Source organism: Spongiivirga citrea (assembly GCF_010671565.1).
Taxonomy (GTDB): domain Bacteria; phylum Bacteroidota; class Bacteroidia; order Flavobacteriales; family Flavobacteriaceae; genus Spongiivirga; species Spongiivirga citrea.
Window position 1 is genome coordinate 403,701 of the sequence record NZ_JAABOQ010000002.1, and the last position, 115,343, is coordinate 519,043.

Below are 115,343 nucleotides of genomic sequence, written 5' to 3' on the forward strand. Positions count from 1 at the left end.
AGAACATTCTGGAATTTCCAATTACCAATCTGATACAGCTATAGAAATGTTCAATAGTTTTAATGGTGGCTGGGATAATTGTATCAATGGTTTGAACGAATACCTAACCAAGCTTGTTGATGCAAAGTAATAAGATTACAAAAATTCTAAAGGCTATTGCCGATCCAACAAGGCGTGATATATTTCATGCTTTAGTCATTGCGGCATCTGCTCTGCCAATTACAGAGGTGTCTGCCCAATTTGAAATTAGCAGACAAGGTGTTACGAAACATCTAAAAACCTTAGAAAATGCTGGGCTTGTTGAAATAACGACCCAAGGCAGGGAACGGTTCTGCTCCGCTGACCCTAAACCTCTAAAGGCTGTGCAAAAATGGCTTCAGTTTTACGAACAATTCTGGGGTGATGCACTAAGTAACTTAGAAAACTTCTTAGATAACAAAAATATTAAAGAATAAAAAAGGCGCCATTTGGCGCCTTTATATTTGGTAATTAGTTTAAATTATTATTGACTAATAAATCTAAACTCTGTACGACGGTTGTCAGCATGTTCTCTTTCGGTACAAGAAACACCATCAGCACATCTGTTTAATAATTTGTTCTCTCCGTAACCATTGGCTACTAGTCTACTATTATTAACACCTTTTGCTATCAAATAGTTTACTACAGCTTGCGCTCTTCTTTCAGATAAAGCTTGATTAGAGGTTTTTCCTCCACGAGAATCAGTATGTGAAGCGATTTCTACCGATGCACCCTCATTTTGTACGATAAGTGGGTATAAACGCTCATCTATAATCTTTTTAGCTCCTGCTGTTAAAGTAGCACTTCCTAGATTCCAGTTTATTGGAAGAGGGCTATACTCAACAAGCTTACATTCGATTTCTCTCCATACCGTAAGACCACCTTTTTTATCAAGAATTTCTTTTGTAACAGTAGTAGTTTTAGCTGGTACATCTTCTTCTATTACTTGGGCATCGCTAACTAATTTAGTCATTTTAATAGTTCCTGATTTTGCAGATATAGGCACCTCAGTAGCTGTAGGTGGCTTAGACATTACAATTTTATCCATTGTAGTGGTTTTTTCAGGAATGATCTGTTCTTTTGTTGTTGCAGGTACAATGATTGTTTTCTTAACTGTTTTAGTTACAGCAGGAATTTCAATAACACGAGTTGATGGAGGTGTTACCATTACTTTTCTTGTCATTGTTTTGGTAACAGCAGGAATTGCAGTAACCTTCGTCGTCGGAGGAGTTACCATTACTGTTTTCTTAACTGTTTTAGTAACGGCTGGAATATCTATTATTCTCGTTGAAGCCGGCTTTACTAATACCTTTTTAGTGTAGGTTCCTAAGCAATCCGGATTACTAGTACCTGGGCCACAATCTCCTTCAGTCTTATTAGTAGAAGCATTGTTCGCTAATACCATTGTTGGAATTGACTCAAATTGCGCAGGTACATTCTTATAACACCAAGTACGACAATCGTTAGGGTCACTAGATGCACAATCAGGAGCAATATCTCCCATTTCCCATTTTGCAGTAGCAGGACGTGTTTCTACTACTTCAGTATCTCGCGTTAATGAAGCTGGAACCACTCTTAAAGTACTTCCTGTTTCCTTTTTCTGATATGTAACAGTTTCATTACGGTACTCCGCAGGAATAATTTCAATGCGTTGGCTTGCTTCTTTCACAACAACCTCATAAGATTGCGTCTCATATTTAGCAGGAACAATCTCAACTTTTTCACTTGCGGGCTGTACAACAACTTCGAAAGATTGGTTCTCATAAACAGCAGGAACAATTTCTAATCGTTGGCTAGCTGCCTGAACTACAACTTCTTCGGTTTCTGTTCTTGTTGTTCCAGGAACAAGCACAAGTCGTTTTGAAGCTTCGCTTGTGACAACTGACATCTTTTCCGTACTCATTTTGGCAGCAACTGGCACTAAACGCGCGCTTGGATCCGCTGTAACAACACTTTCTGTTACTGTCTCATATTTTGCTGGAATAACTTTTAGTTTTTTGTAGGCTGGAGAGGTTGTAACAGTTACGGTTTCATTACGCCATACGTCTGGAGTGACACAGCGGACATAACATTTACCGGGTTCTGGATTGGTTGGTAAATCTTGGGCAAAACCGATTGTGGCTAAACAAAACCCAAAGACTAATAATAATAGTTTTTTCATTGTTAATGTTTGTAATTAGTTAAAAATTAAATGTTTGACTCATTGAAGATACAAATTTAAAACGTGTAATTAACATTTTTTTGTGAGTATCTGCCATTTTTTTAAAATTCGCTAAAAAGAGTATAAAAACCGATAAACTGCATATTGGTATTTTACTTAGTTGTATCGACTAGTATTCATGTATTTTTCTTAATTTTAAATTAGTAATTAATAAACCAAAAAAAATGTTTGAATTATTCCAAAGCGAAAAAAACGAAAAACACTATTTCAACCTAAAGGCGAAAAACGGACAAGTGATTTTGTCTAGTCAAGGATATAGCGATGTTTCTGGTGCTAAAAATGGTATCGAATCTGTTAAGACAAATTCAGCTGATGATAGTAGATTTGAAAGAAAGACTGCAAAAAATGGCCAGTTTCATTTTAATTTAAAGGCAGCTAATGGACAAATTATCGGTTCGAGTGAAATGTACACTTCAGAAGCTGGTATGGAAAACGGTATTGAATCTGTAAAGAAAAATGCTCCAGGTGCTGATACCAAAGAGCGTTAGTATTGTTCCAAAAACCTTTGTAAAAAAGCATCTTTTTAAATCGAAGATGCTTTTTTTATGTTCATTGATTTTAAAATACTCATGAATCTATCGTGCATTGCATCCGTATAATCTAAATGAGTTACTATACGAAGCTTCCCTTGCCCCATTCCTATAATCTTAATTTGCAGCTTCTCTAATTCATTTAAGAAAGCTGTATCATCAATTCCTTCACCTAATTGAAAAATAAGAATATTCGTCTCTACAGGTTCTACCTTATTAATAAAAGAAAGTCCGTTTAAAACGGCTTCGATCTCTTTTGCTTTTCGATGATCTTCTGCCATCCTATTTAGGTTATTATCCAATGCGTAAATACCTGCAGCAGCCAAATACCCAGCTTGACGCATTCCACCTCCAAAAATCTTTCGAATTCGGATTGCTTGGTGGATGTGCTCTTCAGATCCTAGCAAAATAGATCCCACAGGGCAACCTAATCCTTTCGACAAACAAACTGATATAGTATCGAACAATTCGCCATACTGCATCGGAGACTCATTTTTGGCAACTAAGGCATTCCATAAACGGGCCCCATCTAAATGATATGAAAGATCGTTTTCATCACATGTCTTTTTTATCGCTTTTAATTCAGCAAAGTCCCAACATGCGCCCCCACCTTTATTAGTTGTATTTTCAATACAAACCAATTTGCTAAGCGGACTATGATAAAAATCAGGCGGATTAATACAAGCTGCTACTTGATCTGCGGTCATCATTCCTCGATGTCCATCAACTAATTTACAAGAAACACCACTATTAAATGACACACCTCCTCCTTCATAATTATATACGTGTGCATATTTATCACAAATAAGTTGGTCTCCCGGGTTGGTATGTAGTTTTATACCTGTTTGATTTGCCATAGTTCCAGAAGGAAAAAACAAAGCCGCCTCCATACCAAATAGTCTTGCTGCTTTTTCTTCTAACGCATTGACGGTTTCATCTTCTTTAAAAACATCATCGCCAACCTTGGCATGCATCATTGCATCGAGCATGGCGCGAGTTGGTTTGGTTACTGTGTCGCTTATTAGGTTTATTTCCATTTAAATACTATACTTTTTAATCAATGCATTTGCTTGTTTTGGTGTAGTTAACTCTACCCATTTCTTATTTGAAAAAATTCCTTTTCTCCATTCATTCATTCTTCGTTTCCTCATTGAATAAGTCTTTAAAATCCATATAAATATACTTTCACTAGAAAATACACGTCCTAAGGTCTCATAATTTTCTCCACAACACTTTTCTTTTAAAAACACTCTACGATATGTCCTCATTAAGAATCTATGAATGACTAAGCCAAAGGGATAATTCAGCCAAATGATTGTGCTAGCATCTTGCCATATGGTATCTTTCATTAAGGAATTATAGTTACCGCTTACTACCCAACTTTCCAGTGGTCCCAAAGCAACATTTACATCATTAATAAACTGTTTTGGCTCCTTTTCAACCCAATCTGGAAGAAAATGTAAATCGTCAAGATCAACATGTGGAGATCCTAACGTTTTAGCCAATTTTTTTCCTAAGGTCGTTTTCCCGGAACAGCTAACACCAGTAATAATTATTTTTTTATTCTTCATTTAAGTCTAAACATTCAAAACTACCAATTGGAGATCCATCAGGAATTTTTGGGCTGGCCAATACTTTAAACTTTTCTGGTTCTTCTATGAATTTATTGATCCTAGAATCAAGCTCAACATAATGAGCGATTGGATGTTGTTTTTTAAGCCAATTTCTCAATTGCATTAATTCCAAATTTACAATCGCACTTACCTCATGATAGGCACTTCCCGAAACTGATACGTTCATTAAATGCTTAAGAACATTATAATTAACAACACGTTGCACTTGACCCTCGTATCCCTTTTTCAATTTTGATTTGATAGTGTTATCAATCAAAGCGGTTAAGACCATTTCTAAAGAAAGTTGATTACTATCCATTGCCGATTGCTGTACTAATCGTGAAGCACGTTCAGGATGCAATAAATATTGCAGGGTGAAATCACTAGAGGTAGATGCCACACTAATAGCATCAAATGCAACTCCTGTTTTTCCTTTAAATGACTCGCGAGTTCGCCAATATCCCTTTGCTCTCGGTGGAAATAATGCCAACTTTTCCTTCGGAATCATCAAATTTTCTGCTGACAGTGTATTCAAAATACTTTCTAATGCTTCCATTTGCTCCTTCTTAGAAACAGTTTTTGTTATAAGTTGTCCATCACCTTTTACCGCATAATTATAGTCCAGGCCACCGACAACTTTGCTTGTTGCATCTGTTTGATATCGATGCAAAAAATAAAGCGGTACAAACACATCTTCTAAAATTGAATAAGGCTCATTAGTTTTAATGTTGTCTTTGGAAAAATTTGCCATTGCCTTCTTTCTAATATCGAGAACACGATTTAGTTCTTTAGCTGCATTTTTACCATTATCCCAAAGATGCGCCAATGCATGCGCACCTCCTACTGGTCGCGCATCACTATCCGATATATACCGCAATCCTTTGGATGCCGCATCTGTCAAAATCTTATTTAATGCTGTTCTTTCGTCGGCGCCATTGGGAAATTCAGAATACGAATATGCGACGGTAACCTTATCCCAAGTCCCAATTTTTGTGTCATATACACTATTAAATGCAATGTCATTCCCTTTCATTTCAAAATAAGGGTGCGGGTAATCCATCACTGAAGCACGATCATTGGTACTTGCTGCAAAATTATGAGCGAAACCTAATGTGTGACCTATCTCATGAGCAGAAAGCTGTCGGATTCTTGCCAAAGCAAGTTCTAACATAGGCTTGTAGTTGTCATCACTTGACGCGAAAGGCTTATTCATCAACGCCTGAGCAATCATAAAATCCTGACGGATTCGTAAGCTCCCTAAACTTACATGACCTTTAATAATCTCACCTGTTCTTGGGTCGACCACACTTGCTCCGTAACTCCATCCTCTAGTACTACGATGTACCCATTGAATAACATTGTAGCGCACATCAAGTGGATCGGCATCATCAGGTAATATTTTTAATTGAAAAGCATCTTTATAACCTGCTGCTTCAAAAGCTTGATTCCACCAACGACCTCCATCTAATAAAGCCGATCTGACTGGTTCTGGTGTTCCGTTATCCAAATAATAAATAATTGGTTCCTTGGCTTCGCCTACCGCTGCGGTTGGATTCTTCTTTTCTAACCTATGTCTAGTAATAAACCGCTTAGTAATATTTTCCTGTACTGGTGTAGCATAATCCAAATATGAAATGGCATTCGAACCGCTTCGAGGATCATACACTCTTGGTATATAATTATCATCTGGCAGTTTAACAAAAGAGTGATGCTGATTTACTGTAACAAATCCAGAATTTGGAGTTACCGAGCGAACAAGTCCACCAGTCGCTTGTCCCGTAAAAGTTAGTAGAACATCGAACTCTACATTTTCTGGGAATGCTCTAGTGCGAGAAAGCTCTATAGCCGACTTTGTTTTGTCTAATTTATAGTTCCCTTGTTTTCTGCCTTTTAAACGCTGCGTAACTCCATGAACATCACGCATTAAAAATGGTGTGAAATCAACAATATATGTGTCTCCTTTTGTCTCTTTGATAGGAAAACCAAATAAAACTGATTTGGCAAAGGCCTGCTCAACTGATTTTCGTTCTAATACATTATCCGAATTCGCTCGATAATCTAGATTGGGTTGAACTAGTAATAATTTATTACCGGCCTTCTTAAAGTAAACAACTGCCTCATTTCCTAACTGACCACGATCTAAACCGATATCATTATTCCCAAGTCCGCTACTTAATGATGGTATATGCAAGAACTCAGTATTTAATTTATCAACTTCTAAATAAACTTTGTCATTGGCCTCATCATAATGAAAGGTGAAATAGCCATTATACGTTTTTAAGCCTTTTTTTGAAGAAAGAAATTGAGCATTACTAACGAACAGACTACAAAGTGCAGCCACGAAGAATAATTTTTTCATTTTTTTGGTGGATTATCAATGTATAAATTTCCGTAAAAAAATTTTACTACGTATTACTAAAAACTATTTTTGCTCAAATAACAATTGAAAATGGTAACAACCGATCAGATTAAAGATCTTCAAGAGCGCCTTGGTGCGTTAAGGAGGTATCTTTGACGTCGATGCTAAAAATATTGAAATAGCGAACGAAGAGGAAAAAACCTTCGATCCTAATTTCTGGAATGATTCCCAAAAAGCTGAGCAGATCATGCAGCATCTAACGGGCCTAAAAAAATGGGTTTCTGATTACGAAACTTCAAAATCCCTTATCGATGATCTCGAAATTCTATTTGAGTTTTACAAAGAAGGTGAAGGTAATGAGGATGATGTGACCGCTAAATACGAAGAGTCCGTACATTTTATAGAAGACCTTGAGTTTAGAAATATGCTATCAGATGAAGGTGATAGTATGAGCGCAGTGCTGCAAATTACTGCTGGAGCTGGTGGTACCGAAAGTTGCGATTGGGCAAGTATGCTCATGCGCATGTATATCATGTGGGCAGAAAAACGAAAGTTCAAAATAAAAGAACTCAATTTACAAGATGGTGATGTTGCTGGTATTAAAACGGTGACTTTAGAAATTAGTGGCGAGTTTGCTTTCGGATGGTTGAAAGGAGAAAATGGCGTACATCGTTTAGTGCGCATCTCCCCTTTTGACAGCAATGCAAAACGACATACATCTTTTGCCTCTGTTTATGTATATCCATTGGTTGATGATTCTATTGAAATTGAAATTAATCCTGCCGATATCGAAATAACAACTGCACGATCAAGTGGTGCTGGTGGGCAGAATGTCAACAAGGTAGAGACAAAAGTTCAACTAACACATAAGCCATCTGGTATTCAAATTTCTTGTTCAGAATCAAGATCACAACACGATAATCGGGCTACAGCTATGCAAATGCTTAAGTCGCAGTTGTATGAGATAGAACTTCGTAAAAAAATGGAAGCGAGACAAGATATCGAAGCTGCCAAAATGAAAATTGAATGGGGATCGCAAATACGTAATTATGTGATGCACCCTTACAAATTAGTCAAAGATGTTCGAACCGCTCATGAAACAGGTAATGTTGATGCAGTGATGAACGGTGATCTCGACGAGTTTCTAAAGTCCTACTTAATGGCAATGGGACAAGTCCAGGAATAAATTCAAAATTAAGATTATGCCACAAATAAAAAATATCATATTCGACCTAGGCGGTGTGCTTATTGATTGGAATCCGGAATACGTGTATTTAGATGTGTTTAATGGTGATCGACAAAAAATGAAATGGTTTTTTGACAATATCTGCACAATGGATTGGAATGAAAATCAAGATGCGGGATATCCTTTAGCGAAAGCAACTCAAGAACGGGTTGCGATGTTTCCTGAACATGAAGAACTAATCAGAATGTATTACGGGCGTTGGGAAGAAATGCTTGGAGAGCAAATTACACCTACCGTTAATCTATTGAAACAATTAGTGGATAACGATCGCTTGAAAGTAGTAGCATTAACAAATTGGAGCGCGGAAACCTGGCCAGTTGCAATAGAACGCTTTGAATTTTTACAGTGGTTTGAAGGAATTATTGTTTCAGGAACAGAAAAAATGAGAAAGCCATTTAAAGAAATCTATGATCTTACTTTGAGTAGATTTGATTTAATTGCCGAAGAATCAATTTTTATTGATGACAATGCAAGAAATATAGCCGCGGCCAATAAGATGGGAATTAACGGTATTCATTTTACGGGAGCTGATGTGTTAATATCCCAACTGAACGACTTTAATATAAAAATAGATTAAACATGATCAAAATATACCACAATCCACGATGCAGCAAATCAAGACAGGCTCTTGCATTTTTAGAAGAAGCCAAGGTCGACTTTGAAATCATCAAGCATTTGGATTCCCCATTGACGAGTAGTGATCTTAAAAAGTTAATCAACAAAATAGGTATTAAACCACTTGAATTAATCCGAAAAAATGAAGCTATTTGGAAAGAAAATTTCAAAGGCAAAACACTAACAGATGATCAAATCGTTGAAGCAATGGTGCTATATCCCAAGTTAATAGAGCGTGCCATTGTAGAAAAGGGAGAAAAAGCCGTAATTGCAAGGCCTATCGAAACTATAAAGACGATTCTTTAATATCCTAAATATGGGATATTTCATTTAACAATACTTTAACCAACACCCATTAAACCTTACAATAATTTAGCTGTCTAATGGGAAAATATTCATAAATCATGAAAATTTTTGTTTTACTTTTTCTTTTCTTTTTTGGAGTCCAATCTGTTTCAGCACAGTATTACAACAATCGGCGACAACGCCCATTAGCCAGTCAACAAATACAAGCTCCCGCTACTGAGAAAAAGAAGTTAACGCTTGAAGAAACTATTGATGAATTTCTTGATAAAAACGAAGAAGTTTTAGGAATTGATGGCCTTCAAAAAGCTCTTTTACGAAATGAATTGCTTGCCTTTGCAGCTAAAAGACAAGAAATTATTGCCGGCGGTGAAGCCATTGAAGAAAAAAAAGCAATGATTGAGAATGAAACCGAAAAGTTCGAAAACGGACTTCGAGGCGTTTTAACTGAAGAGCAAATTACAACACTTAGGGACTTAAGAACCAAAGGCAGTAGCAAAACAAAAAGAAAAAAGCGTAAAAAGAAGAAGAAAGACAAAGGTTAGCAAACCACTTTTAATGACTAAAAAACTCCTAGTCTTTATGATGTTATTGATAACATCTTTAGGCTTTTCTCAACGACCAAATCAAGACCTGGTTAAAATATCCGGTAAAGTTGTAGACGCAGATACTAAAACTCCATTAGAGTATGCAACGATAACACTTCTTAATAAAAGAAATCCCGATAAAATTACAGGAGGCATTACAGATGCCAATGGTAATTTTGAGATTGAAACAACAGGCGGCACTTATACAATAAAGATTGAATACATTTCATTCACTCCCATTACATTGACTGATCAAACAATTAGATCTGCAACTAATTTAGGCACGATCTCTTTAAAAATTGATGCTCAACAATTAGACGAAGTCGAGCTAATAGCAGAAAAGACTACTGTTGAAATAAGACTGGATAAAAAAATATACAATGTAGGTAAAGACTTAACAGTTCGCGGTGGTAATGTTAGTGATGTATTAGATAACGTTCCGTCGGTTACTGTAGATGTTGAGGGAAATGTCGCGTTACGCGGAAACGATGATGTTCGCATCCTTATTAACGGGAAACCGTCTGGTTTGGTTGGATTAAACTCAACAGATGCATTACGACAACTCCCTGCTGAAGCTATTGAAAAAGTAGAAGTTATTACATCGCCATCGGCTCGATATGACGCCGAAGGAACAGCAGGTATTATCAATATTATATTACGTCGTAGTAAACTTCAAGGTTTAAATGGAGCAATTACCGCAAACGTTGGGTACCCTGAGAGCTATGGTTTATCTGGAAATATCAACTACCGCACCGGTGATTTTAACTTCTTTACAACCTCAGGATACAATCAACGCAAAACATTGGGTAACTCCTTAAATGATACTCGGTTTTTTGATCGTGGTGATGGGGAAAGCTTTTTGCGTGAACAACGAACCTTTGATAGAATACGAAAAGGGTTTAATGGCAATTTTGGGACCGAATGGTATATAAATGATAAAACATCACTAACCGCTTCGATTGTTTTGCGAGATAGCGATAATGAAAGTAACTCTACAAACCTACTTAGACAAACAGATGCTTTAGGCAATATCATTAATAGTGAACGGTTCAGCCCTGAAAAAGAAGATGATAAGACGGTACAGTATTCGATGCTTTTTGACAAGAAATTTAAAACCGACGGTCATGAATTATCGATGGAATTTCAGTATGAAACGAGTTATGAAACGGAGGACACTCCAATTAGTTTAGACGGTATAGATTCAGAAAGAGTTATTCAAAATGAAAAACAAGATCGGATTTTATTACAACTAGATTATGTTTTGCCTCTAAATGAAAAACAACAACTTGAATTTGGATATCGTGGTAATTTCATTGATCTATTAACAGATTATGATGTTGATTTCTTTAATGAAAATAGTGGATTCGATCCTACTACCGATAATGAATTATTAGATAATGAATTAAATTACCGTGAATATGTAAATGCTTTCTATTCGCAATATGGGCAAAAAATAGAAAAATTCTCTTATTTATTAGGTCTTAGAGTTGAAGACAGCCGTATTACCATACAACAATTTGCAAGTAGTGATTTTGATAGAAAAACATATACTAGCTTGTTCCCTACGGTGAATTTGTCCTATGAGTTTAGCGAAAAACAAAGTTTGACTTTAGGGTACAACCGCAGAATAAGACGTCCAAGATCGCGTTTTATTAATCCATTTCCATCTAGAACTAGTGCAACTAACTTATTCCAAGGTAACCCAGATATAGACCCGGTTTTTACTGACGCTGTAGATTTTGGATATTTAAATCGCCTAGGTAAGATTACCTTAAACAGTTCCATTTTCTATCAACGATCTACTGGTGTATTTCAGTTTATAACAGAAGATACTGGAGAAACGATTTTACTCAACGGTGAAGAAACACCAGTACTTAGACGAACACCAGTTAATTTATCGAGCAGTGACCGCTATGGTTTTGAATTTAATGTTACCTATAACCCTTCTCGTAAGTGGCGAATGAATACTAACTTTAATGTATTTCAGGTTATTACTGACGGATCATTTAATAACATTGATTTTAGCGCAGAAAACTTAAGTTGGTTTGTACGCTTAAATAATAAATATACACTACCTGGAAAAATCGATTGGCAAACAAACATCTTTTATAGAGGTCCGAGAGAAACCGCCCAATCTAAATCTCAGGGGATTGTTACAACCAGTATGGCATTTAGTAAGGATGTATTTAAAGAAAAAGGATCTATAGCATTTAATGTAAGTGATTTATTTAATAGTAGAAAAAGGATATCAGAATCATTCACTCCTATCTCATTTACAGAATCAGAATTCCAATGGAGGGAGCGTACATTCAATCTTGCATTCACATATAGGTTTAACCAGAAAAAGAAGCGTGAACGTAATGGACGTCAAGATGGCGGTGGTGATGAAGAATTTGAAGGATAACACCTCTTGTTAAAAAGAATATAAACTAAAAAAAGAGCCATGTGGCTCTTTTTTTTATGCTTCTCTTCTAGCTTTTCGCTCTTCTCTTTTTTCCTGAATAAGCTCAATGATCGCGCCACCTAACCAATAAGGAATAAATGATATTAGAAAAATCATCAACCAAAAGCCGATGGTTAGTATCGTAAGAAATGCTAAAAAGCCAAGATATTGATCAAATTCAAACATGATTTCGGATAATTTTTGAATCCAAGCAAAGATAATAGTTATAATATTACAATCAACTAAATCCACTTAATTTTTCAACAGCTAATGAACATTAAAAAAATAGAAGATTCGCATGATATTAACTAAATTTGTATTCGATAAAATCAACTAAAAACAGCATGGAATATCGCATTGAAAAAGATACGATGGGCGAAGTTAAAGTGCCTGTAAATAAGTATTGGGGAGCCCAAACTGAACGCTCTCGAAATAATTTTAAAATAGGAAGTCCAGCCTCAATGCCATTAGAAGTTGTATATGGATTTGCTTATTTGAAAAAAGCAGCAGCCTTTACTAACTGCGAACTTGGCGTGCTAGCTATTGAAAAACGGGATCTAATTGCGCAGGTGTGTGACGAAATTTTAGAAGGAAAACACGATGATCAGTTTCCATTAGTTATTTGGCAAACAGGTTCTGGTACACAGTCTAATATGAATGTGAATGAAGTGATCGCCAATAGAGCGCACGAGATTGCTGGAAATAAGATTGGTGAAGGTGAGAAAACCATTCAGCCTAATGATGATGTGAATAAATCGCAATCATCGAATGATACTTTTCCAACGGGAATGCATATCGCTGCGTATAAAAAGATTGTAGAAACTACTATCCCGGGAGTGAGTAAACTTCGAGATACATTACAAAAAAAATCGGAGGAATTTAAGACCGTTGTTAAAATAGGACGTACCCATTTAATGGATGCTACTCCCCTAACCTTAGGTCAGGAATTTTCTGGATATGTTTCTCAATTAAATCATGGACTTACAGCATTAAATAACACACTAGAACATCTTTCGGAATTAGCACTTGGAGGAACTGCAGTCGGTACAGGAATTAATACTCCACAAGGATATTCTAAACGTGTATCAGAATTTATTGCAAAATTCACCGAGCTACCATTTAAAACGGCTCATAATAAATTTGAAGCATTAGCTGCACATGACGCTATTGTCGAATCGCATGGTGCTTTGAAACAATTGGCCGTTTCTTTAAATAAGATTGCCAATGATATTAGAATGATGGCTTCCGGTCCTAGAAGTGGAATTGGCGAGATCATTATTCCTGCAAACGAACCGGGAAGTTCGATCATGCCTGGAAAAGTAAATCCTACGCAATGTGAGGCGCTAACTATGGTTTGCGCTCAAGTAATCGGAAATGACGTTGCAGTTAGTGTTGGTGGTACACAAGGGCACTACGAACTGAATGTTTTTAAACCTATGATGGCTGCAAATATTTTACAATCAGCACAATTAATAGGTGATGCATGCGCTTCTTTTGACGAACACTGTGCGCAAGGTATAGAACCTAATCACGAAGTCATCAAAGAGCTGCTAAATAACTCCTTAATGCTAGTAACAGCTTTAAATACGAAAATAGGGTATTATAAAGCAGCCGAAATAGCAAATACTGCGCATAAAAATGGAACTACCTTAAAAACGGAAGCAGTCAATTTAGGTTATTTAACTGCGGAAGAATTTGATGAGTGGGTTAAGCCTGAAGAAATGGTTGGGTCTCTAAAGAAATAAGATTTTCTGAAGAATATATTTGTCTTTCGTATTTGACTAATTCTTTTAAAAGCAAAAAATCCGATAAATGGCTTTCACCACTTATCGGATTTTTTAATGATTAATACTTATATTATTTTAAACTGAAAGACGAGGTAGTCAATAGTTTAGATCCGTCAAATACGTTTACTACGTAGCGACCTTTAGCAAAATCTTCGCCACCAGATACAAACTCACAAACATCTAAATTCTTATTGTCGTAGTAGAATTTTGAGATTAAACTGTAGTTAAGCGTAAGATCATTTTCAAATGAAACTTGAGCGTTTTCACCTAAAGTATTGTTTTTAGGATCGATTACCTGCACATATAATTGTCTGTCACCAGCTTGTGCAATATTGTTTTCTGGCACTGTAAAGCAAACTTTAATTTTGTCTACACCACTAGCTCTTTCCATGTCTCTTGTCTTACCAGAACTCCTAACTTTTATTCCAGTTCCCGTTAAACGAGCAGCTTTTAAAGAAGCTCCTTTTTCAACTACCATTGCCAATTCAGAATTCTGAACTAGTAATGAGTCATTGTATTGAGTTTGCTCTTGTAAACGAGTTCTTGTACTGTCAACAGTAGCTGTCAACACATTTGTCATTACACGTAATGAATCATTTTCAGCAAATAATTGGTCACGCTCTTTCTTTAATTTAGAAAGCTCTCTTCTGTACCATCTTAATGAGGCAACATCTGCTTTCATAGTTTTTACTGAATCGATTAATGTAGAAATTCTAGTTCTAGCATCTTCAAGATCTTTGTTAACGATGTTATTGTCATTGATAGCGATGTCATACTTTGCTACCATATCGTCCAGCTCGGTAATAACCATTTGCTTCTCTTCAGTAAGCGTAGCTTCTACTTCTTTCTTTTCGTTAAAAAGCGTGAATCCCCAGATTGCCGCTCCTAAAAAAAGAATTCCTAATACGCCAATAATCGCTTTTAATCCATTGTTATTACCCGATTCTGTATTTGTAGCTTTTACGGGTGTTTTTCCTGTTTTCTGTTCCATTTTCTTAAATTAATTAAGTGTTACTAATTGTTTTTAGTCTTCCAGTTGATTTGTAAAATTAGTACTAATAATTTTTACTTTCGTTTTTAGCTTACAACTAAAATGTTTGTTTCTACAGTTGCTTTGCTCTAACAATTCTATATACGCTTGTAATTGTCTTTCGGATTTTAACAGTCTAAATCTCGTTAAAAAAATAGATTCAAAATTACGGCCAAAATAAACTAAATGAATCACAATACACTATTAATCAAAGGGTTTACAGTCCTACGAAATATCTTTGATTTGATTTAAAAAAAAAGCCACCCTTGCTTTAAATCTCTTGCATTGTGAATTAAAAATTGACTGTTTTCTGTATATTTAGCCAACTAAATTTTACTAACATGAGACAAATTTGTCTAACAATATTACTTTTTTCTTCGATTCAACTACAAGCGCAGAAAATAAAATTAAGTCGAGTGGATAGTATTCCTACCGAAAATGGAAAAATAGCCATACAACCTATTTGGCATGGCACTGTCGCTTTTGTCTGGAACGGAACGACTATACTTGTAGATCCAAGTGCTGAAGAAGCCTTATTTGAAAACTACAAAAAACCCGATGTTATTATCATTACCGATATTCACGGTGATCATTTCAATTTAGAAACTCTTGAAATATTAGACACTAAAGAAACTACTTTCGTGGTACCAAAAGTTGTCGCCAATAAACTCCCTGAGAAGTTTAAAGCCAATTTAGTAGTGCTAAAAAATGGCGAAGATTTTAACCTGTTTGGTGTTGATATAAAGGCAATACCTATGTATAATTTTCCTGAGGAGAAAAACGCATTTCACACTAAAGGGCGTGGTAATGGCTACGTTCTTGGTTTTGCAGATAAGCGGATTTATATAAGCGGAGATACGGAAGATATTCCAGAAATGAGAGCTTTAGAGAATATTGACGTGGCTTTCATTGTAATGAATATGCCTTGGACAATGACTGAGGAACAAGCCGCAAGTGCCGTAGTCGATTTTAAACCAGCCCTTGTCTATCCATACCATTATAGAAATAAAGACAAGACTTATAGCGATCTTAAGAAATTTCGAATTATGGTGCAGAGTAGCAATAAGAATATTAAAATTAGACAGCGTAACTTTTATCCAGGACAATAATAGTAGTGGATTTATGAACCTGAATTGGTTTCAATAATTCGAATTTTATTTCGGGTGCATTTAAATGTAATATTTAGAAAATAAAGAAATACTTCCCCCCTTTAAGGACGAATTGAGGGGGGGGTGTTGACCCAGTCCAGACCAGATAAACTACTACGGTTTTCTAGCGCTCTTCAAAACAACTACTAGCCCATATGCCGCAATAACGACTCCTAAAATACAAGCCGTTAAATAAGTCCATCCTGGCATTTGATTAATCATAAGGAACATACCTGTTGTTGTACATAACATTCCAATAATTGTAAATATGAGTCCTCTTTGAGACGATTTATTCATAGTTATTTATTTTCTAAAGAAGCCCAATATATGACATCTCTGAAGTCTATTTTTGCGCATTCTGTTAGTCTTCTTATTTCTGTCATATTCCCTTTCGCTAGTTTTAGAATAGCATGTATGGCATTGTTCAAATTTGCTTCAGAATTCGCCATTACGTGTTCTAATCCTAGTGTCTCGAGCGTCTGTTTAACTTCTTGATGTTCTAACTGGTGATACTCATTGTAGATAATATCAATTACTGACTGATCCATAAAGAAGTTATTTTATTAGTTAATTGTATCCCCTTGGACCGGAATACTATCAACTGGTTGCACTAAAGATATCGAATCATTTTGAATTTCATTAGAATGAACTTCTATTGGTTTTGGATCTTCCTTAAAATCTCGTGAAGCTCGCCAAGTCTCACCTAATTGATCATATAAGGCCTGTTCCCATTGCGATGGATGTTTCGCATCGATCCAAACAACATCTCGATATTCTGCATCTACCAACGCTAGATCGGGTGTAGCAGATCCATCAAATTTACTGTTGTCTTCTCTTTTAGCCGCGACTGTTGTTAGCATAAACATACGCCGACGACCTGCTATCTCTTTGATGTAGGGTCTAAACTCTACTGGTTTATTTACTGTCCAGTCAAATTCTTTCTTAGACTCAATTACTTTTAGTGGCATTGCAGATACACCAGCAAGTCCTTCTTTCTTTTTAGCATGGTCATAATAAAATAGTTTATCACGACCATCAGCTGGAATAAAAACACTAAAGCTTAAACTAGTTCGCTCCTCACCTACTGGCTCTAAGCCAAACCAATGATGAAGCCCACTATAATCGGAAGCAATACTATTAAAATCAAAGTCAGTTACAAAAGGTTGTTGGTTTTGATCGTCAGCCAAAATCGGAATTTTCACAGCAGTTTCCATGTTCCAAGGCAGTGGATCTGAAAATCCGCCTAAAAACTTAAGCGACTCTGCCTGTAATTGTGAAACTTTCTCAGCTAAGGTGTTTTGACCTTGTAAAAATGGATAATTGGCCATTTCTGAAGGTTTGATATATGTTCCCTTTCCTATTAAAATACGCTCAACATAATCGTTAAAGTCATGTTCTCCAGATTCTATAATCATCACTCCTCCAAAAGAAGGATAAGGAAAAAAGAAGCCTTTCCATTTAATTAAACTCACTACTTGAACCCAATCACCATTGTCGTTTTTCATATAAAACACATCACTAGGTTCCATATTAAACAATTTGAAAAAACCGAATCGCTGTACCACTGCATTGTAAGTGTTTCTACTAAATGCCAATGATTCCCCGATCGAAAATGTCACTGAAATACGATTGTTTTTGGCAAAACGAGGTGATGGCGATGTACTCGATACTGAAAAAACCTCCTCAGTATTATCGTTTATGCGTTGCCACATATACTCTTGGGCCGGCTGTACCGCCATGGTCCATTGGTTGGTGCCATCTACACGAACCAAATGTGGCAGCGACACTTCCTGCGTTTCCCCAATAGATTCGTAGGCCATTGTGGTAATATTATTCAATGGTTGAATACGTTCGTTTTGGGTTAAGGGTAACTCCTTTATTTCTTCTCTATTTAAATTTTTGAAAACATTGTAGGTCTGCATATATTGATACATTCCCATATTCCAACCAACTAAGTATAGTAAACCACCAAAAGCCAATAATCCTACTAATATGAGCAACCTTTTACCCGTACTAGCTGATTTTCTGAAAGAACGTATTCCAAAGTATAGCACAAAACCAACTACCAGAATAATAAAAATGTACTTTCTAACAAATAATAATCCTGGCTGGTAATCATCGCGTAATATGAACAGCGCAATGAGCAGTATTAATCCTAATAACACTGTAATTAGCTTTTGCTTTGCTCCTTTATTCCAATATCTTTTGATCATTTTCTGGTCTATGGTTTATTATCGCGGTTCTCGATACAACTCTGAACTCATAACTCCTTATTCGTCATTTATTTAAGATACCCTTTATCTTTCAATCTGTCTCTTGCGCTTTTCTTCTTTTCTACAGGCTCAGGTTTTTCTTCAATTTTTGGAATTTCTTGAACAGGTTCTCCTTCGGTTAATTCTTCAATAAACTCTTTCCCTTCTTCTATTTTTTCTTCAATATAATCGACAGCAATTGATTTATTGGCATCAATCTTTTCATCTGCAAAGAAAAAAGCAGAAGCCAAATAAGTACCAACCAACGTACCGACGACACAAGCAGCAAATATTTGCACTGTTGCTATGCCAAAAGGAATTGCGAATGTTACCAGTCCAATTACTATTAAATAGAACAGGACTATGTATACCAAACGCAACATAAGTCGTTGTTGGAAAATGAAACCTTTGGTGTCATGGTCTTTCATTTGCAATTCTTTAGAATATGCAATTTTATTGATGAACCTATAAAGCTTGTTTCCCTGAGACTCTCGCCAATACAACAAGATCCCTACTAATATTGCGGCAATAAAAATAATTACTTCTAAGGTCATGGTCTTGTATTTTAAATGTTGCTTTTAATGATATCGATTACCCAATCTCTAAAAGAACTATCCCATTGCTGATACTCCTCGTAAAAACGTTCTTTTTGATACCAATATAAATGTAACGGATCTTTAGCCGATATTTCCGCCAATAACATCCAGATTAAATCTTGATGCTCTCCTGTTAATGAGGAATGCGGTTTCTGTAATGCATGGAAAAAGTCCTTGTCTACAAATGTATCGATCTTTAGTTCATTACTAATTTCTAATTTTTCAACATAGCGCTCAACACTTGCAAGCCTGGCCCTATTTTTATCTTCTATTTTGTTAAAATAACTTCTAAAAAGCATTTTATCCTTAAGAATATCTGATACAGGATGTTGCTTCTCTTCTAGTTCATGGAGCACTTCGTAGAACATGAATTTTTTAATACGTTGATAGCGGTCCGTCTTTATAGCCTCTTCTAAATCGTATACTAAGATAACATGCTCCTGAAGCTTTTGAACCAATTCTTTTTGATCTACATGATAAATCAATACCTCGTGATACGAATCCTTAATTGCTTTTTTATAGGCCTTCTTGTCTTTGAAAACGACTATTGATGTAATAAAATCACGTAACACAAAAACACCACCAAAAGCTCTGGTGAAAAATGAACCCGATGTATATGTTAGCGGGGCTAATTGTAATTTTCTCGATCTCAGGTCACCATATTTCCTAGCCGAAGCCAAAATTTTCATATGTAGAGACTCATCGATAAAGTTGGTGTCTTCATTAAAAATTGACACAAGCTCTTCTTGCTCCTTTTGCGCCCGATCAAGATCATTTAGAATACGGAATCCGACTGTGATATCCTTATACTTTAAAATGTCTAAAGGCTCATAAAACGCATCAATATCTTGGTCAAGGTCAATACACAATGCGCCATCTCTTGTAATATCGCTTATATGATCGCCATAGGTTTTAAAAACCATTTTCATAATATTGCGATCAAACGTATGAAAAGGATAATAGACTGGCTTACCCCGTTGCTGCGGAGAAACTATAATTGCATGCGGATTGGCATCTCCATTATTTAGATAGCCAATATCTTCTTTCTCTTCGGCTATTTCTGGACTCCATCCAATGCCGTCTACCTGAAAGGTTTTCAACTTTGTAGGCTTAAAACCCAACCTCACAAGACATTGATTATAACGCGAAACCAACGCCCCCCCGATTGGGACTAATTCACTATGATATAAATTGGCTTCTATTAACTTTTCCATTGTTGCTTATTGGACGCTGATTTACCTATTTTGTTACTTATTGGAAGTTTTTTGCTAGTTAAACAAGTTCTCGATACAATTTTCTTCGTACCTCAGAAAATCACTCGAACTGACATTTGGTTTAATCTGATGTCAGTTCGAGTGGTTTTTGATTTGAACGGTAATGAAAAGCAAAAAATGTATTGAGAACCTTGCTTTCATCTTATAATTATTCACTTTCAAATTGCTTTCTCGCTTCTAAATCAACATTAAGTTGCCCCAGACGACGCTCCACCTTTCGTTTAAAATCGGTATCAGCAATTGTCGCCATATTGTCGAGATAACGCACCACTTCTTGTCTTCTGATTTCAGAAAAGTCTAATCCTTTCATATTACTGCGCATAAGCTCTTGCAGCATATTGAATTTAGTTTCGTAATCCTTTCTGAAATATTTATCAGGATTTTCAAACCAATCATCTTCCAAATCAAAGTCGGTTAATCGCAATGAAATTGCACTCTGAATATTTCTTACATCCCTTGAAGAGAAAAACGGAAATACTTTTTGAATTTCTTTGTACAAATGTGCAAAGAATTGATGTTCTGATGTTTTAAACTTCCCGCTTACTTCATCATAGATTTCAAGTACTCGGTCTTCCTTAGGCTTTTCCGCTGCATCCAAGATCTCGCCCATGTTTTTAGCTAAACCTTGCTTGCTTAAATATTCATATTCCGGACTTGTCATATTGACAAAATCGGGTATTGTTTTATCCAACTTTCGCCACCACAAATAATCTTGATCTAAGAAATCGGTTGGTGTTTGTGCTCCATCGATCTTAAATCGGCCTTGAATACGAGAAATTACTGCTTTATCTAACTGCTCCGGCAAATTGGTGAAAAGTCCAACAGAACTGTTACCATAATTAACGGCATAAGCCCCTTCCGTATATCTTAAAAACACCCCTATTACTTCTTTTACACCTGCTGAAACGCCTTGTTGTGTTCGTTCTTGTAAATTATTCTCTGCATCATCAATAGGCGCAAAAATAATTTTAGACGGATCTTGTAGTGGCTTCATCCACTCCACCATTTTTTCAGCCGATCCTCCTTGAAAAGTAGATATCAAAGTATCCGGCATTGGGTGAAACAAAAATGGCATATCTAACTGCTCACAATAATCTTTTAATCGAGTAGCGATAGCAGCGATAAGCATACTTTTTCCCGTTCCTGGAATACCATATCCCATAAAAACTGGCATGAATCCGCCCAGTTCTTGAAACGGATTTTTCTTAGCTGTAAAGTCATAACTAAGCATACGTTCTGTCAATCGGCGCGCAAAATGCTTCGCATCTCGGTTACCCACAATATCTTCAAACTTCACTCGGTTGAACTCGACACTGCTTGCCGCACCAATAAAAACATTCTCCCAACCAGAAATGGCAAATTCGCTTTTTTCAAGTTTGTAAGTTCTATCTGTTATGGTCTCTGTGTATTCCAAAGAACCTTTTCGAAGTTGAATTTCATCAATTAGCGCTTCAAAATAAACCATTGTGAAATCGACCACATCCTTCTCTGAAGTAATCATTTCTGGATGACTCAAATACTTGTCATAGTAATACAAAGCACAGGAAATTCCTTTTAAAGGCGAAGTCAAAGAAACTTCTGGTATACCAGCAAACTTATTTTTTATAATAGCCAGGTCATCGGATGCAGAACCATGTAACCTATCAATAATATAGTAGGACATTGAAAACAACATAAAAGCCGTCGATGTCTGCATTTTCGATTCATATTCTCTTCGACCAGCATTGTCTAATGAAGATTTCCGCTCAACTAATCCGGATAATCCTGAGGAATCGTAATAGTTGTCTTTTATCCAAATACCAATCCCTATGCCCTCTTGTAGTTGATATAAAGTCTCGTTTAACTTTAACGGAATTGCAACAGAATCTGCCAACAATCGCTTTTTTAAAGCCAATATGGTTTTAGAAACGGATGTCACATCACTCGCGCCATTCCCTTTGGCTCTAGATAAATAGAGCAATATATTATCTTCTTTTTTATCTTTTTCCTTATTGCGTGCACGACTGCCTTGCTCCCACTGTACACTTTTAATGTAAGAGGAGGCTTCATCACGAAGTACATCTAATTCGGACTGTTTTATAGGAAAAGTGGTGTTGTGTTCCATTAATTAGTGTTTAGTTGAGTTTTGGAAATTCCGTTAAATGAATCGGGGCTTTTTCAAGCTTGTCTATGAGTTCAGGAACTTCAGCATATAATAATTGTATGACCCGATGTGGGGCAAGTAAGTACTTTTTTGAGTTTACATCTCCCCAGCGCTGTATGGTTTGTTTTTTGAAAAATCCACCTTCTTGAAAAATATCTTCTGATTCTATTTCATCAATAGTCAAACTAAGCGCATATGATTCAAGTGGAATTGTTTTATCAATTAGTCCTTGTAATACGGTGTGCGTAATCTCATGTACATCCTTTGCAAAAACATTGTGTAGCGGGCCAAGATCAATTCGTTTTAATTTATAAGGATATACTTTTGGTAACTTCTTATCAATCGCATACGCCATGGTATCTAAGCTCATTTTTCTGTCAGCAGAGTTAGAGAGCACCTCATAGATCTCTTCTTTAAGTCCATCCTTATTCTTTTTGTCAACATCAAAATACATGAAACAAACGAAGGGTCGATTTAGGGATACATCATAAAAACTCCAGCTAACGATCATTCCAGGATCTTGTTTTACCTGAGATGGTACTATCTTCCCTTGTACAAATCGGTTAAAAATATATCGTTGCTGGACTTTAGTATAATACACGATCGACGCTGCTTGATACAATTGACTTGGGCGAACGTGTTTTTTCTCTCTTAACAGTCGATCTAAAAACGCTTCCTTTAATTCGTCAACACCCTTCAATTTTTCAGTATAATTCTCTTTTAAGGCAAGATCGTTATATAGATACCTAAACTCTAGATAATTAGGAAAACCACTTTCTGTAAGGTCAATTTTCATTGCATCTTCCTCATCATACATATATTTAATGCGCATGGCATCAATAGAGTACAAAAGCACATCGCAAAACTGTTTTAAAAAAGTAGCTTCTTGCTCCGTACACAAATGATTACTACTAACCGCAGCAATGGTTTCTTTTAAAACAAAGTCCACCATCTTATGGTAAAAAACATATTGCTCCTTACTTTCTAAAGATGCAGCATCTAAGGCTGTAGTAATGTGATTTAAGGACATGAAGAGATGCTTAAACGAGGTTTTAAGTTGAACAAATTGAGTTGAAATTGCCCAAACAGAGCGCAGTTGATAGGCCTCTACTACGCTCGACCGGACATGTATTTATGAAATTATCCTAAAAGATCGTCTTCTTCCGGTTTTGGTGCGGGTGCAGAATCGTCTCCCCCGTCATCATTACCACCACCATCAGATGGCGCTGTAGGATCGACAGCATAATACTCTTCGAATATTTCTTTCATGTCGATGCCATAACGATCGGCAAAGTTCTTTTGAATGTCGATATCTTTTGTTCTAATTTCTTGAAGTGATTCAGCATAACTGCTATAAATACCCTTCATCATTTTTTCGTGAACAGGAATGTTTTCCATCATATCCTGACGTGCTTTTGCGCTAGCTGTATGCATTGCAGCAAGTGTTTCGCCAATATGCTCGTCAGTTTTTACACCAAGATGTTCTAAGATGGCAGCAAATTCTTGATCAGTTCGTGCTTTTAATGCAATTACATAACCATCGTAATATTTTAAACGCTCATCGGTATCACTTTTTAGTTTTGCACGATGTGTTTGCAAATTGCTTCTCAATGAGGTTAATACCTTAATAGTAAGATTGTGTTTATGAACAAAACTATCCTTACTAGCTGCTAAAGTTGTGTAAGCGTTTTTAAGACCTTCTAGCTCCTCTACTTTCTGCTCTAAAGTGGTTACTTTTCCAATCGCCTCAGAATATTCTGTTGATTGCTTATCAGCAATTTCATCTAATTCTTGACGTGCCTGTTTTAATAACGCATATTGCTCTTCAAGTTTGTCTTCAACTTCTTTCTTTTTCTCTAAAGCTTTGGTGTGATTCTTACTTGCCTCAACGATAGCGTCCTTAAGGTTTTCTTCAACCTCTTTAATTTCCACTTCACGATTTTTCAAACGAGTAACCGCCGCTTGACTCTTATAAGAAAGCTCGCTTAACAAGGTTTGAACATCCGCACTTTCAATGCGCTGCTGAAACATTTGCTTTGCCGTAATATCTGCATCAGCACGTGCTTTTTCAGCAATTTTCAGCTCTTCTTCGCGCTTTTTAATCTTGCTTTTTCGTCCCCATAGGTTATTCCACCAATTATCTTTAACCGCTTCAGCTTCGGCTAATTCAGCTTTAGCCTTTTCAAGTCGTTTTTGGGCATTATCAATAACTTTTTGCTCATCAGCATTTAGGCTAGAGAATTTTTCAAAAATAATTCCAACTTCATCCTGATAATCCGTTAAATCTTTGATTGCATCTATTAATGTAGAACGATCTTTTTCAGCCATATCTACTACATTGTCAAGCGTAGCATTTAATATTTTTTGGCGTGTTTCGGGGTCCTGTTCTTGCGAAAGCTTAGACTTCATTTGGTCTATTGCTTTGCCCCAGTTCACGTCAACTTTATCTTGTTTTGCAGAAGATGAATCAGTTTCTAGTAAGTCAAAATCGTCAGCCATTGGTACGTTAGTTTTATAATACAGATTAATTTTGTTAAATATAGCTATATGCTGAATGTAAACAAATAGCTATCTATAAATATGTAGCTGAAAATTGAAAAATGTTACAGCATATCCCTAGATGATTTTACCTCTTTGGTTTTAGTCGGTAGAAACATGACAAGGAAACTACTTAATTAACAAAAAACTAAAATAATCTAGCTTCAAATTTCAAAGCGAAAATTGTACCTTGCCGGTTTTGAAAATTCCTATGACCCATCAGATTGAAGAACAAATAGAAGTGCAAGGTGCACGTGTTCATAATCTCAAAAATATTGACGTTAACATCCCTAGAGAAAAGCTTGTTGTAATAACGGGTTTATCTGGTAGTGGCAAGTCATCTTTGGCATTTGACACCATTTATGCCGAGGGACAACGACGATATATAGAAACATTTTCAGCATACGCCCGACAATTTTTGGGCGGGTTAGAGCGTCCTGATGTTGATAAAATTGATGGATTAAGTCCAGTAATTGCCATTGAGCAAAAAACCACTAGTAAGAGCCCACGATCTACTGTTGGCACTATTACCGAGATATATGATTTCCTACGTTTGTTATTCGCAAGAGGTGCTGATGCCTATAGTTATCAAACCGGTGAGAAAATGGTTAGCTATAGCGATGAACAAATTAAGGAGTTAATCACCAAAGATTTTAAAGACAAAAAAGTAAGCATCCTTTCCCCTATTATTCGATCTCGAAAAGGGCACTATCGCGAGTTATTTGAAACAATTTCAAAACAAGGCTTTGTAAAAGTTCGTGTCGATGGCGAAATTGTTGATTTAGTGAAAGGAATGAAAGTCGATCGCTATAAAACGCACGAAATAGAAATCGTGATAGATCGACTTAAAGTTGGTGATAGCGATAGTGATGACAAACGCTTAACAGAAAGCATTAAAACAGCCATGTATCATGGTGATGATGTCTTAATGGTCATTGATAATGACACTAATAAAACTCGTTTTTTTAGTCGAAATTTAATGTGTCCTAGTAGTGGTATTTCCTATCCAAACCCGGAGCCAAATACATTTTCATTCAACTCCCCTAAAGGCGCGTGTGCCATATGCAACGGACTGGGAACCGTAAACAAGGTAAACGTCAACAAGGTTTTACCCAATAAAAAAATATCGATTAATGCTGGTGGCATTGCTCCTCTAGGAGAATACAAAAACAGCTGGATGTTTAAACAGCTAGCATTAATAGCAGATCGCTATAAATTTAAGCTTACAGATCCTATTAATAAGATTCCGCCTGAGGCTATAGAAATGATTATGAATGGTGGAAACGAAAAATTCTCAGTTCAATCAAAAACACTTGGCGTTACTAGGGATTATAATATCGATTTTGAAGGAATTAATAACTTTATTAAAAGTCAATATGATGACAGCGGGTCTAGTTCGATAAGACGATGGGCTAAAGCCTATATGGATCAAATACAATGCGAAGAATGTGGTGGCTCTAGACTTAAAAAGGAATCACTTTTCTTTAAAGTAGACGGAAAAAGCATTTATGAATTAGTTAGTTTGGACATAGTTGATCTGGCTGATTGGTTTAAAAATCTAACAGATCGATTATCTAATACCCAACAAAAAATTGCATCAGAAGTTGTTAAGGAGATTAATACTAGAATTAAATTTTTATTAGATGTAGGCTTAGATTATTTGACATTAAGCCGAAGCTCAAAGTCCCTTTCAGGAGGCGAAGCACAACGCATTCGACTAGCTACTCAAATAGGATCACAATTAGTAGGAGTCCTTTATATTTTAGATGAACCAAGCATTGGGCTGCATCAACGAGATAATGAAAAATTAATAAATTCTTTAATATCTCTACGTGATATAGGCAACTCTGTAATTGTTGTAGAACACGATAAAGACATGATCATTAATTCAGACCATGTTATAGACATAGGTCCTCATGCTGGTCGCCATGGTGGTGAGATCATAAGCGAGGGGACTCCAAAAGAGTTACTGGCATACCATACACTTACCGCAGCATATCTTAATGGCGAAAAAGAGATTGAAGTTCCTAAAAAACGTCGAAAAGGGAATGGCAAAAAAATTAGTTTAAAAGGCTGCACGGGAAATAATTTGAAGAATGTATCTGTCGATTTCCCGTTAGGAAAGATGATAGGAGTTACAGGCGTTTCAGGAAGTGGGAAATCTACACTCATCAATGAGACCCTATATCCTATTTTAAACAATTACTATTTCAATGGCGTAAAAGAACCAATGCCCTATAAAAGTGTAAAAGGTTTAGACAATATTGATAAGGTCATTGCAATCGACCAGTCGCCTATTGGAAGAACACCACGATCAAATCCTGCTACCTATACTGGTGTTTTTTCTGAAATACGGAATTTGTTTTCAAAAACACCCGAAGCAATGATTCGTGGCTACAAACCTGGTCGTTTTAGTTTTAATGTAAAAACTGGTCGTTGTGAAACCTGTGAAGGCGGTGGATTAAAGGTTATAGAAATGAACTTTTTACCCGATGTCTATGTGGAATGTGAAACATGCAACGGTAAGCGTTTTAACCGCGAAACACTAGAAATTAGGTATAAGGGGAAATCTATTTCCGATGTCCTAAATATGACTATTAACGAAGCAGTTGGCTTTTTTGAACATATACCAAAGATTTTCAGAAAAGTTAAGACCATTCAAGATGTAGGCCTTGGCTATATTACCTTAGGGCAACAATCGACAACACTTTCAGGTGGAGAGGCACAACGAATTAAATTAGCCACTGAGCTTTCAAAGAAAGATACTGGTAATACATTTTATATATTAGACGAACCAACTACGGGACTTCATTTTGAAGATATCAGAGTTCTAATGACAGTCTTAAATGAATTGGTCGATAAAGGCAACACCATATTAATCATAGAGCATAATTTAGATGTGGTTAAAATGGTAGACCATGTTGTTGATATTGGTTATGAAGGTGGAAAAAATGGTGGAGAAGTAATCGTAACTGGAACACCAGAACAAGTATGTAAACACGAAAAAAGCCATACGGCAAGATTTTTGATAAAAGAATTAAACTAATTACAGCATATTAATATGAGAAGTGAACAACGTGCAAGAGGATGGAATGAAGTAAAAACAAATGATTCTTGGGCTATTTTTAAGATCATGGGTGAATTTGTAAATGGATTTGAAAAAATGAGTGCTATTGGTCCTTGTGTATCCATTTTTGGATCAGCAAGAACAAAAGAAGACAATAAGTATTATCAACTTGCACAAAGCATAGCGCATAAAATTGTTGATGCAGGCTATGGGGTTATTACAGGTGGAGGTCCTGGTATTATGGAAGCTGGTAATAAAGGAGCTCATATGGGTGGAGGAACATCGGTAGGTTTGAATATTGAACTTCCTTTTGAACAACATGACAATCCTTATATCGATAGCGATAAGAGTCTCGATTTTGACTATTTCTTCGTACGTAAGGTTATGTTCGTAAAATATTCACAAGGGTTCGTCGTAATGCCAGGAGGCTTTGGAACTCTGGATGAATTATTTGAAGCGATTACACTAATCCAAACAAACAAAATAGATAAGTTTCCTATTATTCTGGTAGGAACGGAGTTTTGGAAGGACTTAATGGCATGGGTGAAAAGTACCTTACTTGCAAAGTTTGGCAACATTAGCGCAAAAGATCTTGATCTTATTCATTTAGTGGATACTGAAGACGAAGTTATCGATGTGCTAAATGCCTTCTATAAAGAGGCAGATCTTAGCCCTAATTTCTAATCAAATTACACATTCTGATTTGATTAAAAATCTTCTTACATATAGTGTTGCGATATCTGCATTGCTTCAATTCAGCCAATCATTAGGCGCTCAACATCAATATAAAATTGATGCGAGTCTTGATGTAGAAACAAAAATGATATCCATTAATCAAGAAATTGATTATAAAAACACAAGTCAGGATACATTAAATGCCATTTATCTCAACGACTGGCCGAATTCATATTCAAGCCCAGACACACCTTTGACACAGTATATGGGCGAGGAATTTGATCGTTCGCTGCACCTTTCTAAAAAAAGGGACAAAGGATTTACAAAAATCATCGGATTAAGCGACAATACCTTTCGTTTTCTTGATTGGGAGCGCCCTGAAGAACAACCGGATATTATTAGGGTTCAGCTCAAATCTCCCATTTATCCTGGCGCGACTTATAAGCTCCGACTGACGTACGAGGTGAAAGTACCTCACGATAAATTCACTCGCTATGGTGTAGATAATGATGACCACTATAAATTGCAATTTTGGTATATAAGTGCAACTACATATGCTAATAAAAAATGGGCTACATATAGCAACAAGAATTTAGATGATATGTTCCTGCTGCCTTCATCTTATAACATCAATTTTAAGGTACCTAAACCTTATCAACTAATTACGGACCTAGATGTTGACCAGAGGATTGACGAGGCCAACAATACCGTCTATACATTAAGTGGTTATAACCGCATTCAAATACCCTTATTCTTTAATAAGGATTTCTCATTCAATATATTTAATACGACAGATGTTAGCATCATAACAGACCTGAAAGATCGAGGTGTCACTATGGAGCGCAAAAATGTGCTTATGCAGCGTGTGGTTGATTTTATGAATACTCGACTCGGCGATTATCCATTTAAAAAAGTCTTAATATCTGAGGTTTATTATAGAAAAAATCCAGTGTATGGCCTGAATCAACTTCCTACCTTTATAAGTCCTTTCCCCAATGACTTTTTATATGAAATTAAGTTATTGAAAGCCGCTTTAGGCAAGTATATTGACAATACACTTGGTGTTGATCCGCGCAAAGAAAAATGGGTTACCGATGCGTTGCAGTACTACCTGTTAATGCAATATTTAAATGAGAATTATCCTGATGAAAAAGTATTAGGAAAGCTTTCACAAATATGGGGAGTACGAAGTTATAAGTTAGCACAAATGAAGTTTAATGAGGCTTACCCATTACTTTATATGTTTATGGCGAGAAAAAATTTAGACCAGCCATTAACTACTTCTAAAGATTCGCTTATAAAATTCAACTATCAAATAGGAAATAAGTATAAATCTGGTTTAGGCCTTATTTACTTAGATGACTACTTAAACAACAGTCAAGTAGATACATTTATAAAGAAGGTATATACTGACTATCAATCAAAATCTATTACAGGCGCCGATTTTGAAAAAGAGCTAACCGCCATCGCGACTAAAGACATTCAGTGGTATTTCGATGAATATGTTGCTACCAGAAAAAAAATCGACTACAAGATTAAAAACATCAAAAAACGTGGGGACTCATTAGATGTACTAATCAAAAATAAAACTGGTTCTAAAGCCCCCATTTCATTGTTTTCGTTGAGAAAAGACTCTGTCATAAACAAGTATTGGTTTAAAGATATTGATGGTAAAGAGGTGGTAACTATCCCAAATGAGGAAGCCACCAAGTTAGTACTCAATTATGATAAAACAGTTCCAGAATTAAACAAAAGAGATAATTGGAAATCATTAGGAGGGTTATTCTCGAATAACAAAAAATTGAGTTTTAAATTCTTTAAAGACGCTGAAGATCCTGACAAAACTCAGATCTTTTATGTTCCCGAAATCGCCTTTAATGTATATGATGGATTATCACCAGGAATGCGCTTTTATAATAAGCCATTTTTAACGAGACCTTTTGTTTATGATATTGTCCCCACTTACAGTACAAAGGAAAAAGCATTAATAGGACGGGCAAAACTTCAATACAACCAGTATTTACAAGAGGGAGATTTATTTAAAATAGACTATCGATTTAATGTAAGAAGGTTCCACTACGCCCCTTCCCTATTTTTTACCAGTATTACACCATCTGTAAGTTTTAACTTTAGAACCGATGATTTCAGAAACAATAAGCGAGAAGCCATCTTTTTCCGTTTTGTAAACATTTTGAGGGATCGAGATGCGTCTGAGCTCTCACTAGAAGCCGATCCTGATTATAGTGTATTCAATGCACGTTTTATACAATCATCTCCAGGAGCTATTAATTTTAAATCTTGGTTTGCCGATTTTCAAGTAGCTAGCCAATTTTCGAAAGTTTCATTTAATTATGAATACAGAAGACTATTTACAAATAATCGACAGGTAACACTGCGGCTGTTCGCTGGAAAGTTTCTGTATAATGATTCACAGGCTGCAAGCGGAGATTTTTTCAGTTTTGCACTGGATAGACCAACAGATTATTTATTCGATTTTGATTACTTAGGGCGATCAGAAAGCTCAGGTTTGGTAAGTCAGCAGTTCATTGCCGCTGAAGGTGGTTTTAAGTCAAAATTAGAACCACGATTTGCTAACGACTGGATTGCGACAGTTAATGCAGGAATCAATCTTTGGAGCTGGATAGAAGTGTATGGTGATGTTGGTTTTGTAAAAAACAAATCACTCCCTACTCAATTTGTTTATGATAGTGGTATTCGTCTAAATCTTGTCCCAGATTATTTCGAAATATATCTTCCGGTATACTCAAAACTTGGTTGGGAAATAGGACAATCGTCTTATCCAGAACGTATTCGATTTGTGATTACTTTAAGTCCTAGAGCCTTTACAGGACTATTCACTAGAAAGTGGTTTTAACGAAATTTATTAACAAATCGGCAACGAAAAGTTAATTTTTCAATTTATATTGATTAATTCGCAATTATTTAATCCATTGACTAATTATTTTCTAATTATTTAAGAATTAAGAACTTGCTATTGGTCTTGTTTTTAGCTACCTTTGTAATCTCTTTTTTAAGGATAACTTATGCAAACAAATACCGATACGAACTCAGCAATTTCATTTGAAGATTTCAAAATTCAAGTAATCAATGATTACAAGATTGCCGTTACTAGTAGAGAGTGTAGTTTGCTCGGTCGGCGTGAGGTTTTGACTGGAAAAGCGAAATTTGGGATTTTTGGAGGTGGTAAAGAGTTGCCGCAATTGGCTATGGCCAAGGTATTTGCTAATGGTGATTTTAGATCCGGTTATTATCGTGATCAAACCTTTATGATGGCAATTAATGGTCTTACCATTGAACAATTTTTCGCGGGATTATATGCCCATGTTGATATTGAGATTGAACCTATGTCCGCTGGTCGCCAAATGGGTGGTCATTTCGTTACACATAGTCTTAATGAAGACGGAAGCTGGAAAAACCTTACCCAACAAAAAAATTCTAGTGCTGACATCTCTCCTACCGCTGCGCAAATGCCTAGATTATTGGGTTTAGCACAGGCATCTAAAGTATATCGAAATTTAAAAGATATTGATAGCGAAAAGTTTTCTGTGAATGGCAACGAAGTTGCTTGGGGAACTATCGGAAATGCTAGTACAAGTGAAGGTTTATTTTTTGAAACTATCAATGCAGCTGGCGTTCTACAAGTACCTATGGTAGTAAGTGTTTGGGATGATGAATACGGAATTTCAGTACATGCAAAGCATCAAACAACTAAAGAAAATATATCAGAGATATTAAAAGGTTTTCAGCGTGATGAAAACGGAAATGGATATGAAATACTTCGAGTTAATGGCTGGGATTATCCTGAATTAGTAGCTACATATCAGGAAGCATCAAGGATTGCCCGAGAAGAGCATGTTCCCGTTATCATACATGTTCAACAACTTACACAACCCCAAGGTCATTCGACCTCTGGATCACATGAACGCTATAAAACACCAGATCGCTTAATTTGGGAGACAGAGTATGATTGCATCGCGAAGTTTAAAGAATGGATGATTGCCAACGGCATTGCCAGCGATAGTGAATTAGTTGCAATGGCAAAGGAAATTAAAAAGCAGGTACGCATTGGAAAGAACAATGCCTGGGCTGCATTTATTTCCCCAATTGTTAAAGAACAACAGGAACTTGTTTCACTATTGACTAATGTTGCGAGTGAAAATTCTAATGGTGTTTTTATTCAAAAGCTAAACACGCAACTCTCCAGTATAGAAGAGCCTAATAGAAAAGATGTCATTTCTACTGCTCGTAAAGCATTACGCTATTGCTTTAATGAAGATTCATCTGCCACTGCTAATCTTAAGGAATGGATTAACAACTATTTTGATGTTTACCAACCAAAATATAGCTCTCATTTACACAGTGAAACCTTATCTAATGCTACAATGATAAGTGAAGTAAAAGCTGTCTATGACGATAACCCTGAAATGGTAGATGGACGCATCATTTTAAGAGATAATTTTGATCATCTTTTTGCAAATAATCCTGAGGTTTTGGTTTTTGGAGAAGATTCAGGAACTATCGGTGATGTAAATCAAGGTTTAGAAGGTTTACAAGAAAAATACGGCGATATTCGCGTTGCTGATGCCGGTATACGAGAAGCAACCATACTAGGTCAGGGAATCGGAATGGCTTTAAGAGGCCTGAGACCTATTGCGGAAATTCAGTATTTAGATTACATCTTATACGCTTTGCAAACTATGAGCGATGATCTTGCAACTTTACAATATCGAACACTGGGTAAACAGAAAGCCCCTGTAATTGTACGTACCAGAGGACACAGACTAGAAGGAATTTGGCATTCTGGATCCCAAATGGGTGGACTTATTCATTTGTTGAGAGGTATTAATATTCTCGTACCAAGAAACATGACCAAGGCTGCGGGCTTTTATAATACTTTATTAGAAAGTGACGAGCCAGCTTTAGTAATTGAGTGCTTAAATGGATATCGCTTGAAGGAACCTCTACCAAACAATCTAGGGAAGATAAAAACCCCAATAGGTAAGGTCGAATTACTAAAAGAAGGTACTGATATCACATTGGTCTCCTACGGCTCTACACTTCGTATCGTCGAAGAAGTAGCTACAGAACTCTTAGAAGTCGACATTAATGTCGAAATAATAGACATACAATCATTGCTACCTTTTGATCTTGACGGCGATATTGTAAAAAGTGTTGCCAAAACCAACAGGCTTCTCGTAATCGATGAAGATGTACCAGGCGGAGCATCAGCATACATTCTCCAGGAAGTTGTTGAAAAACAAGATGCCTATCAATACTTAGATAGCAAGCCACAAACACTAACCGCTAAAGCACATAGACCCGCTTATGGTACTGATGGTGATTATTTTTCGAAGCCAAGTGCTGAAGATATATTCGAAAAGATCTACCAAATTATGCATGAAGCGATGCCAAACAAATATCCTATACTTTACTAATTCCAAATTACTATCTGCTCGTTAGCAATCTCTTGAAGTTTTTCCTTAGTATTTGCAGCCTAAGGTACTAATTATTAGATTCTTAGAGATGACATACACCTTTCGTCGTTAAAAATCACATTTTCATCGACTTCTATTATTAGGGAGATTTTTTTTACAAGATATGAGGTTTTTTTCCATTAACTTAATGCATTAGTAATTAGCCCAAACTATGCATAAAATATTATTCTACTCCTTGTATTACCTCTTCTTGGATAGTTATTTACTCAATTTGAAGAGGTTATTAATATACACGACTTAATACAACCCAAATCGTTATTTCATGCACTTGTTATATAAGCATATACAACAATATTTTACCATTTCCTTGCTACTAGGGAGCTTAATAATTGTTTGTGGGCAACAAAGAGTTATAGAGAAAAAGCAAGTGGATATCATCATGCTTAAAAATCAGATAGTCTCCGAACAAAATGACAGTATTAAATTACAACTTTACAAAACCTACATTTCTAACTTATACTACGACTACAGTACACAACCTGACAACTATGAATCCATCGATGAAATGTACCAACTAGCATCGAAAGAGGGTAATACAGAAATGATGGCTTTTTCCAAATATCATATCGGGCTGTTTTTTTTTGACAATAATGAGTTTGATGAATCTTTAGTGCATTGGAAAAAGGCAGTCGAATTATATGAAGTGCTTAAAGATTACTCAGGTGTTGCATATACTGCAAGTTTCATAGGTGAAGCCTATACCACTATGGGTAACTATGAAAAAAGCATGGAAGCGCTTTATGAGGGCCTTCAAGCGGTTGAGAACACTAATTCTAAACGAATGCATGCTCGTCTATTATCTAAAATTGGTGTGAATTATAAAAACCTTAATCAGCTTGACAAAGCTCAAAGTTATTTTCAACAAGCTATCGCTATCGCCACACCAAGAAATATTGTAAGGGAAATTGCATTTGCAAAACGTAACTTAGGAGATCTCGAACTTAAAAAGAAACAACATGAAGATGCAATTTATTACTATGAAGAGTCTAAAGACCTATATCTAAGTATTAATAATCTGCATGGTGAAGCCCGATGTAATCAAGTTCTTTCAGAAGCCTTTACTGAAATTAATGACCTGAAAAAGGCAAGGTTTTCCTTAGCAATTTCAGACTCACTTTATCAAAGGCTTAAGTATGTAGGAGAATTAAATAAAAACAATTTACTATTATCTGGTATTTTATTTAAAGAAAAGGATTTTGCCACCTCAAAATCTCTAGCGCAGAACTCATTACAAATTGCAAAGCAGAATAAAAACTATAACAATGAATTAAGGTCGCTTAAACTGATTTTCAAAAATCAGTATGCCTTAGGCCAAATAAAACAGGCACTAGACACTCATATAGAATTAGATAAAAGAAAAGAAGAGGTTTATAGTTTTGTAACAGAAAAGAATATAGAAAGCAAGCGATTAGAATATGCGATTGCTAAAAACAAATCTTTAACAGAACAAAATAGAATTACTGAGGCAAACTTAAATGCAACTAACAGCAGACTCGAAAATAATACTCGAATAATAGTTACAATCAGCCTCATTTCTATCTTATTCTTAATCGGGTTGCTTTTTCTAACTAAGCAAGGGAGTACAATCAAAAAAAACAATCAGGTACTGTCCGCTCAAAATTCTCTGATTGAAAATCAAAATAAAGAAATAACAGATATTGCCAACGAGTTAAGCTCTTCAAATAAAGAAATAAGTCGAATTAATGAGAACCTCGAAACTATTATTAAGGAGCGCACAAGGGATCTTGAAGAAAAAAACAAACTGTTATTAAAATATTCGCAAATGAATTCTCATGATGTTCGCGCTCCATTAGCACGAATTTTAGGCTTGGTAGATCTTTTAAAAGAATCTGCAAGAACAAAAGATCAACAAATACTTATTGAAAGCCTGCTACAGTCAGCGGATGAAATGGACCAAGTAGTCAAGACCATGAATAGTATACTGCATAAATCGGAGAAAACCACCTAATTCGCGCTGATTAACGAATTAAATAGCATTTGAACAATACTGAAACTACCTATTTCTCAATTGTTTATAATTTTTTATACATTTCTGCATTATGAACCCTAAAATCTACCTATCAATTGAACGCACATCAACTGGAACCCCATCTTATGTCTACATTACAGTATGAATCTCCACTAGATATTCTGGTCGTAGATGACAATCCAATAGACAGAATGATTAACTCTCGTGTATTACAAAAAATACATGCAGATAGTCATATCGATTTTGCACAGGACGGTAAAGAAGCACTAATTCAATTAAAGTTAAGAAATTATGATATCGTATTATTGGATATAAAAATGCCTGTGATGGATGGCTTTCAGTTTATGGAACTACTTAAAGATGAAAAAAAACCAGAAGACGTTTACATCATTATGGTAACATCATCGGTTGATCCAGAAGACAAGAAAAAAGCAGATATGTACGGACATATTAAGGACTATGTAGAAAAACCTTTAAAAGCAGAAAGTCTAGACCTTCACGAATTTCTACCTTTTGAACATTAACTAAGTCATAATTTTTACAATCATTTCCTTTAGCAGGTCGGTATTTGTTGCTTTAGAACCCATTCCCTTACTTTTTGCGTCATATTGGTTTAAGATGCTAATAACACCACTAACTTTTCTTAAAGGATATACAGCAGCAGCGGGTTTTACGTTTTTAATTAGATAAGGTTTAAGCCCTACATTTTTAGTAAGATTGTCCCATGATTTGTCACTAGCACCATGGTATTTCAACAAAGCTGAAAAAAAGGTATAAAGCATAGTAACAGTTAATACCATTGGATTGTCTTTTTGGTTTTGACCAAAATAGTTTATAATCTTAATTGCCTTAGATACATCCTTTGCGGCAATTGCTGCTTGCAATTCAAAATTGTTATAATCCTTACTTATTCCAATATTTTTTTCGATATGTTCAGGCGTAATTTCACTTCCAGCTGGAATAATAATTTGGAGTTTCTCTAATTCTTTAGCGATGGTTCCCAGATCAGTTCCCAAAAACTCTACTAACATTTGACTTGCTTTGTAGCTAATGGTATATTTTTTTCCTTTCAATACTTTTTGTATCCAATCCCCTACCTGATTCTCATATAGTTTTTTACTCAAGAAGACTGTACCGTTTTTCTTTATCATTTTAAAAACCTTGGTACGCGCATCGAGTTTTTTATATTTATAACATAGGACCAAAACAGTACTTGGCTGAGGGTTTTCGGCATACGCCTCTAACTGATCCATAGTTCTCGATAAATCTTGCGCTTCCTTTACAATAAGCACTTGGCGTTCGGCCATCATAGGAAAACGCTTAGCACTAGCAACAATATCTTCTATCTTGGTTTCTTTACCATACAAAACCACTTGATTAAAGCCTTTTTCCTCTTCGCTTAATACATTGCTTTCTATGTATTCGGATATTTTATCAATGTAATAGGATTCTTCACCATGCAACAAATAGATTGGACTAATCTGCCCTTGCTTTATATCTCCTATTAATTGTTTAATTTCATCCATCGGCTAAAAAACTCATCATTATTGATGGCTATACTTTAGAAAAGAGGTTAATTTACGGTATGCTTAAATTGTCTTTTCCAGACTATCAGTTTCGACTCAAAAATAAGGAAAATAAAACCCATATTTTCGACCCTATCCGAAAGAAATTTGTTGTACTTACTCCAGAAGAATGGGTACGACAACACACACTACAATTTCTAATGATTGGGCTTCAATATCCTGCATCACATATCAATGTTGAAAAAGAACTCGTCATTAATTCAATTCGTAAACGTTATGACATTGTTGTATATAGTCCAACTGGTGACATTCATGTTTTAGTAGAGTGTAAAGCTCCTCAGATTAAGATCAATCAGGATACTTTTGATCAAATAGCCCGATATAATATGACTTTAAATGCCAGCTACTTAATGGTAACTAACGGACTTAATCATTATTATTGTACTGTGGATCACAGCAACGAATCCTACACCTATTTACCACAATTGCCAAGCTATCAACAAAAGTGAATATTGCCGTAGTCATATTGAATTGGAATGGAAAGGAGCTTTTAAAGCAGTTTCTTCCTTCGGTCATAGCTCATTCAAAATACGCGAGCATTTATCTTGCAGATAACGCTTCTACTGATGATTCAATAGATTTTGTAACCCAAAACTATCCATCAATAAAAATTATTAGGAATACTGAAAACGGTGGATATGCCCGAGGATATAATGAAGCCCTACAACACTTAGATGAAGATATTTTTTGCTTACTAAATTCTGATGTAGAAGTAACCGCTAATTGGCTAGATCCTATTGTAAGTCGCTTTCAAGTTGATAAGAATGTTGCAATTATTCAACCAAAAATATTAGATTTTAAAAAGAAAACACATTTTGAGTATGCCGGTGCTGCTGGTGGGTATATTGATAAATATGGATATCCGTTCTGTCGCGGTCGCATATTTCATACTATTGAAAAAGATGAACAGCAATACGACCAAGCTTGCGAATTATTTTGGGCATCTGGAGCATGTTTTTTTATTCGGAAACAAGTATTCACTGAACTCAATGGCTTTGATGAAGATTTCTTTGCTCATCAAGAGGAAATAGATTTATGTTGGCGTGCATTTAATAAGAGTTATAAAAGCTATTTTGAACCAAGCTCGGTCATTTATCATGTTGGAGGGGCGACTTTGAGCACCAATAATCCGAAAAAGACCTATTTAAATTTCCGAAATTCCCTATTTATGCTGCTAAAAAATCTACCTAAGCGTAAAGTTTTCCCTATTATCTTTGTACGAATGTTATTGGATGGTGTAGCCGGAATTCAATTTCTAATAAAACTAAAACCAGCTCATTTTGTTGCGATTATGAGGGCTCACCTTAGTTTTTACTCCAAATTCAGGATAATGAAATCTAAACGCTCTACTTCTAACAAAAATCAGAATTACTATATGCTAAAATCTATTGTTACGAACTACTACGTATATAGAAGGAAAGTTTTTAGACTGTTGATAACCCAATAACAAAGTTTTGTTAACACTTTTCTAAGGGGGTTATTAATTGTTAATTTTGAAATAGTAATACGTAAATTAAAACCTAGAGTAATGAAAAAAATACTAATGCTATCGGCTTCGGCGATGTTTATAATGACTTCATGTGTATCAAATAAAAAATACGCTGAACTGGAAGCTAAACAACAAGAAACACAAGATTTATTAAACAGTGCTACTGTAAAACTGAATAGTTGTCTATCTGAAAAGGATGCGGCTACAGCGAGTATGCAAAGCCTGAAAGATCAAGTAGAAAACTTGAAAAAGACAAATGGAGCCTTATTAAACAATGTTGGTGGTTTAGCTACGCTTTCTCAAAAAGGTGCTGAAAATCTTGAGCGTTCTTTAGAAAGTATTAAAGAGAAAGATATGCAGATCAAGACAATGAGAGATGCTATCAATAAAAAAGATTCGGTAACACTAGCTTTAGTTACTAGCTTAAAAGGTGTGCTTGGCAATTTACAAGATGAAGATATTGAGGTAAACGTAGAAAAAGGTGTTGTTTTTATATCAATCTCTGATAAACTATTATTTAAAACAGGAAGCTATAAGGTTTCTAGCAAGGCTAATGGTATCTTAGGGAAAGTTGCCAAGGTTGTTCTTGACAAGCCTGATATGGAGTTTATGGTAGAAGGACATACAGACAATGTGCCTTATAAAAGTGGAATCTTAGAAGACAACTGGGATTTAAGTGTAAAAAGAGCCACTGCTATTGTTAGAGAGCTACAAACAAAATTTGGTGTACCTGCTGAACGTATGACTGCTGCTGGTAGAAGTTCATATGTACCAATTGCAGATAATTCGACTGCTGCAGGACGTGCTACTAATCGTAGAATTAAAGTTGTTGTATTACCAAAACTAGATCAGTTTTATAATATGATCGAACAAGGAATGAAAGAAGCTACCCAAGGAGGTCAGTAAGAAATAAGTCATTACAAAAAATGCCTAAAAAGTCAACTTGAAGAACTTTTTAGGCATTTTTTTATGCGAATATTTTAGGAATGTAATTTATTATAGGATATCTAAACTTCCTTTTCCTTCTCTTATAACTTCAGGATCGTTTGTAAGGTCGATGATGGTAGAAGGCACATTATCACCATAACCTCCATCTATAACCATATCGACCAAATGATCCCATTTCTCAAGAATAAGCTCCGGATCAGTCGTGTACTCAATGAGTTCGTCTTCATCATGAATCGAAGTTGATACAATAGGGTTTCCTAAACTGCGTACAAGGCTTAAGGCAATCTCATTATCGGGCACTCGTATTCCAACCGTCTTTTTTCGTTTAAAAACGTTGGGTAAGCTATTATTTCCGGGAAGAATAAATGTATATGGACCTGGTAGTGCACGTTTTAGTATTTTGAAAGTTGGCGTATCAATTTGCTTTACAAAGTCTGATAAATTACTGAGGTCATGACACACAAAGGAAAAATTTGCTTTTTCAAGCTTAACGCCTTTAATTTTAGCAATTCGCTCTAAAGCTCTGGTATTTGTGATATCACATCCTAAACCATAAACTGTATCGGTAGGATAAATAATTAATCCACCGCTTTTCAAGCATTTAACCGCTTGCTCTATTTCCTTAGGGTTCGGGTTCTCTTCGTATATCTTAACAAAATCTGCCACGGCACAAAGTTAAGAAATATGGCGACTAGTTGTTGTTAATGTTGCGCATGATCACTTGATAAAACTCGTATTTATCATAAGGTTTGATAATATAATCGTTAATGCCAGCATTAAAAATATCATCTTTAATTTCCTCGAGTTCTGTTGCAGTTAAAAAGACAATTGGCGTTTCGCTATCAAACTCTCTAATTGCTCTGGACGCATCAATACCATTCATCTTAGGCATATTCATATCCATTAATATCAAATCAAAATTTTTGGATGCGTCTTTCATTAAATCAACACCGTCTAAGCCATTTTCAGCGATCTCACAGTTAAAATTGGCATTTTCTAAAATGCGCTGTGTTACCATTTGATTAATCTTATTATCCTCAACGATCAACACATTTCGTTTTTTTCCTCCTTTATAAAAACCAAGATCATCTGATGATACTGCCTTGGTCTTTTCATCAACTTCGAGATCGATTGTAAAAGAAAATGTTGCCCCTTTATTCGCTTCACTTTTTAACTCAATATCTCCCCCAAACAGGTTTACAAGTTGTTTTACTACTGTAAGCCCTAATCCAGTACCAATAATATTACCCTGGGCTCTATCTACTTGAGTAAAACTATCAAATATCTCTTTTTGTCTCTCTTTAGGAATGCCTATACCATGATCAATGATTTCAAAGGTTAAATTGGCCTTCCTATTATTAATCCCATTACTATGTAAGGCTATAAGGACGGTGTCATTCTCAGTGAACTTTATCGCATTTCCAACTAAATTGATCAAAATTTGTGAAAGACGAACAGAGTCACCTATTAATTGTTTAGGTACATTCTTTTCGATCTTAATCTTTACTTTATTGTTTCGTTGTTCCGCTTGGTACTCAAACGAATGCTGAATATTTTTCAGCAAGGCCTTTACATTAAAGCTGGTATCATTAAGAACTACCTTTTTAGACTCTATTTTACTTAATTGTAGAACATCGTTAATTAAGTTAAGCAGGTAATCCCCTGAAAATTTAAGTGATTTTAAAATAGAATGCTCCTTTTTAGAAAATGATGCATCATCTAGCAACAGAGACGTTAAACCAACTACTCCATACAAAGGGGTGCGTAGTTCATGACTTACAGTTGATATAAATTCTGACTTGACCTTTGCTAAATCCTCAGCTTCTTTTTTAGCAAGAAAAAGCTCGTCATTTCGTTTTTTAAGCATTTTACTTAAACGATTCTTGACACTCATCATTCTAAAAGAAATGAAAAGCAGAATAAGTAATAGCAGCATCGTGATTCCAATTATGGTAAGAATCATATTACGACGCTGATTCATTTTTTCCTGAGCTATTTCTTTATCTGTAGCGACCTGAAGCTCACGTTTATATTCATCTACAATAAACTTTGCTTGGGCAAGGGAGGCTTGTGCTATTTTTTGCTCATCTAGTACTTTTTCCTTAGAGGTAATATGTTTTAACAGTAGCTCATTAGCATGTTGAATGTCACCTTTAAAATCAGCAAGTTTAGCATATTCGAGATAGATATCAGATAGCTCATCATATATTTTCGAAGCTTCACCAAAAACTACGGCATCTGCGAAGTTTTGCGATGCTGCATCTAATTTGTTGGCATTTACATTATACCTTCCTAATAAAAAGTTTAATTGTGCTTTTGATTGCGTGTCTCCAGACTGCTCTATATATCCTGCCGATTCGGTGAGATAGGGAAGTGCTTTTTCATACTCTTCATGATCGATATAAGTCCACCCGATATTTAAAATAGGTGTTAATATTTCGATTGTATCATTAATCTTCTTAGCGTACTTTAATGCTTGTCTATAACTTTCAATAGACTTTGCCATATTGCCATAGCCTTCCTCATATACCTCGGCGATATTATTGTGAAGCCAGCATAGTAAGGTGTCATTTTCAACCTTATTTGCATGATAAATTCCTTTATTATAACTGCGCTCAGCCTCCTTAAAGTCTTTGATAAGATCGTAATTGAGGCCTATTAAATTATAGGAATGAGCCCTATTGTAATGATCATCAGATTTATCGGCAAGCTTAATAGCCTTATTCGCGGTCTCTATAGATTTTTGTATCTCATAAGCCACATGATAGTTCGTAGCTTTTTGAATCAAACTATCAACACGATGTTTTGTAGAATCAATTACTTGGCTTTGGAGAAAACTCAAACCAGCAACAAAATATACGATAAACGCAATACTCTTTTTAGTAATCAATATAAACTATTTTACAGGGGGCTGTAGCGTAGTAGGTTCTTTAATTATCTTACTAATTTCTTATACTTAATGCGTTTAGGCATGATATCACCACCTAAACGATTTCTTTTGTTTTCCTCATAATCAGAAAATCCGCCTTCAAAGAAGTACACTTGACTATCTCCTTCAAAAGCTAGTATATGTGTACAAATACGATCTAAAAACCACCGGTCATGAGAAATGACCACAGCACAACCCGCAAAGTTTTCCAAGCCTTCTTCTAAAGCTCGCAAAGTATTTACATCAAGATCATTTGTTGGCTCATCTAGCAATAAGACATTTCCTTCCTCTTTTAAGGTCATTGCCAAATGAAGTCGATTACGTTCACCACCGGAAAGTGTACTTACTTTTTTGTTTTGTTCACTTCCACCAAAATTAAATCGACTTAAATAAGCACGCGAATTTACCTGCTTCCCTCCCATCATAACTAATTCTTGGCCATCAGAGAAATTCTCCCAAATAGATTTATCAGGATCTATATTAGAGTGGCTCTGATCAACATAAGCGATCCTAGCTGTTTCTCCTACTTTAAAATCGCCCTTATCCGGAGTTTCTTCTCCCATAATCATTTTAAAAATTGTTGTCTTACCAGCACCATTAGGTCCTATTACGCCAACAATTCCCGCTTGAGGAAGTTTAAAATTGAGGTCTTCATATAATAACTTATCATCAAAAGCTTTGCTAACTCCATTAGCATCAATGACGTTGGTTCCTAATCTCGGACCATTCGGAATGTAGATCTCTAATTTTTCGTCAAGTTGTTTCTGATCTTGACTCATTAGTTTATCGTAGTTTTTTAAACGTGCCTTCTGTTTCGTCTGTCTTCCTTTTGCGCCTTGACGCACCCACTCTAGCTCGCGCTCTAATGTTTTCTGACGTTTAGAAGCTGTTTTACTCTCTTGCGCTAGGCGTTTTGATTTTTGATCAAGCCATGAAGAGTAGTTTCCTTTCCACGGAATTCCTTCTCCTCTATCCAATTCAAGTATCCAACCGGCTACATTATCTAGAAAATACCTATCGTGTGTTACGGCAATAATTGTTCCTTTATATTGTGCTAAATGATGTTCTAACCAATGTACTGATTCCGCATCTAAATGGTTAGTAGGCTCATCTAACAATAATACATCGGGTTCTTGTAATAATAATCTACATAATGCAACGCGACGTTTTTCACCTCCAGATAAAACACCTACTTTTTTATCAGCATCTGGAGTACGTAGTGCATCCATTGCTATTTCTAGTTTAGTATCTAATTCCCAAGCATTACTTGCATCAATCTTATCTTGAAGTTCTGCCTGCTTGTCCATAAGTTTTTGCATCTTATCAGCATCTTCATAAACTTCTGGTAAACCAAACATATCATTAATCTCGTTGTATTCGTCCAATACAGCAACAACATCGGCGACACCTTCTTTAACGATTTCAATTACAGTTTTATCAGGATCAAGCTTTGGCTCTTGTTCTAAATATCCTACCGTATATCCTGGGGCGAATACTACATCGCCTTGGTAATTTTTGTCAATTCCGGCAATGATCTTTAATAAAGTAGATTTACCAGACCCGTTTAAACCGAGTATTCCAATCTTCGCTCCATAGAAAAAGCTTAGATAAATATCTTTTAAAACTTGTTTGTTTGCACTTTGATAGGTTTTTGATACTCCAGACATGGAGAAAATAACCTTTTTATCATCTGACATAATCGTTTCGCAATTTTTTTTAGGTGATTATACTCTTCCTTTTAAGGCGTTAAAAACCCAAGCGACAGCAAAAAATCCAATTCCTACAGCTGCAAATCCCCATCCGGCGATATCGTCATATCTAAATGCACCTAATAAAATTAGGGAGCATCCTACGATAATCATTATAAATGTTGCTAGTCCAAGAACGGTATTTTTATTCATTCCCATGTTGTTTTCAAATTTTAGATTAGTATTAGGGGGAGCCGAATATATGAAAATCCGGTGGGTAAATATCGCTTTTTTTACCTAAACGAAGATATCAAAAAAAATGGTGCTATTTTGTACTTTAGCCAAGCATTCAAAAAACCAATATGGATCTAAAATTCAACGCTAACGAAGACCACAATAAACTACTACTGTCTGATCTTAAAAGACGTTTTGCAAAAGTGCGCTTAGGAGGTGGAGAAAAGCGCATTGAAAAACTACATAGTCAAGGAAAACTAACAGCACGTGAGCGAATTGATTTTTTATTAGACCCTAAGACTGAAAATGTTGAAATCGGTGCATTTGCTGGTGATAATATGTACAAGGAACATGGTGGTTGCCCCTCGGGTGGCGTGGTCGTTAAAATAGGCTATGTCAGTGGTAAACAATGCATGGTTGTTGCGAACGATGCAACGGTTAAGGCCGGAGCTTGGTTCCCTATAACGGGTAAAAAGAATTTACGCGCTCAAGAGATCGCTATTGAAAATAGGTTACCAATTATTTATTTAGTTGACAGCGCTGGTGTATACTTACCTATGCAAGATGAAATTTTTCCAGATAAGGAGCATTTTGGTCGCATTTTTAGAAATAACGCAGTTATGAGTAGCATGGGAATTACTCAAATTGCTGTAGTCATGGGAAGTTGTGTGGCAGGCGGAGCCTATCTACCAATCATGAGTGATGAAGCAATGATTGTCGATAAAACTGGTAGTATTTTCCTTGCAGGAAGTTATCTAGTAAAGGCAGCAATTGGTGAAGATATCGATAACGAAACCTTAGGCGGCGCTACCACACATTGTGAGATTAGTGGAGTTACAGACTATAAAGCTTTAGATGACAAGGACGCACTAAATAGGGTTAAAAAAATTATTGATAAGATTGGAAAGCCTGCTGATGCTGGTTTCTCAAAAGTGAAATCAGTAAAGCCGGTCAAGAATCAAGATGATATTTTTGGGATATTACCTAAAAAACGCTCTGATCAATACGACATGAAAGAGATCATCAAACGTCTAGTTGATAATTCGGAGTTCGAGGAATACAAAGAAGGCTACGGGAAAAGTTTAATTACGGCTTATGCACGAATTGATGGCTGGGCAGTTGGAATTGTTGCCAATCAACGTAAGCTGGTTAAGACGAAGAAAGGCGAAATGCAATTTGGTGGTGTCATTTACAGCGACTCCGCAGACAAGGCAACTAGGTTTATAGCCAATTGTAACCAGAAGAAAATACCACTTGTGTTTTTACAAGATGTTACCGGATTCATGGTAGGAAGTAAAAGCGAGCATGGAGGTATTATAAAGGATGGTGCTAAAATGGTAAACGCCGTTAGTAATTCGGTGGTGCCTAAATTCACTATTGTTATTGGGAATAGCTATGGCGCAGGAAACTATGCGATGTGCGGCAAAGCTTATGACCCTAGATTAATTGTTGCCTGGCCAAGTGCTGAGTTAGCAGTAATGAGCGGAAACTCCGCAGCAAAGGTGTTATTACAAATTGAAACAGCCACGCTTAAAAAGCAAGGAAAAACAATTACAAAAGAAGAAGAAACTGCATTATTCGATAAGATAAAATCTAGATATGACGATCAGGTGTCACCTTATTACGCGGCAGCAAGATTATGGACAGATGCTGTGATTGACCCTCGTGACACTAGAAAATGGATTAGCATGGGTATTGAAGCTGCCAATCAAGCGCCAATTGAAAAGCCGTTTAATTTAGGCGTGATTCAGGTCTAACATTTTAATGAAAAACCCGCTTGAATATAAGAACTTACATCTTGTCAGCTCTGCCATTATTGTAATCAGTGTAGGCTTAATTTATGGTGTTTCTCCGAGCACTATTCTTCCTAAAATTTTTGGATTTACAGTTGATGATCTTGAGCTTAAGAATATCTTTCGCGCTATCATGGGTCTTTACTTCGCACTAGGGATTTATTGGATTGTTGGCGCACGAAACACAAAGTACTGGAAAGGCACTACCATAACCAATATTGTTTTTATGGGCGGACTTGTCTTTGGAAGACTCATTAGCACCATAATTGACGGATGGTCACCGCAATATGGTGTGGGAATGATTTTAGAGATGATTTATATGTTTTGGGGAATATATAATATCAACAAATACGAAAGCTGGTAATCCCTGCTAAATTTTAAGTTTCGCCAAATTCAACTTACTACCCGCTTCTGATAATCTGATAAGTTGATGTTCGATACGCTGCGATGGTGAGCCATAATTATGATAAATCGTCGCCTTAATAAAACTAGGAGTAGTATTCTTAAAATCCGATTTACCAACATATTCAATATTGATTAACCAATCACCCTTTTGAGCTCCGATTAACTCAAATTCCTCTGAGTTAAAACCAGTAAGTTTTTCATTTTGAATGCGATTTCCAGTGGCTGTAGAAGTATGTTCCCATTTAAAAAATCGTTTGTCTGGATTGACAAATTGTAATACAAATTCGGCTTCCTTGTCATTATAATCTACCACAATCTTAGCGTCATAACTAACGTTTCTTTGGTAAGTTGCGTCAATATTTTTAAAATCAAGCTTTGATTTATGCATTGTGTACAAATTCTTCAACTCTGCATCAATTTGCTTTTTAACCCCATTAAAATCAACATTTTTGTAGGTTCCCTTAGCCATTTCATTCAACATATTTAAGGCATCTTGGTATTTTCCTAGGTTTCTATATCCCAAAGCAACATCTAAATATGCTTGGGCTGATGATGGGTTTTGTTGCAGCACTTTATTCAATACAATTTGCGCTGTGTCATGATTTCCATTTACCTGATACGTATAAGCAAGTGCTTTAAGCATGTTCTCATTCTCAGAAAACTGTTCTAACACGTTAGATAGAATTCTATTTGCTATATCAGCATCTGAAACCTTGAAAAAGTTATATACATCAATGTAGAAAACAGGATTATCAATATTGTTTTGGCGCTGCTTAAGATAAATATCATAAGCATCTCCTAGGTTTTTCCCTTTTTTAAGTGCTTTTATATAAGGTGTATTCAGTTTTAATTTTTGCGGAATTAACTCATCTTCATATATGTTATTTTTCAATCTTGCCAAGTCCTGTTGTTTACCACTTTTAATACCCTGACTAATTTTTGTGGTGATTAGTAAAACGCCATTCCTTCCTAAACTCCCATATTTATTAGTGGCTGCTAACCCTTTCAATACTGTAATATCCGCAATATCTTCTGGTGCAATAAATGAAAGATCACGGCCTTGAGGCAACGGCACTCCATCAACAACCACCAAGGAATAATTACTTCCATTAAGCGTGGTGTCAGTACGCATACGTATTCTACTTAAGTCGGTATTTGCACCCTTATTAAGTCCAGACCCTACTTGAACACCTGCAAACTTACCTTGTACTGTTTGTGAGGCATCCGTTTGAAAAGCTTTGTTATCATTTTTATAAGTTTCAACAGCATAGCCTTTAGTATCCTTATTCTCCTCTCCATAGGCTGTGGCAATCTTCTCTCCATCTGAGTTAGTGGTAACTGCATTTTCAGTAACCGTAACTTCGTCTAGTACAAACGCCTTGTCATCTAGCTTAATATTTAATAAAGTAGTGTCGTCTAACACCTTATTGTAATCTTCTTTACCAAGTTGATTAAAAACAATAGTCTCTCCTTTCGCGGCGTCAATTGCATAGCGACCATCAGAGTCCGTAATAACTTTTCTGCTAGTTCCCTTAATAAAAATGATAACATCAGGTAATGGTTTTTCACCACTCATCACCCGGCCAACATAGGTATTCGTACCAGTTGTAGAACTATTTACATTTATAATCTTACCAGCATTTAATACTGCTAACAGATCTAGAAATTCTTTATTTCCATTTTCGTCTGAAGTTATTATTTGTAAAGCTCCTTTAAATTTTGGAGCTTCTAGATTTATATTTCTATGACCATCGGTAAAAAGCAATATATCTTTAGAACTTGCCACTTGGGCAATTTGGGAATATGAAGTCGCGCCATCATAAACAGCAGTACTTAAATATATTTTGATCTTTTCCCAATTTCCATTCTCTATAGTAAAGGCCTCATCCTTTATTATTTGATTCGAGAAAAGCAATACACGCACGGAAGTATTCTTATTTTCAGCGAAGAAAGTATTCAAAAATGAGAATTCTTTTGAAACGTTTCGATCTTTCATCGATAATGAAGTATCCCAACATATGGTCACATCTGCTTGCTGACCGTTACTACTAATTGAAGCAAATAGTATTAACAAAAAAATATATAAACTTTTCAATTTTGTCTTCTTAGGGTTAGTATCCTTTAAAATTAATACATTCTTTCATTTAAAGAAGCTGAATACTCATTTTAACACGGATTTTAATATTGATTAATTTCACCAAAGGCCTAGAAATTCATCCAATTCAACATTAAAATAAAATAATACAAAGTTCTAATAATCAATATTTTATAATAAATAACGAGTTTTCATTCGAAATTCTAAATCATTTTTGGCACGCGCTTTGATATTAACAAAGGGAAGAGATTTTAAACAGGTCTCAATCAAAATGTATTAAGATGAAAAAATTCGCACTTCTAATCGCTTTAGTTTTTACAGCACCAATGTTTAGTGCAGTAAAAAGTACTACAACTGGTTATTACGGTTATGGTAAATCCTTTGTATTTGTTGAAGGTGGTATAACCTTTTCGGTATTCCCTGATGGTGAATTCGATTTTCAGATCTACAGAGATAATGTTATAAGCGCTGGTGTAAGCATCGGAAATACTAATATTAGTTTTAATTCAGGTTATGATTACGGACAGTATGTGCAGTATGATGACTACGGTGCTGTAATTCAGGTTGAAAACACACCTATATATTACGACTACTACGGTCGTGTAAATCAAATTGGTGACATATTTGTCAATTATAGAAACAACCGTGTTTCACGTGTAGGCGGATTGCGAGTATTTTACAACCGTTACGGTGCATTTGATTATTATACAGGATATATCAATGTATTCAATAGAAGTTATGTATATAGACCTTATTTCGATTTCTTCGCTAGACCTCGATTAGATTTGTGTCTTGTAAACTATAGACCGTATAGAAGATACTATACTCCTATTCGATATACATATTACAGACCTTATAGAAATAACTTTAGAAGATCATACTATAACGTAGGGCGTGAAGCTAGATTTGCAAACAACAACGGAAGAAGATCTATCTACAGAAACGATAGAAGAGTTACTAGAAGAAATGACGTAGCTTTCAATAGCAGAAGAGGAACTAACGCTAGATCAAACAGAAGTGGTGTTTCAAGAAGAGGAGCTACTACGACTCGATCAAACAGAAATGCAGTTTCTAGAAGAGGGAACAATAACAGCGCCGTTACTCGCAGAGGTACAACGACAAGAAGTAACAATTCAGTTTCAAGAAGAGGAGCTTCTACAAATAGAAATAGCGGGAATACGATTTCTAGAAGAAGCACAAACAATAGTGTAAGAAGAAGTTCGACCACTTCAAAAAGATCAAGTGGTGTTAACAGATCATCATCAAACACAAGAAGAAATTCTAGTGCTACTGCTCAAAGAAGTAGTAATAAAAGGAATCAATCAGTAAGAAGAAGTAGTTCTTCTAACCGTTCGGCATCTGTTAGTAGATCAAGTGGTTCTAAAAGATCATCAACAATAAGAACAGCGCCTCAAAAACGTTCACGAAGCAGCGTTAGTCGATCATCATCAAGTCGACCAAAAGCTTCAACAAAAAGAAGTAGCTCATCTAGAAAAAGTTCTTCAACAAGAAGTTCATCTAGTAGAAGCAGAAGAGCTAGAAGCTAACAGCTTTTGGATTATTTGAATTAGTTAGTAAATCAAAGTTTGCGCTCTCGAATTAGTCACTCGAGGGCGCTTTTTTTATATACTTATTAAGTACGGTGTTAATGTCAGGCGACACTTCAAACTTGTAAATTAAACTAAGGTATATAAATCCTACAATGACTGATTTCAAAAAGATATTTACTATCGGATGAAAATCAAAATTCCAGAAATAAAACAGTCCGCTAAAGGCCATTAACATTGCTAAAATTATTAGCTGTGTGTTTTGGAAAGGATGCATTTTAAACGACTTCCAAACCACCAGTACTTTAATAATATTATAAATAGTAAGCGACAGCAAAGTCGCTACAGCCGCTCCATTAATTCCCATTTTTGGTATTAGTATCCAATTAAATATAATAGTACAAATGGCTAGCGCCACACCAAGAAACAAAACTGTCCTGTAGTATTTTGAGTTGTACAAAATGCTGGTGCTATTACCCATCACATTGTCCATCAATTTTGCCACTCCAATTAAAATAACAACAATTACTCCTTGTTTATAGGCCGGATCGATAAATTCATATAGCTGATCTATATTTAAAATAATCAGTAGAAATATCAACCCTCCAACTGTAAAAAGATTTAATGAAGTTTTACGGTAGAGAGAATGCAATCCATTAAAATCATTTTTATTAATAAGTTCTGCTGTTAATGGATGGGTTATTTGACTCATTGCTCTATTGGGTACCACAATTACCATCGCCACAAAGGTTGCTACCCCATAATAAGCCACATTGCCAAGACCTTCTTTTAAAATGCCAATCATTTGCTTATCAATTTCCAAAAGAACAATCACAACAGATCCTGCTAAAACAATAAAGCTGGCATATCGAATAATCTCATTCATATTCGTTGGCAACTTCAATGAAAATGATGGAATTTTCAAATAAAAAGCATACCACATAATCACAACTGCCCTAAGCAAATAGACAAGTCCTAAACTTATTAGAAACTGCTCTTTGTTGATATATTCAAAATAAACAAATAGCAGTAAGATGCAGACGCATACCCGTGCAAAAATCTCTTTCATCACGTTACCAAACACACTTTTCAAATGCACTTTACACCAAGCGTAAAACACCTCGAAGTAAGCCATAGCAAAGCCTATGAGATATATTAAATATGTATATGGTTTGATGAGCTCATTTTTGATGGACAACCAATTAGCTATCTCTTCTCTAAAAAAATGAAACAATAAAGCGGACGGTATAATAATGAGCAATGGCATTAGTAACATCCAGCCCAAAAAGCCCTGCTGCTCCTGCCCTGTCTTATGAGTACTATAAAATTTGATCGTAGTATCTTGAATCCCGAATGATAGTAGTGGTTGTAAGATCAAGGCACCTGCGAGAATAAACATAACCAAACCAAAATACTCCTCCCCTAAAAAACTGGTATATAAAAACAAGGTGTTCACTGCACCAAATGCAAAACCAACATAGGTGGTAAGCATATTTTTAAACGATTGGTTTAGTACAATACCCATTTAAAGTAGTTCAGCGAGTTTTGCGGTTAAGTTACGACGATGGTATTTATCGATATGAATACTCTCACTTTCTAACGTTCCCATCTTATATTTCTTGTAAAGCTTTTTGATCGCGTCTTTTATTTCTTGTTTCTGTTGATGTGCATAAAACTCACCGCTTTTAGTTTCTTCAATAATTTTCTGAATATCTGCTCCTTTTGGTCCAATAGCCAAAATAGGTCGTTTCGCAGAAAGGTATTCAAACAACTTTCCAGCAATAATGCCTTTTGTTTCTTCGGAATCGATTTCAAGCAATAACAAGACCTGGCTCTTTACTTGCAATTTTCTTGCCTCCTGATGACTTACATAACCCAACATCTTTATATGGTTGACCAAACCATAATCCTCCATACTTTGAATAACAGACTCGCTTACTTTACCAGCAATTTGAATAGAAACATCATTAGCAAACTCCGCATCATCTATGATCAGTTCTTCAATGGCCTGCCATAATATCTCAGGATTTCGAGCACTTAATAACGACCCGATATGAGAAATTGTAAACTTTGCATCTAATGCTCCATCTAACACTTCCATATCTTCATAACCATTGGTAATAACACTTATCGGTCTTTGTGTAATTGCCTCGAACTCATTTTTTGTTTGAAAACTAGTTACAATCAATCCATCAGCATTGTTTAGCACATCTGACTCGAGTTTTTTATGCTTTCGTTGAGACGAAGCGGTCAATTTTAATTGATCATGATAGCCTATGGTAGTCCAAGGGTCACGAAAATCTGCAAGCCATTTTATATTGAGTTTTTTCTTAAGCTGGAGTCCGATTAAGTGAACGCTATGAGGTGGTCCAGTAGTAATAACTGTATCTATATTTTCTTCTTTCAGATAGGTGTTTAAGAACTTAACTGATGGTTTTACCCAATACTTTCTTGCATCTGGAATAAAAAAATTCCCTCGTATAAAAAGCAATACGCGCTCAACAAACGATTGTTTTTTATCCTGAATAATACCCGAACTTATTTGAGATGTTTTCTTTTTCGATAGAACCTTTGCAAAACCATAAGGCTCAAAAATAGGATGTTTTAGTACTGTTATCCCTTTTGGAATCTCATTTAGCATGGATTCATCTATAATGGGATACGTCGGATTTTCTGGAATGAAAACTACGGTATCAATATTAAACTCTTGTAAGTATGTAGCAAATTTAAGCCATCGTTGCACTCCTGGCCCTCCAGCTGGCGGCCAATAATAGGTTAAAATCAGAACTCGCTTATTCATACAAAGCGAATTTAAGCAAGTTTTCCCTTTTTAAATTCAATATAAAGACCGCCTGCAACTATTAGCAGAAAAATTAATGATCCTGCCAATGCTATAGTACTTCCTGTTTTTACTACTTGAGGTTCGAATTTAAATTCAATCGTATGCTCTCCTTTTGGTATTTCGCATCCCCTAAGCACGTAATTTACTTTAACATGAGGTATGAGTTTACCATCGACATAAACATTCCATCCATCTTCATAGTACATTTCGGAAAAAACAGCAAATTGCCGGCTTGTCGTACTTGCTTTATAAGTAAGGTGATCCGGCTTGTATTTTGTTAATTCAATCCTATCTTCTGCTGTCGGATTAAATGTGCTTCCTCCAATAAGCGATTTTTTATTGACTATCGCGTTGGTCTTCAAATTGGTCGAATCCAATAATTGCATTTCTTCATCTGCCGTATCTACCCAGATAATGTTATTTATGAACCAGACGTTGCCGTAAGCTTGTTCGTTTTGCATCACCTGATCTTCACCGCCGATGATATACTTTACATTCAGCATATTAATCACCTGGGTGTTCTGTTTGCTTATGTAAAAATCGAATAACTCTTGATACCTGCCTGGCTTGGCCGCATGATATCCCCAAAGGGAATTATGGAAATAACTGGCACGCGAGGCTCCGTCTGTAACATCGAATACACGATAATGGCTATCGTCTTTCAAAATTTCCTGGTCTGCAGCGGTCGCTGAAAATGGTTTGTTCACTTGTCTCGCGCTTACAAAATTCTCTTCGTTTACGTAGCGCATGTCTACACCAACTAAATCAAAAAGTATTAAGCCTCCTAATGCAATTATCGCAATATTAGATTGTAGTTTTTCCTTTAAAAACAACCATAAAACGCCACCAGATAGTAGTACAAGAATTAGGCTCCTAAGTACATCACTACTGTACATCGCTTTTCTATCAGCAGATAAGGCATTTATAAAATCGCCGCCTAATTGCTGGGCAAAATCCTTCCCAAATCGCTGCACAAAATAAGCGTCGTTATCGGTTTCAAAACTTAGAGAACCTTTGAATAACAACAGCAAAATGGCTGCTCCAGCAGTAATTCCGACTGCATAGATAAGCGACTTAGTCTTTTTAGATATATCTATTTCTTTATTAAATAGCCTAGCTAAGCCTAATGCTCCCAATACAGGAACACATAATTCTAAAATCACTTGAATAGAAGTAACCGCTCTAAACTTGTTATATAGGGGGAAATAATCAATAAAGAAATAGCTTAAAAAAGCCATGTTCTTACCGTATGATAGTAAAAGGGATAGCAAAGCCCCAAATAATAACCACCACTTAAGCCGTCCTTTTACCAAGAATAAGCCTAATACAAACAAGAACAACATAACAGCACCTACATAAGCTGGGCCCGATGTTCCTGGCTGTTCTCCCCAATAGGTTGGTGTTTGAGCTGCTAGTTCTGTTGCCTGCGAGCGAGGCGCTCCAGCTTGCTTCAACCAAAAATCATAAGTTTCTGATGTTTTATCAAGCACCTCATAACTCGCCCCGCCCATCAAACGTGATGCGAAGAGATTCAAACTTTCAAAAATCCCATAATTGTATTCTAAAATATAGTCTTTATCTAACCCGTCTGTAACTTCTTTCTTGCTTCCATCTTCGGCTATAGTAAGTTCACTTTTACCTCGAGTACTAGTATCAGCATATTGTTTTGTTGCCATTAGCGGTGTGGCATTCATCAAGAGGGAAATGACTACAGCTGCGGATAAAACCCCAACAGTCTTAAAGAAGTGTGGTAATTCTTTTTTCTTAAAAGCGTCAATTAAAAAGACAGCACCAAGCACTAAAACCAATAGCAACAGATAATAAGTCATTTGATAATGGTTTGCATGAATTTGCAAGCCCATTCCTACTGCTGTTAAAATCCCACCCCAGAGATATTTCTTTCTGAACGCCAGCAAAATTCCGGCTAAAACTAGTGGCATATAGCCAATAGCATGTGCTTTTGCATTATGGCCAGCTTCTAATATGACTAATAGATAGGTAGAAAAACCAAAGGCCAGTGCACCAAGTATTGCTAATCGCCAATCGATTTTTAATACTAATAAAAGTATATAGCAAGAAAAGAAATAAACGAATAAGTAGTCGGCTGGGCGCGGCAGAAAACGAATCAATCTGTCAACTGCTTTTATATAATCGTGAGGATAACGTGCCCCTAATTGATATGTTGGCATTCCGCCGAAGGCACTATCCGTCCAATACAATTCTTCACCAGGATAATCTTCGCGATAATCCAATTGCTTTTGAGACATCCCCTTACTCCAAACAATATCACTCTGATACATTTGTTTTCCTTGTAAAACGGGACGAAAATATGCTAATGCAATTGCAATAAATCCGATAAGAACTAATAAGTGTGGTAAGAGTTTCTTAAGATGTTGTATCATTAAGTATATGGTTGGTTAACGTAATATTGAAGATGGTCTTTATTTATTTAAAAATATATTGTAAACCAAAAATACATTTCTTAGTCGACTTTATTTTTCGAGATTGGCTTTTGAGTCCAGCTTAGAAACTGCTAACTGCGACTGCAAACTGAATACTTAGTTTACTCTAGCTCTTCAAAATCAACGTACTCACCCACCTTTTTATTTGATTCCTTAGTAGTTTCTGGAGCTTTATCGATACTTACTTCACCTTCAGGTCGAACCTGTCGCTGTGGGCGCTGCTGATTGAATTGTTGAGAAAATTTCTTTTCCATCTTCTTGGCAGCAGATTTCATTATCATCGGTCCAAAAAGCTTCGAAAAAATCTTGAAGCCATAATAAACCAGCAGAATAATTAATATGGTGCGTAATAATTGCATTAAATAAAAGTTTGTAAACTAAGGTTTTCGCTTAAATGTTAAAAAACAAAAATACAACAGCAGCCTAGCAAAAATCAAAAAATCATCTTAAATATTTATATTTACCACAAAGCTTATATTATGCGCCTACTATTCAGCCTCATTACCTTACTCAGTACTCTCCCCATTTTAGCTCAATATACCGAGGTTATTAATAGTAACCGACCTGGTGTTTCTAAAAGTCCTTTTTCTGTTGGAACAGGAGTTCTTCAATTTGAAGGAGGATTTCAATATCGCAAAATTGATCATGAACTACGTCAGTTTGAAGCCACAGGATTTGATGCAAATCTTGAAATTCGATATGGCTTGCTATTAGAACAATTAGAACTAAGTGCCGAAGTAAGTTATGAGTTTAGCGACTATCTATTTCGTGCATCTGGAACGGAGTTAAACCAAAGCGGATTAAAACAAACCTTAGTCGGTGCAAAATATTTGGTTTTTGACCCATGGAAAAAGGAACAAAAACCCAATTTATATAGTTGGAATGCAAACAATAAATTTCAATGGAGGGACCTTTTACCCGCTGTTTCAATATTCGCAGGTGCAAATTTATATACCTCGCAGGATGCTCCCTTTACGTTTCCGAACGAATTTAGTGCTAGTCCAAGGGTAATGATCGCGACACAAAACAACTTTTTAGGAAGATTAGTACTGGTAACCAATTTCAGTTATTCGAACATCGGACAAGATTTCCCCGAATATGGTTATGTAGTAACACTCACCCATTCCTTTAATGGTAATTGGTCGTTGTATGTGGAAAATCAGGGAATAAAAAGTGATAATTATGCTGATGTTATTTTCAGAGGTGGATTGGCATACTTGCTAAACAGAGATATTCAAGTAGAAGCCACTTATGGAGGGAACTTTAAAAACACACCTTTTCAAGTATTTGGAAACATTGGTATTTCGTATCGTATAGACAATCATCAAGACAAGGAAATCAAGAATGATGATTTTGATAAAAAGACTAATAACATCGATAATAAAAAAGAAAGAAAGCGGCAGAAGGCCAAAAACTCTAAGAAAAAATTTGAGGATGATGGGGGACTTTAATTCTAAATTTAGAATTGTTTTCTTGCGGAGTCGACAACTATCCCGTGTATCAAATTAGGTTTCGACTGCACTCAACCTGACATAGCTAAAAAATTTCAGACCTAATACTACCTATAAGCAACTTAATGATCACCATACAAGAAGCAATTACTAAAAAGGAAAAGAAACAGTTTGTGACCTTTCCTTTTTCACTTTATAAAGACAATCCATATTGGGTGCCCCCAATCATTAATGCCGAAATAGACAGTTTTGATCCAGCAATAAATCCAGCTTTTGATACTGCTGAAGCGCGTTTCTTTCTTGCATATCGCGATAAGAAAATTGTAGGTCGTGTTGCCGCTATTGTTAATTGGGATGAGATCAACAATCAACAAGTTAAAAAAATGCGATTTGGTTGGTTTGATATGATCGACGATATCGAGGTCACCAAAGTTTTGTTAGCCAAGGTTGAAGAAATAGGCAAGTCACATAATCTTGAGTTTTTAGAAGGCCCTGTAGGCTTTTCTAATCTAGATAAGGTTGGTGTACTTACAGAAGGATTTGACAAATTAGGTACCATGATTACTTGGTACAACCACTCTTATTATAAAGAGCATTTAGAACAACTAGGCTTTGTTAAGGAGAAAGGCTATTTAGAATGGCGTTTTCTTTTTGAAAACGTAAAACCTAAGTTTTTTGCAAGAGTAGCTGGTCTTGTAAAAAAACGTTATAACCTAAAAGCGATCAACTTTAAATCAACCAAGGAGGTTATGCCCTATGTTGATAGTATGTTCGATCTTTTTAATGAAAGTTATTCCAAGCTTTCTTCGTTTGTTGCTATAAACGAGGTTCAGAAAAAGTATTTCAAAGAAAAGTACATCAGCTTTATAGATCCAGAATTTATAAAGTATGTGGCTGATGAAAATGATAATCTCGTTGCTTTTGCAGTTACAATGCCTTCATTCTCAAAAGCTTTACAAAAATCTAAAGGAAAGTTGTTTCCGTTTGGTTTTTTACACTTTTTAAAAGCAAAAAAGAAAAATGAAGATGCCATTTTTTATCTAATTGGCGTGCATCCCGATTATCAGAACAAAGGTGTGACTGCTATACTCTTTGAGGAGTACCACAAATCATTTACTAAACGTGGTATAAAAAACTGCATCCGCACGCCTGAGTTGGAAGAAAACATTGCCATCCAGCAATTGTGGAAGCATTTTGATCCACATATTGCTAAAAAGCGGAGTACGTATCGCAAGGAATTGTAGTCAAATTGTTATAAATAACATAGTTATACAAAATTCAAAATCGCTATTTCTCACTTTTCAACGTATGTATATCAGTAATCAATTGTTTAACTGAAGTTTTGTTCAAGCCATTATAAATGCCTCGAATATGTCGGTTTTTGTCTACTAATACAAAGTTTTCAGTATGAAGAAACTCATCTTCTTCTTTGCTTAAACCTAAATCTTCTTCAACAAAATAATCTCTCCTTCCTAATTTGTAAATCTCTTGCTGCATTCCTGTAACTAGATGCCATTTATGAGATAAAATACCTTTAGCTTCTGCATACGACTTTAAAACGGGGACAGAGTCACTCTCTGGAGTAACGGAATGTGACAATAAAAACACGTCATCATCTTCTAAAAATTCATCTTGCAATTGCATCATATTGGCAGTCATCCTAGGGCAGATTCCAGGACAAACGGTAAAGAAAAAATCTGCTACATATATTTTATCTTCAAAACTCTTTTCAGTAATAATTTTTCCTTCCTGATTGGTGAGTCTAAAGTTTGAGATCTTATGAAAATTGTCCAAGCGCTTATCGCCAGGAGAAAACCAATGTGGGGTAAAAGTGGCTTCATTATAATAAGGAAGCGTATCCACTCTACTATTATTTTCCTGCGATTCTTTACAAGAAAACAAACAAATTATTGATAATAAAAGAATAACTTTACTTTTCATATTGAACGTTTTCATCTTCTAGTCCATAACAAAGAGCCGATTTTTTTAGCCCAAAAATTCTACCTTCCCGAGCTTCGTAATTAGCATAAAGCGCCCCGTTTTTTCTAAATGCCTGCTGTATACCCTCTTCTTTTCCTTTGTTCAGGTTCAACTTTTTATAAAGTTCACCAGTTTTGTACCATTTCTTTTGCTCTCCATGTGCTTTACCTCTATCATAATTAAAATGAGCTATTAACACATGTATTGAATCAACAGACCATATTTTTTTCGCTCCATGCAATTTCCCTAAATGGTAATTAGCAACATTTTTAAAATGCCCATCAGGAAACCATTGAATGAATTTATTTTGCTTTTTCCCGTTTAGGACCCCAAACTTTTCCATCAAACTACTATCTGGATAATGACTTACAACAAATCCAGAATAAGGCAGATCCTTTAAAAGCCATAAGGATACTTTATGATTATAGTGTAGAGCCGATTTTAGTACTATTGTATCCGGCACCTTCATAAATATATCATCATTATCGCTTATAACCGATTTTTCTTTTTGTTTAGAACAGCCAATTAATAGAAGGCTTAAAAACAAAAGTGTCCAAAAAACTATTTTCATTGTATCGCTTTTTTGCTAGCACATAGTCCAAAAAAAAGAAACCATCCCAAATTAGAATAAAATGGGAATGATGGTTTCCTTTAATCAATCATCTAATGCACTGCTTACATTATATTATTAGGGGTGCCCTGTAAATCAACGGCAAAAAGTGCGATTATAGTTCCTAAGTAAAATTCATTAATGATGTGATAGTGATAAAATTCTTCACCTTCACTGTGTTGTGTCGCTCCATAATGCCCTCCTGATTCATCTAAATCCGTAGGATAAGAGCCATCCATTTCTCTTCTTCCGTAAAGTAAAAAGCCATCTGCCATAATCCCTATCAATTTTTCATCATCATGAGAAAGTACAGTATTTTCTGGAACATCAGCAGATTCTGTGTGGTAGTGATAGCCCGAAGGACCAACATGAGCTCCTGCATAATCAAATGTTTCTACAATCATCTCTTCTATGGGTCTATTGTCTCCTTCTTGATCATTAAAAATAGGAACTCCCGTTACAGAGATGCCAATCGGGCCTAAACCGGTAGCTGTGCTCGAAGAAGCTATTGCAGGAGCAGCGGGAACCGTAACTATAATGCTACGACTTCCAATTCCACCAGGAGTCATGCGAGTAGCCACTACGGGTTCAATATATAAAGGATTTGTTTCTTCCCAATATGGAGAAGTGTGGTTAGGCAAACCATTTGACTCAATAGTAATTTCATCCCCATCAAATGAAATGGTCACAGCATCTGGGTTAAATTCATCAAATGCGGATAATGGAGTACTAACTGGAGTTGGTTGATCCGGTTGATCGACCGAGTCATCATCATTTTTGCAAGATGTAATTAACAAGAAAGTTACTAATGGGAAAGCAATTAAAAATTTTGGATAGCTCATTTTTTTTTAAAATTTTAAGGATGTGAGCTTCTTTGACCATATAATTTAAAAAAGGTTTAATCTAAGTGTAGATATTTTTCTAATAGTCGTTTACCTCACAATCAATAGTTTAGCGATGTACAATCCAGACTTCATATTTACTAGGGCCGCCAACCTTAACTATTTACCCTAAACTAAAACAAAATACAAACTGGGCTAGGTGCTGCAATCTCATTTACATAGGTCATCAATCCTGTATTCTTATCTCGTTTAAATGACACCAAATTTTGAGATTTTTGATTCGCTACAACTATAAAATCTTCGTTTGGAGATAAAGAAAAGTTACGCGGCCAGTCTCCTTTTACTGACTCGTGACCAAGTAATGTAAGCGCCCCAAATTCTTGGTTGACTTTGAAAATAGCTAGGCTATTATGTCCTCGGTTAGAAGCATATAAGAACTTACCGTCTCCAGAAATATGAATGTCAGCACAAAAGCTATCGCCTTCAAAATTTGAAGGGAGGGTCGAGACAGTAGTGCCTAATTCATAAACACCAGTATCCGATTTTTTTAGTAAACTAACAGTATTTGTCAATTCATTAATCACATAAAACCAAGGTCTACTAGGATGAAAGGCAATATGACGAGGGCCAGACCCAGCACTTATAGAAACCTTTTCAGGCTTTCCCGATTCCAATTTATTTGAATCTGTATTGATAGTAGAAAACCAGAGATTATCCGTCCCTAAATCAACAGTGATTATTGCATCGCTATTAGGATCAAACCAAGCTGAATGAGCATGTGGAGCTTCTTGTCGATCTGTAATGCTCTTCCCTACATACTGCTGAATGTCAATTATATCAGAAAGCTCTCCGTTATTATTCAGTTTCAGAAGTCCAATATTTCCACCTGTGTAGTTCGCAGCTAGTACATCTCCGTTTTCACTAAGCGTAACAAAACATGGGTGTGCGCCACCAGATGAACTTCTGCTTATAAATTCAAGGCTATCGTCTTTAACCGCATAGGACTCTACCGTTCCCATTTTATTTTCGTCGCTAATTTCATTTACAGCAAGCAAATACTTTTTATCAGCGCTATATGCCAGGAAAGATGGATTATTTGATTCAGCTATCAAACCATTGTTCACAAAAGAACCGTCTTCATTTAGTGTGTAACGATAAATACCTTTACTATCGGTATCAGTATACGTACCTAGAAAAAATGAACTGCCTTTTGATATTGATGGTTCCATTTTTTCTTGTTTTTTGGTTACTTCTTTGCAGCTCACAATTATAGCTATAAGAATTAAGACGATTTTGGATTTCATGAATTAGGCATTGATTTCAATTCTTAAAAGTCGGGAATAAAATAATATTAATGCAATACAATAGTTTTAAATTCTGATCTCATTTTAGCTAGTGAATTCTTCTCCTACTTTAAAAAGTAATTCTCAACTGTCTGCCCGTTCCATTCAGACGGGCGCTTGAACGGACATTTACATTGAAATTCAATACAAATACAAATAAAAAATCCCAACTGCAGAACAATCGGGATTTCATAAATATTTTTTGTTAGAGTTTACTCACCCATAGCCGCTGCAACAGCCGCTGATATGCGCTTGTAAGTTCCATTTTCTAATCGTGAACGTATTGCTGAGAAAGCAACTAATGTTTCTTCTACGTCTTCTAAGGTATGTGACGCTGTTGGGATCATTCTTAGCAAGATCAATCCCTTAGGAATCACTGGATATACTACAATAGAACAGAAAATACCATGGTTTTCACGAAGATCTTTCACTAATGCCATTGCTTCGGGGATACTTCCTTTTAAATATACTGGCGTCACACAACTTTGTGTCGAGCCAATATCGAAACCTCGTTCCTTTAATCCGTTTTGAAGTGCGTTCACGTTCTCCCATAACTTGTTTTTAAGCTCTGGCATTGTACGTAACATATCTAGGCGCTTTAGCGCACCTTTTACCAATTGCATCTGCAATGACTTAGCAAACATTTGCGAACGTAAGTTATACTTCAAATAATCAATAATCTCGCGATCCGCAGCAATAAATGCTCCCGTACTTGCCATTGACTTTGCAAAAGTTGCGAAATACACGTCGATATCATCTTGAATACCTTGCTCCTCGCCTGCTCCAGCACCGGTCTCACCTAGCGTACCAAATCCATGTGCATCGTCTACAAGCAATCTAAATTTGAATTTCTCTTTAAGTGCAACAATCTCTTTTAATCGACCTTGTTCACCACGCATTCCGAAAACACCTTCAGAAATCACTAAGATTCCACCTCCAGTTTGCTCGGCCATATTAGTAGCACGCTCGAGATTTTTCTCCAAGCTTTCAATATCATTGTGCTTATAAGTAAAGCGCTTACCCATATGCAAACGAACACCATCAATAATACATGCGTGTGCATCGACATCATATACAATAATATCATCTTTTGTAACCAAAGCATCAATAGTAGAAAGAATACCTTGGTAACCAAAGTTTAGTAGGTAAGCAGCTTCTTTATTTACAAAAGCAGCCAGCTCATCTTGTAATTGTTCGTGCAACGAAGTATGCCCCGACATCATTCGTGCTCCCATTGGGTAAGCCGAACCGTAATCTGCCGCAGCTTCAGCATCAACTTTACGCACTTCGGGGTGATTAGCCAATCCTAGATAATCGTTAATACTCCAAGTAATGACCTTTTTGCCATTAAACTCCATTCTATTCGCTATTTGTCCTTCCAATTTGGGAAAAACAAAATATCCTTCTGCATGTGAAGCCCATTTTCCTAAAGGGCCTTTGTTTTCAATTATCCGATCAAATAAATCTCTCATCTAGGAAATACTATTTTATTTAGGTACACTTAGTCTAGTCAATTTGCAAAATTAACCAATTTTGCGAGCTAGACAAACCTCTTTTTGCTACTAATAATGGTTAATATCCACAAAAAAAGCACCTTGTTTAGGTGCTCTTTTCAAGTTCTCACAATATTACTTTATATATGCTATACTTTTCTTGGCTGTTTCTTTTTCTGAATCGAAAAAGCCTTGTTTTTCCATCCACTCATCACTATAAATCTTGCTCATATACCTAGAGCCATGATCAGGGAACAGCACTACTACTCTACTATTTTTATCAAATTCTTCAGTATCTACTAACTGTTTGATGGCTTGAAAAGCTGCTCCACTTGTATAACCAACAAAAAGTCCTTCCTTTCTGGCAATTTCTCTTGCGGTGTGAGCGCTGTCTTCATCAGTTACTTTGATATATTCGTCAATACTATCAAAATCAGTGGCAGTTGGAATCAGGTTCTTTCCTAAACCTTCAATACGATACGGATAAATCTCATTAGCATCAAACTCACGAGTCTCATGATATTTTTTCAAAACCGACCCATAAGCATCAACACCTATTACTTTAATATTTGGATTTTGTTTCTTTAGAAATCTTGAAACTCCAGAGATTGTACCTCCTGTACCACTACACGCAACTAAATGTGTAATAGTCCCGTTAGTTTGATTCCAGATTTCAGGTCCAGTTGTTTTGTAATGTGCATCAATATTAAGCTCATTAAAATATTGATTTATATAAACTGAACCGGGAGTTTCTTCGTGTAATCGTTTTGCCACTTGGTAGTAAGAACGTGGATCATCTGCACTTACATGAGCAGGACACACATAAACCTGTGCGCCCATGGTTTTGAGCATATCGATCTTATCGGCTGAAGACTTTGAACTTACAGCAAGAATACATTTATACCCTTTTATTGCGCTTATCATTGCCAAACTAAACCCAGTGTTACCAGATGTAGTTTCAATAATAGTGTCACCTTCTTTAATAATAACTCTTCGTTCTGCCTCCTCAATAATATGAAGTGCAATACGATCTTTGGCAGAATGGCCAGGATTAAATGCCTCAACTTTTGCATAAAACTCACCAGCAAATTCTGCCGTAAGTTTCTTTAATGCAATTAGGGGGGTATTACCTATTAAGGCTAATACATTATTAGTTGCATTGATTTGTTTACTCATATAAAACTGTTTTGTTTCTAAAGTTGTTGTAAACAATAATTAAAAACGATGCAAAGTTATATTTATTTTTGACAATACCCCTGATTTTACTCGAAAATACTACTCATTAACACCTTCCAAATCAAGTAAAAACGCAAAGTCTTCTGCAGTTTCTTTTAAGGCCTCGAATCGGCCAGATGCGCCACCATGTCCTGTTTCCATATTAGTGTGTAGTAGGATTTTATTATTCCCAGTGTTTAATTCTCTCAATTTAGCAACCCATTTTGCGGGTTCCCAATACTGCACTTGTGAATCGTGTACTCCTGTTGTTACCAATAAATTTGGGTACTCCTTTGCCCCCACATTATCATAAGGAGAATACGATTTCATATACTCGTATGAATCTTTGTTATTAGGGTTCCCCCATTCATCATATTCGCCCGTTGTGAGCGGAATACTATCATCAAGCATTGTAGTAACTACATCTATAAAAGGCACAGCAGCAATAATACCATTATACAATTCCGGTGCAAGATTAATAACAGCGCCCATCAACAAACCACCAGCAGATCCACCCATGGCATACAAATGTTCTGGGCTAGTATAGTTCTCGTTAATTAGGTGTTTTGAAATGGCAATAAAGTCGGAAAATGTATTCTTCTTGTTAAACATTTTCCCATCTTCATACCAAGGTCTTCCCAAGTACTGTCCACCACGAATATGAGCGATAGCATATACAAACCCACGATTTAATAGACTTAGTCGTGTTGTAGAAAAATAAGGATCTATAGTCGCACCATAAGAACCATAACCGTATTGCATTATGGGATTTTTTCCATCCTTTTTGAGTCCTTTCTTATAAATTAGAGAAATCGGAATCTTAGTACCATCATCGGCAGTAGCCCATAAACGTTCTTCAATATAATTCGATTTGTCAAAGGTATTGTCTAGGACAGGCTGCTCCTTTTTCACCTCTTTTTCCTTGGTCCGCATATTAAAATCGATCGTAGAGGAAGGCGTTGCTAAACTGGTATAACCATATCGCAATATTTCGGTGTCGAAATCAACATTTACACTTACGTAGGCGGTGTATGTCTCATTGTCAAATGGTAAATAATAGGCGTCCCCCCCATCCCAACGAACAATTTTTAGCTCATTAAGTCCATTACTGCGTTCACTTACCACATAGTAGTCTTTAAAAATATCAAAGTCTTCAACATAAACATCAGCTCTGTGCGGAATTAGATCCTGCCAATGGTGTTGTGATGTTGCATCCTCATGCGTTTTCATCACCTTAAAATTGGTGGCTTTATCCTTATTAGTCACGATATAAAAATGATCTTCAAAATGACTAACAGAGTATTCTAACCCACGCTCACGTTTCTGAAATATTTTAAATGTACCATGTGGATTGTCGGCATTTAAAAACTGATATTCCGTAGACAAGGTCGAATAGGATGCAATTACTAAGTATTTTTTAGACTTTGTCTTATAAATGGTCGTTCCAAAAGTTTCATCCTCTTCAGTAAAAACCAAGCTGTCGTTGGTTGTATCCTCACCTAAAGTGTGCTTATAAATTTTATCAGATCGCAGTGTTTCCTCATCTTTTCTAGTGTAGAATAGGGTCTCATTATCATTTGCCCAGGTACTTCCTCCAGTGGTAGTTTCAATTTTCTCAGGATATACCAATCCAGTTTCTAAATTCTTTATTTGAATGGTATACTTTCTTCTAGAAACAGTATCTACACCAAATGCTACCAATTTATTATCTAAGCTAATATTAAGGCCTACCAATTTGAAATATGAATGACCTTTAGCCATCTCATTACAATCAAATAGGATCTCTTCATTAGCTTCTAAGCTTTCCTTTTTACGTGTATAAACGGGATAATCTTTTCCCTTTTCATATCGGGTAATGTACCAATAACCATTGTATTTGTATGGAACCGATTCGTCATCTTCCTTAATACGAGCCTTCATTTCTTCAAAAAGTGATTTTTGAAAATCCTTTGTATGAGCGGTCATCTCATCGTAGTAGGCATTTTCTTGATTTAGATAGTCAATGACTTTTGGGTCTTCCCTATCTTTTAGCCAATAATAATTATCAATTCTAACATCACCATGCTTCTCTAATTGCGTAACTATTTTTTCCGCTTGCGGAGCTTTCATAAATCGTCTTCCTTTAGGGGTTATGTACTGTCGGTTTAGTTGGTCGCTAAAATATGCTAAATATTAAAATTAGGATGATGTTTTATTGATGAAGAGTTTTTCGTGCTAATTCAATTTAATAATTTTACAGAATAACTGTTATACTAGAATTTATGTTTGGAGATTTAATGGGAATGATGGGTAAATTAAAGGAAACCCAGAAAAAAGTAGAAGAAACAAAAAAGCGATTAGATACTGTTTTAATTGATGAAAAATCGAGTGATGGACTCTTAAGTATTACTCTTACTGCGAATAGAGAAATTAAATCAATCTCGGTGGATGATGAACTGCTAAAGGACAAAGAGCAACTTGAAGATTATCTTGTTTTGGTTTTAAACAAAGCTATAGCTAGAGCGACTGAAGTAAATGAAACTGAACTAGCTGCTGTAGCTAAGGAAGGAATACCGAACATCCCAGGAATGGATATGTTTAAGTAATCTTTTTCTAGTTTTATAAGTGTACTGCATCGTTGACATAGAAACCACTGGTAATACCCTTAAAGGGAATAAGATTACCGAGATTGCTATGTTCAAGCATGACGGTCACAAAATAGTTGATGAGTATACTACTTTGGTCAATCCTAAATGCGATATTTCATCTTTTATTACCAGTTTGACTGGTATTGATAACAATTTAGTTGCCAAAGCACCAACTTTTGAAGAAATAGCCGAAAATGTAATTGAATTTTCTAAAGACTGCATATTTGTAGCCCATAGCGTACATTTTGATTATAATGTGATTAAATATGAGCTAGAGCGCTTAAATATCGATTTTCAGCGAAAGAAACTATGTACTGTGCGTTTGTCGCGCAAATTAATTCCGGGTTATAAGTCCTATAGTTTAGGAAAGCTATGTACGGCATTAGATATCCCCCTATCTGATCGACATCGAGCACGTGGAGATGCTCATGCTACGGTTCTATTGTTCGAAAAATTAATAAATCAACCCGATGCTGATGAAGTGTTCGCTTCCTCAGTAAAAGGGAATTCGCGAGAAGCTACTTTACCACCACTACTGCCCAAATCTACTTTAACCAAAATTCCAAATAGTCCGGGTATTTACTATTTTAAAAATGCTGAAGGAACTATTATTTATGTTGGAAAAGCTAAAAAACTCAAAAATCGTGTACTACAACATTTTTATGACCGATCAGATAAGGAAGTACGTATGTGTCGCGAAATAGCACATATTGATTTTGAGTTAGCAGGTAGCGAATTGCTGGCACTGTTGATGGAATCGGCTGAAATAAAACAACGTTTCCCTAAATACAACAGCTCGCAAAAACATAATGCAATGCGGTACGGTTTGTTTGAATACGAGAATAGGAATGGTGTAAAACACTTGGCCTTCAACAATATCAAGAAAGTCGTAAACCCTATAATGGCCTATAGCACTATCTCTCAATGTAGGACGCAATTACAAGAAATTTGTCATCAATTTCAATTATGCCCTCGATACTGTCAACTGCAAGAAAATAAGGGTTGCGGAACTCATTTTTTCCTGAACAATTGTACAGGTGTATGCGAAGGTAACGAACAGGCGGAAGACTATAATGAACGTGTGAGCAATGCCATTTCGCATTTAAAAGCTGAAAATCAGAGTTATATCATCAAGGAAAAAGGGCGAAATGAGCAAGAACAGGCTTTTGTATGTGTTGAAGATGGTAAATACATTGGCTATGGCTTTGTTGATCAAACAACCACTATCGTTTCATCATTTGAATTAACGCCCTTCATGACGAGACAAAAAGACAATGAAGATGTACAGCGTATTTTACGTTCATACATCTCCAAAAATCCTAGGAATTTAATCTCGCTTACTACTTAATTATCATCATTAAGGTCTTCCAAAATTTTAGCCGCGCTATTGGTAATGTTTTTATACTTAGAATATCCCCATCTAACAAAGAAGAACATTGCTATGGTCCATATCCCTATAAAAACATATAAACCAACAGAACCTCCATTTTCAAACATACTCTTATTACCCATTACTTTTGAAAAAACAGGCATACTTCCAAAAAACATAGGGTATGCAAATGCCACTCCCAGTTTTTGCACTAGTAGAAAAAATCTTCTTCGTTTATTGAAGTTAGTAATGGTCTCCTTATAGGAACTTTCAAAAACATTAATTTGTTTTAATCGCTTAATAGACCATAACACCATTGCAGGTAAGCCTATTAAAACCAAAAGTGTATAAACTCCTAAGGCAACGTGTAAACCGTCATCTAGGCGGTTAAAATTAAATAATATAAATGCCGCCATAGCAACACATATTACCGCTCCTAAAGATTCATAAAATGAGATGACCCCTATTTTATTTTGATATCGTTGTTGTGTCATTTGCATAATTAAAGTATCTGTTAATTTTTGTTGTTTTTCTAATTGACCACTTAATGTAGCCCAAGTCGATTTCATTTCTTCTAAATTCATGATCGTATATTTTTAGTGTCTTACTTGCTTTTTTAGTTTTTTCTTAATTCTTGATATTCTGGTGCCGACGTTAGTAGGACTTAAACCAGTTATCAAAGCTATTTCCTCATACTTTTTCCCTTCAAGCAATAGGAGTATCAATCCCTTTTCAATGACATTTAACTCTTTTATATGCTCGTATAGTTGCTTTAATTGTTCTTCAAAAGTTTCATCATAAGCATCCGCTTCTCGTAATACCACATGATCAAGATTTACTTTGTAACCAGATTTTTTTTTCTTTTTTGAATGTGTAATCGATGTATTCATTGCAATACGATACATCCAAGTGCTCCATTTAGAATCGCCCCGAAAACTATCGAACGACTTCCATAGGTTGAAAACAATCTCTTGATATAAATCCTGTTGGTCAGCCTTGTTATCAGAATAAATCGAAGTAACCTTGTATAAGATGCCTTCATGTTCTTTTATGAGCTTTACAAATTGCTGCTCTTTTTGCATGAATTATTATTATTTACATCATTAGTGTGAAGAAGATATAATTTGTCACAAAAAAGATGAAAAATATCGAAAAGAATTAGTTTTCAGGATATTATTGGGCGGATACAGAATATGATAAAAAGGTCGCTTGCTACTCCTTAACAACAATCAAAGTCCCTTTAACTCCAGTAGTAAGATTCCATTGGCTACCGGCGAGTACTGCGCCATTTTCATCAAAAACACGGAATTCGGCTGTATTAGGTCCTGACGTGCCTTGATTTAAGGCTTCGAAGTCAATTTTATTAAAGCCAGGAGCTAATTCTATTTCTATTACCCGGAAACTACTGGTTAGCAAAATATTGTATTCAATGATTTCATCATTCCAGTAGACTCGAACGCGATCACCATCGACATATTCGTGATCTCGACATACGATCTTTACAATTTTACCTCCAGTCTTTACATCTCCTAAATAGGTATCAACCGTATTGCCTTTTCGTTCTTTTTCTCCGTAAGTCTTATTCAATGTTTTATTAAAACGCGCCCCATTATCAGCAAACTGTTCGGGCATCATGATGTTTTTTTGCTCTTCTTGAGGAAGTGAGGTTAACTTCGGTAGAGTCAAAGGCTTTGGTTGCGTCAAACCTATATTACCAAATGAAAATGAAGAAAACTTATTTTCTGGTTGAACTGACTGCGGCAATTCAAAATTCTTTTTTCTAACGACTTTATTTTCAAATAGGCTTTTTGTTTTTGTAGCAGTCGTATCTTTTTGCCCTGAAACGAGCATTGGCATCAGTGCAACAAGCACAAAAATTATAGTATGTATAAAAAACCTGTGTCGCATATATTAAGAACCGAATATAAAGATAACTATTGTCTTAGCCATAGATGTTTAAAAACTGTTAAACCCTTACCAAAAACCAAGCCAAATAAAATTTCTTTCTAAGTCGTTCGTTAGCAATATACCTATCAAAAAACGAATGTATTATGAAAAATTATCTTTTGGCGATGCTAAGCATTGCCCTTTTCGCCACGGCTTGTGGTTCTTATGACGATGACGGTGGCATAGACCCCATTCAATCTAGTTGCTTAGATCTTGGTGAGGCCAACCTAAAAATTACAATTCAAGATAAATTTACTACTCCTCCTGGTAAAGTATCCGTTTTTTTCAAAGTCAATACATTAGATGACAAAGCCGTCAGTGGGTTGCGTGCTAACAACTTTACAATTTATGAACGTGGTAGAAATGATCAGTGTTTTAATCAGATTTCAAGCTCTGAATCGTTTGCTCAGATATCACCAAACACACAAATCTTTAAAAACAATACTTTTCTGGTATTGGACCTCAGTAATAGTGTACTACAATCGAACTTAGAAGCATTGAAAACAGCAAGCATAAGCTTTGTTAAAAGTGTAATGCCTGAAGAGCCTAATGACTCTTTTCAAATGGGAATTTACTGGTTTAATGGTGAAGACGAATTGCATTTGCTAAACGACTTAACAAACGATATAACGCAATTGGAAAATGCCATAAACGGTATTGATGAAACCATAAGTAATGATCCTTCGACTGATTTATATGGTGCCATCATTAAGGCAACTGACATTGCCGATAGAACAATAGAAGAATTGGAAAAGGAAGGCGTTTTCGCAGCTGCTTCAGTAGTTGTGTTTACCGACGGAACTGATCAAGCAGCCCGCTATTCAAAAAACGATGCATTAAATAGTGTTAATAGAGCCGATGCAAATACTTCATTTTTCACTATTGGTTTAGGAGATGAAATTGATGAAGAAACACTAGGACAAATAGGAAAAACATCGAGTGTAATTGCAGATAATAGCCAGGAATTAGAAGCGCGTTTTAAAGAAATATCTGTAGAAGTTGGCAATCAAGCCAATAGCTTCTATTTATTTGAATACTGTAGCCCTAAAAGGGATGGTAGTGGTCGTAGCGAACTCATTATTGAAACAAAGCGTGGCGAAGATCGAGGAGCTATTAGCACAAACTTCGATGCGACTGGTTTTACCGGAGGTTGTCAGTAGTAGTTTAGTTGTGAGTTTAAGTAAAGTGTTTTGAGTGAAATACTCGGGACACTTCATTTAAATTTAAGGGTAAGAACAAATGAGCTATTTCGATTTTTCATAATCAAGTAGCAGCCCCTCTCCTAGCCATTTCGCCATCACCTCACGGTTTTTTGGACTGAACAAGCGCTTTTGATCTGTTGGGTTCTTGATATTGCCCAATTCAACATACACCATTGTTGGGTGTGTGTTTTTTACAACATATAGTGTTCTTGAAGTAACCGTTCCTGAATAGCGTCGTTTAGGCTGGTATTTTCTATAGTTATTCCTGAAGGTGGATTGTAAACGCTGCGCCATTAGCTTACCAGAGGTGCTTTTTTTGTGATGATAGAAAAACACATCTTTATGATTGTTTCTGCTTCTACTGTCAACATGTATGGTAACCAATCGTTGGTATTTCCCTTTATTAACGGCATACAGATCATTTACAGCATCGACGCGCTGTTTTAGTCTCGTTTTTTGATCAAGTGAAATGAGGTCAGAAGGATAGTTTACTTCATCATAATCTACTTCAAGTAAACGTTCATCGCGTATTCCATCATTTTTATCTCGAATAATCATTGTGACTTTGGCGCCTCTTGCAATTAAATAGCGACATAAACGCAAAGTCACGTCATAAGCATATTCATCTTCGGCCAGTAATTTACCGTCTACAGTTTCAACCGAGCCAGGGTCAGGGCCTCCATGGCCACTAATCAAATAAAAAATAGCTCCTTTAAGGTCATTATTTTCAATTTCTACTTGGCTTAACTCCTCTCCAAAAAGAGGGTAATTCACAAAAAGGTCATTTGATGTTGGCAAACCAACTAAGCGCACTTCGTTTTGAGAATTTTTAGTACTATCTTCTAATGACTTTGGACTTTCCTCCTTTGGTGGCGCCTCAGTTATAACCTTTTTTTCTTTCTTCTTAACTGCTTGTTCTTTTGTTATTGTGGCTTTAGTGGTATCAGTTTTTGTGTCTTTTACTTCTTTAACAACGGTGGTCTTTGTTTTCGCTCTTTTAATTACTGCCAAAACATACTCCTCCCCTAAAACCAGCGATGTACCACCATTCAATTTTTTCTTATTTAATTCTAGAAAATCTTTAATATAGGCATTGGGCGGAAAGCCATTATTACGCAAAATAGCATAGATACCATCCGATTTTTGCGCTTTGGCTCGAATAGTGTCTAATGTTTGCGCAGAAATGGAGGAAAAACTTGTGCAGAAAACGAAAAGTATACTTCTAAAAAATAAGTTACGCATCAACCTTGAATGATTCAAACTTCATTTAATAATAACAACGCGAAGATCATAAATATTATGCAGATTTTAGCTATATAAGAAATTCACTTTTCAAATATTCATCAACATTCTATATTTAACGGTTTTTCAGTATTCCCGTTAATAAAATCAGGTAAAAGAAGCTGGGTTTATGTTTTTTGGAGTACCACAATCAACTTACTACTCCTTTTCAATAAGGTGGTATCAGTTTCTAGATGTATTTTCTCTATCATAAGGGCAGCGATGAAGAAGTAAATATTTTTGCTCTTTAATTCAGAATATATTTTTTGAGCTACGTTTAGCTTAGATAAATACTCCACAAAAAAGATATAAAAAAATGACAATCAAATATTTAAAACAGATATTGTTTAAAAATTGAACCTATTCCCTTATCCTACCCATTACCCTTATTGGTCTAACAGATTTTGTTTAGGCTCAAAAAAGCAATATCTTGAAGTAACTAACCAATTTATTAAGAATTATGACAACCAATTCAATTAAACCGAATACCTGGTTTTGGGTAATAGGTATTGTAGCACTTTTATGGAATTTAATGGGGGTTTCAGTTTATCTCATGGAGGCATATAATCTGCTACCAATTCCTGAAGAACATCAATCGTATTATGATGACCGTCCCGCATGGGTTACAGCAGGCTATGCAATTGCAGTTTTTGGCGGATTATTCGGTTGTATTTTGTTGCTGATGAGGCGTAAACTATCGAAGACTGTTTTTATAATTTCACTTTTGGGATTATTGGCTCAGCAAACCTATAATTTCTTTTTAAGTGATATTGTTGAATTAATGGGAATACAAGCAATTATTTTTCCAATAATTGTGCTGATAGTTGCGATATTTTTGATTTGGCACGCGGATAATTGCGCAAAAAAAGGATGGCTACGCTAGACAAATCAAACAAGTAGAACCCAACAATACAGTAAGATGTCAATAAAAAAGATACTTGTTGATTACAAGTATCTTTTTTATTGATTCTGTTCCTTAAAAGCATATTTCCCGATCTAATCAAACTGAAAAAGATTAAAACATAGTTAAAAATCTCTTAAAATCTTATTTTTTTCAGTAGATTTAGATGATAAAAAAAATTGCTCCATGATATACTACGCTATTGTTATTGGCTTAGTAATTTTCGTGTTTTCTGTTGTTATCTTTTTTATGCAAAGGACAAGCAGTAAAATTGCGAAGCAAAACAAAGAACTAGCCACTCAAAACGACCAATTATTAAAACAATCTAAGTTTGACCAGCAATTTGTGTCCAACCTTAGTGCAGAGTTGCGCACGCCACTTTACGGTATTATCGGGCTCACGAACTTGCTTTCTGAAGAACATCCGGAATTAAAAGAAGATCAGAATATAAAATCACTTAAATTTTCAGGTGATTATTTGCTAACCTTGATCAATAACATCCTTCAAGTTAGTAAAATGGATGATAACGATGTCAAGGCTCGTTCTATAAGATTCAACATCAAAGAAGTAGTTCAGAATCTTGTGAGCTCGTTTCGCTATGCGACAGAAAATACCAACAATACTATTGAGCTCAACTTTGATGATGCAATTAGTAATCAGCTCAAAGGAGATCCGCTTATCCTCTCGCAAATTTTAATGAATTTAATTAATAACGCCCTACGGTTTACGCGTAATGGAGAAGTTAAAATTAATGCGATGTTGGTCGATAGTGATGAAGCATCGAACAAAATAACCTTCAGCGTCAAGCATAATGGAAAAGAAATCTCTAAAGAAGAAGAAAAATCCATTTATTATGAGTTTACCAAAAACAGAAGATCACAAGGGAATTACCTTGGGACAGGCATAAATACAGCAATAGTAAATCGTTTGAGTGAATCGATTAATGGTGTTTTAAATTTGAATAAAAAAGACGGCGAATTTACAGAATCACTATTAACAATCTCTTTCGATATTGGCAAAGAGTCTGATGCTGATTTAGGTAAAAAGATTAAAGCTTTAATTGTTGATGACAACAAAATTAATCTGATGGTTACCAGCAAATTATTGGTAGATGAAAATTTTGATTGCGTCACTGTCGATAATGGACTTGAAGCTATAGAACTCGTTAGAGAAGGTGATTTTAATATTGTCTTGATGGACGTTAATATGCCCAATTTAAATGGTGTTGGTGCTACCAAGAAAATACGAGAATTCAACAAAGATATTCCAATTATTGCTTTTACGGCTGTCGATGTAACTCAACTAAACGAACAGATGATTCGTGCCGGACTCAACGATTACATTCTAAAACCTTTTGAAAAAGGCCAACTACTTGATAAGATTTATCATCATGTTAACGCTTTTGAAGCTAGAGAGTATTCCTAATAAGCAGCATTGAGTCTTCAGTCAGCAGTCTAATTAAGAACTGTCGACTGAAAACTGCTAACTCCTTCTATGCGCTATTTCTACTAGCATTAATATTTCCGAATAATGATCTGGTGACCATTTTCTCATAAATGATTAAATCCTTTTTGTCTCGCGCGGTTTTTGATGGTTTCGCTTCAATTTCTTGAACTTTTCGCAATGCATACTGCTGTATTGTTAACAGTGGCAATACAATCTGCTCCCTTATTTGAATCGATGCTCTACCAGCCGCTTCGTTCTCCATCAACTCAGAATAACCAGTAAGTTTTAATAGCAACGATTTTGTGGTCGTATATTCTTTATAGATCAGTTTCCAGAAATCCCCGTATACAGGATCTTTTTTCATATACTCTGTTAACGGGAAAAACGACTTTGTTAAACTCATCATACTGTTACCTATAAGCGTCCTGAAGAAGGCTGAATTGTCATACAAGGATTTTACTTTATCGAATTCACCTTTAGCTTCAAAATGCTTTAGAGCCACTCCTACTCCATAAAAACCAGGAACATTTTGCTTTAACTGACTCCAACTCCCAACAAACGGAATAGCCCGTAAGTCTGAAAAGTTAAGCTTAGCTGATTTTCCGCGCTTCGCAGGTCGACTACCAATATTGGTTTTTGCATAGTACTTAAGTGTACTCATATGCTCTAAATAAGGCAAAAACTTTGGGTGGTTTTTGAAATCGACATAGGCCTGATAGCTCAACTCAGAAAGCTCATTCATTGTTTCTCGATCTTTCGCTTTCAAAGCTGGTTCTTTACCAGCGAAAACAGCATTGATAATTCCAGAACTTATTAATTGCTCTAGGTTATACTGACTACTATTCGTTGTTCCAAAATTAGAACTGATCGTTTGACCTTGAATAGTAAGCTGTATCTCTTCATTTTCTATAGTTGAGCCTAAAGAAGAATAAAACTGATGCGTATTACCCCCGCCACGTGCTGGAGGTCCACCTCTACCGTCAAAAAATACTACTGTGATACCAAATTCACGAGATATTTTAGTAAGTTCTTCCTTGGCTTTGAAAATACTCCAATTCGCCATAAGATAACCACCATCTTTAGTACCATCGCTAAAACCTAGCATAATGGTTTGCTTATCTCCCCGCTGCTTTACATGCTTTCTATAAGCCTTATTGGTATACAAAACGCGCATTACATCATGGGCTACTTTAAGATCAGGCACCGTCTCAAACAATGGTACTATATCAACCGAAGCGTTATTCCAACCTGTTAAACGAATCATTGCAAAGGTTTCCATCACATTAAGCGCTGTTTGGTTGTTGCTAATGATATAGCGATTGCATGCGCGCTCGCCGTTCTCTTTTTGGATAGTACGCATTGCTACAATCGAACCTAAGGTTTTCTGAGCCATTTCATCCTTCAACTTCTCATAATCCAACTTTCCTTTTACGGTTCCTAAAAATTCAATTTGCTCACCTTCCGATCGTTTCAGAAAATCTTTAGGGAAAACTTTCGGTAACTGTTTCGCTGCTTCTTTTACAACATTCTCGAATACATTATGATGTACTCTTGAATCCTGTCTAATGTCTAAAGTGGCAAAGTGGTAGCCAAATAATTTGATTTTATTAATAAGATCATCAAGCTCTTCTACAAATAACGACCGATGCTCTTCTACTATAATGCTTCGAATATCAAGCAATCTATTTTTTAAATCTTCTAACCCTATTTTAGGCTTGCCTGACACACTATGTACTGAATTGTATAAACTGTGTTCAATTTCAATAATTGGCTTTACAACTTTATTAAAAGTCAATCTTCGTCTTAATTTACGAATGTCTTTATAATAGTTATTGAGAATAGTACGGCGTAATCTGTTAGCCACATTTAAAGTGATTTCAGTCGTTACGAAAGGATTTCCATCTCGGTCACCCCCTGGCCAAAAACCTAGGTCAATTACTTCATTTTCAATCGTGTCTCCTTCTAAAATATTCTGATTGATATAGTTATAAATACTACTAGCCGATTCGTAAAACACATTCTGTAAGTACCATATTAGACTTACTGCCTCGTCATAAGGACTCGGTTTTTCCTTTTTAAAGAATGGTGTTTTACCCAACTGGGCTAGCAATTTTCTTATTCTATGAATGTCATTTGCTTGAATCGCAAGATCAAGATCGGTTATAATACCCAATACAGATCCAGGGTAAAACTGAGTTGGGTGCGCTGTAAGAACAGGTCTTACCTTAAAACGCTTCAAATACTCTACGAGCTCCTTTTGTTTATTATTCGCGTTTGCCGCTTCTCTTAAGTTACGCATGGTTCCTCGTCCATCCATATTATTTACAATTCTGAATGCAGAGTCTTCAATCGCGTCAAATAATACCACTTGACGCTCGATATATTGAATGAACTTGAACAAGGCATCATTCTGTTCTTCTTCTGTATCAAAACCTTTGTGTTTTCTAAAAAAGCTATTAACTATTTGTGAGGGATTGTGTTTTTTGGAAAAACCATCTTTACAAAGTTGAGAAAACAAAGGTAGCAAGGCACCAGTTTGAGAAATATCATCAAACGGTAAGGTGGTGAAGATGCTGTTGTAAATTTGATATTTTGATAAAACGTGGTCGTTAAAACGCTCTATTTTGGGCTTTCTTGACATTTGAGGTCGGTTTTTTGAGAATTATTCAATAAAAAAACCCTCTGAGAATGAAACTAACAGAGGGTTTTATAATCTAGTTAGTTACTTTAAAGCTCTTGGAAAATTTTGTGCATCAAACGCTTCTTGTCATTAATGCTTTCCTCTAATGATATCATAGTTTCCGTTCTTGAAACACCTTCGATATCATCAATCATAAAAATGATGTCTTTTGCATGTTTAGTATCCTGAGCACGCACTTTACAGAAAATATTAAATTTTCCAGTCGTGATGTGTGCAACAGTAACATACGGTATTTCATTAATACGCTCTAATACAAACTTGGTTTGCGATGTTTTCTCTAAAAAGATACCTACATATGCGATAAAAGAGTACCCTAACTTAACATAGTCTAGGGTTAATGAAGAGCCACGAATAATACCCGCTTCCTCCATTTTCTTTACTCGTACATGTACTGTCCCCGCAGAGATCAATAATTTTTTTGCAATATCAGTAAAGGGAATTCTGGTGTTATCAATTAACATGTCCAGAATTTGATGATCAATTTCGTCTAATTTAAATTTTGCCATAATGCATTTTCATTAAGAAAAAACAAAATTAGTAAGATTTGATTGAAAATAAATAGTTAAAATTTATTTTTTTGTTAATAATTTTGAAAGAAGTTGATTATTTAATGAAATATCTTCAGCTTTTTGATCTAAAGTAGGATATCTTAAGTCGCCTTGTATAAAGGACATACCTCCTACTTTTGGCTCTTTATGACCAAAATAAGCGCTTAAATTATCAATTGCAGCCACATAGGGTTCAAAACTAATGTTACCATTTTGTAAAACTTCACGATACTGAATTGCAATATCAATCGACTTCTCTTTTCCTTCTTGTTCTACTCGCACTTGACGCAAAATAACGTCATAAAATAGCTTCTCGTTATTCGGAATAGCCAAGTAATCTTCTATAGATTCAGTTTCGTAGCCCGTATTCACAATTAAATGCACGCATTTAAATATTGAATAGGTCATTAATGCCCTTATTTCCTCACGATCATAGTCATCATCGATATGACCGGCTTCAAATAAAATAGTAGAGGCCCCAGCTTGCTGAAAAGAGTCACCAACACAATTGTCATTAAAACCATCATCATAACGCCCTACTTGATCCGGGAGCAAATCCTGTAAGTCTTTATTCAAAAGGCTAATGATTTGCATCGCCGCTTTTCTAGGGTCATTTATATCACGATTCTCGTTAAAAGCGGGTGCTAAAAAAGACAAACTAGAAGATTTTGCCTTGTTTCCTGCACTGAAGATCGTTCGTTGCCCATGTAGATTAAAGCAGAAATCTGGTTTAAACTCCTCAAAAACTGCCTTCAATACTAGACTTTCAGGCTGCGATAGGTCTTGCGCGTCGCGATTAAGATCAATTTCATTTGCATTTACGCGAGTAAACGCTTCAGCACCATCTGGATTAAGCATTGGGATAATAACGATGGTACAACGTTCTAAAATTTCATCAGTGAGCTTATTATAGCCTTTTAAGTAATTAAGGAAATCAAATACAGCCTTTGTAGTTGTACTTTCATTACCATGCATTTGCGACCACATCAAAATTTTGATCTTTCCTGTTCCAACAGTTAATTTAAAAATGGGATTGTCTAAAACCGATTTTCCAACCTCCTCACCATCAAATTTTTCTACTAGCGGTTTAATATTAGTTAAGGTGATATAACGACCAAAAAGTGATTTCTCTTTAAAACTTTGGTAGGTATTTATAAAATGCTGAATCATCAAGATCAAAATTAGGTTACAAATGTAAACAGGTTTAATTTTACAATTGTAAACAATCAAAAATATCTTTTTGGTTACAACCGTATACAAATAGATCCGAAATAACATCCTAAAGCTCGTTCGATTTAGGTATTTTTTAACAATAGGTTTTATAATAAATTCAAATTACTATTAATCAATATTTTAAATCCATTTATATTAACTTATAGTTTAGTTATTATTTTCATGCAAAACGTTAATTTCCGATAGTTTGTCGATATATGTTTATATTTGTAAACAGGAAATGAAATGAAATTGGTTTACAATGGTAAACAGTCAAGAATTCGGTAAAAGAATCAAAAAAATACAGGAATACTATCAACTTTCTGCTTCAGCTTTGGCTGATGCATTAGGAATTCAGCGCTCCACTATTTCACATATTTTGTCTGGCAGAAATAAACCAAGTCTTGATTTTGTTTTGAAAGTTGTTGACACCTACCCCGAAGTTGAATTGTATTGGCTCTTAAATGGAAAAGGAAATTTTCCTTCGGATTCTACTACTCCATCACCAGTAAAAAAAATTACCCAAACTCCACCACCTCCTGTTCAAGAATCTATTTCATTTCAAGATGCTCCAGTTTCTTCTATTCCAAAAAATTCAAAAGATAAAGTCATAGAGCGTATTGTTATTTTTTATACCGATGGTAGTTTTAAAAGTTTTTCTGAATAAGACTTCCTTACATTCAATATTCATTTTAACTTTATAAAATGAAACAACTACTCCTAGCTACATTGGTAATTGTACTAAACTCCTGCTACAGCGCACCTGAACGAAAATGCGCAGATTTTAAAGTAGGCACTTTTGAATTCGAAACCGAAATTGACGGGAAAATCGCAAAAACTAAGTTCGTAAGAAACGATAGTATCGAGATCGATTATTACCAAAATAAAATTGATACCGCATCTATACAATGGATTAACGATTGCGAGTATATCGTGAAAAAAATCAATCCGAAAAGTATTGCTGAGCAAAAAGCCGTACATATTAAAATACTAACCACTAAAAAAAATAGCTATACCTTTGAGTACTCGTTAGTTGGAAAAACCAACAAGCAAAAAGGTGAAGCCTTTAAAATTAACTAAGCATGCTAGATTTCTTACTCTCCTCTGATGCGATCTTCGCATTGATAACACTTACTTTTCTTGAAATTATATTAGGTATTGACAATATTGTTTTCATTTCTATTGTCGCTAATAAACTGCCCGAGAACCGACGTAAAAGCGCAACAAATATCGGATTACTATTGGCAATGGTACAACGCGTTGTTTTGTTATTTCTAGTCTCTTTTTTAGTAAGCTTAAAAACACCCTTTTATACGATTGACAATAGTTGGTTGAGTATATCGATTAGTTGGCAGGCACTGATATTATTTGCTGGTGGACTCTTTCTTATTTACAAAAGTACCTCTGAGATACGTGAGAAGATTGAGGAACCAGAACATGATGCTGAAGGTGTAAAGAAAAAAAAGGTAAGCTCATTTAAACAGGCAGTGGTTCAAATTGTGATTATCGATTTTATTTTTTCAATTGACTCGATCTTGACTGCGGTTGGGATGACCAACAATTTATCTCCAAATCCTGATCATGCTTTAGTGCTTATGATCATAGCGGTAGTGATATCCATTTTAATAATGATGTTGTTCGCCAATGGTATTAGACATTTCATTGAAAATCATCCTTCTATCCAGATGCTTGGTTTAGCATTTTTAATCCTAATCGGCTTTATGCTAATTACTGAAAGTGCTCATTTGGCACATACAAAGGTCTTTAATAACGAAATTGGCGCTATACCAAAAGGCTACTTATATTTTGCAATTACATTTTCTCTACTAGTCGAGTTTTTGAATATGAAGTTGACTAAGAAAAAAGCCTCCGTGGAGCAATCTTAACTAATAAGCTGCATATTTCGCAAATCAATCGAAATACAACATGACTAACCTAAACCAAACGGGGCAAAGTTTTTTGTCCAGATATTTACTACGCTTCTTATTTCTGTATATCGTTCTATACATTTATCCTTACGGATTTGAATATATCCAAGAACTTACCACTAGCGATATTTCATTTTGGCAACCTATCACCATCTGGTTTGGTGAAACTTTTCTAGGTTGGGAATTTAATAAGGATTATCTGCTTAACGGATTTGATTCTAAGTACGACTTTAGCCGGTTCTTACTAATCGCATGTCTAGCTATAATTGGAGCTTTTATTTGGGTTTTTATCGATTCGAAACTTAAAACCAACTACAACAATAAGTTAAAAGTATTATTTAAGACAATACTTCGCTATCATGTAGGTTTAACGCTCATTATCTACGGATTATCAAAGGTTTTTATGCTGCAGTTTGGCGAAATGGATCTCGATAGACTAGAAAATACCACCGGTAACCATAACGGAATGCGCTATCTATGGGATTTTATGAGCTATTCAGAATTCTATACAAGAACAAGTGGTTGGGTTGAAGTCCTTGGTGGTGCACTGCTGCTGTTTAGGCGCACAACCTTTATTGGAGCTTTTATTTCATTTATCGCCATGGCCAATGTTGTGTTAATTGACATAGGTTATGATGTTCGGGTAAAAATGTTCGCCATTCATCTTTTCCTCATGACTCTATTAATATTAGGAGAAGATATTAAACGAATGATCGACTTTTTTATTAGAAATAAGCCGACGACTCCCATGGTTAACAAGCCCTTGTTAACAGGAAAAACGAGTAAGAAAATTGGATATTTTATCAAAGGTGGGCTATTAACATACTACATTATTTCGTGCTTTATTAGTTATACAGGACGTATTGAGCGTACTCATAATGACTATCCTTATATGGTTCAATATCATACTGTGGATTTATTCATTAAAAATGGGGATACTATAGAAAATGAAGCTAGTAAATGGAAAAATATCTCCATCAATGGAATGTCTTATTGGCCCGAAACTTTTAACCTTATTACTGAAGATGATAACCAACAACGTTTTTCATTCGAGTTGGATACTGTTGCTAAGCAGTTTACATTTCAACCGGCTCGCAGTAAAGACAGTACAGCATATATTTTGAACTATCAGAATGGCGAGAATAAAAGCACCACATTTAAAGGCATTTATTCAGGAGATACACTTGAAATCAAAACGAGCTATAAGACCTTTGAGGATTATCCGCTTACAAAAAGCCGATTTAAGTGGATAACGGACTTGAAATAGTTTGGCGTCTTATTGCCTTAAGAAATGGTAAGTCATGCAATTATTTAAAATAGCCCATTAATCCTACTATAAGCATTGTGCCATTTAAAAGATAATTTTTCTTTTATACTCGTGGCATTGTTATAGGTATAGTGATCACCCAGACTTACTAAAGTTTTAAATATTAATATATGTGAAGCTCTATTCTGTTGCGCAGGGCCTGTATTACCAATAAAGATATATCCAAGTTCAGTTTTAGGGTCAAACCACATCATGGTCTTCATACAAGTATCTCCACCATTCATGCCTGTTAACTGATACGTAACCCCATATTGATTTCGGTCGATCATCCAAAAAATAGCGGAGTTATCGACTGTATTTATTTCAGTTCTACTATCTAACTGTGAGCTTAAAAGGTCACTAAATGATTCTTTAGTTAACAATCCTGTAGATCTGGCAATAATAGCCTGACAATATTTCGTTAAATCAACAATATTGGTGTTTAAATCTCTTGCAGGGTAAAGCACCACTCCTTTCGTATCTATTGGCAACAATGAGTCATTTTTTGGTTCGTAATAGGTAGTTTGAGCACTTAGTTTTATGGAATCATTAATAAACCAACTCGTGCTTTTCAATCCCAATGGCTTAAAGATGTATAATTCTGTAAAGGCATTAAATGGCATTTCCGATTTATGCTCTACAATATATGCAGCAAGTCCTGCTCCTATATTTGAATAATTAAAGTGGGTCCCTGGTTTACGATTCGTATATGTAATATCTCCGTAACTCTTATTTTTGAAATAGTTGGTAACAAACTCTTTAAGTGATGGTTTTTTCAAGCTGTCATGAACATAAAGAGATTCTACAACCTTTTCATTATAATCTAATGAAGATGTGTGTGTTGCTAGCTGCCTGATCGAAATATCATCACTTGGAAAATTAGGATTGTGTACATCAAATGGAAGATGCCTATTTATTGGGTCATCCAAATTCAATAATCCCATCTCCTGTGCTTTTAGTAAAGCTATCCCAATAGTAGTTTTTGATACGGAAGCAATGTATTGCTGTGTGTTCGTCGTATAAGGAGTTTTACTTTCAAGATCAGAATATCCAAATCCCTTTTGAAATAATATGGTATCCTTACTAAAAACTGAAACAGCAAAGCCAGCATTTCTAGTATCCTTTTGAAGTTTGGTCAAAATAGATTCAGTGTTTTCGAAGGTTGCTCCTATATCATCTCTGGTTTGATAAAGCACGAACGTTATAAATCCAATAAGAACAGTGGCTAATAGGCCAATCGCAATTTTAAATTTCCTTTTCATTGTGATTAATTATGAACCGCAAATATGTCTTATTTTAAGGGTAAAGTCGTCTCATAGCTTCTGATGAGACCTTTTCGACGCAGAGAAATGAGACCTTTTTAAGGTGTACTCTGATTCTTAATGAATTGGCTGGGAGAAATGCCAATTTGATTTTTAAATATCCTATTGAAACTAGCTTTAGAGTTAAACCCACAATCAAATGCAATTGATAGCAACGTAAATTTTTCGTTTTCTCTATTATGAAGTCTTTTCTTCACTTCTTCGATACGATATGAATTTATATAATCGTAAAAACTAGTATTCAGGTACTTGTTTAATAGTGCAGAAAGCTTTTTATCCGATAAATCTATTTCATTAGCAAGCATACCTAATGTTAGCTCAGGATTCAGAAATAACTTATTGTTGACTATAACATCTGTCAGTTTTTCTTTTAAAACACTTATTTCCTCATCAGAGTAATTGGATAAACTATTTGATACAATCAGTTCTGAATTAGGCTTAGACTTCATTTCTATCAAAAAATCGGGGACAAGAATTCTCGAATTACTAACACCATTAAAACCAAGATATGCTGTTAATATAATAATTAAGAATATCGTTAAATATTGGTATTGTGGCACATTCGATTCAAAAAAACCTTCAAACACTCTAGTCAATAGATCAACTGATATGAAAATGAAACATCCAATTAGAAGAAATTGAACCCAATTTACATCTGCAGCAGATATACTTGAAAAGTTATGCTTAATTGTTTTTTTAAGCCTTTGAAGTAGTTGTAGTGAAAACAAAATATAACAGATGAAATACAAATTTCGAACAACAACAATATAAATTTGATTTCTCTCCAAAAGCTCTAAATACTCAAAAGTCCAATCTGAGCGATATAAGGTAATAAGAAGTGGGACACCAATAAAAAGTGATATTACAAAAAAGGGCGTGAAATGGTAGCCGTTTTTAAGAATCAGTTTGTCCTCTGCGTGAAATATAGATTTTATATAAACAAAAAGTAGCGGTCCAAAAAGCCATATTATAGTGAAATCAAAAATGAATGTGGCTTTGTAAAGAGTCTCTATGTTGTGTAAACTTGCATATGAATGTAGTATTACTGCAAGTATGAAAGAAAAGTAAACTACCAATAATTTCTTAGGTGTCCGTTTTTCGATGGTTTTAAATAGCAAAAACAATATTATAACACTAATTACTATTCCTGCGACTAATATGAAATCTATAATTAGCATCATTGTTTAATAAGACGATGAGAACAAAGAATTGTGACAAAGCAGGTAATTTGTTAAATACAGCAGTTATTAAAATTCTATCTCCAAATTATATGTCCATTCAATTTTATTCGGCTGTATTTCTTCCAATTTCATCAATATTAACTTCGGCTTCCACTCCTTCTCTTTTCCATAAATATTGAAGGAGGTAATATAATCCAATACATAAGGCGATACCAAAAGGAAGTGCTACAAGTCCAAGGGCGAAATTATTCGTTTCCTCTAAAACAAAATCCCACATAAATATCATACCGAGAATCCCGATTAAGATGCCGCCAATAAAGGTTCCAATATAGTAAGACACGACACCAAGTATCGCAAAACCCCATTTATGTTTGTTGAATTCTTCTGCTAACGTATAAAAGCGTTTCCCGATAAAGTAGATGAGGATTAATCCGAGCATAGTTTAGTTGTTTTAGGTGATTTTGTTTTTAGGTATATTGATATGAAGTTACGAACTTCGTATGGCAAGTTTAGTTTTAAGTTGTTCAATCCACATTTCCCTTATACAGTATTGCAGTCTATTTTTGTTTTAATTCATTATTATCGTTTAAACCCTAATTCAATAGTAAAGCAACATTCCATAAATCAAAATCACTACTATAATGTTCAAGTGAATTGCCACAGTGAACAATGACAGTTTTTTTATTAGGGATGATGTAAATATTCTGTCCAAGATTTCCATTTGCATAGAAATGAAAAGTGGAGTCTTTGTTTACATGACCCCACCATTGGTAATTGTAATAAATTCTCTTGTCACTTCTTCCAAACCACTTTGGATAAACATCACGAGGAATTGATGTGTTTTCTCGAGTAGATCCAAGTACCCAATCTTTTGATATAATCTGATCGCCGTACCAATTTCCTTCATTAAGCATAAGCTGACCAAAACGTGCATAATCAATCGCTCGGGCAATCAAACGACTTGGCATGTATTCAAAGCTAGACTCTTTACTATCTAAAGAGAAAAGAGCATCATATTCCATTATTTTTGACCACAACTTTTGCTCGAGATATTTGGATACAGTCAGATTAGTCGCTCTTTCAACTATTAATCCTAAATAGCTTGTGTTGTAATTGGAATATTGAAAATCTTTTCCTGGTTCGGATGAAATTTCCACATTTTCAAGTAGCAGCTTTCGAACATTAGGATGGTAATAGCCAATTGCCTCATCATGCCATGGAGCGTGAATATTAGTGAAAGGTATAAGACCTGTATTGTATTCAAGTCCAGAACGCATTTCAAGTAAATGTTTAATTAATATTCTTTCAAAGCGCGGATCACGCTCTAAAAGCTCAGGGATGTAATTTGTTATTGGGTCATATACGCTTTTAATTAGACCATCATCAATGGCAGCACCAATCAAAAATGATATAAATGACTTTGCCATAGATTGAGAATGGAAATATGAATCCCTACTAAAACCATTAAAGTATTTTTCATAAATGATGGTATCTTTTTGTATAACAATAAGCGCAGTAGTTTGAGACTCAATAGCCCACTCTTCAAAGCTATTAAATCCAGTTTTAGTAACCAGCCCCTCAAATAGTGATTCAATATATTTCTCTTCAGGCTTAGAAGTGAAATTATTGGAGCTTTTTGCTTCCCGAATCTTACGGTTTTCGAAGTTCTCATAATCATAAACATCTGCCACATTCATTGTTATTAATCGATAAACATAGGTTGGAGAATATTTGATCGATAATACAATCAAGGCAATAATAAAAACCATGAAAGGTGTGAATATTATAGTTTTGAAAATTCGTTTCCTATTGGCCATTCATATTCAATATTGACAGTAATTATTTATATAGGAATTAGCTATATCCGTTTGCCTTTAAATTTTCGGATAACACCATCTTTCAATATTATTTAAAGAGATTACAACTCCAACGTAATCTGCCCCTCACCATCGTCATCTTTCTCATTTCCATCTGCTTTTGAAGTATTCACTTCGCCACCATCAGGCAATGTTTCCTCACCCACTACCTCAATTTCTTCTGGCGGAGTTTCTTCTGGCTCATCGTAGGGTAATGGGTCTAGTAAATTAAGTTGTTTTACCTTTTCGGAGGTTAATTGATTGCCTAAAGCATTGATTCCCTTAATCGCTATAAATTGCTCTATATCAACCTGTTGATTTTCTTTTTGGTCTTTACCTCGGAGTTTATTAAACACTACTTCAACAACAGGTCGATAATCAGTCGAAACGACTTCTAAATAGGATTTTTGATGATCGGAAATAAAGCTTTCTTCCTTATTTTCATTTTCGATTAAGAAGCGTTTTACATAGTAGCGCTCTTTTTCACCATCCCAATACACAGCAGAAATTGGTTTCTTCGGTTTCCATTTTTCCAACACGATCATATCGTCATTAAAACGAGTCGTTACTTCTGGTACTATGGTTTTTGCATTTCCTTTTTGGTCGATAATCAACAATCGGTCTTCGCCTCTAAATTCCCCGACTAATTCACCGCGACCGTCAACATTAAGTCGTTGTACAGTATCATCAAACCATATTTTACGCGGTTTTAGTGTAGAAACACCTTTTTCCTTAAGTTCAATACGCTTAATGCTGTATTTAGTAACGATATTTCCTTTTACCCCTCGACCCTTAATAGCCAGATCAGCAAAATCAATATCAAACTTTAGTTTTTTGATACTACCTACCTGACGCAAGAATACGGACACAACCTCAGCTTCTCCATTAGGATTGGCAGAGAAATACCACATAGAGGAGCCTTTTTTACCCTGAGTAAGATCATACTCCTTATCTCGGGTAACTCCAGTAACCGCAAAACGCTTTATGTATGACGCTCCGCCTTTACCGTCTCGATAAATCATATTGTAAATAGTACGCTTATCTTTCTTTTTAAAGACGGCAACATGCACAATATCCTTACCGACAAAGGTTTTTGAGTCCACCTTCGTGATCATCATCTTCCCTTCTTTGGTAAACACAATGATATCGTCAATATCAGAACAATCAGTGACATATTCATCTCTACGCAATGAGGTTCCGACAAAACCTTCTTCACGATTGACGTATAGTTTCGTATTGCGAATAACCACTTTAGTGGCATCTACATCATCAAATACTCGAACCTCGGTTTGGCGATCCTTGTCTTTACCGTAGGTTTTCTTCAAATTGATGAAGTAATCAATCGCAAATTCAATCAAATTGGCTAAGTGATGCTTTACCTCAGCGATATCAGCCTCCAAAGCGTCAATACGTTGTTGGGCCTTGTCAATATCGAACTTAGAAATACGCTTAATTCGGATTTCTGTTAATCGAACAATATCATCTTCTACAACCGGACGTTTTAAATGCTTAATGTGAGGCTGTAAGCCTTTATCAATAGCAGCAATAACACCTTCCCAGGTTTCTTCTTCTTCAATCTCGCGATAGATTCTGTTTTCAATAAAAATACGCTCTAAAGAAGCGAAATGCCATTGTTCTTCTAGTTCGTGAAGTCTTACTTCAAGTTCCTGTTTTAAAAGCGCTACGGTATTGTCAGTTGAGCGTTTAAGCACCTCGGTAACTCCAACAAAAACCGGCTTATTATCTTCAATAATACACGACAATGGAGAGATAGACATCTCGCAATTGGTAAATGCATACAATGCGTCAATCGTCTTATCTGGCGAAATTCCTGACGGTAAATGAATTAATATCTCAACCTCAGCAGCGGTATTATCTTCAATCTTTTTAATCTTGATCTTCCCTTTATCATTTGCTTTCAGAATAGAATCGATCAGCGAAGATGTATTGGTACCAAATGGGATTTCGGTAATGACTAGTGAATTCTTATCACGTTGATTTATACGTGCTCGAATTCGGATTTTCCCGCCTCTTAATCCGTCGTTATAATTGGTGGCGTCCATAATTCCCGCGGTTGGGAAATCTGGAATTAGGGTAAATCGTTTTCCTTTTAGACACTTGATCGATGCGTCTATTAATTCATTAAAATTATGTGGCAACAACTTGGTGGAGAGTCCAACCGCAATACCTTCTGCCCCTTGTGCTAACAATAATGGAAATTTCACCGGAAGATTAATTGGTTCTTTCTTACGACCGTCATAAGACAATTGCCAATCAGTCACCTTTGGACTAAACACTACATCTAAAGCGAATTTAGACAAGCGCGCTTCGATATATCTCGGGGCTGCTGCTCTATCTCCGGTTAGTATGTTTCCCCAATTTCCTTGTGTATCAATTAATAGATTTTTCTGGCCTATTTGCACCATCGCATCCCCAATACTAGCATCCCCGTGTGGGTGATACTGCATGGTATGACCAACGATATTGGCTACTTTATTGTAACGACCATCATCTAACTCTTTTAAAGCATGCATAATACGGCGCTGTACTGGTTTAAAACCGTCTTCCATTGCCGGTACCGCTCGTTCTAGAATTACATAAGATGCATAATCTAAAAACCAATCAGCATACATTCCCGTTATTTTAGTAATGGTGTCTGTCGGTTCCTGTTGTGCTTGCTCGTTATATAATTCTTCTTCGTTTTCCTCCATGTTACTTATACTAATATTGTCATTCTACAATATTTACTTATTAGTTTTTTTACTGCAAGGTTTAGGTTTACACCTCCCTTAATCCCTCCTCAAGGAGGGAAACTCAAAACTCTGAACTCAAAACTCAGAACTACCCCTTTGGCAAATATTTATCATGATCATCAGACTTAAAATCATCAGGCTTGAGGGCCTTTTTGATATCGTCTATTGATTCTTTTGTTGAAACTTTCGTTTTAGGTTTTTCCTTTTCTTCGAAATAGGTTGTTTTTCCTGAAGCTGTAGCAACAAAATCAGCTTTTAGCATCTCTACTGTAATTCGTTTTGACAAATGTGGATGCGTTGATAGCTTTTCTGAAAACCAGGTCCAAAATCCAGCTTCATCCCGCTGTGTTTGCTCAGAATATGCTTTTACATTCAGCTTTTTCGACAACTTTTTTCCAGCAGCCAACATTTTTAGGCCTTGTACTGCTCCTGTCGGACTTAAAGCACAGCCAATACTATCACAAGTATATTCACAAGCTCTTGAATAGGCTTGTGGTAAAAAAGGCACAAACATCGACGGATATACCAACAAGCGTCTTGTAATATGATTCCGTTTAATATGACCTAGTTCATGTGCAACTACAAAATCGACTACATCTTTCTCAGTATCTTCACTTAAGATTAACTCCGCTAACTCCGAAAACAATATCATATAATTTGATCCAGCAAAGCGCGTTGCAAAGGCATTTAATATGGCAGACTCAATAATATATGTTTTAGGAACATTTCTTATTTCTAAAGCTTTACACTGCTTTACAATTACCTTGTGTAAATCTGGGAATTGTTTTTCCGTAACTCGTACTCCAGTCCCTTTTATTAATCCGATTAACAATCCTTGGGAGATCATGATTAGTAAACCAATTAAGAGAATTATACCAAGTATAGGCAAGACTATAGTTAGAAATAGCGGTTCAATAATCGGAATTACGATTAACGGTAATATCACGAATACGGTGATGATTACCATGATGGTGTAGTAAATTTTTTCTTTGGGGTGGATTTTGTATTTAATCAATTTTTTTAGTTTGTTGTTTACAGTTGGCTGTTCTTAATTAAAATTTGAAACTTGTTTCTTCAATTTCATCCTTTCAAGGCTTTTTCTTTTCTTAAACTATTTCTAAGGCCTACTGAACCGCAAATCATCAATACTATTAAGGATCCACCAATGATGTAATAGTTCCTGCCTCCTATTTCAAAATCATTTTTCAATAAATATGATATTATTTTTAATAATGGAACAATGATAAGTATGATCGCTGCATTTTTTTGCATTTTTATTTTTTTCATCTCCATATATTGTCCTTTAAATATGCTTTTCTCCTTCGTCTAAACTCTTATTTCATTTTTCTACTTTCTTTCTTCTTGCTTCTTTTCTCTTTATTCTTATTTCTATTTTCTACTCTTCTCCGACAGATTCTAAATCCTCGACTGTATCCAATTCAACTTTCAAGTTTTTGATAATAAACTCTTGTCTGTTTGGCGTGTTCTTGCCCATATAAAAACTCAATAGTTCTTCAATAGAGGTCGCCTTATCTAGCATTACCGGATCAAGACGTATATCATCACCAATAAAATACTTGAATTCATCAGGAGATATTTCACCAAGCCCTTTAAATCGGGTGATTTCAGGTTTTCCTCTTAATTTTTCAATGGCATCTCTTCGTTCTTGCTCGCTATAACAGTAAATCGTTTCTTTTTTATCCCGTACGCGGAAAAGCGGTGTTTGCAGAATATATAAGTGCCCTTCTTTAATCAACTCGGGGAAGAATTGTAAAAAGAATGTAATTAGTAACAACCGAATGTGCATTCCGTCAACATCGGCATCCGTTGCTATTACGATATTGTTATAACGAAGATCTGCCAAGCTCTCTTCTATATTAAGAGCGGCCTGAAGTAAATTGAATTCCTCATTCTCATACACGATCTTTTTAGACATCCCATAGGAATTCAAAGGCTTTCCTTTTAAACTAAATACAGCCTGCGTATTTACATCTCGACTTTTTGTTATCGATCCACTTGCCGAATCACCCTCAGTAATGAACAAGGTTGTTTCTAAGCGTCGATCGTTTTTTAAATCCCCCAAGTGGGCACGGCAATCCCTTAATTTCTTATTATGAAGATTTGCTTTTTTGGCACGATCTTTCGCAAGTTTTCTAATTCCAGATAGCTCCTTACGCTCCCGTTCCGCCTGCATGATCTTGCGTTGAATAGCTTCAGCTACATCGGCATTCTTGTGAAGGAAATTATCAAGATATCTACCTAAAAAGTCATTTATATAGGTTCGTACCGTTGGAAGATTTCCTCCCATATCTGTCGACCCTAATTTGGTTTTTGTTTGCGATTCAAAAACCGGCTCCATTACCTTAATCGATATCGCAGCGATAATCGATTTTCTAATATCAGAAGCATCGTAATTCTTACCATAAAAATCGCGAATAGTTCGCACTAGTGATTCTCTAAAGGCTGCGAGGTGTGTTCCTCCTTGCGTCGTGTTTTGCCCGTTTACAAACGAATGGTACTCTTCACTATACTGTGTTTTACTATGTGTAATCGCTACCTCAATATCATCTCCTCGAAGGTGAATAATAGGATATAACATATCCTCAGTATTCGTAGTATCTTCTAAAAGGTCCTTTAGTCCATTTTCAGAGAAATACTTTTCGCCATTAAAGATCATTGTCAACCCAGGATTGAGGTAGACGTAATTCTTGATCATTTTAATGATGTACTCATGACGATATTTATACTTCTTGAAAATACTATCATCTGGAATAAAGGTAACCTTAGTACCTCGTCTTCTTGAAGTTTCATCAAGTAGCTCCTCGTTAACAAGGTTTCCTGTTTCAAATTCAGCCGACTTTGATTTGCCGTCTCGAGTAGATTCAACTCTAAAAAATGTGGAAAGTGCATTTACTGCTTTTGTACCGACGCCATTTAATCCCACGGATTTTTTAAAGGCACGTGTATCGTACTTACCACCAGTATTCATTTTTGATACTACATCAACAACTTTCCCTAAGGGAATACCCCGGCCATAATCACGAACAATTACTCTATTATCCTGAACAGAAACCTCAATCGTTTTACCGGCACCCATAACGAATTCATCGATACAGTTATCGAGTACTTCTTTTATAAGAATATAGATTCCGTCATCGGCACTTGAGCCATCGCCTAACTTACCAATGTACATACCAGGACGCATACGAATATGCTCTTTCCAATCGAGTGAACGTATATTATCTTCAGTGTATGCGGACTGTTGTGCCATAAATCGATAAAACAAAGTGAATGTCTGCTAATATAAAGGTTCAAAGCAAAAAAAGAAATGCTGTGTGACTAAAGTAATTAACAAAGAGTGTGGGCCGATTGTTAAGAAAAAAATACCCCTTCTACTGTGGTAAATATCAATAATTAAAAATCCAAATTACAATCGGGCTAAACTTTCTTCTTCTTTAACTTAATCAACAAAATTCCTGCTATTACAACAAAAGCACCTAAAAATTGTATTGGAGAAAGGGTTTCATTTAAAAAGAAATATGCAAGAATAATCGTTGAGATCGGTCCAATACCAGCAACTACAGAAAAATTAGAGCTCGATATCACTTTAATAGAAGCAGAAACTAAGAATGAAGGTATCACAGTTGCAAAAACTGCAATGGCACCACCATAGGCGTACACCTGCCAAGGAAAATTAAATATATCCGCTGTATTTGTAATTAGATAATGGATAAATACACATATACAAGAAACGATCATTACAAAGGCAGTAAAGGTCATTACCCCGAACTTCGGAATTAACCAACCACTGCCGGCAATGTAAGATGCATAGGTAAGTGCGCTTAAAAACACCAAAAAACTCCCGAGATAAACGTTTTGACCATCAAGACTTACTTCATCCCAAAATACCACAATTACTCCAAGATATGTTAATAAAATAGCAATGGATTGCAACTTGGTAATAGGAATTTTTAGAACCAATCGATTGATGATTAGTACAATTGTAGGGTATAAAAATAGAATGATACGTTCGAGACCCGCTTTTATATAGCGTAGACCTTCAAAGTCAAAAAAGCTGGCAAGATAATACCCTAGAATCCCACAGGCAATTAACCACAAATAGTGTTTTTTAGTTAGCTTTCCCTGTCGTTTTTCTTTAGAATATATAAGTGCAACGGCCACATAAAAAGGAAAAGAAAACAACATTCTAAACAATAATAAGCTAACAGAATCAACCTCATATTCGTAAGCCAATTTTACCATTACGGCTTTAGAAGAAAACAAAACGATACCCAAGACCCCAAGGATAATTCCTAAGCTAAAACTCTTTTCTTTTGAAAGTGTTTTATTCAAAATTGATTTCGAATAACTGATTTATGTACGTTTGTATGTGAACTCTTAATGATAGTCATGCTTAAATTGTTTCAGCATCTCATATCACACTTAAATCTTGATCATCTTAATAAGACCATGAAATGAATTCAGGGTGACGCAGGCTAAACATTGAAAAGAAAATGCATCACATCGCCATCCTTAACAACATAATTCTTTCCTTCTACGCGCATTTTTCCAGCTTCTTTGACCTTAGTTTCACTTCCATAGCTTGCATAATCGTCATACGAAATTACCTCGGCACGGATAAATCCTTTTTCAAAATCGGTATGAATGACGCCTGCTGATTGTGGTGCAGTTGCACCAATTGGAATAGTCCATGCGCGAACTTCTTTTTCTCCTGCTGTAAAATAGGTCTGCAAGTTTAATAATTTATAGGCCGATCGTATCAATTTAGAAACTCCAGGCTCTTCAAGACCAATATCTTCCAAAAACATTTGGCGCTCCTCATAACTTTCAAGTTCAGTTATATCCGCTTCAGTGCCAACTGCAAGAACTAAAACTTCTGCATTTTCATCTTTTACAGCTTCTTTTACTGTATCTACGTAGGCGTTACCACTTACCGCGCTCCCCTCATCTACATTACATACATACAATACTGGCTTGTCTGTGATAAATTGTAATGGCCTAACAAAGTCAGCACGATCATCATCAGAAAATTCAATAGCACGAACCGATTTACCTGCTTCTAATCCGTCTCTAATCTGATTTAGAATAGCTTGTTCTTTTAAAGCCTCTTTATTACCTGTTCTAGCAGCTCTATTTACTTTTTCTAATTTCTTTTCAACTGTTTCGAGGTCTTTTAATTGCAACTCCATATCAATCGTCTCCTTATCTCTAATAGGATCGACAGAACCATCAACATGCACAACATTATCATTATCAAAACATCGCAATACATGTAAGATCGCATCTGTTTCTCGAATATTACCTAAAAACTGATTTCCTAGTCCTTCTCCTTTACTAGCACCTTTAACCAAACCAGCAATATCAACAATTTCCACTGTAGCTGGAAGTACTTTTTCCGGATTCACCAATGACTCCAGTTTTTCCAATCGTTCATCAGGCACATTTACAACGCCTATATTAGGTTCTATAGTACAAAAGGGAAAATTAGCACTCTGTGCTTTTGCATTAGACAAGCAATTAAACAGGGTCGATTTACCAACATTAGGGAGTCCGACAATACCAGCTTTCATAGGATTAATTTTAAGTGCGCAAAGATAGTGTTCTACATTACTTTTTTATTACTTTTTTCTGGATTAAATACGCTCAACTTTTCTAAATGTTAGATAAATGTTAAATTTTTTAACTACATTTAGCAGACGATCAACGAAAAAAATGGACTGTTTAGCGGATAAATCAGTATGGTATTCCTTTATTGAGGGCAATGTACAAGCCTATTCAGCCATTTTTCGCAACTTCTATCCCGGTCTTCACAATTACGGACTAAAAATATCAGGAAACGAGACTTTAACCGAAGATTGCCTTCAAGATTTCTTTGTTTATTTATATGACAATAGAGAAAATTTAGGTGAGATTAAGAGCATTAAATCTTATCTATTCGTTTCGTTTAGAAGAGCACTACTTAAGAGCCTGAAAAAAGAACGCGCTTTTACTTCAGAAATTCCTGAACAAGCGCAGTTAGAAAACTTTGAGTTTTCCCCTGAAGAAATTGCCATTAAACAAGAATTTACTGCAATAAAGACTGCGACACTAACCACTATTTTAAATACACTTTCCAAAAAGGAGCGTGAATCTATCTATCTTAAATACTACAGCGACTTAAAGGTGTCAGAAATAGCAATTGTTATGGATATAACATATCAGAGTGTTCTTAACAACATTCAGCGCGCTTTTTCTAAAATTCGTAAAGAACTAGAAAACAAGGCTGTGCAAGAAATTTTCCTGTCTAATTAAAAAAACTCAAAAAAACTGAGTATAAAATAAGCTTTGTAATCTCTTTATATATGTAGCGCAACAAACAGCTACATCCTGCATAATGAAAAAGGGAAAACAACCAAGCTTAAATAATCTCCTAGAAGATACTTCATTTATAAACTGGGCTAAAGAATCTAACCAAAACGATGTTGCTTTTTGGAATAAGTGGATTGAACAAAACCCTGATCATGTCGATATCATTTATGATGCGAAAGCCATGGTATTGGGTATTTCATTTAATAACACCAGTTTAGATAAAAGCAAGGTAGATAATGCCTTGGCTTCTGTTCTGAAAAAAATAGATAACAAAGCGACAACCAAACAGCCAAAAAAGCTTTTTAACTTAAATAAAACGATGTTGCGTTACGCAGCGGTTATGGTCTTGTTGATTACTTCAGCAGTTATGATTTATCAATTAAGTGATAAAGCGACCACGGTTGTTCATAAAACTGCTTATGGAGAAATTATGGATCTAACATTACCAGATGGTACTAATGTAGTTTTAAATGGTAATTCTGAAATCCAGTATGAGAAATTAAATCCACGTTCTGTAACGCTTGCAGGTGAAGCTTATTTTAAAGTAAGGAAGAAGCTTGAAACAAACGCCAAGTTCTGGGTGCATACTGAAGATTTGGTTGTAGAAGTCTATGGTACTGAGTTCAATGTGAATTCTAGAGAAGAAAAAACGGATGTCCTACTGGATGAAGGTTCTGTAAAACTGCTACTAGAAAACGGAGATCGAAAACAAATGGTTCCTGGAGATTTTGTTTCATTTTCTAGAAATAACAAAACATTATCTCAAGAAAAAGTTACCTCAGAACTCACCTACGCCAGCTGGAAAAATGGCACTTACATTTTCAACAAAGTTCCTTTAGCAGAGGTATTAAAATATATTGGTAACACCTATGGTCTTGAAACGAATTATCAGAATGAGGAGTTAAAAGATATCATTATTTCAGGTGGTATTCCTAATCAGAATTTAAACATATGCTTAGAAGCGATTCAAAAATCAACTGGAATAAAAATTAAGCATATAGAGAATGAACTATTAATTATTAACAACACTATAAATCAAAATTAAAATTATGAATGTGAAACAAGTAACTAAAACCTTATTCATGTTGTTAGCGCTTTTAGGAACGCTACAGATGAGTGCAATTGACCCCGGCGGTGATGCTGACATCAAGGAAATCGATTTAGCTGATTTTCTTAGTGAACTAAGTGAGAAGCATGAAGTGTTTTTTACTTACAATCCTGAATTAATTTCTGGAACGAAGCTTAATCCTAGTAAATACAACTACAAAAAGCTAAACAAAGTAATAAGTAAGCTAGAAGCAAGTACACGTTTAGATTTTGAGTATTTAGGCAACAAATACTATGTAATATACACTAGGAAAAACGCCAAGGTATCAATCGCTGAAATGGGAAATGCAGAAGGTCTTAATCTTTCAGTTTCTAATGATTTTGTAAAAACTCAGTTTACAGTAAAAGGAAAAGTCACTGATAGTGATGGAAACCCACTACCAGGAGCTAATGTTGTTGAAGAAGGTACCTCAAATGGTACTACGACTGACTTCGAGGGGAACTATGAAATTACCGTAGGTGATAACGCCAAATTAGTATTTAGTTATGTTGGTTTTGGTACACAAACTCTAAGCGTAGCTGGTAGAAGCACATTAAACGTTAGCTTAAGTGAGGGCGAACAACTTGAGGAAGTAATTATGGTTGGTTCTCGTGCAGCAGCACGTAGTAATACGGAATCGCCTTTGCCTGTAGATCGTGTAGGTGTTAAAGAATTACAAAACACAGGACAGATCACATTTGATAAGTCATTACAGTATAGAATTCCATCGTTCAACACCGTGCAAACGCCGGTTAATGATGCAACTTCGCTTTTAGATCCATATGAAATAAGAAATATGGGGCCTTCGCGTACCTTAATTCTTATTAACGGAAAACGGAAAAACTTAAGTGCACTTTTATACACTCAGACCTCCCCTGGTCGTGGTGAAACGGGTGCTGATATCTCAGCAATTCCAACTGATGCGATTAAAGAAGTACAAATCCTTCGTGACGGTGCATCAGCACAGTACGGGTCAGATGCGATTGCTGGTGTAATGAATATTATACTTAAAGATGCGAGTATTGGAACTTCAGCAACCGTTCGAACGGGTATTACTAGTGAGGGTGATGGAGAAATGTTTGGTATCGCATTAAACAGTGGTAATAGTATTGGCGAAGACAAAGGTTTTATCAACTATACAATTGATTTATCTAAAGTAAATCTTGCAAACAGACCAGGCACAGTAAGTGCAGAAGGTGAAGCCGCAGATTTTGGTGCTGATATTGCCGACGTTCAAGAATTTTTATCAAGACGTCCAGATGCTGGAAACATCAATGGATCGCCAGAAACTACTGCAGCTAAATTCTTAGTAAATGGTGGTTTTGAACTCGGGGAAAACTCTGATATGTATTTTAATGGTGCTTACGTATATAAAAAGGTGAATTCATTTGCTAACTATAGAACACCATACTGGAGAACTGTTACGGATTTCCCTTATCTAGCTGATTTCTTCCCAGGTAACAACCCTAACAATGCAGGTGGTTATGATGGATATGTACCAACTTTTGACGGTGATTTAAATGATTTTAATGCCACCTTAGGTTTTAAAAATGAAACTAATGGCTGGTATACCGATGTTAGTTTTACTGCAGGTGGAAACAGACAAACTTATGCAGTAACTAATACCCACAACCGTAATTTTGTATTTTCTCCTTCTACATGGCTTGATGCTAATGGAAATGGAAGCGTAGATGATGGTGAGATCACTGAAGGATCAAGTTTATATAGAGAGAATAGTGCATTGGCATTCGATCCAGGAGGAACACAGTTTAATCATATTGTAGGTAACCTTGATGTTTCTAAAAGTTTGTCAGATATTACAACCTTATCGTTTGGTGCCGAGTTTAGAAGTGAAACATTTACTGTGATCGAGGGTGCTTTAGATTCTTATGACGGTGGTGGTGCCGATTCATTCGCTGGTAACGCTCCAGAAAACTCAGGAAAATTCAACCGTTATAACTTTGGTGGTTATCTTGATGCTGCATTCGATTTCACAGATAACTTTTTAGTAAATGCAACCATACGTACCGAGAATTATTCCGATTTTGGTAATGCATTTGTATGGAAGTTAAGTTCTAGATATAAATTCCTAGATGATAAATTAACTTTAAGAGCGTCGGCCTCTACAGGATTCAGAGCTCCTACCCTGCACCAGATTTATACGCAAAAAGCGCAGTATAGCTTTATTCCTGGTCAAGGTATTCAAGTGGGTGGTTTAATTAATAATGTATCATCTCAGGCTAATTTATTAGGTATTAATAACCTTGATGCCGAAACTTCCACAAACATTACAGTTGGTTTAGGTGCTAAACTCAGCAACAACTTTAACTTTACAATCGACTACTACAACATCGCTGTTGATGATCGTATCGTTTTAAGTAATGAAATTGGAGCAACCGCTGCTGGAAATACTGCTTTAGATCAGATTCTACAGGATAACAATTTATCAGATGTTAGTTTCTTTGCCAATGCAATTGACACTAGAACTTCAGGTATTGATGTTGTTGCCAATTACAGAAACATTGCATTAGGAGAAGGAAACTTAAACTTCAGCTTAGCGGGTAATTATGTAATTCAGAATGAACGTGATGGTGCGGTAAATAACCCGGCACTAGTTGCTGATTCTGGTCAATCAGTAGTAGATGCAACTCAAGAAGCATTATTCTTTACTTCTAGACCAGAAACTAAATGGATACTAGGTGCTAATTATGAAATCGGAAAATTCGATTTACTATTAAATAATACTTATTTCGGAAAGACAACTTTCAAACAACAAGGTCTTGATGAAAATTTAAGAACAGAGTTTACTCCTAAAATCGTAACTGATCTAGGTGTAAATTGGAGTGCTTCTGAGAATGTAACAGTAGCATTCAATATCAATAACATTTTGAATATTCTTCCAGAGTGGAGCTTTAAAGCAGAAAATGCAGCAGGTCAAGCTATCTTAGATGATACTAGTACAAATGCTTTCGGACTTACTCCAGCGGAAAATTTCTCAAACCTATTAACGTTTAACCAACGTTACTCTCAAATGACATACGATGGTTATCACTTCAGCCAATTAGGTACAATGTTTAACCTGTCGTTAAACTATCGCTTCTAATTTGTTTGATTAAGTCAATTTGTGAAAAGAGCCATCTCCCCCCAGATGGCTCTTTTTTATTTAAATAATCATAGTTTTATGAATCAAGAGCCAAAACAATTAAAAATTAATTGCGAGAAACACAGGAACGTATGATTAAAAAAATAGGCCTACAAGGAATTTTATACGACGATAAATCATCATTTGCACAAGGTCCAGCGCAAGCACCACCTCTAATAAGAGAAGCTTATAATTCCCATTCAGCTAACTATTTTGCTGAAGAAGATGTAGAAATAAGACCCGAGTTGTTTGATGACAAAGGCGATTTTACAATTAATGAGTATTTTGACATTGAAACAATTACTGCCACCAATCTCGAAAAAGGCACACCGTTAATCACATTGGGTGGAGATCACTCCATCACCTATCCTATTATTAAATCCTTCTATCAAAAATACGGTCAGCTCAATATTTTGCATATTGATGCACATGGTGATCTATATCATGAATTTGAAGGCGACAAATATTCGCACGCTTGTCCGTTTGCACGAATTATGGAAGACGGTTTAGCCAAAAAACTAGTACAGGTTGGGATTAGAACCTACAATACCCATCAACGTGAACAAGCTAAGAAATATGGGGTGACTTCAATAGAAATGAAAGATTTTGCATTGGAAAAAATTCTACCTCTAGACGGGCCACTTTATGTTTCTGTTGATATTGATGCTCTAGATCCGGCCTTTGCTCCTGGTATTTCTCATTACGAACCAGGAGGACTTACTACTAGAGAACTGCTAAGCATCATTCAGCAAATCAATACACCAATTATTGGCGCTGATATAGTTGAATATAACCCAACTCGCGATTATAATAAAATGACAGCAATGATCTGCGCTAAAATTCTGAAGGAACTGGCAGTCAAATGTATTTAAAACAAAAAATCCCAAGCTTTCGCTCAGGATTTTAATATTTTCATTTTCTACTTTCCCCTATTCTGGGTGCATAAAACGTTGCTTTCCTAAAAGTACTTCTTCTGTTTCAACATGATCCTCATCAGGAACACAACAATCTACCGGACATACAGCTGCACATTGTGGCTCCTCATGAAAGCCCTTACATTCTGTACACTTATCGGGTACTATGTAGTATATCTCGTCAGAAACAGGCTCCTGAGCTTCTTCAGCATTCACGGATTTACCATCCGGTAATACTACATCTCCCTCAAGACTTGTGCCGTCTGCATAGCGCCAATCATCTGCTCCCTCGTAAATTGCAGTATTAGGACATTCCGTCTCGCAGGCACCACAATTAATACACTCATCTGTTATGATTATAGCCATTTTCTTTTTCTTATTTGCTTAATTTTGTTGCAAAAATAAAGCCTGTATGCTTTATATACAACCTTTGTATGGATTTAACATCTAGAATTGAAGCCTTCTCAAAATTAGGTAAGTTTTTATCTCAATTTAGTAGAGAAAAGATCGCTGAAAAAGAGGATATACCTTTTAATGAGCTGTTCTATGACGGCTTTTTACATCAAATAAACCTTGCTGAAGAACACAACGCCTGGTTTACTAAAGATAACATTTTATATGCCCTAGAAGGTTGGAGTGCAGCACTTACGTCACAAAAATTAACCAATTGGTTAGAAAAATACGACTTCAGTTCTAATACAGAATTAAAAAAGGTCGGGATTGTAATGGCAGGAAACATCCCGCTAGTTGGTTTTCATGATTTTTTATCGGTATTAATATGTGGTCATAGTGTGCTAGTAAAACAGTCATCTAACGACAGAAACCTACTGCCCTTTTTAGCCAAGTATTTGGAATATGTCGCCCCAGAATTTAAAGGCAGAATAGCATTTACTGAGGATAAACTGGAAGACTTTGACGCAGTGATTGCAACTGGCAGCAACAATACTGCTCGCTATTTTGAATACTACTTTAAAGACGTTCCTTCTATCATAAGAAAAAACAGGAATTCAGTTGCAATTTTAACCGGAAACGAGACTGAAGAAGATATGCAAGCCCTAAGCGAAGACATTTTTAGATATTATGGATTGGGTTGTCGCAGTGTATCGAAAGTTTTTGTTCCCAAAGGATATGATTTTGATGCCTTGTTTAAAGGTGTTTACCATCAATCTGCAATTATAGAAACTGCGAAATACGCCAATAATTACGACTACAATAAGGCAGTATATATTATGAGTCAGTTTGATATACTTGAAAATGGCTTTTTAATGATTAAAGAAGACGAAAGTTGTAGTTCACCCATAGCGACCTTGTTTTACGAAACTTATAAAGATACTAACGAACTAAAAGAACGTCTGAAAAATGACGAAGATCAAATTCAATGTATTGTATCTAAAGGGTTTACAGACAGCGAAATAACTTTTGGGCAAACCCAATGCCCAGAGCTAAATGACTATGCCGATGGCGAAGATACCATTGAGTTTTTGTTAAAAAGATGCTGAATAAAATGCGATTTTATCAATGTTCATTAATCAATTAATTAGCACCTTTGTAACTTTATTTTTCAACAATAATAATAGCAATAATGAAGAAACATAATTTTAGCGCAGGACCATGTATTTTGCCTAAGGAAGTAATGCAAAAAGCAGCTGAGGCCGTAGTTGAGTTAAACGGCTCCGGACTTTCGCTTATTGAAATTTCTCATCGAAGCAAGGATTTTGTTGATATTATGGAAAAAGCTCGAAGCCTAGCATTAGAGCTCTTAAATCTTGATGGAAAAGGATATAAAGCCTTATTCCTGCAAGGTGGTGCGAGTATGGAGTTTTTGATGGTTGCCTATAACCTACTCAACAAAAAAGCTGGCTATATAAATACGGGTACATGGAGTTCGAAGGCTGTTAAAGAAGCTAAAATGTTTGGTGAAATCGTTGAAGTAGCTTCTTCTAAAGACAAAAATTTTAACTACATCCCTAAAGGGTATACTGTTCCTGAAGGTCTTGATTATTTACACACCACTAGTAACAATACCATTTTTGGTACACAAATAAAGGAATTTCCTGTTACCGATGCGCCTTTGGTTTGCGACATGAGCAGTGATATTTTCTCACGTCAACTAGACTTTAGTAAGTTTGATTTAATATATGCAGGTGCACAAAAAAATATGGGACCCGCTGGAACGACACTTGTTGTTATTAAGGAAGATATTTTAGGAAAAGTAGAACGTCAAATTCCTTCTATGCTTGATTATTCAGTGCATTTAAGTAAAGGCAGCATGTTCAACACGCCGCCTGTATTCCCTGTTTATACATCGATGTTAACTATGGAATGGCTTAAAGATCTTGGAGGAATACCAGCAATTGAGGAGATAAATGAGAAAAAAGCCAACCTTATTTATTCGGAGATTGAGTTAAATCCTCTTTTTGATGGGTTTGCTGCTAAAGAAGACCGATCTCATATGAACGCCACTTTTAGTCTTACTCGTGATGATCTAGCAGAAACCTTTAACGCTATGTGGAAAGAAGCTGGTATTAATGGTCTAAATGGCCATCGATCAGTTGGTGGATATCGTGCATCAATGTATAATGCCATGTCATTAGAAAGTGTTGGCACATTAGTAGATGTAATGAGCGAATTGGAACGTAAAGCATAGATTCAGTAGGCGGCTGGTAGTATCCAGTCTGTAGTAATTATATAAAATTTCAAGTTTTAAACTTTAAAAATGAAAGTATTAGCAAACGATGGTGTTTCACAAAGCGGAATTGACGCTTTAGAAGCTGCAGGTTTTGAAGTGAACACAACAACAGTGGCACAGGAGCAACTAATCAATTTTATCAACCAAGAAAAGATTGATGTTATTTTAGTTCGCTCAGCAACTAAAGTGAGAAAAGATATAATCGACGCCTGTCCTAGCCTAAAAATCATTGGTCGCGGTGGTGTCGGTATGGATAATATTGATGTTGAATATGCGCGCGAAAAAGGTTTAAAAGTAATCAACACTCCAGCAGCTTCTTCAAGTTCTGTTGCCGAACTAGTTTTTGCACATTTATATGGAGGTGTTCGTTTTCTGTTCGATGCTAACCGAAATATGCCATTAGATGGTGACTCTAAATTCAAAGATCTTAAAAAATCATACGCCAAGGGTGTAGAGTTACGCGGAAAGACAATTGGAATTATCGGATTTGGTCGTATTGGTCAAGAGGTCGCAAAAATTGCACTAGGTGTAGGCATGCGTGTTATCGCAGCAGATAAGTTTATTGAGAACGCTACTATTAAACTCGACTTTTACGACGGACAGTCTGCAGACTTTGAAATCAAGACACAGTCCATGGATGCAGTTTTAAAGGAAGCAGATTTCATTACACTTCATGTTCCTGCTCAAAAAGACTATGTAATTGGTAAAAAGGAATTCGATCTAATGAAATCAGGAGCAGTTTTAATTAATGCCGCTCGTGGCGGTGTAGTCAATGAAGTAGAACTATTAAATGCACTCAATGATAATAAATTGGCATTTGCAGGACTTGACACATTTATTGATGAACCTAAGCCAGCAGTTCAAGTACTAATGCATCCTAAAGTTTCTCTTACCCCGCACATTGGTGCCGCTACAGGTGAAGCTCAAGATAGAATCGGTACTGAATTAGCTACACAGATAATCGATATTCTAGGGAATTAATCGATTCTTTAAACATACATTTGTAAAAGTCCGCTCATTTGAGTCGGACTTTTTTGTATCTTACCGATGATATTAACTAACTAAAAAACAGAATATAATGTCAGGAATATTAGATCTTTTAAATAGCGACATGGGTCGTCAAATGATTAGCGGAATGAGTAGTCAAACAGGCACTTCTTCTTCTCAAACCTCTAGCGTATTAAGTATGGCTCTTCCTGTACTAATGGGTGCTATGAAAAAAAATGCACAAACTGAGCAGGGTGCTGCGGGATTAATGAATGCATTATCAGGTAAGCATAGTGGTGGAATTCTTGACAATCTAGGAGGATTATTTGATGGCGGTGTCGACGATTCAGTAATGAGCGATGGTGCAGGTATTTTAGGCCATGTACTAGGAGGAAAACAAGCTTCTGTAGAAAATGCCTTAAGCCAGCAGTCTGGAGTTGATGCCGGCTCTGTAGGACAGATATTAAAAGTTGCTGCTCCATTATTAATGGGATTTTTGGGTAAACAAAAACAACAGGCAAACGTTCAAGATGCATCTGGTATGAATGCGCTATTAGGCGGCATGCTTGGCGGACAACCAAAACAAAATCAAAGTTTAATCGCCTCGTTAATAGATGCTGACGGCGATGGTAGCGTTCTTGATGATGTAGCCGGTATGGTATTAGGTGGCGGGAAAAAGCGAGGTGGTCTTGGCGGATTACTTGGTGGACTTTTCGGTAAATAGGCTGTTAAACCAAAGATAAAATTCATAAAAGAGCAATGTATTCTTCGTACATTGCTCTTTGCATATATAAATGTTTTAAAAGATGAGACAGTTTTTAACCATACTTCTAATTGCAGGCTTAATAGCCGCATGTTCATCTTCTAATAATCTAAAAACTCAAGATAAGGCTGAACAAGAGTTTACCAATAAAGGGAATGACACCGTAACCATTGCAAGTGAAAAAACGGAATATGAAATCATCATCATTGAACCAGGTTTTAATTATTGGCTACAAAGCGTCGCAAGACCAGAAGGTTTTTACAGCCAAAGCTTCTTAGAAAACAGAAATTACATCTTAGTAACAGAATGGAATCAACGGGTTCTACAACCACAACGCTTCGACCCCAATCTTTATGAATTACGAATAGATTACGATCCATTTACAGATTACGGCTACGAGGTAAACTATAAATTATACAACTACTTTATCTTCTTCCAAAGAAGATACAATCAGCGTTTAGCGGGCTTTATTCCTAGAGTGTAAATGGCTATATTTGTCGCGTTATTACGCTATGGAAAAACTAAAACAACGCTGGGGTATTGACTCCAACTGGCAAATAGTTGTCATATTTATTGTATTTGCAATTACGGGTTCGTCTGCGGCAAAACTTGCTGAACCCTTAACCAACTTTATCGGACTTGATCAAGAATCAACTAATGGATTTATATACTGGACCGCTCGTATATTACTAATATTTCCCATTTACCAAATACTGCTCGTTGCTTTTGGATGGCTATTTGGTCAATTTCAATTTTTTTGGGGTTTTGAGAAAAAGATGCTGAAACGTCTTGGTTTTGGATTTCTTTTCAGAGATTAAAACCCTTTATATTAAACCAATGGTAGTCTTCAAAACCGGATTATTGTTATTCTTATTCCATATCATCTGCAAAGTAGTTCGGTGCTTAATTTTGGTTAAGGGAATAAACTTAATATCCATATCATAACCTATTTGAAGTGTGCTAGGTACTATAGACAATCCAAAATTACGTTCCACCAATCGATATATGGTCGTAGCGTGAACTGTATTGTGTGCTACTTTGGGTTGAAAACCGCTGTCCTCAAAAATTTGCATCACTTTTTTATAATAGGATCCGCTGTAGGAAGCATCAAACAAAACGAAAGGCTCTTCTTTTAATTGCGATAAGTTTTTAAAATTATTCTCATTTATAACATGATCTTTTGGTAATACTAAGGAAAATGTATCCTCAAAAACTGGCTTCATTCGCAATCCAATTGGCACCTGATCGAGCCTCACGAAACCAATATCAATATCTTGCGACAGCAATTGATTAATCTGTTCTTGGTTATCCATTTCCTTTAAGTCATATTGAATATTTGGATATTCTTTTCTGATTTTTAATAAGAAATCTGGTATAACGTTTTGCATGGCCGAACCTATAAAACCCAGCCGCAAATGTCCTTCAATACCTTTTTCCAATAATTGTGCATGATTTACAACGAATTCTAAATCCTTAAAGATTGTTCTTACTTGATCTCTTAAGTAATGGCCCGTTGGTGTCAATACTACTTTCCGGTTATGTCGCTCAAATAGGTGGATGCCTAGCTCCTCCTCTAGTTGTTTTATTTGTCTGCTTAATCCAGGTTGTGAGATATACAGTTTTTCCGCTGCATTTCTAAAGTGTAATTCTTCAGCTACCATTAAGAAATAGCGAAGGTGGCGAAGTTCTAATTGATTACTTAAATGCATCAAATATGGTATTAAATGATATTATTATGCATCAAAAGTAATCGTAACTTTATAGATATCAAACTACGATAAACCAATTTCTAGATATGTTTAAATATGGCATAGATCATTTAACGGTTGAAAAAGCTATCGCACTTGCGAGCGCTAAGCTCGTTGGTGAATTAACCAATGAAGCTATTACTAAAGTGAATACCTGCCGACACTATGTCGAAAAAATGGCTAGCGGAGATAAAGCCGTCTATGGTATAAATACGGGATTTGGGCCATTGTGTGATACACAAATATCTCCAGCTGAAACGAGTAAACTTCAAGAAAACTTATTAATTAGTCATGCGGTTGGTGTAGGCAAACCTATTGACCCTTTTATAGCCAAGCTTATGCTAATTTGCAAGGTGCATGCATTGAGCATAGGGCATTCTGGAGTTAGAAAAGAACTTATTGACCGTATTTTATTGTTCATTGAAAAAGACTGGATTCCCGTAGTTCCTGAACAAGGGTCTGTTGGCGCTTCTGGTGACTTAGCTCCACTATCGCACTTGTTCTTGCCGCTTATTGGTGAAGGTGAATTCTGGATTAATAACGAAATCAAAAGCGCTCGTAGTGTTTTAAAAGAGCATAATATTCAGCCTTTAAACTTACAAGCTAAAGAAGGACTTGGTCTTATAAATGGCACTCAGTTTATATTGGCTCATACCATTTTCGGTCTGCATAAAATGAACTATTTGCTCGATTTAGCCGATGTTTCCGGAACGATGAGTTTAGAAGGTTATCAAGGCAGTAGTTCACCTTTTAAAGAGGACCTTCATAATTTAAGACCTTATGCCGGATCAAAAAAGGTAGCATCTCGTATTCGCCAGTTTCTTAGTAATTCAGAAAATTTAGATTCGCACGCCAACTGTGGTAGGGTTCAAGATCCATATTCTCTTCGATGCATGCCTCAGGTTCACGGTGCTTCTAGAAATGCTTATGAGCATTTAAATGAATTGGCAGAGATCGAAATGAATTCGGTTACTGACAATCCTATTGTAATTAGTGAGGAAGAGGCTATTTCTGGAGGTAACTTTCATGGTCAACCTTTGGCAATGGCAATTGATTATGCTTCTATTGCCGCGGCCGAATTAGGAAATATAGCAGATAGAAGATGCTATTTACTTCTTGAAGGCCATCATGGTCTACCAAGATTATTGGTAGAAAGCGGTGGACTCAATTCTGGTTTAATGATCCCGCAATATACAACAGCGGCGCTGGTAACTGAGAATAAATCACTCTGCTTCCCTCCTTCGGCGGATAGTATTCCGACTTCAATGGGTCAAGAAGACCATGTGTCTATGGGGAGTATTTCTGGACGAAAATTCAATCAAATTTTAAATAATCTTGAAAAGATATTGGGTATTGAGTTACTATATGCGGCCCAGGCGATGGATTTTAGAAGACCACTAGCTTTCTCATCTATTATCGAAGAAAACTTTGAAATTATAAGAAAAGTAGTTCCAAAACTAGAAGATGATCGTTACCTGAATCCTGATATTCAAGCAATCATAAAATTAGTACAACAAAAAAAGATTATCGTAGCATAACAGTATGACGTTTAAAGAACATATAGTGCAAGGCATTCCTAATGTTTTACCTCCTAAAAAGACATTTAGCGAAGAAAGTAATCATGCACCCAAAAGAAAAGATATTCTTTCAAAAGAGGAAAAAACACTTGCTATTCGTAATGCGTTGCGATATTTTCCAAAAGACTGGCATTCAGACTTAGCAAAAGAATTCGCTCAGGAATTAACTGATTACGGTCGTATTTATATGTATCGTTTTCAACCAGAATATAGGATGTACTCTCGGTCAATAGATGAATACCCTGCCAAATCAAGGCAAGCTGCAGCAATTATGTTGATGATACAGAATAACCTTGACCCTACCGTCGCCCAGCATCCAGATGAATTAATTACTTATGGAGGTAACGGTGCCGTATTTCAAAATTGGGCACAGTATCTATTAACCATGCAGTATTTGACAAATATGTCAAATGAACAAACACTTCATATATATTCAGGGCATCCTATGGGATTGTTTCCCTCCTCAAAAGAGGCACCAAGAGTGGTTGTAACAAATGGAATGATGATACCTAATTATTCGAAGCCTGACGATTGGGAACGCTATAACGCGCTGGGAGTTACACAATACGGACAGATGACTGCGGGTTCGTATATGTACATTGGTCCACAAGGTATTGTGCACGGCACCACTATTACGGTAATGAATGCATTCAGAAAAATTCTTGACACAAACGAATCCCCGGCTGGTAAAATATTTTTGACCGCCGGACTTGGCGGCATGAGCGGAGCACAACCAAAAGCGGGCAATATTGTAGGTTGTGTTACCGTCTGTGCTGAAGTCAATGCAAATGCTGCAAAAAAGCGTTTTGACCAAGGTTGGGTAGATGTTTTGATAGATAATTTAGATGAGTTAATAGTAAGAGTTCGTCAAGCTCAAGAGCAAAAAGAAACTGTTTCTATTGCATTTATCGGTAATGTAGTTGACGTTTGGGAACGTTTTGATATCGAAGATGTATTCGTACACGTTGGATCCGATCAGACTTCCCTTCATAATCCATGGTCAGGTGGCTATTATCCAGTTGATATAAGTTATGAAGAGGCGAATGAATTGCTTAGAGCAGAACCAGAAACTTTCAAGGAAAAAGTTCAAGAAACGATACAAAAGCATGCATCTTTAGTCAACAAACACGCTGCGAAAGGAAGTTATTTTTTCGATTATGGGAATGCCTTCCTGCTAGAAAGTGCGAGAGCAGGTGCCGATGTAATGGCTGAGAACGGGATTGATTTTAAATACCCCTCATACGTACAAGATATTCTAGGCCCTATGTGTTTTGACTACGGTTTTGGGCCTTTTCGTTGGGTATGCACTTCTGGGAAACCTGAGGACTTAGATGCAACGGATGCAATCGCAACCAATGTTCTAACAGCAATTATGAAGGAAAGTCCAGATGAAATTAAACTGCAAATGCAGGATAATATCAAATGGATAAAAGAAGCCAAAGCAAATAAAATGGTTGTGGGATCACAAGCCCGTATTTTATATGCCGATGCTGAAGGTCGCGCTAAGATTGCAAAAGCATTCAACGATGCAGTAGCTGACAACAAAATAGGTCCTGTCGTACTAGGTCGTGACCATCATGACGTTAGCGGAACAGATTCGCCTTACAGAGAAACATCTAATATTTATGATGGTAGCAAGTTTACTGCTGATATGGCAATACACAATGTCATTGGTGATAGCTTTAGAGGCGCTACCTGGGTATCTATACACAATGGCGGTGGCGTTGGTTGGGGTGAAGTCATTAATGGCGGATTCGGTATGTTGTTAGATGGAACTGAGAAAGCGGAAACAAGATTAAAGAACATGTTATTTTACGACGTAAATAACGGGATTGCCCGTCGTAGTTGGGCTAGAAACGATGAGGCCATTTTTGCGATTAAAAGAGAAATGGAACGAACCAAAGATCTTAAAGTCACTTTGCCTAATTTAGTGGATGATGAATTATTGAAAGGGCTTTTTGATTAAACATCTTTGAAAAATGTCAGTTCGAGTGGTTTTTGTTAAAGCGATAGGGAAAACAAAGATTGTATCGAGAACCTTTTGATGATTAAAACTTTCTAAGGCTTCTCGATACAATTTCACTTTCTCCCGAATCCTCAGGATCAACTGAAATCACTCGAAGTGACAAATATTAAGCAAAATGCAAATGAAGAAAATCTTCAAGAACATAAAAGAACTTATTCAAATCAGAGAAAGCGACATATCCTATGTTTCGGGTAGTGATATGAATACATTACCAACCATCAAGAACGCTTTTTTAATAGTCAAAGATGGTTTGATAACTGATTTTGGATCAATGGATGAGTGCCCATATAATTTTGATGGAGAAGTTGTTGACTGCACTGGAAAAATGATCCTTCCGAGCTGGTGTGATTCTCATACTCATATTGTTTATGCTGGCAATCGCGAAGGTGAATTTGTAGATAGAATTAATGGATTGTCTTATGAGGAAATTGCTAATAAAGGTGGTGGTATCCTAAATTCAGCGGACAAACTCCAACAGACTTCTGAAGAAGAATTGTTTGAACAAAGTAAGCATCGACTAGAAGAAGTCATTAAAATGGGAACCGGAGCCGTTGAGATTAAATCAGGTTATGGTTTGAACAAGGAAGCCGAGTTGAAAATGCTTCGTGTGATCAAGAAATTAAATAACACCTATCCTATTCCCATAAAAGCGACTTTTCTCGGTGCGCATGCTGTACCAAAAACACATAAAAGTGCTGCTTCATACATTGATTACTTAATTGATGATGTCCTGCCAGAAATTGCGAAGGAAGGTCTTGCAGATTATATTGATATTTTCTGCGAGAAAGGCTATTTCGACACATCTGATACTAGCAAATTGTTAAAAGCTGGTCAACAATATGGTTTAACACCAAAAATTCATGTAAACCAGTTTAATGCTATTGGCGGGGTGGAAACTGGAGTAAAACACAAAGCACTTTCCGTTGATCACCTTGAAGTTTTAACTAATACTGATGTAGAAGCTTTAAAAGGTAGCACTACAATGCCAGTAGCCCTGCCAGGCTGCTCTTTCTTTCTAAGTATTCCTTACACACCAGCAAGAACATTAATCGACAATGGACTGCCCTTGGCCTTAGCAACGGACTTTAATCCAGGCTCTTCTCCTTCTGGGAACATGAACTTTGTAGTCGCAACAGCTTGCATTAAAATGAATATGACTCCTGAAGAAAGCATCAACGCAGCAACTATAAATGGAGCTTATGCGATGGGATTGAATCAGGAAGTGGGAAGTATCAGTAAGGGAAAGAAAGCCAATTTGATCATAACTAAATTCATTAACTCTTATGGCTACATCCCCTATTCTTTCGGTTCTAACTTGATCGATTCAGTTTACCTAAACGGGTTAAAGCAATAAGAAGTAATGGACTTTTCTAAATTCAACATCAACTATAAACCGACTGCTTCGCAAATATGGACTGGCAGAAAAACCGATCCCAATGCAGGGACTCAATACTGGTATCAAGCTATTCATCAAGCATCGCTAGAAGAAAGTGCCTCAAATACCGATATTGGTCTTATAGGATATGCCTGTGATGAAGGCGTAAAACGGAATTTAGGAAGAATAGGTGCAAAGAAAGGTCCGACTGTTATAAAAGAACGATTAGCTAAACTATCTTTTCATCACTTTGATAACCAAATTGTAGATTTTGGTGATATATCCTGTATTGAAGATGATTTAGAATCCTGTCAAGAAGCTTTCGCTCAATCGATCGCCCAATTACTCGCAAACAATAGCTTTCCCATAGCTATTGGTGGGGGCCATGATATTGCATATGCTCACTTTAAGGGAATCCATGATCACCTTAAAGATCAAGCAAATAATCGGATTGGTATTATAAATTTTGATGCACACTTCGACCTTCGACCAGTACTAGAAAATGGGAATTCAGGGACGCCATTTAATCAAATTTTTGATGGGTTTGATAATGTATCATATTTTGCCTTAGGAATTCAAAAGGCATCAAATACAAGCGAACTATTTCAAATTGCAAAAGAAAACAAAGTAGAATTTATATTAAATGATGAGTGCAATCTTACCAATATTAGTTCTATTCAACAAAGGCTTGATGCTTTTTTAATGGATATCGATCATCTATATATCACAATCGATCTAGACGGTTTTTCATCGGCATATGCGCCCGGAGTTAGCGCTCCATCTCCCGTTGGAATCCATGCCGATTTCGGTATTCATATATTAAAGTATTTGTTTAAATCAAGTAAAGTAATTAGCTGTGATATAGCTGAAATGAATCCAGTATATGATCAAGACAGCAGCACTGCAAATTTAGCCGCAAGATTGATTGATTGCATTTGTGAGTTTCACTCTAACTAACCTGCAAGGTATTCCCGAAGTGAGGTACGAACGGAGCGGTTCCTTGTAGGTTAGAATACGAAATTTTTGCTGAAGAAAAAAGTTAATCTTAATAAGAAACCTACAAGGTTTTATAAACCTCGCAGGTTAAATCCCTGCTATTTCGGAAATCTCGCCCATAATTTTTTGTGCAAGGTCATCAGCTTTTGTTTGAGTTGATGCTTCTGTATAAATTCTAATAATAGGTTCTGTATTTGACTTTCGTAGGTGTACCCAATTTTCAGGAAAATCGATCTTTACACCATCGATTGTTGAAATATCCTCATTCTGATATTTCTCAGCCATTGTTTTTAAAATTCCATCAACATCCAGTTCTGGTGTTAATTGAATTTTATTCTTACTCATAAAATAAGCCGGATAGGAAGCTCTTATCTCACTTACTTTTTGTTTTCTTTCAGCCAAAAGCATCAAAAACAGTGCTGTTCCTACTAAGGAATCTCTACCATAATGAGATTCTGGGTAGATAATTCCCCCATTACCTTCACCACCGATGATGGCATTATTCTTCTTCATTAAATTCACTACGTTCACCTCACCAACAGCACTCGCTTGATAACTACCTCCATGCTTATTGCTGATATCTCTAAGTGCTCTTGAAGATGACAAATTTGAAACCGTATTTCCTGGAGTTTTACTCAACACGTAATCCGCACAGGCTACCAGGGTGTACTCTTCACCAAACATTTCACCATCATCGCTAATAAACGCTAGTCTATCAACATCCGGATCTACAACAATTCCGAAATCAGCTTTTTCTTTCACCACCAGATCGCAGATGTCCTTTAAATGCTCTTTTAATGGCTCTGGATTATGCGGAAAATGACCGTTTGGCTCGCAGTACAGCTCAACTACTTCAACCCCCAATCGTCTTAATAGTTTTGGTATCGCAATGCCCCCAGTAGAATTAACACCGTCAACGACCACTTTTAATTTATTTCCTTTTATAACATTCTCGTCAACTAAAGACAATTTCAGTACTTCGTCAATATGAATGTCAATATACTTATCATTTACAGTTACTGTTCCTAAATCATCAACATCGGCAAAGTCAAATGCTTCGTTGGCAGCAATCTCTAGTACCTTAGCTCCTTCCGCCCCATCAATAAACTCTCCTTTTCCATTTAATAACTTCAAGGCGTTCCATTGTTTCGGATTATGGCTTGCCGTTAAAATAATCCCGCCATCCG

Annotated in this window: 99 protein-coding genes (2 of these 99 cut by a window edge); 48 read left to right on the forward strand and 51 right to left on the reverse strand. The window is 35.9% G+C overall.

Features of this window, described 5'->3' with window-relative positions; translation table 11 throughout:
* Positions 1-130: the 3' end of an SRPBCC family protein gene (locus GWK10_RS05495; RefSeq protein ID WP_164030020.1), read on the forward strand. It extends 296 nt beyond the left edge of the window; 130 of the gene's 426 nt are visible here — the last part of the coding sequence; the start codon falls outside the window, past its left edge; its stop codon occupies positions 128-130.
* Complete coding sequence (locus GWK10_RS05500; RefSeq protein ID WP_164030022.1) at positions 120-455, forward strand: ArsR/SmtB family transcription factor; 336 nt, start codon at positions 120-122, stop codon at positions 453-455. Before GWK10_RS05495 ends, GWK10_RS05500 begins: the two co-directional genes overlap by 11 nt.
* 47 nt (positions 456-502) lie before the next feature.
* Here the strand turns inward: GWK10_RS05500 and GWK10_RS05505 are convergent, their stop codons facing one another.
* Complete coding sequence (locus GWK10_RS05505; RefSeq protein ID WP_164030024.1) at positions 503-2,179, reverse strand: OmpA family protein; 1,677 nt, start codon at positions 2,177-2,179, stop codon at positions 503-505.
* A 224-nt stretch (positions 2,180-2,403) separates the two neighbouring features.
* On the opposite strand from GWK10_RS05505, the gene GWK10_RS05510 reads away from it, so the two are divergent.
* Positions 2,404-2,727: a YegP family protein gene (locus GWK10_RS05510; protein ID WP_164030026.1), complete on the forward strand. Its 324-nt coding sequence runs from the start codon at positions 2,404-2,406 to the stop codon at positions 2,725-2,727.
* Between the two features lie 35 nt (positions 2,728-2,762).
* On the opposite strand, the gene GWK10_RS05515 is transcribed toward GWK10_RS05510, so the two are convergent.
* Genes GWK10_RS05515 through GWK10_RS05525 form a run of 3 tightly spaced genes read right to left on the reverse strand, consistent with a single transcriptional unit; the run spans position 2,763 to position 6,741 of the window.
* Complete coding sequence (locus GWK10_RS05515; protein ID WP_164030029.1) at positions 2,763-3,806, reverse strand: threonine aldolase family protein; 1,044 nt, start codon at positions 3,804-3,806, stop codon at positions 2,763-2,765.
* A complete protein-coding gene (locus tag GWK10_RS05520) occupies positions 3,807-4,340 on the reverse strand; it encodes an AAA family ATPase (protein ID WP_164030032.1) in 534 nt (177 codons plus the stop codon).
* Positions 4,330-6,741: a zinc-dependent metalloprotease gene (locus tag GWK10_RS05525; RefSeq protein WP_164030034.1), complete on the reverse strand. Its 2,412-nt coding sequence runs from the start codon at positions 6,739-6,741 to the stop codon at positions 4,330-4,332. The genes GWK10_RS05520 and GWK10_RS05525 overlap by 11 nt, the downstream gene beginning before the upstream one ends.
* Before the next feature lie 90 nt (positions 6,742-6,831).
* Here GWK10_RS05525 and prfB point away from each other — a divergent pair.
* From prfB to GWK10_RS05550, 5 genes are all read left to right on the forward strand, one after another.
* Positions 6,832-7,927 (forward strand): peptide chain release factor 2 gene (gene prfB, locus GWK10_RS05530; RefSeq protein WP_164030036.1). Its coding sequence is split into 2 segments (ribosomal slippage): positions 6,832-6,894 and positions 6,896-7,927, totalling 1,095 coding nucleotides; the frame shifts between segments, so codons are not numbered across the junction.
* Positions 7,928-7,943: 16 nt separating this feature from the next.
* On the forward strand, positions 7,944-8,564 hold the full coding sequence (locus tag GWK10_RS05535) for an HAD family hydrolase (RefSeq protein ID WP_164030038.1): 621 nt from the start codon (positions 7,944-7,946) through the stop codon (positions 8,562-8,564).
* Positions 8,565-8,566: 2 nt separating this feature from the next.
* Complete coding sequence (gene arsC, locus GWK10_RS05540) at positions 8,567-8,908, forward strand: arsenate reductase (glutaredoxin) (protein WP_164030040.1); 342 nt, start codon at positions 8,567-8,569, stop codon at positions 8,906-8,908.
* A gap of 98 nt (positions 8,909-9,006) precedes the next feature.
* A complete protein-coding gene (locus tag GWK10_RS05545) occupies positions 9,007-9,450 on the forward strand; it encodes a hypothetical protein (RefSeq protein ID WP_164030042.1) in 444 nt (147 codons plus the stop codon).
* Positions 9,451-9,463: 13 nt separating this feature from the next.
* Entirely contained in the window at positions 9,464-11,896 is a 2,433-nt protein-coding gene (locus GWK10_RS05550; RefSeq protein ID WP_164030044.1) for a TonB-dependent receptor domain-containing protein, read from the forward strand.
* Between the two features lie 54 nt (positions 11,897-11,950).
* On the opposite strand, the gene GWK10_RS18275 is transcribed toward GWK10_RS05550, so the two are convergent.
* The gene (locus tag GWK10_RS18275) at positions 11,951-12,121 is read right to left on the reverse strand and encodes a hypothetical protein (RefSeq protein WP_204263087.1); all 171 of its coding nucleotides are present in this window, start codon (positions 12,119-12,121) and stop codon (positions 11,951-11,953) included.
* Between the two features lie 158 nt (positions 12,122-12,279).
* Between GWK10_RS18275 and fumC the strand changes: the two genes are divergently transcribed.
* Entirely contained in the window at positions 12,280-13,680 is a 1,401-nt protein-coding gene (gene fumC, locus GWK10_RS05555; RefSeq protein ID WP_164030046.1) for a class II fumarate hydratase, read from the forward strand.
* 112 nt (positions 13,681-13,792) lie between these two features.
* On the opposite strand, the gene GWK10_RS05560 is transcribed toward fumC, so the two are convergent.
* Positions 13,793-14,713 (reverse strand): chromosome partitioning protein ParA, encoded by a 921-nt coding sequence (locus tag GWK10_RS05560; RefSeq protein WP_164030048.1) that lies wholly within the window; start codon positions 14,711-14,713, stop codon positions 13,793-13,795.
* Positions 14,714-15,093: 380 nt separating this feature from the next.
* Between GWK10_RS05560 and GWK10_RS05565 the strand changes: the two genes are divergently transcribed.
* Positions 15,094-15,861 carry an MBL fold metallo-hydrolase gene (locus GWK10_RS05565; RefSeq protein WP_164030050.1) on the forward strand — a complete coding sequence of 256 codons (768 nt, stop codon included), beginning with the start codon at positions 15,094-15,096 and terminating at the stop codon, positions 15,859-15,861.
* A gap of 153 nt (positions 15,862-16,014) precedes the next feature.
* Here GWK10_RS05565 and GWK10_RS05570 read toward each other — a convergent pair whose 3' ends face one another.
* From GWK10_RS05570 to GWK10_RS05605, 8 genes are all read right to left on the reverse strand, one after another.
* Positions 16,015-16,197 carry a hypothetical protein gene (locus tag GWK10_RS05570; RefSeq protein ID WP_164030052.1) on the reverse strand — a complete coding sequence of 61 codons (183 nt, stop codon included), beginning with the start codon at positions 16,195-16,197 and terminating at the stop codon, positions 16,015-16,017.
* A gap of 2 nt (positions 16,198-16,199) precedes the next feature.
* Complete coding sequence (locus tag GWK10_RS05575; protein ID WP_164030054.1) at positions 16,200-16,448, reverse strand: hypothetical protein; 249 nt, start codon at positions 16,446-16,448, stop codon at positions 16,200-16,202.
* Positions 16,449-16,463: 15 nt separating this feature from the next.
* Positions 16,464-18,113: a DUF2157 domain-containing protein gene (locus GWK10_RS05580; RefSeq protein WP_164030056.1), complete on the reverse strand. Its 1,650-nt coding sequence runs from the start codon at positions 18,111-18,113 to the stop codon at positions 16,464-16,466.
* A gap of 68 nt (positions 18,114-18,181) precedes the next feature.
* The gene (locus GWK10_RS05585) at positions 18,182-18,706 is read right to left on the reverse strand and encodes a hypothetical protein (protein ID WP_164030058.1); all 525 of its coding nucleotides are present in this window, start codon (positions 18,704-18,706) and stop codon (positions 18,182-18,184) included.
* 11 nt (positions 18,707-18,717) lie between these two features.
* Positions 18,718-19,962 carry a DUF6638 family protein gene (locus GWK10_RS05590; RefSeq protein WP_164030060.1) on the reverse strand — a complete coding sequence of 415 codons (1,245 nt, stop codon included), beginning with the start codon at positions 19,960-19,962 and terminating at the stop codon, positions 18,718-18,720.
* Positions 19,963-20,170: 208 nt separating this feature from the next.
* Positions 20,171-22,126 carry an AAA family ATPase gene (locus GWK10_RS05595; protein WP_164030062.1) on the reverse strand — a complete coding sequence of 652 codons (1,956 nt, stop codon included), beginning with the start codon at positions 22,124-22,126 and terminating at the stop codon, positions 20,171-20,173.
* A 10-nt stretch (positions 22,127-22,136) separates the two neighbouring features.
* A complete protein-coding gene (locus GWK10_RS05600) occupies positions 22,137-23,195 on the reverse strand; it encodes a hypothetical protein (RefSeq protein WP_164030064.1) in 1,059 nt (352 codons plus the stop codon).
* Positions 23,196-23,305: 110 nt separating this feature from the next.
* Positions 23,306-24,664 carry a coiled-coil domain-containing protein gene (locus GWK10_RS05605; RefSeq protein ID WP_164030066.1) on the reverse strand — a complete coding sequence of 453 codons (1,359 nt, stop codon included), beginning with the start codon at positions 24,662-24,664 and terminating at the stop codon, positions 23,306-23,308.
* A gap of 250 nt (positions 24,665-24,914) precedes the next feature.
* On the opposite strand from GWK10_RS05605, the gene uvrA reads away from it, so the two are divergent.
* From uvrA to GWK10_RS05635, 6 genes are all read left to right on the forward strand, one after another.
* On the forward strand, positions 24,915-27,749 hold the full coding sequence (gene uvrA / locus GWK10_RS05610; RefSeq protein ID WP_164030068.1) for an excinuclease ABC subunit UvrA: 2,835 nt from the start codon (positions 24,915-24,917) through the stop codon (positions 27,747-27,749).
* A 15-nt stretch (positions 27,750-27,764) separates the two neighbouring features.
* On the forward strand, positions 27,765-28,454 hold the full coding sequence (locus GWK10_RS05615; RefSeq protein WP_164030069.1) for an LOG family protein: 690 nt from the start codon (positions 27,765-27,767) through the stop codon (positions 28,452-28,454).
* A gap of 19 nt (positions 28,455-28,473) precedes the next feature.
* Complete coding sequence (locus tag GWK10_RS05620) at positions 28,474-31,320, forward strand: gluzincin family metallopeptidase (RefSeq protein WP_239540706.1); 2,847 nt, start codon at positions 28,474-28,476, stop codon at positions 31,318-31,320.
* Positions 31,321-31,489: 169 nt separating this feature from the next.
* Entirely contained in the window at positions 31,490-33,901 is a 2,412-nt protein-coding gene (locus tag GWK10_RS05625) for an alpha-ketoacid dehydrogenase subunit alpha/beta (protein WP_164030071.1), read from the forward strand.
* 322 nt (positions 33,902-34,223) lie between these two features.
* Positions 34,224-35,930 carry a tetratricopeptide repeat protein gene (locus GWK10_RS05630; RefSeq protein WP_164030073.1) on the forward strand — a complete coding sequence of 569 codons (1,707 nt, stop codon included), beginning with the start codon at positions 34,224-34,226 and terminating at the stop codon, positions 35,928-35,930.
* A 146-nt stretch (positions 35,931-36,076) separates the two neighbouring features.
* The gene (locus tag GWK10_RS05635) at positions 36,077-36,475 is read left to right on the forward strand and encodes a response regulator (protein WP_164030075.1); all 399 of its coding nucleotides are present in this window, start codon (positions 36,077-36,079) and stop codon (positions 36,473-36,475) included.
* Here GWK10_RS05635 and holA read toward each other — a convergent pair whose 3' ends face one another.
* Complete coding sequence (gene holA / locus GWK10_RS05640) at positions 36,476-37,477, reverse strand: DNA polymerase III subunit delta (RefSeq protein WP_164030077.1); 1,002 nt, start codon at positions 37,475-37,477, stop codon at positions 36,476-36,478.
* A gap of 59 nt (positions 37,478-37,536) precedes the next feature.
* Between holA and GWK10_RS05645 the strand changes: the two genes are divergently transcribed.
* The 3 genes from GWK10_RS05645 to GWK10_RS05655 all read left to right on the forward strand — a co-directional run bounded on the left by GWK10_RS05645 (position 37,537) and on the right by GWK10_RS05655 (position 39,932).
* Complete coding sequence (locus tag GWK10_RS05645) at positions 37,537-37,986, forward strand: type I restriction enzyme HsdR N-terminal domain-containing protein (protein WP_164030079.1); 450 nt, start codon at positions 37,537-37,539, stop codon at positions 37,984-37,986.
* The gene (locus GWK10_RS05650; RefSeq protein ID WP_164030081.1) at positions 37,983-38,984 is read left to right on the forward strand and encodes a glycosyltransferase family 2 protein; all 1,002 of its coding nucleotides are present in this window, start codon (positions 37,983-37,985) and stop codon (positions 38,982-38,984) included. Before GWK10_RS05645 ends, GWK10_RS05650 begins: the two co-directional genes overlap by 4 nt.
* An 81-nt stretch (positions 38,985-39,065) precedes the next feature.
* Positions 39,066-39,932 carry an OmpA/MotB family protein gene (locus GWK10_RS05655; protein ID WP_164030083.1) on the forward strand — a complete coding sequence of 289 codons (867 nt, stop codon included), beginning with the start codon at positions 39,066-39,068 and terminating at the stop codon, positions 39,930-39,932.
* A gap of 90 nt (positions 39,933-40,022) precedes the next feature.
* Here GWK10_RS05655 and GWK10_RS05660 read toward each other — a convergent pair whose 3' ends face one another.
* The 4 genes from GWK10_RS05660 to GWK10_RS18280 are packed head-to-tail and all read right to left on the reverse strand — an operon-like array spanning position 40,023 to position 44,810.
* Positions 40,023-40,640, reverse strand: coding sequence for an L-threonylcarbamoyladenylate synthase (locus GWK10_RS05660; RefSeq protein WP_164030086.1), 618 nt, complete (start codon positions 40,638-40,640; stop codon positions 40,023-40,025).
* Positions 40,641-40,665: 25 nt separating this feature from the next.
* Complete coding sequence (locus GWK10_RS05665; RefSeq protein WP_164030088.1) at positions 40,666-42,864, reverse strand: ATP-binding protein; 2,199 nt, start codon at positions 42,862-42,864, stop codon at positions 40,666-40,668.
* A gap of 44 nt (positions 42,865-42,908) precedes the next feature.
* A complete protein-coding gene (ettA, locus tag GWK10_RS05670; RefSeq protein WP_164030090.1) occupies positions 42,909-44,600 on the reverse strand; it encodes an energy-dependent translational throttle protein EttA in 1,692 nt (563 codons plus the stop codon).
* A 27-nt stretch (positions 44,601-44,627) separates the two neighbouring features.
* Positions 44,628-44,810: a CAL67264 family membrane protein gene (locus tag GWK10_RS18280; RefSeq protein ID WP_204263089.1), complete on the reverse strand. Its 183-nt coding sequence runs from the start codon at positions 44,808-44,810 to the stop codon at positions 44,628-44,630.
* A 143-nt stretch (positions 44,811-44,953) separates the two neighbouring features.
* Between GWK10_RS18280 and GWK10_RS05675 the strand changes: the two genes are divergently transcribed.
* Complete coding sequence (locus GWK10_RS05675) at positions 44,954-46,582, forward strand: acyl-CoA carboxylase subunit beta (RefSeq protein ID WP_164030093.1); 1,629 nt, start codon at positions 44,954-44,956, stop codon at positions 46,580-46,582.
* A gap of 7 nt (positions 46,583-46,589) precedes the next feature.
* A complete protein-coding gene (locus GWK10_RS05680) occupies positions 46,590-46,982 on the forward strand; it encodes a DUF4345 domain-containing protein (RefSeq protein WP_164030095.1) in 393 nt (130 codons plus the stop codon).
* A gap of 6 nt (positions 46,983-46,988) precedes the next feature.
* Here GWK10_RS05680 and GWK10_RS05685 read toward each other — a convergent pair whose 3' ends face one another.
* Positions 46,989-49,097, reverse strand: coding sequence for a tetratricopeptide repeat protein (locus tag GWK10_RS05685; RefSeq protein WP_204263090.1), 2,109 nt, complete (start codon positions 49,095-49,097; stop codon positions 46,989-46,991).
* 302 nt (positions 49,098-49,399) lie between these two features.
* Between GWK10_RS05685 and GWK10_RS05690 the strand changes: the two genes are divergently transcribed.
* Entirely contained in the window at positions 49,400-50,665 is a 1,266-nt protein-coding gene (locus GWK10_RS05690; protein WP_164030099.1) for a hypothetical protein, read from the forward strand.
* A gap of 52 nt (positions 50,666-50,717) precedes the next feature.
* Here GWK10_RS05690 and GWK10_RS05695 read toward each other — a convergent pair whose 3' ends face one another.
* From GWK10_RS05695 to GWK10_RS05710, 4 genes are all read right to left on the reverse strand, one after another.
* A complete protein-coding gene (locus GWK10_RS05695) occupies positions 50,718-52,190 on the reverse strand; it encodes an oligosaccharide flippase family protein (protein WP_164030101.1) in 1,473 nt (490 codons plus the stop codon).
* Positions 52,191-53,465, reverse strand: coding sequence for a glycosyltransferase family 4 protein (locus tag GWK10_RS05700; protein ID WP_164030103.1), 1,275 nt, complete (start codon positions 53,463-53,465; stop codon positions 52,191-52,193). It abuts the gene before it with no gap.
* 11 nt (positions 53,466-53,476) lie between these two features.
* Positions 53,477-55,909, reverse strand: a complete 2,433-nt coding sequence (locus tag GWK10_RS05705) for a YfhO family protein (protein WP_164030105.1) — start codon at positions 55,907-55,909, stop codon at positions 53,477-53,479.
* 161 nt (positions 55,910-56,070) lie between these two features.
* Positions 56,071-56,328: a DUF4834 family protein gene (locus GWK10_RS05710; RefSeq protein ID WP_164030107.1), complete on the reverse strand. Its 258-nt coding sequence runs from the start codon at positions 56,326-56,328 to the stop codon at positions 56,071-56,073.
* A gap of 120 nt (positions 56,329-56,448) precedes the next feature.
* Between GWK10_RS05710 and GWK10_RS05715 the strand changes: the two genes are divergently transcribed.
* Positions 56,449-57,420, forward strand: coding sequence for a transporter (locus GWK10_RS05715; RefSeq protein ID WP_164030109.1), 972 nt, complete (start codon positions 56,449-56,451; stop codon positions 57,418-57,420).
* Between the two features lie 125 nt (positions 57,421-57,545).
* Positions 57,546-58,664: a GNAT family N-acetyltransferase gene (locus tag GWK10_RS05720; protein WP_164030111.1), complete on the forward strand. Its 1,119-nt coding sequence runs from the start codon at positions 57,546-57,548 to the stop codon at positions 58,662-58,664.
* Between the two features lie 43 nt (positions 58,665-58,707).
* On the opposite strand, the gene GWK10_RS05725 is transcribed toward GWK10_RS05720, so the two are convergent.
* From GWK10_RS05725 to GWK10_RS05755, 7 genes are all read right to left on the reverse strand, one after another.
* Positions 58,708-59,361: an SCO family protein gene (locus GWK10_RS05725; RefSeq protein WP_239540707.1), complete on the reverse strand. Its 654-nt coding sequence runs from the start codon at positions 59,359-59,361 to the stop codon at positions 58,708-58,710.
* Complete coding sequence (locus GWK10_RS05730; RefSeq protein WP_164030114.1) at positions 59,351-59,971, reverse strand: toxin-antitoxin system YwqK family antitoxin; 621 nt, start codon at positions 59,969-59,971, stop codon at positions 59,351-59,353. Before GWK10_RS05730 ends, GWK10_RS05725 begins: the two co-directional genes overlap by 11 nt.
* Before the next feature lie 104 nt (positions 59,972-60,075).
* Positions 60,076-60,852, reverse strand: coding sequence for a YHYH protein (locus tag GWK10_RS05735; RefSeq protein ID WP_164030116.1), 777 nt, complete (start codon positions 60,850-60,852; stop codon positions 60,076-60,078).
* A 173-nt stretch (positions 60,853-61,025) separates the two neighbouring features.
* Complete coding sequence (locus GWK10_RS05740) at positions 61,026-62,081, reverse strand: lactonase family protein (protein ID WP_239540708.1); 1,056 nt, start codon at positions 62,079-62,081, stop codon at positions 61,026-61,028.
* Positions 62,082-62,407: 326 nt separating this feature from the next.
* On the reverse strand, positions 62,408-63,667 hold the full coding sequence (locus tag GWK10_RS05745) for an aminotransferase class I/II-fold pyridoxal phosphate-dependent enzyme (protein ID WP_164030120.1): 1,260 nt from the start codon (positions 63,665-63,667) through the stop codon (positions 62,408-62,410).
* A gap of 156 nt (positions 63,668-63,823) precedes the next feature.
* Positions 63,824-64,864 (reverse strand): PLP-dependent cysteine synthase family protein, encoded by a 1,041-nt coding sequence (locus GWK10_RS05750; protein WP_164030122.1) that lies wholly within the window; start codon positions 64,862-64,864, stop codon positions 63,824-63,826.
* A gap of 99 nt (positions 64,865-64,963) precedes the next feature.
* Positions 64,964-67,012 (reverse strand): S9 family peptidase, encoded by a 2,049-nt coding sequence (locus tag GWK10_RS05755; RefSeq protein ID WP_164030124.1) that lies wholly within the window; start codon positions 67,010-67,012, stop codon positions 64,964-64,966.
* A gap of 152 nt (positions 67,013-67,164) precedes the next feature.
* Here GWK10_RS05755 and GWK10_RS05760 point away from each other — a divergent pair, with 152 nt between their 5' ends.
* Positions 67,165-67,488, forward strand: a complete 324-nt coding sequence (locus GWK10_RS05760; RefSeq protein ID WP_164030126.1) for a YbaB/EbfC family nucleoid-associated protein — start codon at positions 67,165-67,167, stop codon at positions 67,486-67,488.
* 19 nt (positions 67,489-67,507) lie between these two features.
* Positions 67,508-68,878 carry an exonuclease domain-containing protein gene (locus GWK10_RS05765; protein ID WP_164030128.1) on the forward strand — a complete coding sequence of 457 codons (1,371 nt, stop codon included), beginning with the start codon at positions 67,508-67,510 and terminating at the stop codon, positions 68,876-68,878.
* Here GWK10_RS05765 and GWK10_RS05770 read toward each other — a convergent pair.
* From GWK10_RS05770 to GWK10_RS05780, 3 genes are all read right to left on the reverse strand, one after another.
* Positions 68,875-69,483 (reverse strand): hypothetical protein, encoded by a 609-nt coding sequence (locus GWK10_RS05770; protein ID WP_164030130.1) that lies wholly within the window; start codon positions 69,481-69,483, stop codon positions 68,875-68,877. The genes GWK10_RS05765 and GWK10_RS05770 overlap by 4 nt on opposite strands.
* A gap of 12 nt (positions 69,484-69,495) precedes the next feature.
* Positions 69,496-69,981, reverse strand: a complete 486-nt coding sequence (locus GWK10_RS05775) for an RNA polymerase sigma factor (protein WP_164030132.1) — start codon at positions 69,979-69,981, stop codon at positions 69,496-69,498.
* A gap of 130 nt (positions 69,982-70,111) precedes the next feature.
* Entirely contained in the window at positions 70,112-70,807 is a 696-nt protein-coding gene (locus GWK10_RS05780; protein WP_164030135.1) for a hypothetical protein, read from the reverse strand.
* A 143-nt stretch (positions 70,808-70,950) separates the two neighbouring features.
* On the opposite strand from GWK10_RS05780, the gene GWK10_RS05785 reads away from it, so the two are divergent.
* The gene (locus GWK10_RS05785; protein WP_164030137.1) at positions 70,951-72,006 is read left to right on the forward strand and encodes a VWA domain-containing protein; all 1,056 of its coding nucleotides are present in this window, start codon (positions 70,951-70,953) and stop codon (positions 72,004-72,006) included.
* A gap of 84 nt (positions 72,007-72,090) precedes the next feature.
* Here the strand turns inward: GWK10_RS05785 and GWK10_RS05790 are convergent, their stop codons facing one another.
* Entirely contained in the window at positions 72,091-73,290 is a 1,200-nt protein-coding gene (locus tag GWK10_RS05790; RefSeq protein ID WP_164030139.1) for an N-acetylmuramoyl-L-alanine amidase family protein, read from the reverse strand.
* Positions 73,291-73,789: 499 nt separating this feature from the next.
* Between GWK10_RS05790 and GWK10_RS05795 the strand changes: the two genes are divergently transcribed.
* Both GWK10_RS05795 and GWK10_RS05800 read left to right on the forward strand, forming a co-directional pair.
* A complete protein-coding gene (locus GWK10_RS05795; protein ID WP_164030141.1) occupies positions 73,790-74,212 on the forward strand; it encodes a hypothetical protein in 423 nt (140 codons plus the stop codon).
* Positions 74,213-74,416: 204 nt separating this feature from the next.
* Complete coding sequence (locus GWK10_RS05800; protein WP_164030143.1) at positions 74,417-75,655, forward strand: ATP-binding response regulator; 1,239 nt, start codon at positions 74,417-74,419, stop codon at positions 75,653-75,655.
* Positions 75,656-75,722: 67 nt separating this feature from the next.
* On the opposite strand, the gene GWK10_RS05805 is transcribed toward GWK10_RS05800, so the two are convergent.
* From GWK10_RS05805 to GWK10_RS05815, 3 genes are all read right to left on the reverse strand, one after another.
* Positions 75,723-78,317, reverse strand: coding sequence for a phosphoenolpyruvate carboxylase (locus GWK10_RS05805; protein ID WP_164030145.1), 2,595 nt, complete (start codon positions 78,315-78,317; stop codon positions 75,723-75,725).
* A gap of 86 nt (positions 78,318-78,403) precedes the next feature.
* Positions 78,404-78,883 carry an Lrp/AsnC family transcriptional regulator gene (locus GWK10_RS05810; RefSeq protein ID WP_164030148.1) on the reverse strand — a complete coding sequence of 160 codons (480 nt, stop codon included), beginning with the start codon at positions 78,881-78,883 and terminating at the stop codon, positions 78,404-78,406.
* Between the two features lie 63 nt (positions 78,884-78,946).
* Positions 78,947-80,095 (reverse strand): M14 family metallopeptidase, encoded by a 1,149-nt coding sequence (locus GWK10_RS05815; RefSeq protein ID WP_164030150.1) that lies wholly within the window; start codon positions 80,093-80,095, stop codon positions 78,947-78,949.
* A gap of 304 nt (positions 80,096-80,399) precedes the next feature.
* Here GWK10_RS05815 and GWK10_RS05820 point away from each other — a divergent pair, with 304 nt between their 5' ends.
* From GWK10_RS05820 to GWK10_RS05835, 4 genes are read left to right on the forward strand one after another with little or no spacing between them, the layout of a single operon-like run.
* Positions 80,400-80,804, forward strand: a complete 405-nt coding sequence (locus tag GWK10_RS05820) for a helix-turn-helix transcriptional regulator (protein WP_164030153.1) — start codon at positions 80,400-80,402, stop codon at positions 80,802-80,804.
* A 38-nt stretch (positions 80,805-80,842) separates the two neighbouring features.
* Complete coding sequence (locus GWK10_RS05825) at positions 80,843-81,217, forward strand: DNA topoisomerase IV (protein ID WP_164030155.1); 375 nt, start codon at positions 80,843-80,845, stop codon at positions 81,215-81,217.
* Between the two features lie 2 nt (positions 81,218-81,219).
* Positions 81,220-82,023: a TerC family protein gene (locus tag GWK10_RS05830; RefSeq protein WP_164030157.1), complete on the forward strand. Its 804-nt coding sequence runs from the start codon at positions 81,220-81,222 to the stop codon at positions 82,021-82,023.
* 40 nt (positions 82,024-82,063) lie between these two features.
* A complete protein-coding gene (locus GWK10_RS05835; RefSeq protein WP_164030160.1) occupies positions 82,064-83,332 on the forward strand; it encodes a hypothetical protein in 1,269 nt (422 codons plus the stop codon).
* Between the two features lie 44 nt (positions 83,333-83,376).
* On the opposite strand, the gene GWK10_RS05840 is transcribed toward GWK10_RS05835, so the two are convergent.
* The 6 genes from GWK10_RS05840 to GWK10_RS05865 all read right to left on the reverse strand — a co-directional run bounded on the left by GWK10_RS05840 (position 83,377) and on the right by GWK10_RS05865 (position 91,330).
* Positions 83,377-84,633, reverse strand: coding sequence for a serine hydrolase domain-containing protein (locus tag GWK10_RS05840; protein WP_164030162.1), 1,257 nt, complete (start codon positions 84,631-84,633; stop codon positions 83,377-83,379).
* A gap of 98 nt (positions 84,634-84,731) precedes the next feature.
* Positions 84,732-85,874 carry a helix-turn-helix domain-containing protein gene (locus GWK10_RS05845; protein WP_164030165.1) on the reverse strand — a complete coding sequence of 381 codons (1,143 nt, stop codon included), beginning with the start codon at positions 85,872-85,874 and terminating at the stop codon, positions 84,732-84,734.
* A 103-nt stretch (positions 85,875-85,977) separates the two neighbouring features.
* Positions 85,978-86,313 (reverse strand): hypothetical protein, encoded by a 336-nt coding sequence (locus GWK10_RS05850; RefSeq protein WP_164030167.1) that lies wholly within the window; start codon positions 86,311-86,313, stop codon positions 85,978-85,980.
* 154 nt (positions 86,314-86,467) lie between these two features.
* Entirely contained in the window at positions 86,468-87,691 is a 1,224-nt protein-coding gene (locus GWK10_RS05855) for a serine hydrolase domain-containing protein (RefSeq protein ID WP_164030169.1), read from the reverse strand.
* Positions 87,692-87,792: 101 nt separating this feature from the next.
* Complete coding sequence (locus GWK10_RS05860; protein ID WP_164030171.1) at positions 87,793-90,441, reverse strand: DNA gyrase/topoisomerase IV subunit A; 2,649 nt, start codon at positions 90,439-90,441, stop codon at positions 87,793-87,795.
* A 130-nt stretch (positions 90,442-90,571) separates the two neighbouring features.
* Positions 90,572-91,330: a M48 family metallopeptidase gene (locus GWK10_RS05865; RefSeq protein ID WP_164030173.1), complete on the reverse strand. Its 759-nt coding sequence runs from the start codon at positions 91,328-91,330 to the stop codon at positions 90,572-90,574.
* On the opposite strand from GWK10_RS05865, the gene GWK10_RS18555 reads away from it, so the two are divergent.
* Positions 91,329-91,460 (forward strand): hypothetical protein, encoded by a 132-nt coding sequence (locus GWK10_RS18555; RefSeq protein WP_262886640.1) that lies wholly within the window; start codon positions 91,329-91,331, stop codon positions 91,458-91,460. The two genes, GWK10_RS05865 and GWK10_RS18555, sit on opposite strands and share 2 nt — an antisense overlap.
* Before the next feature lie 103 nt (positions 91,461-91,563).
* On the opposite strand, the gene GWK10_RS05870 is transcribed toward GWK10_RS18555, so the two are convergent.
* The 4 genes from GWK10_RS05870 to ychF form a co-directional block, all read right to left on the reverse strand.
* On the reverse strand, positions 91,564-91,776 hold the full coding sequence (locus GWK10_RS05870; protein ID WP_164030175.1) for a hypothetical protein: 213 nt from the start codon (positions 91,774-91,776) through the stop codon (positions 91,564-91,566).
* Positions 91,777-91,879: 103 nt separating this feature from the next.
* Positions 91,880-93,754, reverse strand: a complete 1,875-nt coding sequence (locus tag GWK10_RS05875; protein WP_164030176.1) for a DNA topoisomerase IV subunit B — start codon at positions 93,752-93,754, stop codon at positions 91,880-91,882.
* 167 nt (positions 93,755-93,921) lie between these two features.
* A complete protein-coding gene (locus GWK10_RS05880; protein WP_239540709.1) occupies positions 93,922-94,836 on the reverse strand; it encodes a DMT family transporter in 915 nt (304 codons plus the stop codon).
* A gap of 143 nt (positions 94,837-94,979) precedes the next feature.
* Positions 94,980-96,074: a redox-regulated ATPase YchF gene (gene ychF / locus GWK10_RS05885; protein ID WP_164030179.1), complete on the reverse strand. Its 1,095-nt coding sequence runs from the start codon at positions 96,072-96,074 to the stop codon at positions 94,980-94,982.
* Between the two features lie 97 nt (positions 96,075-96,171).
* Here ychF and GWK10_RS05890 point away from each other — a divergent pair, with 97 nt between their 5' ends.
* The 4 genes from GWK10_RS05890 (at position 96,172) to speB (ending at position 101,953) form a co-directional block, all read left to right on the forward strand.
* The gene (locus GWK10_RS05890; protein WP_164030181.1) at positions 96,172-96,795 is read left to right on the forward strand and encodes an RNA polymerase sigma factor; all 624 of its coding nucleotides are present in this window, start codon (positions 96,172-96,174) and stop codon (positions 96,793-96,795) included.
* An 82-nt stretch (positions 96,796-96,877) separates the two neighbouring features.
* Positions 96,878-97,897, forward strand: a complete 1,020-nt coding sequence (locus tag GWK10_RS05895; RefSeq protein ID WP_164030183.1) for a FecR family protein — start codon at positions 96,878-96,880, stop codon at positions 97,895-97,897.
* A 340-nt stretch (positions 97,898-98,237) separates the two neighbouring features.
* Positions 98,238-101,042: a TonB-dependent receptor gene (locus tag GWK10_RS05900; RefSeq protein ID WP_164030561.1), complete on the forward strand. Its 2,805-nt coding sequence runs from the start codon at positions 98,238-98,240 to the stop codon at positions 101,040-101,042.
* Positions 101,043-101,173: 131 nt separating this feature from the next.
* On the forward strand, positions 101,174-101,953 hold the full coding sequence (gene speB / locus GWK10_RS05905; RefSeq protein ID WP_164030185.1) for an agmatinase: 780 nt from the start codon (positions 101,174-101,176) through the stop codon (positions 101,951-101,953).
* Between the two features lie 57 nt (positions 101,954-102,010).
* Here the strand turns inward: speB and GWK10_RS05910 are convergent, their stop codons facing one another.
* On the reverse strand, positions 102,011-102,361 hold the full coding sequence (locus tag GWK10_RS05910; protein WP_164030187.1) for a 4Fe-4S dicluster domain-containing protein: 351 nt from the start codon (positions 102,359-102,361) through the stop codon (positions 102,011-102,013).
* A 68-nt stretch (positions 102,362-102,429) separates the two neighbouring features.
* On the opposite strand from GWK10_RS05910, the gene GWK10_RS05915 reads away from it, so the two are divergent.
* The 6 genes from GWK10_RS05915 to GWK10_RS05940 all read left to right on the forward strand — a co-directional run bounded on the left by GWK10_RS05915 (position 102,430) and on the right by GWK10_RS05940 (position 107,252).
* Positions 102,430-103,494, forward strand: a complete 1,065-nt coding sequence (locus tag GWK10_RS05915) for an acyl-CoA reductase (protein WP_164030189.1) — start codon at positions 102,430-102,432, stop codon at positions 103,492-103,494.
* Positions 103,495-103,577: 83 nt separating this feature from the next.
* Positions 103,578-104,642, forward strand: coding sequence for a 3-phosphoserine/phosphohydroxythreonine transaminase (gene serC / locus GWK10_RS05920; protein WP_164030191.1), 1,065 nt, complete (start codon positions 103,578-103,580; stop codon positions 104,640-104,642).
* A gap of 69 nt (positions 104,643-104,711) precedes the next feature.
* Positions 104,712-105,665, forward strand: coding sequence for a D-2-hydroxyacid dehydrogenase (locus GWK10_RS05925; protein ID WP_164030193.1), 954 nt, complete (start codon positions 104,712-104,714; stop codon positions 105,663-105,665).
* A 97-nt stretch (positions 105,666-105,762) separates the two neighbouring features.
* Entirely contained in the window at positions 105,763-106,395 is a 633-nt protein-coding gene (locus GWK10_RS05930; protein ID WP_164030196.1) for a DUF937 domain-containing protein, read from the forward strand.
* An 82-nt stretch (positions 106,396-106,477) separates the two neighbouring features.
* Positions 106,478-106,918, forward strand: a complete 441-nt coding sequence (locus GWK10_RS05935) for a DUF6146 family protein (protein WP_164030198.1) — start codon at positions 106,478-106,480, stop codon at positions 106,916-106,918.
* Between the two features lie 28 nt (positions 106,919-106,946).
* Positions 106,947-107,252: a DUF6787 family protein gene (locus tag GWK10_RS05940; RefSeq protein WP_164030200.1), complete on the forward strand. Its 306-nt coding sequence runs from the start codon at positions 106,947-106,949 to the stop codon at positions 107,250-107,252.
* A 6-nt stretch (positions 107,253-107,258) separates the two neighbouring features.
* On the opposite strand, the gene GWK10_RS05945 is transcribed toward GWK10_RS05940, so the two are convergent.
* Positions 107,259-108,143 (reverse strand): LysR family transcriptional regulator, encoded by an 885-nt coding sequence (locus tag GWK10_RS05945; protein WP_164030202.1) that lies wholly within the window; start codon positions 108,141-108,143, stop codon positions 107,259-107,261.
* A gap of 86 nt (positions 108,144-108,229) precedes the next feature.
* On the opposite strand from GWK10_RS05945, the gene hutH reads away from it, so the two are divergent.
* From hutH to hutG, 4 genes are all read left to right on the forward strand, one after another.
* A complete protein-coding gene (gene hutH / locus GWK10_RS05950; RefSeq protein WP_164030204.1) occupies positions 108,230-109,720 on the forward strand; it encodes a histidine ammonia-lyase in 1,491 nt (496 codons plus the stop codon).
* A 4-nt stretch (positions 109,721-109,724) separates the two neighbouring features.
* A complete protein-coding gene (locus GWK10_RS05955) occupies positions 109,725-111,725 on the forward strand; it encodes a urocanate hydratase (RefSeq protein ID WP_164030206.1) in 2,001 nt (666 codons plus the stop codon).
* Between the two features lie 181 nt (positions 111,726-111,906).
* Positions 111,907-113,139, forward strand: a complete 1,233-nt coding sequence (gene hutI / locus GWK10_RS05960) for an imidazolonepropionase (RefSeq protein ID WP_164030208.1) — start codon at positions 111,907-111,909, stop codon at positions 113,137-113,139.
* Between the two features lie 6 nt (positions 113,140-113,145).
* Positions 113,146-114,117, forward strand: a complete 972-nt coding sequence (gene hutG, locus GWK10_RS05965) for a formimidoylglutamase (protein WP_164030210.1) — start codon at positions 113,146-113,148, stop codon at positions 114,115-114,117.
* 126 nt (positions 114,118-114,243) lie between these two features.
* Here the strand turns inward: hutG and glmM are convergent, their stop codons facing one another.
* Positions 114,244-115,343 carry the 3' portion of a phosphoglucosamine mutase gene (gene glmM, locus GWK10_RS05970; protein ID WP_164030213.1) on the reverse strand. Its footprint extends 289 nt past the window's final position, so only the last 1,100 of its 1,389 coding nucleotides appear in the window; the start codon falls outside the window, past its right edge — the gene reads right to left on this strand; it ends in the stop codon at positions 114,244-114,246.

Excerpts from the sequence above, each read along its gene's own strand:
- GWK10_RS05500 (WP_164030022.1), top strand. The coding sequence starts at position 120 with ATGCAAAGTAATAAGATTACAAAAATTCTAAAGGCTATTGCCGATCCA.
- GWK10_RS05505 (WP_164030024.1), bottom strand. The coding sequence starts at position 2,179 with ATGAAAAAACTATTATTATTAGTCTTTGGGTTTTGTTTAGCCACAATC.
- GWK10_RS05510 (WP_164030026.1), top strand. The coding sequence starts at position 2,404 with ATGTTTGAATTATTCCAAAGCGAAAAAAACGAAAAACACTATTTCAAC.
- GWK10_RS05515 (WP_164030029.1), bottom strand. The coding sequence starts at position 3,806 with ATGGAAATAAACCTAATAAGCGACACAGTAACCAAACCAACTCGCGCC.
- GWK10_RS05520 (WP_164030032.1), bottom strand. The coding sequence starts at position 4,340 with ATGAAGAATAAAAAAATAATTATTACTGGTGTTAGCTGTTCCGGGAAA.
- GWK10_RS05525 (WP_164030034.1), bottom strand. The coding sequence starts at position 6,741 with ATGAAAAAATTATTCTTCGTGGCTGCACTTTGTAGTCTGTTCGTTAGT.
- GWK10_RS05535 (WP_164030038.1), top strand. The coding sequence starts at position 7,944 with ATGCCACAAATAAAAAATATCATATTCGACCTAGGCGGTGTGCTTATT.
- arsC (WP_164030040.1), top strand. The coding sequence starts at position 8,567 with ATGATCAAAATATACCACAATCCACGATGCAGCAAATCAAGACAGGCT.
- GWK10_RS05545 (WP_164030042.1), top strand. The coding sequence starts at position 9,007 with ATGAAAATTTTTGTTTTACTTTTTCTTTTCTTTTTTGGAGTCCAATCT.
- GWK10_RS05550 (WP_164030044.1), top strand. The coding sequence starts at position 9,464 with ATGACTAAAAAACTCCTAGTCTTTATGATGTTATTGATAACATCTTTA.
- GWK10_RS18275 (WP_204263087.1), bottom strand. The coding sequence starts at position 12,121 with ATGTTTGAATTTGATCAATATCTTGGCTTTTTAGCATTTCTTACGATA.
- fumC (WP_164030046.1), top strand. The coding sequence starts at position 12,280 with ATGGAATATCGCATTGAAAAAGATACGATGGGCGAAGTTAAAGTGCCT.
- GWK10_RS05560 (WP_164030048.1), bottom strand. The coding sequence starts at position 14,713 with ATGGAACAGAAAACAGGAAAAACACCCGTAAAAGCTACAAATACAGAA.
- GWK10_RS05565 (WP_164030050.1), top strand. The coding sequence starts at position 15,094 with ATGAGACAAATTTGTCTAACAATATTACTTTTTTCTTCGATTCAACTA.
- GWK10_RS05570 (WP_164030052.1), bottom strand. The coding sequence starts at position 16,197 with ATGAATAAATCGTCTCAAAGAGGACTCATATTTACAATTATTGGAATG.
- GWK10_RS05575 (WP_164030054.1), bottom strand. The coding sequence starts at position 16,448 with ATGGATCAGTCAGTAATTGATATTATCTACAATGAGTATCACCAGTTA.
- GWK10_RS05580 (WP_164030056.1), bottom strand. The coding sequence starts at position 18,113 with ATGATCAAAAGATATTGGAATAAAGGAGCAAAGCAAAAGCTAATTACA.
- GWK10_RS05585 (WP_164030058.1), bottom strand. The coding sequence starts at position 18,706 with ATGACCTTAGAAGTAATTATTTTTATTGCCGCAATATTAGTAGGGATC.
- GWK10_RS05590 (WP_164030060.1), bottom strand. The coding sequence starts at position 19,962 with ATGGAAAAGTTAATAGAAGCCAATTTATATCATAGTGAATTAGTCCCA.
- GWK10_RS05595 (WP_164030062.1), bottom strand. The coding sequence starts at position 22,126 with ATGGAACACAACACCACTTTTCCTATAAAACAGTCCGAATTAGATGTA.
- GWK10_RS05600 (WP_164030064.1), bottom strand. The coding sequence starts at position 23,195 with ATGTCCTTAAATCACATTACTACAGCCTTAGATGCTGCATCTTTAGAA.
- GWK10_RS05605 (WP_164030066.1), bottom strand. The coding sequence starts at position 24,664 with ATGGCTGACGATTTTGACTTACTAGAAACTGATTCATCTTCTGCAAAA.
- uvrA (WP_164030068.1), top strand. The coding sequence starts at position 24,915 with ATGACCCATCAGATTGAAGAACAAATAGAAGTGCAAGGTGCACGTGTT.
- GWK10_RS05615 (WP_164030069.1), top strand. The coding sequence starts at position 27,765 with ATGAGAAGTGAACAACGTGCAAGAGGATGGAATGAAGTAAAAACAAAT.
- GWK10_RS05625 (WP_164030071.1), top strand. The coding sequence starts at position 31,490 with ATGCAAACAAATACCGATACGAACTCAGCAATTTCATTTGAAGATTTC.
- GWK10_RS05630 (WP_164030073.1), top strand. The coding sequence starts at position 34,224 with ATGCACTTGTTATATAAGCATATACAACAATATTTTACCATTTCCTTG.
- GWK10_RS05635 (WP_164030075.1), top strand. The coding sequence starts at position 36,077 with ATGTCTACATTACAGTATGAATCTCCACTAGATATTCTGGTCGTAGAT.
- holA (WP_164030077.1), bottom strand. The coding sequence starts at position 37,477 with ATGGATGAAATTAAACAATTAATAGGAGATATAAAGCAAGGGCAGATT.
- GWK10_RS05645 (WP_164030079.1), top strand. The coding sequence starts at position 37,537 with ATGCTTAAATTGTCTTTTCCAGACTATCAGTTTCGACTCAAAAATAAG.
- GWK10_RS05655 (WP_164030083.1), top strand. The coding sequence starts at position 39,066 with ATGAAAAAAATACTAATGCTATCGGCTTCGGCGATGTTTATAATGACT.
- ettA (WP_164030090.1), bottom strand. The coding sequence starts at position 44,600 with ATGTCAGATGATAAAAAGGTTATTTTCTCCATGTCTGGAGTATCAAAA.
- GWK10_RS18280 (WP_204263089.1), bottom strand. The coding sequence starts at position 44,810 with ATGGGAATGAATAAAAATACCGTTCTTGGACTAGCAACATTTATAATG.
- GWK10_RS05675 (WP_164030093.1), top strand. The coding sequence starts at position 44,954 with ATGGATCTAAAATTCAACGCTAACGAAGACCACAATAAACTACTACTG.
- GWK10_RS05680 (WP_164030095.1), top strand. The coding sequence starts at position 46,590 with ATGAAAAACCCGCTTGAATATAAGAACTTACATCTTGTCAGCTCTGCC.
- GWK10_RS05690 (WP_164030099.1), top strand. The coding sequence starts at position 49,400 with ATGAAAAAATTCGCACTTCTAATCGCTTTAGTTTTTACAGCACCAATG.
- GWK10_RS05695 (WP_164030101.1), bottom strand. The coding sequence starts at position 52,190 with ATGGGTATTGTACTAAACCAATCGTTTAAAAATATGCTTACCACCTAT.
- GWK10_RS05700 (WP_164030103.1), bottom strand. The coding sequence starts at position 53,465 with ATGAATAAGCGAGTTCTGATTTTAACCTATTATTGGCCGCCAGCTGGA.
- GWK10_RS05705 (WP_164030105.1), bottom strand. The coding sequence starts at position 55,909 with ATGATACAACATCTTAAGAAACTCTTACCACACTTATTAGTTCTTATC.
- GWK10_RS05710 (WP_164030107.1), bottom strand. The coding sequence starts at position 56,328 with ATGCAATTATTACGCACCATATTAATTATTCTGCTGGTTTATTATGGC.
- GWK10_RS05715 (WP_164030109.1), top strand. The coding sequence starts at position 56,449 with ATGCGCCTACTATTCAGCCTCATTACCTTACTCAGTACTCTCCCCATT.
- GWK10_RS05720 (WP_164030111.1), top strand. The coding sequence starts at position 57,546 with ATGATCACCATACAAGAAGCAATTACTAAAAAGGAAAAGAAACAGTTT.
- GWK10_RS05725 (WP_239540707.1), bottom strand. The coding sequence starts at position 59,361 with ATGAAAAGTAAAGTTATTCTTTTATTATCAATAATTTGTTTGTTTTCT.
- GWK10_RS05730 (WP_164030114.1), bottom strand. The coding sequence starts at position 59,971 with ATGAAAATAGTTTTTTGGACACTTTTGTTTTTAAGCCTTCTATTAATT.
- GWK10_RS05735 (WP_164030116.1), bottom strand. The coding sequence starts at position 60,852 with ATGAGCTATCCAAAATTTTTAATTGCTTTCCCATTAGTAACTTTCTTG.
- GWK10_RS05740 (WP_239540708.1), bottom strand. The coding sequence starts at position 62,081 with ATGGAACCATCAATATCAAAAGGCAGTTCATTTTTTCTAGGTACGTAT.
- GWK10_RS05745 (WP_164030120.1), bottom strand. The coding sequence starts at position 63,667 with ATGAGAGATTTATTTGATCGGATAATTGAAAACAAAGGCCCTTTAGGA.
- GWK10_RS05750 (WP_164030122.1), bottom strand. The coding sequence starts at position 64,864 with ATGAGTAAACAAATCAATGCAACTAATAATGTATTAGCCTTAATAGGT.
- GWK10_RS05755 (WP_164030124.1), bottom strand. The coding sequence starts at position 67,012 with ATGAAAGCTCCGCAAGCGGAAAAAATAGTTACGCAATTAGAGAAGCAT.
- GWK10_RS05760 (WP_164030126.1), top strand. The coding sequence starts at position 67,165 with ATGTTTGGAGATTTAATGGGAATGATGGGTAAATTAAAGGAAACCCAG.
- GWK10_RS05770 (WP_164030130.1), bottom strand. The coding sequence starts at position 69,483 with ATGAATTTAGAAGAAATGAAATCGACTTGGGCTACATTAAGTGGTCAA.
- GWK10_RS05775 (WP_164030132.1), bottom strand. The coding sequence starts at position 69,981 with ATGCAAAAAGAGCAGCAATTTGTAAAGCTCATAAAAGAACATGAAGGC.
- GWK10_RS05780 (WP_164030135.1), bottom strand. The coding sequence starts at position 70,807 with ATGCGACACAGGTTTTTTATACATACTATAATTTTTGTGCTTGTTGCA.
- GWK10_RS05785 (WP_164030137.1), top strand. The coding sequence starts at position 70,951 with ATGAAAAATTATCTTTTGGCGATGCTAAGCATTGCCCTTTTCGCCACG.
- GWK10_RS05790 (WP_164030139.1), bottom strand. The coding sequence starts at position 73,290 with ATGCGTAACTTATTTTTTAGAAGTATACTTTTCGTTTTCTGCACAAGT.
- GWK10_RS05795 (WP_164030141.1), top strand. The coding sequence starts at position 73,790 with ATGACAACCAATTCAATTAAACCGAATACCTGGTTTTGGGTAATAGGT.
- GWK10_RS05800 (WP_164030143.1), top strand. The coding sequence starts at position 74,417 with ATGATATACTACGCTATTGTTATTGGCTTAGTAATTTTCGTGTTTTCT.
- GWK10_RS05805 (WP_164030145.1), bottom strand. The coding sequence starts at position 78,317 with ATGTCAAGAAAGCCCAAAATAGAGCGTTTTAACGACCACGTTTTATCA.
- GWK10_RS05810 (WP_164030148.1), bottom strand. The coding sequence starts at position 78,883 with ATGGCAAAATTTAAATTAGACGAAATTGATCATCAAATTCTGGACATG.
- GWK10_RS05815 (WP_164030150.1), bottom strand. The coding sequence starts at position 80,095 with ATGATTCAGCATTTTATAAATACCTACCAAAGTTTTAAAGAGAAATCA.
- GWK10_RS05820 (WP_164030153.1), top strand. The coding sequence starts at position 80,400 with ATGGTAAACAGTCAAGAATTCGGTAAAAGAATCAAAAAAATACAGGAA.
- GWK10_RS05825 (WP_164030155.1), top strand. The coding sequence starts at position 80,843 with ATGAAACAACTACTCCTAGCTACATTGGTAATTGTACTAAACTCCTGC.
- GWK10_RS05830 (WP_164030157.1), top strand. The coding sequence starts at position 81,220 with ATGCTAGATTTCTTACTCTCCTCTGATGCGATCTTCGCATTGATAACA.
- GWK10_RS05835 (WP_164030160.1), top strand. The coding sequence starts at position 82,064 with ATGACTAACCTAAACCAAACGGGGCAAAGTTTTTTGTCCAGATATTTA.
- GWK10_RS05840 (WP_164030162.1), bottom strand. The coding sequence starts at position 84,633 with ATGAAAAGGAAATTTAAAATTGCGATTGGCCTATTAGCCACTGTTCTT.
- GWK10_RS05845 (WP_164030165.1), bottom strand. The coding sequence starts at position 85,874 with ATGATGCTAATTATAGATTTCATATTAGTCGCAGGAATAGTAATTAGT.
- GWK10_RS05850 (WP_164030167.1), bottom strand. The coding sequence starts at position 86,313 with ATGCTCGGATTAATCCTCATCTACTTTATCGGGAAACGCTTTTATACG.
- GWK10_RS05855 (WP_164030169.1), bottom strand. The coding sequence starts at position 87,691 with ATGGCCAATAGGAAACGAATTTTCAAAACTATAATATTCACACCTTTC.
- GWK10_RS05860 (WP_164030171.1), bottom strand. The coding sequence starts at position 90,441 with ATGGAGGAAAACGAAGAAGAATTATATAACGAGCAAGCACAACAGGAA.
- GWK10_RS18555 (WP_262886640.1), top strand. The coding sequence starts at position 91,329 with ATGATTAGTAAACCAATTAAGAGAATTATACCAAGTATAGGCAAGACT.
- GWK10_RS05865 (WP_164030173.1), bottom strand. The coding sequence starts at position 91,330 with ATGATCTCCCAAGGATTGTTAATCGGATTAATAAAAGGGACTGGAGTA.
- GWK10_RS05870 (WP_164030175.1), bottom strand. The coding sequence starts at position 91,776 with ATGGAGATGAAAAAAATAAAAATGCAAAAAAATGCAGCGATCATACTT.
- GWK10_RS05875 (WP_164030176.1), bottom strand. The coding sequence starts at position 93,754 with ATGGCACAACAGTCCGCATACACTGAAGATAATATACGTTCACTCGAT.
- ychF (WP_164030179.1), bottom strand. The coding sequence starts at position 96,074 with ATGAAAGCTGGTATTGTCGGACTCCCTAATGTTGGTAAATCGACCCTG.
- GWK10_RS05890 (WP_164030181.1), top strand. The coding sequence starts at position 96,172 with ATGTTAAATTTTTTAACTACATTTAGCAGACGATCAACGAAAAAAATG.
- GWK10_RS05895 (WP_164030183.1), top strand. The coding sequence starts at position 96,878 with ATGAAAAAGGGAAAACAACCAAGCTTAAATAATCTCCTAGAAGATACT.
- GWK10_RS05900 (WP_164030561.1), top strand. The coding sequence starts at position 98,238 with ATGGGAAATGCAGAAGGTCTTAATCTTTCAGTTTCTAATGATTTTGTA.
- speB (WP_164030185.1), top strand. The coding sequence starts at position 101,174 with ATGATTAAAAAAATAGGCCTACAAGGAATTTTATACGACGATAAATCA.
- GWK10_RS05910 (WP_164030187.1), bottom strand. The coding sequence starts at position 102,361 with ATGGCTATAATCATAACAGATGAGTGTATTAATTGTGGTGCCTGCGAG.
- GWK10_RS05915 (WP_164030189.1), top strand. The coding sequence starts at position 102,430 with ATGGATTTAACATCTAGAATTGAAGCCTTCTCAAAATTAGGTAAGTTT.
- serC (WP_164030191.1), top strand. The coding sequence starts at position 103,578 with ATGAAGAAACATAATTTTAGCGCAGGACCATGTATTTTGCCTAAGGAA.
- GWK10_RS05925 (WP_164030193.1), top strand. The coding sequence starts at position 104,712 with ATGAAAGTATTAGCAAACGATGGTGTTTCACAAAGCGGAATTGACGCT.
- GWK10_RS05930 (WP_164030196.1), top strand. The coding sequence starts at position 105,763 with ATGTCAGGAATATTAGATCTTTTAAATAGCGACATGGGTCGTCAAATG.
- GWK10_RS05935 (WP_164030198.1), top strand. The coding sequence starts at position 106,478 with ATGAGACAGTTTTTAACCATACTTCTAATTGCAGGCTTAATAGCCGCA.
- GWK10_RS05940 (WP_164030200.1), top strand. The coding sequence starts at position 106,947 with ATGGAAAAACTAAAACAACGCTGGGGTATTGACTCCAACTGGCAAATA.
- GWK10_RS05945 (WP_164030202.1), bottom strand. The coding sequence starts at position 108,143 with ATGCATTTAAGTAATCAATTAGAACTTCGCCACCTTCGCTATTTCTTA.
- hutH (WP_164030204.1), top strand. The coding sequence starts at position 108,230 with ATGTTTAAATATGGCATAGATCATTTAACGGTTGAAAAAGCTATCGCA.
- GWK10_RS05955 (WP_164030206.1), top strand. The coding sequence starts at position 109,725 with ATGACGTTTAAAGAACATATAGTGCAAGGCATTCCTAATGTTTTACCT.
- hutI (WP_164030208.1), top strand. The coding sequence starts at position 111,907 with ATGAAGAAAATCTTCAAGAACATAAAAGAACTTATTCAAATCAGAGAA.
- hutG (WP_164030210.1), top strand. The coding sequence starts at position 113,146 with ATGGACTTTTCTAAATTCAACATCAACTATAAACCGACTGCTTCGCAA.